Below are 111,036 nucleotides of genomic sequence, written 5' to 3' on the forward strand. Positions count from 1 at the left end.
GGAGCTTTTCGGCCAGATAACTGCGCACTTCATCGCGGAATGCCTTCTGTTCATCGCTGTAATTAAGGTCCATCGGGCGATCCTTCTCAATAGATTTCAAACAGGCCGGCAGCACCCTGGCCGCCGCCGATGCACATCGTCACGACACCCAGCTTTGCACCGCGCCGATGCCCTTCAGCCATCAGGTGGCCGGTCATCCGAGCGCCGGTCATGCCGAACGGGTGCCCAACAGCGATGGAGCCGCCATCGACGTTGCAGATGTCATTGTCGATGCCGAGCGTATCGCGGCAATAGAGCGCTTGGCTGGCAAAGGCTTCGTTCAGTTCCCAAAGGTCGATATCATCGACTTTCAACCCCTGCCGTTCCAGCAAACGGGGGACGGCGAAGACCGGGCCGATGCCCATCTCGTCCGGCTCGCACCCGGCAACGGCGAGGCCGCGGAAGGCACCAAGCGGGGTGATGCCAAGCCGCTCCGCCTCTTTCTCGTCCATCAACACCAGCGCCGCGGCCCCATCGCTGAGCTGAGAGGCATTGCCCGCGGTGATGAACTGATCGGGTCCGCGTACGGGCTCCAGCTTCTGCAGCCCCTCCAGCGTCGTCGTCGGGCGATTGCATTCATCGCGCGAGATGGTCGTCTCAACCTCGGAAACCTCGCCGGTTTCCTTGTCCTTCCGTGCCATGGTGACGGTGATCGGGGCAATCTCCTGATCAAACCGCCCGGCGGCCTGCGCTGCTGCAGTGCGTTGCTGGCTTTGCAGGCCCAGTTCGTCCTGCGCCTCGCGGCTGACGTTGTAGCGTTTGGCGACGATATCGGCGGTTTCGATCATCGGCAGGTAGAGGTCGGGTTTGTTTGCCTCGATCCAGGCTTCGCGCGAATGACGGACCGGGGGTTGCACCATCGAGATGCTCTCGACACCACCGACCAGCACCGCCTTTGCGCCTTCGCTGTCGATCATGTGGGCGCCCATGGCGACCGCCTGCAGCCCGCTGGCGCAGAACCGGTTGACGGTGGTGCCCGCGATGCTGACCGGCAGGCCCGCGCGGATCACGATCTGGCGCGCGATATTGCCGCCGGTGACATATTCCGGATAGCCGCAGCCCCAGATGCTATCCTCGATCAGCGCCGGGTCTATCCCTGCGCGTTTGACGGCCTCTGCCGCGACGTGCCCGCCTAGGGTTGCGCCGTGAGTAATGTTGAACGTGCCACGCCCGGCCTTGCCGATGGGCGTGCGCGCGATGGAAACGATAACGGCTTTGGACATGCTGGGTTCCTTTCAGCGCTGGTTCAGGCTGTCGAACTTGCGGCCCTCGGCCACCAGCTTTTCCAGCAGCGGCGCGGGGGTCCAGAAATGATCGTCGGTTTCGGCGAAGGTGCGGGGGGTGGTGCCGGCCTCCTTGCGGGCCAGCGCAATGATTTGCTCGACCTCGGGGTCGGGCCGACCTTTGCGATCGCCCTTTTCGTAGATGTAATAGCCGTGGCCGGTTTTCTGCCCCAGCCAGCCCTTGTGATAAAGCGCGTCGGCAAAGGCCGGATAACGGTCGCGCGGTCAACATTTTCGTAGGATACCGATCCCATCAATTTGCCTTTTCTTGGTTCATTCTCTTGATACCTTGCGCTTCGTATAATTTCAATATGCAATACTGAATTCTACATTGCGGAATTTCAATTTTTCACAGCTCTCGATAAGCTTGGGAAAATCCCTGGCCCATCATGCGTTCCAGTTCCTGCACCGTTTCACGAAGTTTCGGCCCGACCTCCGTGCGCATGCGGGGCACGGAAAGTACTTCGGGAAGTGCGCCGCATGTGAAGATTACCGGCTCGCTCAGATCGCGGGAATGGAACGGGGTTGCAACCGCGTGAATGTTGGCTGCGAAATATTCGCCCGGATCGGTGACGACAAAACCGGAAGTCACCAGCTGATTATGCGCCACGCTGCGAATTTCCTCTGCGCGATCGCGGTTCAGACCCCGGTCGCCATCCGCCGAGGTCACGATCTGATCGAAACCCTCTTCGGTGGTCGAGGCCAACAGCGCATGACCGGACGAAGTGCCGTTGAACGGCAGCCGATGCCCGACTTCGAGCCAGAGCGAGGCGACCCCGCGCGGTCGCCATGTCTTGACGATCAGCAGCTTGCTGTCGTCGCGCACCAGCAGCAGGGCGAGCGTGCCTGTCTCGTCCGCCAGCCTTTGCATCAGCGGCGACGACAGATCGACAAAAGAGATAGAGGCGCTGGCCATGTTGCCGAGCGCCAGCAGCGCCGGACCGGGGCGATACCGGTCGTGCCGCCGTGCATGGGTGAGATATCCGAGCTTCTGCAACGTGAAGGTCAGGCGCGACACGGTGGATTTGGGAATCCCCGTGCGCTCCGAGATTTCAGCGTTGCCCAGACCGTCATCGGAAGGCCGGAACGCCCGCAGCACGCTCAAACCACGCGCTAGAGTGGTTGCGAACCTTCTGTCTGTCTCAATCTCGTTGGGCATGACGTTCCTCAACACCTTGGTGGCCCCTGATTACATCGAATTCGGAATAAGCAGCGATATGATCGGGAATGCCATGATCAGGATCAGCACGATTACGTCAACCGTCAAAAACCGCAGAATTCCCGAGAAGATCTTGTCGATCGAAACTTCTTTGCCAACGACGTTTGCAATGACAAACACGTTCAGTCCGACCGGTGGCGTGATCAGCCCGATCTCCAGCAGCTTGATGACAACGACGCCGAACCAGATCAGGTCGAACCCGTAGGTTTCCACCAGCGGGATCATCAGTGGCAAGGTCAGCACCATGATACCAATGGGATCAAGGAACATGCCAAGCACAAGGTAGATCACCGCAATAGCCGCCAGCAGCATGACCGGCGAAAGTTGCGCATCCGTCACGAAACCGACGATGGCGGGCGCGACGCCGGTCAACGCGATGAAGGCGACAAAGATCTTTGCTGCGGCGGCGATCAGGAAGATGCTGGCCGTCTGGATACAGGTTTCGCGCAGGGACTTGATCAGCCCGCTGAGATCAAGCTTGCCTTGGGCAAAGCCAATAGCGACGGCGGCGGAAACGCAGACGGCTGCCGCTTCGGTCGCCGTGAAGATGCCGCCGTAGATGCCACCGACGATGATCGCGAACAGGCCAATCGCCGGCCAGGATTCGAACGCGGCCCGGCCCCGGTCCCGCATTGTGACCTGTCCTTCAAACCTCGGCGCGGCGTCCGGTGTCCGGCGCACCCAGACGAAGATGACCAGAACAAACCCTAGCAACGAGATGATTCCGGGCAGGATACCAGCAAGGAACAACGCGCTGATCGAGGTTTCGGTGAAGATGCCGTAGATGATGAACAGGACAGAAGGCGGTATGAGCGACCCGAGCGTGCCGCCTGCGGCGACGCTGGCGGTGGCAAGCCGCTTGTCATAACCCATGCGCAGCATCTCTGGCGAACAGATCCTCCCCATGGTGGAGGCACAGGCGATGGAGGATCCGGTGATCGCGGAGAACCCGCCGCAGCCCACAACCGAGGCCATTGCGACGCCACCCGGAACATTCGCCAGCCACACGCGGGCGGCCTGATAGATTTTTGTCGTAATCTCAGCGCGATAGGCGATATGGCCCAGCGCGATGAACAGCGGGATCATGGACAGATCGTAGGAATGGATCAGGTCGAAAGAGTTGGAGAACACCAGTGACGTAGTGGGCTTCACCGCCCGGTCGGGCGCAAAGGCACCGGTGCGAAACGCAAAGGTCACAAAGGTTCCAACCGTGGCGACACCGGCCAGCGCAAAGGCGATTGGAACCCGGATCGCAAGCAATCCGATGACAGAGGCGAAGGCGACAATGCCGATTACAGTGCCGTCCATCAGACGCCCTCCTCATTTTCATGATCCGGGGCGATCACGCTGCCACCGGCGCGCAACTTGCGGATATCGCCGATCACCATCAGCAACAGCCGAAGCCAGCAGAATGAAACCCCGATCAGGAAAACCACGCGACCCGGCCATTTCGGCAGGTTGAGCTGACCGAAGAAAAAGGCGCCGCTTTCAATGGTGTGGACCGTCTCGCGCCAGCCGGCATAGATCAGGGGGGACAGGGCAAAAAGACCGAATATGCTGCCCCCGACAACCAGCCAGTCCTGCACGCGTGACGGCATCAAGTTGCTGAGAAACTCGACTGTGATATGCGCCCGGTCCAATGTCGCCGCGGCCAATGGAAGGACGATGGCGACAACCATCAGCTCCCGTACGATCACGATCGTGTCCGGGATGCCGGAATTGAAGGTCGCCCGCAGGAACACGCTGGCGGCGATCAACACACCAAGGCCGATAACGGCAACAACAGCCAGGTCGAGCAGCAGCTTTTCAACGCGACGTAACATCGGTCTACTCCGTTGAAACAGGATGGATGAAAGTGCCGCAGCCCCGGTCTTGCGCCGCGGACACAGGTGCGACTGTCGTCAGCCGCGCGTCCAGGGGTACCCCTGGCTGTCACGCTCTTGGGCATATTTTTCCAAAAGCGCGCGGTATTGCTCCAACAGCGACGTCCCGTCGAGCCCCGCCGCATTCGCACGTTCGACCCATTCATCAACGTATTGCTGACCTTGTTGAACCAGCTTGTCGCGCTCTTCCGCCGGCAGGTCGATGACCTCGATACCGGCCTCCTGCATGGTCTCAACCGCGGCATCATTGGCCGCAGTGATCAGTTCACCCAGCTTGTCGGCCATCGCAACACCGGCCTCGGACAGCGCGGATTGCATCTCGGCGTCGAGCGCATCGTAGGCGTCCTTGTTCATGAAAATGCCCAAGGCCCCAACCTGACCCCAGTTGAGCAGGGTATAGCTGGTCATGACCTCCTGCTGTTTCAGGGCGGCAACTGCGTAGGAATAGCCCTGCGAGCAATCCAGCAAACCGGTATCGAGGCCCTGATAGGCATCGTAGATCGGCATAGCGACCATGTTTGCGCCAAAGTCGCGGAAAGTGTCGCCATAGGCACCAACGCCTCGGATTTTCAGGCCGGAAATATCCTCGACCGTGCGAATTGCCACGTCCTTGCACGCGATGTTCACAGCCGAGGTTGTGAAGGTGCCGAGATACACAAGGTTCTGCTCTGCCAGGTTTGCACTGATCGCATCGGATGTCCTCATCAACTCGTCCGTTGCGCGCATTCCAACCCAGGCGTCCTCGTTGCGCATAGGCAGGTCCGCGAAGCTGTAGCTCAGCATTTCCTGCGGAAAGTACACTGCGATGACTGTGCCAAGGTCAGCCACTCCGTCGGCAATGGATTGTGCAGCCGCATTGGCCTTGAACAGCGCACCCCCCCATTGAATGTCAATATTGACTTCGCCGTTGGTACGGGCCGTTACGTCGTCGGCAAATGACTGCAACGCTGCGGCCCGGGCGCCCCGATTCGGACTGGCCTCTGCCAGAATCAGCGTGGTCTCAGCAGTCGCGATTGTCGCGGCTGCGAAGCAAAGTGCAGTAGCAGTGGATGCTAGCAGGGTTTTCATTAGGTCTCCTCCCTAAATTCTACTATGCGGTCGTGAATTCCATTTATGCGAATACTATGGTAGTTCGCTCCAGCGAGTCAAGCTGAGTGTTTGCCTGCCGTGAACCGCAGTCAGGACACCCGTCCCCAGGGCGACAATGAACAACGGCTGCATGTTCAAAATCGCCCCCATGTAATGCGAGCATCAAATTGCCACACCCAGCCATGGGTCCGCAGGAATCCCCATGGCGCTCAGCAGTCGCACATTCGGCCAAAAAACACCCGCAGCACGGCTGCCCGCCGCGATATCAGCGGTCACACTGCCTGCAAAGTTCCAAAATCTCGCGCTGGTTGGGCGGGTTCGCCCGCGCAGTTGTAGACGGTTAGAATGGTTTCACCGCCCACTTGGACATTCAGGTCATTGCCGGCCTGAGAGGCTACGTAGGCGGCGGTTTCGAGGAAGAATTTCTCGGTGACGGTGGCGGCGAACATCGCCCCACCTTTCTCTCGAAGAACCACTCTCGCTGGCTGCTGATTGCTGCCACGACGATCAGATCGCCGCCGACATTCAGGTTGAGGTCGTGGCCCGCGGAGAGTTGCGCGCCGACAAGCATGGTATTGGCACCAGAGACCAGCGAATTGTTCAGATTGGCCAGAGCCTGTGTGCCCGTCGCTATCCTGTCACCGACGGTATGATTCCTGATGGTGCTGATCAGGCCAAAGAACGAGGAGCTGTGGATTTCCGCCCGCGTGATGTCGATATCGGTGTAGGCGCCGACGTAGATGTTGCTTTCAGTGGCCGAGAGATTGATGTCGCCGCGGGGCTGAAATAAAACAAGCATTTGAAACTAGGAATTCGGAACCGGTAAATAATGACTATTGCACGCGCGCTCCTTTTCGTTCTCATTGGTTTGGGTTTAGTGACCCAAAGCCATGCACAGGGGGCAGATCCGGCCGCAGAAGCGCAGCAGCTCATTGATTTGCTCGAAAATGCAGAGGCGCGGGAGGCGCTTATCGCCAGCCTCAGGGTGGTAGCCGATCAGCAGGGTGCTCCGGTGGCCGACGAGCCGCAGGTTTCCATGGGCCGTCAGTTTGCAGGTTTCACCAAATCCTTCTTCGAAACCGCCGCCGTTTCGCTGTCTGCCGCCGTTTCAGGGATCATGGCGCTTCCGGCGACGGTCGCCACGCTGGAGGCCGCGCAATTCGAGGTTCTGTGGGACGCGCTGAAGGCGCTGGCCCTGGTCATCGCGGTCACCGTCGCCGCCTATCTGATATTGAGGAAATGGGCGCAGACAATTTACCGTCGGATGGGCGAACGGGCCCATGACTGGGGATTCTTGCGAACCTTGGCGGTTGTTGTTGCAACCACCCTCATCGACGCGATGGTCGTGATTGCCGCCTGGGGGCTGGGTTATCTCTCGGCGCTCTACCTCTTTGGTGACCTGGGTGTGATCGGTGTGCGACAGTCCCTGTATCTCAACGCGTTTCTGTTCGTGGGCCTGGCAAAGGTGGCGCTGCGGGCGGTGCTGTCGCCGACGACACACGAACTGCGTTTTGTCGCGATTTCCGACCAGGCGGCGCGGCGCATGTCACGCTGGTTGGGCAATATCATCTCGGTAATCGGTTACGGGCAGCTTCTGATCGTGCCCATTGTCAACCGGCAGGCTTCGCTCATGGCTGGGCGCGGTGCCTCGACGATCCTGGCCTTTGTAGCGATCGCCATGGCCGCCATTCTTGTCCTGCGATCCCGCAAGGATGTGACGGGATGGTTCCTGGGCGCGGATCCTGATGCCAAGCCCTCGGTCGTGCGCTTTATCTCGCGCAATTGGTACGTGCCTGTCTTGCTCTATCTCTTCGCGCTGGCGGTCATCGTGGCCGCGCGACCCGACGGGCTGATCTGGCCGATACTTCTCAACTCGGGCCAGGTGATCGGTGTCGTTGTCGCGGGCTTCTTCATCTCCGGCGGCCTGACGCGATTTGCAGCCCGCGGTTTCAACATGCCGCGCGGCGTCGCAGCCCGTTTGCCGACCCTTGGTCCCCGGCTGAACGCGCTGTTCGGCCGCATATTGGGAATCATCAAAGGCATCATCGTGATCGGTGTCATCGCGTTTGCCCTTGATGCGGTCGAACTCGTGGATGTCGCCAGAATTGTTCAAAGCGACTTTGGCACCTGGGCGGGCGCGACCCTGGTCAGCGTCAGCCTGATCCTGCTGTTTGGAATTGTTCTGTGGCTCGCACTGGTTTCCTGGGTGGATTACAGGTTGAACCCGGAATTCGGCTCGGCGCCCACGTCCCGCGAAACGACGCTTCTGACGCTCTTGCGCAATGCAGCGACCATCGCGCTATTTGTCATCATCCTGATGTTTGTCCTGGCCGAACTCGGAGTAGATATCGCGCCCCTCATTGCCTCGGCCGGCGTGCTGGGGCTTGCCATCGGATTTGGGGCCCAAAAAATGGTCCAGGACATCATCACAGGCGTCTTTATCCAGTTCGAAAACGCCATCAACGTGGGCGATGTCGTCACGTTGGGCGGGACCACGGGCACCGTCGAAAAGCTGACGATCCGCTCGGTCACCCTGCGCGATGTGCAGGGTGCGGTTCATGTCATCCCGTTTTCGTCCGTCGATATGGTCACAAATTTTGTGAAGGATTTCTCGTACTTTGTCTGCGACCTCGGCATTGCCTACCGTGAAAACGTCGAGGACGGGAAGACCGCCATGCACGACGCCTTCGAAGAGCTGCGCAAGACAGAGCCCGGGGCGTTCATCCGCGGAGATTTCGAATGGTTTGGAGTGCAGTCTCTGGGAGACAGCGCGGTTGTATTGCGCGCCCGGATCAAATGCGAACCGGGCAAACAATGGACAGTCGGCCGCGCGTATAACGAAATCTGCAAGCGGGTGCTTGACGCCCGTGGCATCGAAATCCCGTTCCCGCATCAGACAATCTACTTCGGGGTGGACAAGGACGGGACGGCACCGGCGCTGAACCTAAAACAGGAAAAGACCTGAGTTCGAAAGCGCATATGCAGCGTTGTAAAGTGCAAAGCCGTATGCGCAACTGCCTGCCACTGCGGAGCTACGGCAGCGCGGATCGAGTGTTCGCCGCAACCTTTCCAGGCGCCTCTTCCTGCGTCGGCCAAAGACTTGACAGAGGCGCCAAGCGCAAGCGCTTCGGTCAGGTTTGAGGTAAGCTTTGGTGAAGGCTGGATTGCCGATGTGTCTGCCGGGAATCTGACCTGTAGAACGCTGCCCCCCAATCGAATTCCGCACGCACGATTGACGCGAAATCATTCACACGCCCGTCTCGGATAGCTTCAACAAGCTGCTTGTGACCTGTGTTCCAATCCGGATCCGCGGTGATTGACTCTTGCAGCCCCAGATAAAGGGACGGGCCAAATTTCATCCAGAACTGCTCGATCATCGAAACCATATCGGGATTGTCTGCTTTCCTGTAGAGCAGGAAATGAAAACGATGGTTGTCGGCCATTTAGGCGCGAAAATCCCGAAACTTCAGGTGCGCATCCATCCGCTCGCAAAGCGCGCTCAGTTCATCCAGCATATCAGACGTCAGCTCGTTGTGCGCCTCTTCGACCGCTGCGCTCTCCAGCAACGCGCGCAGCTCAAACAGGTCCGCGGCGCGCTTGTCGCTCAGGCTTGGGACATTGAACGCCTTGGCGGCGGCACTTTGGATCGCGCTCTCGGATGCCAAACGCTTGAGTGCTTCACGAACCGGCATCGTGCTGGTGCCGAATTCGACGGCAAACTTGCGCATCGAAAGCCTGTCACCGGGCAGATAATGACCAAGGATCAGGCGAGTTTTTAGCTCGGCCTATATGCCGTCAGACAGCGACGTATTTTTCGGGGTAGAGGGGCCTTTCATGTCGGCAAAATGGCATGAATGGTCTACGCAAGGCAATCTGAGAAGCACCGTCGCGTTGACGCGCCGCGCGACACTCAACTTTTGAACCACCAGCGGTGATAGGCCCGCGCGCCATCCATCTGCCAGCTTGCGGCGAGTTGTACCGGCATGCTGACCTTGTCGTTCGTGGCATAGACGAAATTCGTGAACATCGGCAGGATCGTAGGGGCGCGGTGCGATGCCGGGCCAGCAGGGCATGCTGGGCGAGATGCGATAATCGTTGCCAACAGTCCCGGCACTGGATGATGGATGTGGAACCGGCCCCTTTCTACAAGAAGATCGTGGAGTTCAACGGCAATTGCGACAGGCTTCAGCATTACGAGCTGCGCTATCCCGGTCACGCGATCATCTGCGCGGTCTTTACCCCCGCAGGGACCGGCGGAGAGGACGGACCACTGCACGGCAAGAGCTTCATCATGGTCAACTATAATTTCATGACGCCGGAAACGGCGGGCCGGACACGGTATTACTGGTTCCAACTGCGCAATATGCGTCCCGATGACGAGGAATTGTCGAAAATGATGAGCGATGACGTCAAACACGCGTTTGAGGAGGATCGCGATGTTCTCAACGCTTTGCAGAAGGGGATGTCGGGCAAGAAGACCGGGCATATCGACCTGCCGATCGACGGCGGACAGCTTCGATTCCGGCGTCAGCTTGAGGTACTGATCGATAAGGAGCGCACGGTAGACGCCGCGTTGGCCTGACCGATGGCCGATCTTGCCACGGTCCTGACCATTCTCGATGATCTGGTCGCCATACCCACGATGCCGGGTGGTATGGTGCTGTCGGGACATCTGGATGTTGTCAGCACCGAGGGGCAGGATTGGGCCAGCGATCCGTTCCGTCCGCGTCGGGAAACAGGCCGGGTTTATGGCCGTGGTGTGACCGATATGAAAGGGATTGTCGCCTGTGCCATCGCGGTCATGGAGGAACCATCCCGCCAGGCATTGTCGCGGCCGCTGTACCTCGCGCTTTCGGCGGATGAAGAAAGCACGTGACAATCCGCGATCAGCCTTGCAGCCCTTGCTGCCCAAGAAATGCCGGCACCGCGCGGTGTGCTGGTGGGCGAACCGACCCGCCTGCGGTTGGCAAACCAGCACAAGGGCTCCTACACTTGTGCGGTTGACGTGACCGGCCGTGCGGCGCATGCCAGCCTGCGCGAGCATGGCGCCAGCGCAACCGCGCTTGCGCCACGGATGATGATCTGGATCGACGATCAATCCGCCCGCGCCCATGGGCCATCCGCCTGGCGCCCGGCGACAACCTGGCAGGGATCGAGCGCGGTTTTCTGGCTGAAGCCGACAGGCGGCTGGCGGCGCAGAGGAAACGGGCACCGGAATCCTGCGGGCTACTACTCAAACGGCTTCAATGAATGAGAGGGACGGCCCAATGCCCCTGCCTCTTCGGGGCCGCCATGACGCTGTTTGGCGCCTGACTAACTTATGATCTTTGGCCTCGCCCTGGCCTTTCTGAAATGTGTGCCATGGCTCTGCCTCGGATACGCTCATCGCCCTGCCCGAACCAGGTGTCGGGCAAGACGATCCGGGCCAAGCAGCCCCCCGGGTTCTCCAGCGCAGTTCACTCTGCCGCGACAAGGCCCTTGCCAGAGGCGCTGGTGCGCGTCAGGAAACCCTTGTTGATCGGACTGTGCGGCTTCACCGCCAGTCGCTCGGCGGCCAGCGCTTCCGCGGCGCTGCGCGTGCCCGACCGTACCGCTGCCTCGGTCAGGGTCCAGTCGATGATGTCGCGCTGCGCGTGGCTCCCTCCGAAAGAGTTTGCGACGTATCGCGCCGGGTGTAGGTAATCGACCGCTTCGTCGTAACGCCCTTCCGAGAAGGCGCGGAACCCCTGGATCAGCGGCATCCCGGTGATTTGCGCCCAACGGGCGGTTTCGCCTCCGGTGTCACCGGCAGTCCGATACTGATGCAAAATCCGGTCGACCTCGCTTTCGCGGCGTGCGCCCAGATAGGCCATCGCGGCGTGCCAGTCATTGAAGGGATAGAGCCGGCCATCCGCATGAGCGTCCCAGCACCGAGCCACCTCGGCCCAGCGATCGCCGACATCGTGGCCTTCCATGTGCAGCCGCCAAAGCAGGGCAGATGCGTCGACAAGATCCAGCGCAACCTCGCTTTCGTCAACGCGAATCCGGGCATCATAAAGCTGCATGACCGTTTCGGCGTGACCCAAGTCGAGATGGTAGAGCGCGTTGTGCCACCAGTTGTGCACCTTGAAGAAATTGTCGTCGCCGGACCAGTGAGATTCACGCGACGCCATCCACCGGGTGCCTTCCTCGGCGCGTCCCTGCATTTCAAGCACATGCGCAACCGCGTGATGTGCCCAGCAGTCGAGCGGATCGCGCTCGACCGCCTCACGACCGATGGCCTCGGCGCGGGCGTAATCCCCCGCTTCCTCCAGACCGAAGGCATACATGCCCAGAAGGTTGGCATAGCCGGGTTGGTCTTCTGACCATGTCGGCAGCACCCGCGCAATCCGGTCGCGCAGGTTGCGTGCGTTTGCACGGTAGAAATCCATCAGGTGACCCGCCTGCAAACCGACGATGTCATGTGGAAATTCCATGTTGTGGCGGTCAAGCCGGGTCGCCGCTTCGGTCCAGTTGTTGTCGAGAAGCGCCTCCAACGCTGCCAGATGGGACAATTCGGTTTCGGTCTTCGCCAGGGGTTTCGTCATCTCCAGGATGGATCTGGCTTCGGTGGCTGCCTCCGGCTCTGTCGCCAGGCCAAACAGGTAGGCCTTGAGGATATGCGCCATCGCAAATTCGGGCGCGGCCTCGATCGCCTGGTCGACCAGCGCCACAGGGTCGCCCCGGTAGATGTTGAACGCCCTTACCGCGGCGTCGAAATGCACGACCGCGGCCTCGTTTGCACCGCTTGTGTCTTGTGAATGCAATCTGTCTTTCATTTTCTACTCCGTGAACAAATTGGTTGAACTCAAAGCCCTTCCACCTCTGCCGACAGCCTTTCGGCACGGCAGCACTTCAGGGGCTCAACGATGTAAAAGGCAATAAACCGAATTGCGTTCGCCGAGCAGTGTACTTGTGGGTTGGTCCGAGGAATAAAATTTAACGTCTTTAAATCAAAACGTTATACTTGTTTCCGGTGTGAAATGCTGCCAGCGGCAAATTGAAAGACCGCCCGAAACTGGACCGCAGGTACAGTACCTGTGGTACAGTTCCACCGACGAAAGCGGGTACCGGGGACAAAGAGTGGCGAATCCAAGCACGCAGACGCGGGAACAGATCCTGGAGGCGGCAGAGGCGGCGATACTGGCGAAGGGGTTTTCCGCAACTTCGATTGATGAGTTGATCGCCGAGGTTGGGATCTCAAAGAGCGGCTTCTTCTATCACTTTCGGGACAAGACGAACCTGGCGCGCGCCCTGCTTGAACGCTACATCGATCAGGACGGCCTGGTTTTTGACCAGGTTTTCGCTGAGGCCGACGAACTGAGCGAGGATCCGCTGCACAGCCTTCTGATTGCGCTCAAACTTCTGGCCAAGGTTTTCGAGGATCTTCCAAACGGTCATCCCGGGTGTATCGTGGCTTCGGTCTGTTATCATGAACAGCTCTTTGATCAGGAGGTGCGCGATATCAATGCCAAGGCGGTCCTGTGTTGGCGCGAACGATTCCGCGAACGCATCGAGAAAATCGCCGCCCGTTACGAGCCACGGATCAAGGTCGATCTCGATGACCTTGCCGATATGTTTTCTGCCGTCGGCGATGGCGGCATCATCCTGTCCAGGGTCATGGGTGACAAATCGCTGTTGCCCAAACAAATGCTCCTCTACCGTGATTTCATCCGGTTGGTTTTTGACCCCGCCTGAGGGATTACTGCACCTGATTTTCGGAAATCCATTGTCGAAATCGCCTGCAACAGGCCGCATGTCTGGCTGGTAACGTGCGTGTTTCGGCGCGAACCGGACATTCAGCTCAGCGTCACCTGGAATGGTGCTGGTTTCCCAAACCGGAATTCGTTCAACTTCGCAGGTTCCTCGGGGGTGCAGGGTCGTCATGCGGGCGGAACCGTCCGCAATCATTGATCTGTTCCATGGTCGCCCTGCCCGCTTGTCGCTTATGTCAGGCAGTTTGCCACAGGCCAGCGAAAGTTGCGTACACGGCCCTCTTGTCAGCACGAGTCATATCGGCTCAACTGACCCGGAGAAACGGAGGGACAGCCTTGAGTTCAGTAATTGCGGTCGAGACTCGCGCCGCGTGTAAAGAATATGGCACCGGCTCACATACGGTTCGCGCGTTGGATGGGGTATCGGTCAGTATCGAACAGGGTGAGTTCTTTACCTTGCTGGGCCCCTCGGGATGCGGAAAGACGACACTTTTGCGATTGATTGCGGGATTCGAGGTACCCACCGACGGTCAGATCCTGCTTCACGGCCAGGACATCACGACAGATCCCCCCAACACGCGCCCGGTCAACACAGTCTTTCAAAGTTACGCACTGTTTCCCCATCTCAACGTTGCGGAGAACATTGGGTTTAGCCTCAAGATGCTCGGGCGCCCCCGGTCCGAGATCAGGCAGGCCGTCGACAAGATGCTCTCGCTTGTGCAGCTAGAAGACTTTGCGGCCCGCAAGCCGCAGCAATTGTCGGGCGGACAGCAGCAGCGCGTGGCACTGGCGCGCGCCTTGGCGCCGGAACCCAAGGTCTTGTTGCTGGACGAGCCGCTATCGGCGCTTGATCTTAAACTGCGCAAGGAAATGCAGCTTGAACTCAAGCGGCTGCAGGTCGAAACCGGTATCACCTTCATCTTCGTGACCCACGATCAGGAAGAGGCGCTGACGATGTCCGACCGGGTCGCCGTGATGCAGTCCGGCGCAGTCCTGCAGATCGGGACGCCGCGGGAAATCTACAATCATCCGGTAGACCGTTTTGTTGCCGATTTCATCGGAGAAACCAATTTCCTGTCAGGCCGCATCGAAAAGGATCAGGTCCGGCTGTCATCAGGAGAGTTGCTGGCCGTGGTCACCGAAGGCCATGAAGGAGAGGTGACACTGGCGGTGCGCCCCGAACAGGTGCGCCTCTGTTCAGCCGAAGAAAGCGCCAACCTGTCGGCCACGATCACCGACACGGTCTATTTCGGGACCGATACGCATTGCCACATGAGGTTGGCCGATCAGACGGAAATCGTGGCACGGCTGCAAAGCCCGCCCTCCGGAGAGATCGGTCTGAAACGGGGGGAGACGGTTGGCCTCAGATTTGCGCCCGGCGCATTGCAGGTGCTGGATTCATGAGCAGCGCCGCCGAAGAACTGGCTGACCGCAAGGCCAGGCGCACATCCTGGCTGCTGTCGGCGCCCGCACTCTTCGTGCTGTTTTTCGCGGCGTCCGGGCCGCTTATCATCATCCTTGTCTATTCCTTCCTCACCAAGGGGAAATACGGCAATGTCGACTGGGTATTCTCGCTCGATGCGTGGATCGGAATCCTTTATTCGCGCGATATCTTCGACGGCACGTACAAGCTGGCCGATGCGCATCTGCTGATTTTCTGGCGATCACTGAAACTTTCGCTCTACACGACGCTCTTCGCCTTTGTCGTCGGGTTTCCGACCGCCTGGTACATTGCAACCCGCAGCCAGCGGATGCGGACGATCCTGCTGTTCCTGATCACCATCCCGTTCTGGACCAACCTTCTGGTGCGCACTTTCGCCGTCAACCAGATCATTCGCAACGAGGGCGTATTGAACACGTTTCTGATGTGGACCGGAGCGATCAGCGAGCCAATCCAGATCATCTATACCGATTTCGCGGTCTTCATGGGGATGACCTATGTCTATCTGCCTCTGATGGTCCTGCCGCTCTATGCCACGATCGACCGGTTCGACATGCGCCTGCTGGAGGCGGGCTATGACCTTTACGCCAGCCGCTGGCAGGTCTTGCGAAACATCGTGCTGCCGATCGTCAAGCCCGGGATCATCGCGGGGTCGATCCTTGTCTTCATCCCGTCGCTCGGGGCCTATGTGACGCCGCGCATCCTGGGGGGCGGGCGCAACATGATGATCGGCAATTTTATCGAGCTACAGTTCGGCGCCGGCCGTAACTGGCCGCTCGGGGCGGCCCTGTCAGTGACGCTGCTGATCGCCGTCGCCGCGGCCCTTTTCGTCTATATCCGATATGCCAACCGGGATAACGGCCATGGCTGAGCGCGCGTTCTCCGTCTCTCGCCTGCCAGGTTTCGGCGCCGTCGCGATCACGGTGCTGGTGCTGCTTTACCTGCCCATCGTTCTGCTGGTGCTGTTCGCGTTCAATGCAGGCCCGTCTCCGGCCGTATGGGAAGGATTCTCGCTGCAATGGTTCCCGCGCGCCTGGGCCAACGAACAGGTCAAGGATGCCACCATCAGATCCCTGATCATCGCGACCGCGGCGGCGGTCATCTCGACCTCGGTTGCTGTACTGGCGGCGTTGGGCACGACGCGGCGAAAGCGGACCGGCGGACAGACCTTTGTCTATCTGATGATAAACCAGCCGCTGATGGTGCCAGAGATCGTGACCGCCGTGGCCCTGTTGATCCTGTTCGGCTTTATCAAGGTTGCAACCGGTTACCAGGGTCTGGGCTATCTGATCATCGCGCATTCGGCCTTTTGCATTCCCTTCGCCTACCTGCCGATCCGGGCGCGACTTGAAGGGATGGACGTCACGCTCGAGACCGCCGCCTCCGATCTCTATGCGACCCCCTGGCAGACATTTCGCCATGTTACCCTGCCGATGCTGGCGCCGGCGATCATTGCGGGTTTCATGCTGGCCTTCATCACTTCGCTGGATGACGTAATCATATCTTTGTTTGTAAAATCAGCAGGTCAGGATACGCTTCCGACTTATATGCTGGGTCAGATTCGGCGGAATTTCACCGTCGAGGTAAACGCGATTTCAACCCTGCTCCTGGGGCTTACGGTGGTCATGCTGACCGGATTTTTCCTGCTGACCCGCAACAAGGATTGACGGCCTACTAATAAACGAAAACCAACAGGGAGACGAAAATGAAAAGAATGATGTCCGCCATAGGGGCATTGCTGGCCAGCACGGTGTTCGCCAGCGCCGAGGGCGAATTACAGCTGTTCAACTGGGGTGATTACACCAGCCCGGAACTGCTGGAGAAATTCGAAGCCGAGACAGGGATCAAGGTCACGGTTTCGGACTATGACAGCAACGATACGGCCTTATCCAAGGTTGAGGCTGGGGGAGGCGGTTATGACCTTGTCGTACCATCGGCCAACTACATCCCGATCTATGTTGAAAAAGGGCTGATCCAGCAACTGGATCTCAGCAGGCTTCCGAACCACGAAAACATCGCCTCCCAATGGCTGGATGTGCCCTGGGATCCGGGCAGAACCTACACCATTCCGTGGCAGTGGGGCTCGGTGGGTATCGCCGTGAACGAGGATACCTATTCCGGCGACATCAATACCTCGGCGATGTTTCTTGACCCGCCCGAAGAGCTGGTCGGCAAGATCAACGTTGCACCGGAAATGAACGATGTTCTGTCGCTGGCGCTGATGTATGTCGGCGGTGAACCTTGCACCGAAGACACCGAGGTGCTGAAAAAGGCCCGTGACGTGCTGATGGCGGCCAAGCCGAAATGGCAGTCGATGGATTACGGCGCGACACCCAAGCTTGCCGCCAACGACATGCTCGCCTCGGTCTACTGGAACGGCGCCGTCTTCCGCGCGCGCCTTCAGAACGACAAGGTCAAGTTCGGCTATCCCAAGGAAGGCTTTCCGCTGTGGATGGATTCGGTCGCGCTCTTGTCCGATGCCAAGAATATCGACGAAGCCTACCAGTTCCTGAACTTCATCATGGAGCCTGAAAACGCCGGGCTGATCTCGGCCTTTGCACGCTATGCCAACGGGATCGAAGGGTCCGAGGCATTCATGCCCGCAGACATGGAAGACGCACCGGAAATTGTCATTCCGGACGAGCTGAAATCGGCGGGTAAATTCCTGCCGACTTGCTCGCCCAAAGCGCTGGAATACTACACCGCGATCTGGACCGAGCTGCGAAAATAACACCGAATGTGACAATCTTTATGCGCCGGTAGTGAATGAAGCCACCGGCGCATATTTTTTCGAACGGTCCTGGCCAGGTCAACATTACCGCGCCGTTCGGATAACCGGCGTCATGGGTTTTCGCTTGGATCGGCGCGCAAGCGAGCTTCGGACCAGCCCCACTGCCTCTGCCAAATCCAGGCATTGTTTGCCGCATGTTCAATAAATGGCTTCGTTTACGTTCCAAGCCGAACAGCAACAAAGAATCGCTGTTTTCTGCGCGAAAGTTGTGCCGGGCATCCGAACTCGGACCGCGCTATGGGCGCGCTGCTCTGCAACGCCTCATGGCGTGAATCAGCCCGAAGGAATTGATGCCGCCCCGAGGGTGAATGCCAGGTTAGGCGAATTCTGTTTTGGTGGAATTCAATACGCGGCTGCCTCGCGGAACCAGCCGTGTATGAATTTCTTTGCCATCAAACAGGCCGGATAAAGATCATACCCTTCGGCAAGGCCGCAGGCGATCGCGGTGGCCAGCGCACATCCAGTGCCGCGCAAGGTTGTTTCAAACCTGGGTGTCGCCAAGACGTGCCTTTCGGACCCGCTGAACAGGTGGTCGGCAGAGGTCTCGCCCGTTGCGTGACCTCCCTTAATCAACACAGCCTCTGCCCCCTGGGACAGGAACCACGCTGCCTGGGTCGCGATTTGGGCATCCGTGTTTGCCAGAGCGCAGCCTGCAAGAGCTGCGGATTCGGGCAGGTTGGGGGTGATCAGTCGGGCCTGTGACACCAGCCTTCGGGGAAATCGGCCGGACATGAGCTCTCCCCCGGAACTTGATCTGAGGACCGGATCGACGACGAGCGGACAGGATCGTCCACGAATTTCATGGGCGACGGCCTCGGCAATTCCGCTGTTGCCCAACATCCCGATCTTGATCGCGGCGGGGTCGGTTGTGGTCAGTGCGGTCTGTATCTGGCGCACCACCAAATCCGCGGGCATGACCTGCGTAGAAAACAGTTTTTCATTCGATTGCGCGGTAACGGCGGTAACGATGGGGAGCACGTCAAACCCAAATGTGCGGGCGACTAAGGCGTCACGGGTCAGGCCCGCGCCCCCGCTGCTGTCCGTGCCACCGACGATCATTATCGTTTTCATGTACAGGCTTTCGCGGCCAGCAGGGCAAGCTTGGCGGGGCCCCGGGCCTGCAATGCGTGCGCCGCCCGCCAGGCCCGCAAGCCGGTCTGACAGCACAGGACCATTCTTTGCCCCGGAACCGGCGCGCGCGATAGCAGGTCGGATTCCGACAGGCGAATGGCCCGGTCCGTGATCTTGTCCGGTGCCTCGAATTGATCCCTAAGTTCAACGATCAGATCGCTGTCACGGACCATATGAGTCGCGATGAAGGGGATAGCATTTTCGGGTTCGGGACTTCCCAGAAAGGTGAACCCGCCAAAACGCAATGCAGCAAGATCGGCTGTGACCATGTTGCCCAGCGCGGACGGTTCCGCCGCCAGAAGCACGCGAAGCGCGATCTGGGCCTGCAGGGTCCCGATGACGCCGACCACCGGCCCCAAGACACCCGCTGTTGCACAGGTCGCGCCTGTTGTTGGAAGCTCTGGAAAAACCGCGCGCAAAGAGGGTGCGACGCCGCAAAACCCGCCGACATAGCCCGTTTGGCCCAGAACACTTGCCGAAACAAGCGGTGTTCCGGCCGCCAGGCACACATCAGACAGGATGTAGGAAACCGCAAAGCTGTCAGCCGCGTCGATCACCAGATCCGCCATTGCCGCGACCTTTGGGGCCATGCCGGGGCCTATTGCCGTGACATGCGCCTCTGCCTTGACCTGCGGATTAAGTGCGCACAGGACATCGCGCGCCGCTTCCGCCTTGGGCCTACCCAGGTCCGCCATTCCATAGATCGGCTGACGGTGCAGGTTGCTTTCCTCGATAGTGTCCGGGTCGAAGATCATGATCTGCCCGACACCGGCGCCCGCGAGGTATTGCAACACCGGACAGCCAAGGCCGCCGGCGCCCACCACGGCCACACGGGCGTTGGCCAGCCTTGCCTGACCGGCCTGGCCGACCTCGGGCAGTTGCATCTGGCGCACATATCGATTCATGATCTGCACACCCGAAGCCATTCGCGGACGCGTGCCGCGGGGTCGGTTGCTTGCTGGATGTCAGTCACCACCGCAACACTATCCGCTCCGGCAGCAAGAGCACCGGCTGCACGCTCAGGTGTCAGCCCTCCGATGGCAACCAGCGGTGTAGCCCCTGCCCTTTCCTTCCAGCGGGACACGCGGCCCAATCCCTGTGGTCCCCATTTCATCTTTTTCAGCAATGTCGGATAGACCGGGCCAAGCGCCACATAGGCGGGATCAAGCGACAAGGCACGGTCAAGTTCAGCTTCGTCATGGGTGGATAGGCCGAACTGCACGCCAGCCCGGCGCAGGGCAGCGAAATCGGTGTTATCCATGTCCTCCTGCCCCAGATGGACGAAGCCACAGCGTAAATCCAGCGCCATCTGCCAGTAATCGTTCACAACCAGCCGGGCACCATGTAGGGCACAGAAATCGCGCGCGCGCGCGATCTGACGACGTATCTCGGGTGTTGGGCAATCCTTGATCCGCAATTGTACCAGCTTCACGCCCTGCGGCACCAAAAGCTCCAACCGCTCCACGTCGCCGACAATCAGGTAGAAGCGCTCCATCACATCAATTCCGCGATACCCAGAACCGGGGTGGAGGGGACCGCAATATCGCGTCGCTCGATCGGGTCGGCGGCATGGCCTGCGCGCCCGGCCTCAACCGCCAGCGCCATGGCCCGAGCCATGCCCACCGGGTCGCCTGCCCTGGCCACCGCCGTGTTGAGCAGGATCGCGTCCATACCCAGCTCCATTGCCTGAACTGCATCAGACGGCCGCCCGATCCCGGCATCAACGATCAAGGGCACCCCGGGGAAATGCGCGCGCATCGCGCGCAGGGCATCGGGCGCGCGCAATCCCTGGCCGGATCCGATCGGCGCGCCCCAGGGCATCAGCACCTGACACCCGGCTTCCAGCAGCTTTTCGCCGACAACCAGGTCATCCGTCATGTATGGAAAGACCTTGAAACCGTCCGCTACCAGGATATTTGCGGCCTCAACCAGGGCAAAGACATCCGGTTGGAGATTGTCGGCATGACCAATCACTTCTAGCTTGATCCAGTCGGTGGCAAAAACCTCTCGGGCCATTTGTGCCGTCGTCACGGCCTCTTGTACCGAATGGCACCCGGCGGTGTTGGGCAGGATACGTGTGCCCGTTGCGCGCAGCATATCCCAGAACGCCGCGCCCGTGCCGTCAACCGTTTCACGGCGCAGGCTGACGGTGACAACCTCGCAGCGACTGACGGCAATCGCCTCTTGCAGGATCGCGGGCGACGGGTACTGCGCGGTTCCCAGAAACAACGGCAAGGTGATCTCGGTGTCGTAAACGCGCATCTCATCCGCCCTGCATTGGCGCCAGCACTTCCAACTGGTCGCCTGTGGCCAATAGTATCGTGTCGCGTGCGCATGTCGGCACGAACCGACCGTTCAACGCCGTGGCAATGGCTGGGCTGGCAAAGCCAAGCTCGGCAAGTGCCGCACCAAGCGTTTCGGCGGAAATGTCATAGGGTTTCGCATTCACTGTGATTTGCATGGGACGTCTCCGGAAAGAAATGTCGGGCCACCCTGACCGCCATGGCTGGGGCCAGCAGGAAGCCGTGGCGGTAAAGCCCGTTCAGGTGCAGGATGCCGCCTCGTTGCACGAGACGGGGGAGGTTGTCGGGAAAGGCCGGGCGCAGGCCGGCGCCGGTTTCGAGGACGCTGGCCTCGGCGAAACCGGGATGGATGGTAAAGGCCGCCCCCAACAATTCCGAAAGCGACCGCAAGCTCACTGCCCGCCTAGAGGAGCTTTCGATCATCGTGCCGCCAATCATGAAGACCCCTTCCCCGCGCGGCACGAGGTAAAGCGGGATGCGCGGGTGCAACAGGCGAATGGTGCGTCCAATCGCGATTTCGGGACACTGCAGAATTGCCATCTCACCCCGCACCGGGCGCAGGTCCGGCAGCGGGGCGTTGATGCCTCGGCAATCCAGGTCCACGCGATCCGGCGACCTGGTGCCAAGGAGGATTTCAACACCCTGGGCCTGCGCGGCTCTTGCCAGGTCACGAAGGGCGCGGCGCGGGTTCAGGTGAGCCTCTGATTCAAAGAACAGCCCCCGCGAAAACCGGCCTGCCAAATCCGGTTCCAGATTGCCGATCCGGGCCCCGTCCACGTTTCGGAACCCCGTTGTGCGCCGGGCGAAGCGGGCCAGTTCGGCCTGATCGCGCGGTGCGGCCACAACCAATGTGCCGTGGCGCGTGACCGGTGTGATTTCAGCCCACCAATCAGTTGCCGCAGCCCCCAGGGTGATCACCTCCTCTTCGGCGTTTTCGCGTTCACACCAGGGCGCCAGCATACCACCCGCAAACCGGGCGGCACTGCAGGCTCCGATCTCAGGTCCGGCCTCGTAAACCCGTACCGACGCCCCGGAGCGTGCAAGTTCCAGGGCCGAAGCGAGGCCGGCAAGACCGGCCCCGGCGATCGTGATCATTCGCCCGGCTCCTTGATGGGGATATACAGATCGCCCCCTTCGCGAAACTTCGCGGCCATGGCTTCCATCCCCTCTTTTTGCGCTTCGGCACGAATATCGTGGGAAATCCGCATCGAGCAGAACTTGGGCCCGCACATGGAACAGAAATGCGCCACCTTGTGCGCCTGCTTCGGCAAAGTCTGATCATGGAAATCCCGTGCCGTGTCCGGGTCGAGCGACAGGTTGAACTGGTCTTCCCAACGGAATTCGAACCGCGCCCGTGAAAGCGCGTCATCGCGGCGCTGTGCACCGGGAAGCCCCTTCGCCAGGTCGGCGGCATGGGCCGCGATCTTGTAGGTGATGACCCCGGTCTTCACGTCATCCCGGTCAGGCAGGCCAAGATGCTCTTTCGGCGTCACGTAACACAGCATCGCGCAGCCGTACCAGCCGATCATCGCCGCCCCAATTCCGCTGGTAATATGGTCATACCCCGGAGCGATGTCAGTGGTGAGCGGCCCAAGCGTATAGAACGGCGCTTCGTGGCAGCATTCCAGCTGCTTGTCCATGTTCTCCTTGATCTTGTGCATGGCGACATGGCCCGGACCTTCGATCATCACCTGGCAATCCTTGGCCCAGGCGATCCTGGCCAGTTCGCCCAGGGTTTCCAACTCCGCAAACTGCGCCTCATCATTGGCATCCGCGATCGAGCCGGGACGCAGCCCGTCGCCCAAAGAGAACGACACGTCATAGGCGCGGCAAATGTCGCAGATTTCTTCGAAATGCTCGTACAGGAAGCTTTCCTTGTGGTGATGGAGGCACCATTTCGCCATGATGGATCCGCCGCGCGACACGATGCCGGTCACCCGGTTGACCGTCATCGGCACCATGTGCAGGCGCACACCGGCGTGGATTGTAAAGTAATCCACCCCCTGTTCGGCCTGTTCGATCAGCGTGTCGCGGAACACTTCCCAGGTCAGATCCTCGGCGATGCCGTTCACCTTCTCCAGCGCCTGATAGATCGGGACAGTGCCAATCGGCACCGGGCTGTTACGGATGATCCATTCACGCGTGTTGTGGATGTTGCGCCCGGTGGAGAGGTCCATCACCGTGTCCGCACCCCACCGGATGGCCCAGACCAGCTTGTCCACTTCTTCCTCCATGCTGGAGGTCACAGCCGAGGTTCCCATATTGGCATTGACCTTGACCAGGAAGTTGCGCCCGATGATCATCGGTTCGCTTTCAGGGTGGTTGATATTGGCGGGGATGATTGCGCGGCCCGCGGCAATTTCTCCACGGACGAATTCCGGCATCACGTAGTCGGGAATACTGGCGCCAAAATCGTTGCCATCCCGGTGACAGGGAGAGGTCTCTCGCAACTGGTTTTCGCGGATCGCCACGAACTCCATTTCCGGTGTAATGATCCCGGCACGGGCATAGGCCAGCTGGGTCGGAGCCGCACCAGACCTGCCGCGCAGCGGGCGCGGTTTAACCGGAAAATCCGGGGTCAGCCTGTCCCCCTCGGCAAAACCGTTGTCAGCAGCCGTGATCTCGCGCCCTTCATATGCTTCGACATCTCCGCGCGCATGAATCCATTCGGCGCGCAGCGGATTGAGGCCCTGCATAATGTCAGACGGCACTTCGGGGTCGGTATATGGTCCCGAGCTGTCATAAACCGGCAGCGGCGCTTCTCCCGCCGTGGGATGGGTCGAAATCTCGCGCATGGGCACGCGGATATCGGGATGAATTTCGCCCGCGACGTAAATCTTGCGCGAGGCGGGCAATTCGCCAGTGGTGATTTTCGGGTTCGGCACGTTCATTTTGGCGCTCCTCAAGCTCTAGTCTCAAAAAAACACCAGATGAGTTTGGAGAGGAGCCGAAGGCGAAACGCGCCTTCTGTTCTGGTTGCACGGGCCGGTTGTGGCGATGCAACCTTAGCTTCCTACGCCAGTGTCAGCTGGGTCAGGTTCAAAGGGTCGCGTCACCGGGTTTTCACCCATTCAGCCTCTCAGTCCCTTGGGCGGGACTCCCCTGCGTAGATCCGCGATAGTGCGTCACGGCCCGCTTGTAAAGAGCAGGCAGGCGGTCATCCGCGCCGTCGCAGCGAATGGGCGCCTGATCCGCTTTGCGGGCGTCAGAATGGGGTTGGATCAAGGTCAGCTTGCGGACTTGGAATTCACCTGATGAGATTGACTGGGTTACCCCTCAATCGCCCCAAGGCTCTGGGCTGATGATCCCGGTACCTGCACCCAATGCATGCAATTCGCGGTCCGACGCATTGCGGGGGAAAGGCATCATCCCGCAGTTTTTGCAGGTTATTATCCGTACCGGGTCGGCATATTCCAATGCGGCCCTGCACTGCAGCATTTCCATGCCGATCGTGACAAAGAAAAGAGGCCAAATCCGCACTCGCAAGTCAGGAGAATAGCCGACCTTTGGGTAATTGGTAAGTTTCACTATCCAATTTTTCTGTACTTAGAACAATCCGCGGCTTAGAAATAACGAGGGGGGAGAGTGTCCGAAGCTGATTGTGCTAGCAATCCTGCAATTCGCAAACGGACTCCCGAACCTGGTGCATCGATGAATATCGTTCGCATCTGATCTTTCTGTTGCGCCACGGAGCAGCGGATAAAAAACTGGGAGGAAACATGACAAAATCACTGAATCGCAGGAAATTCCTGCGCGGCTCGGCACTTGCGGGGGCTGGTGCGCTCGCGACGCCGGCCATCGCACAGAACGATGGCGTTACTCTGAAGATGCAGGCGGCCTGGGGCGGCGGCATCTTTCTGGAAAACGCGCAATCCTATGTGAACCGCGTCAACGAAATGTCCGGTGGCGCATTGACGATTGACCTTCTGCCGGTCAACTCGGTCGTCAAGACCAGCCAGATGCAGGATGCGGTGCATCGCGGCGTTCTGGATGCGGCACACTATGTGCCGGCCTACTGGTATTCAAAATCCAAGGCTGCATCGCTCTTCGGAACCGGCCCCTGCTTCGGCTGGTCCAGCCAGGAAGTGCTGGGCTGGGTCCACTACGGCGGCGGACAGGAACTGTTTGACGAACTGATGGCCAGCCTGGGACTGAACGTCGTGTCGTTCTTCAACTCGCCAATGCCCGCGCAGCCACTGGGCTGGTTCAAGGAAGAGATCACCGATGCCAGTCAGATGTCGGGCCTCAAGTACCGGACCGTTGGTTTGGCGGCAGACGTTCTGCTGGAGATGGGCATGTCGGTGGTTCAATTGCCCGGCGGGGAAATCCAGCCGGCGATGAAATCGGGGCTCATCGATGCGGCCGAGTTCAACAACCCGACCTCGGATCGGGACTTTGGCATGCAGGATGTGTCCAAGCACTACCACCTGGCCTCGTTCCACCAGTCGCAGGAGTTCTTCGAGTGCACTTTCAACAAACAGAAGTACGACAGCCTGGCGCCTGAGTTGCAGGCCATTCTGAAATACGCGTCCGAGGCCGAAAACTCGAACTTCTACTGGCACAACACGAAACGCTACGCGGATGACCTGACCACCCTGCGGGACGAGCAGGGCGTGAATGTCTACCGCACGCCCGACAGCGTGATGGCGGAACAGCTGAAGGCGTGGGACATCGTGATTGATCGGATTTCGGCGGAAGATGCCTTCTTTGCCAAGGTCGTCGACAGCCAGAAGGCCTATGCCGAAAACGTGATGAACTACCTCAACCTGAACCAGCCTGACTACAAGCTGGCCTACAAGCACTACTTTGGCTGATCACGGTTAAGGTCCAAAGATCGTCCGGGGACCGCCTTGCGCGGCCCCCGTTGACCGGCAGGGCAATCCCGGGGGGTAACGGTGGTTAAATTCATCCATATGATAGAGGGGCTCAGCCAGTGGGTCGGAAAGGCCTTTGGCTGGTGCATCCTGATCCTGACCCTGTCGGTCAGCTATGAGGTTTTCGTGCGCTACGTGCTGAACGCGCCGACGGTCTGGGCCTTTGACATGATGGTGCAGATGTACGGGGCGCTGTTCCTGATGGCCGGGCCCTATGCGCTGGCGCAGGACGCCCACGTGCGGGGTGACGTACTGTACCGGCTATTCCCCGTGCGCTGGCAGGCACGCGTCGATTTCATCCTCTATATCCTCTTCTTCTTCCCCGGCATGATGGCCCTGTTCTGGTACGGCTGGGAAATCGCCGCCGACAGCTGGCGCTACAAGGAAGTGAGCTGGAACAGCCCGGCACGCATCCAGATCTATTTCTTCAAGACGCTCATCCCGGTCGCCGGTTTCCTGCTGATGCTGCAGGGCGTGGCCGAGATGATGCGCTGCTGGCTGGCGATGCGCTCGGGCCAGTGGCTCGAACGGCTGGATGACGTTCACGAGACCGAAGACATGCTGATGCACATGGACGAAACCGCGATCCCCGTGCCGCTACCAGATGACAAGTAAACCGGCATTGCCCGAAACCACGACAAGAAAGAGGCCCTGCCGATGACTGATCCCCAAGTCGCCATTCTGATGCTCAGCCTGTTCATCGTCCTGGTCCTGCTGGGCTTTCCCATCGCCTTCACCCTGCTCGCCATGGGCGTGGGATTTGGTTATTACGCCTATTTTCAGGGCCTGCCCGACAGCTTCGCGGGCATTTTCGACAACAACATCTTCTATCTGTTGAACCAGAACACCTACTCGGTGATGGAAAACGACACGTTGGTCGCCATCCCGCTCTTTCTGTTCATGGGCTACGTGGTGGAACGCGCCAATATCGTCGACCGGCTGTTTTTCTCGCTCTACATGGCCGCGCGCAATCTGCCGGGCAGCCTTGCAATCGCGGCGCTGCTGACCTGTGCGGTGTTCTCAACCGCCTCGGGCATCGTCGGCGCCGTGGTCACGCTGATGGGGCTACTGGCCTATCCGGCGATGGCAAATGCCAATTACAACAAGAGTTTCGCCTCCGGCGTGATTTGTGCAGGCGGTACGCTGGGCATCCTTATTCCGCCTTCGATCATGCTGATCGTCTATGCGGCCATTGCCGAGCTATCGCCTCTGCGGCTCTATGCGGCGGCGGTCTTTCCGGGTCTGCTATTGGCAGGGCTATATATCGTCTACGTAATGATCCGCACCATGCTGAACCCCTCGATCGCCCCCAAACCGAAGCAGGAGGACATTCCGCCAGTGTCGAAGATCTACCTGGATCTGCTGGTCAGCTTCGTGCCGCTGACGGTGCTGATCATGCTGGTCCTGGGCTCGATCCTGGGCGGGCTGGCCACACCGGCCGAGGCTGCGGCGATGGGTGCGCTCGGCGGGCTGGTGCTGGCAATGCTTTACCGCTCGCTCACCTGGCAGAAGGTGAAGGAAAGCGTGTTTCTGACCGCCAAGGCGACGGCGATGGTGTGCTGGCTTTTCGTAGGCTCCTGGACCTTTGCCAGTGTCTTCAGTTTCCTCGGCGGGCATGACGTGATCGAACACTGGTTCCTGGCAATGAACCTGGAGCCCTGGCAGTTCCTGATTCTGGCGCAGCTGATCATCTTCCTGTTGGGCTGGCCCCTGGAATGGTCCGAGATCCTGATCATATTCGTGCCCATCTTCCTGCCGATGCTGGATACTTTCGGGGTCAACCCTTATTTCTTCGCCATGCTGGTTGCGCTGAACCTGCAGACCTCGTTCCTGACGCCACCGATGGCGATGTCGGCCTATTACCTCAAGGGCGTACTCAAAAGTAAGATTGAACTCATCGAGATCTTCAAGGGTCTGATGCCGTATCTGGCGATCGTGATCCTGTGCATGGTGCTGATGTACCAGTTCCCCGGCATCGCGCTCTGGTTCCCGGATTATCTCTTTGGCGAGTACATTCCGTGATACAGGACGATCTGACCCGACTGAGCGCCGTCGACGCCGCCCGGGCCATCCGCGACGGGCGGATCAGTTCGGCCGCACTGGTGCAGGCCTGTCTTGACCGGATTGCCAAGACCGACGGCCAGATCAGGGCCTGGGCGCAGCTCGATCAGGACATCGCGCTCGCGCAGGCGCACGAGATGGACCGCATTCGCAAATCGGGCAAGGCCACCGGCGCGCTGCACGGTGTACCCGTTGGGCTCAAGGACATCATAGACACCCGGTTTCTGCCGACCGAATGCGGATCGCCAGTCTTTGCCGGGCGCCAGGCCGAGGCGAATGCGTTGATCGTCGACCGGTTGCGTGAGGCCGGTGCGGTCATCTTGGGCAAGACCACGACGGCGGAGCTTGCGTATCTGCACCCGACCCACACCACCAATCCGCATAACGCGGCGCATACGCCGGGGGGCTCATCCAGCGGGTCGGCGGCGGCGGTGGCGGCCGGTCATGTCCCGCTTGCGGTGGGCACCCAGACCGGTGGATCGGTCATCCGGCCGGCCTCGTTCTGCGGCACTTACGGGTTGAAGCCCACGCGCGGGATGATCTCGCGCAGCGGATTGTTGCGCACCTCGGGTTCGCTGGATCAGGTGGGTGTCTTCGCCAACACACTCGAAGATATGGGCCTTCTGACCGATGTGCTCAGCGGGTTTGACGCCGCCGACCCGGCAAGTTTCGCGCGGCCGCGCCCGTCATTGCTGGAAGGTGCCCGATCCGACCCGCCGGTCGCGCCCGACATCGCCTGGTTCGACATGCCTTATCACGACCGATTGTCGGAAGATGCCCGCGACGGGCTGGACGCGGTGATCGAAGCACTTGGCGCCCGTGTCGAGCGTTTTGACGCGGCGCCCCAGCTTGCCGGTCTGACCGATGTCCACAAGACGATCTACGATTATGAGATTGCCCGCCAGATGGAACAACTGGTCGCCGATCATGGCGCGACGATCAGTTCGGAAATGCGCGCGGCCGTCAGGCGCGGACTGGCCATTGGCGAGGACCAGTATCAGGATGCCCTCGCCGTCAAGGAGACTGCCGATGCCTTCTTTGTCGAACATTTCAATGATTTCGATGCTATCATGGCACCATCGGCCAGCGGTGAGGCGCTTGCGCTGTCGGAAGGTAATACCGGTGACGCGATCTATTGCACGATCTGGACGCTTGCGGGCCTGCCATGCCTGACCCTGCCGCTGCTGGTCGGATCGACCGGTCTGCCGATCGGTGTTCAGCTGATTGGCGCGGCCGAGGAAGATGACCGCCTGATGCGCACGGCAGCCTGGATGCTGCGCAGTCTTGCCGAAGAGAAATAGAAAGGAACGCCCATGTCCCGTTTGGTTACCGTGATTGTCGCCGCCATCGGCACCGCGCTGATGATGACCTTCGTCATCGGCCTGTCGCACTCGATCTCAACCGGTTTCGCCGGCTTCAAGGGTGGGCTTCCGTTCATGGTAATTGCAATTTTCGTCATCGCCCTGGCACTTTTCGACTTTTGGCAGGAAGCAATCCGGAAAGACAAGTAGATGGCGCGCCCGACCATCTGGATACCCCGCCGCCTTTCCGACGCCACGTTGGAACGCGCCCAGGCCACCTATGAATGCGTCATCAACTGGGAGGATGGCCTGAGCAGCGCCGATGACATCGTGGCAATGAGCGCGCAGGTCGACGGGATCATCCCGTGCCACTCAGAGCTGTTCACGGCCGAGGTGGCGGCACGGCTTGATCCAAGATTGAAAATCATCGCCAATCACTCGGTCGGCGTTGACCATTGCGACCTTCCCGCGCTCAGATCGCGCGGCATTGCCGTCACCAACACGCCCGATGTGCTGTCGGACGCCACCGCCGAGATTGCCATGCTGCTGATGCTGGGCGCGGCCCGGCGCGCCGTCGAAGGCGATCGGTTGGTGCGCACCGGTGCCTGGAACTTCTGGTCACCCAGTTTCATGGTCGGCAAACAGGTCACTGGCGCCCGTCTCGGGATCATCGGCATGGGCCGGGTGGGCCGCGCATTTGCCGACAAGGCCCGTGGCTTCGGAATGGATATCCATTACTATAACCGTACCCGCCTGAACCCTGACCAAGAACAAGGTGCCACCTATTGCGACAGTATCGAAAGCCTGTTGCCCGTGGCGGATTTCCTGTCGCTGCATTGCCCTTCCACCCCGGAAACCGAGGGGTTGATGAATGCCCAACGCTTTGACCAATTGCCCGACGGAGCGGTGTTCGTGAATACAGCGCGGGGTGCTTTGGTTGATGAAACAGCGATGCTCGGTGCTCTTGAAACCGGCAAACTGTCCGCAGCCGGCCTGGATTGCTTTGCCTCCGAGCCTGGCGGAAACCCTGAATTTGCGGATCGGGAAAACATCTTCATGCTACCCCATATCGGCAGCGCGACGCGCAAGACCCGCGATGCCATGGGGTTTCGCGCGCTCGACAATCTGGACGCGTTTTTCCGGGGCGACGTGCCAAAAGATCTGCTGTGACGCGTGTTGCGTGCCACGCTGCGAACCGGATCGTGGAAGCTCTTGAACCTGTCAGGAAATATGGCCGCCACCCGGTGTGTTAGCCAGCCAACTCTGCCTGATGGGCCGCTACCATATCCTTCATGCTGGTGAACCGGAAATCATATGTCGGCATTTCACCGGGGTTCATCGTGGCGCCAAAACCTTCCTTGTCGTGACGGCGGTAGATCCAGCAATTGGCCAGTCCGAATTTGTTGGCCGGCGCATGATCGTGAAACATGCTTTCGGCCGTGTGCAGAATTTCGTGTTTCTGAATGCCCTGGCGCGCCAGCGTTTCCAGCATGTAGTCGAAATTTCGGTCAGTTGGCTTGTAGCTGCCGATATCCTCGGCGGTATAAACGCCATCGAAATGGACGCCCAACCGCGCGTTCGATCCCTGGAAACTGAGGTTGTCGGTGTTGGTCAGAACGACAAGTCGGTAATGTTGCTTGAGATATGCCAGCGCCTCGCGGCTGTCGTCGAAAGCGGGCCACTGCCGCACCGATAGGCCATAAGCCTGGCACTCTTCCCATGTCACCTCGACGCCCCATTCCTCGGCAAGGCGGCGATACACGACAGGCAACAGTTCGAAATACTTTTTGGACGGGGTCCACCGTTGCGTGGTCGATTCGTAATATGCATGCGCCTCCAGGATGTCGTCACGGGTCAGTGCGCGGCTGACCTTGTCCGTCAGGGGCTTCAAGCCGGTGACCATGCCGGTTTCCCAGTCGATCAACGTACCGTAGACGTCAAATGTCAGCGCTTTGAAGTCGGACAGTTTCATGACGTTATCCTTCTGTCTTCGGCAACGCGGGGGGCGATCAACAGGTTCACCTCACTCTCCGAGATAGAACTCGGCGTTGCAAGGCCGATCACGTCATTGGCGAAGGCGCAGACATCAGAAGAAAGATGATATGCCGGGTGGACCAGACCCGGAAGCCTCGCGGAATCCGCGTATTGCAATTGCGCGACCGGTATCCGAAGACTGATACTCGATTGCGCCGCTCAGCGTTCCTGAAACGCCAGCCGTATTCCCAGTGCACAATAGATGCTGCCGACCACTTTCGATTGCCAGCGCTGGACACATGGATTTCGCCGGAGAAACCGGCCGACACGGCCTGCGGCAAGCGCGATGGTCAACGTGGCCAGCGTCCCCATGAACACGAAGAGCAGACCAAAAACCGTCAACTGGCCGGCGATCCGTCCAAGTGCCGGATCGACAAATTGCGGCAGGAAGGCAAGAAAGAACATCGCGGATTTCGGGTTCAGTATCTCGGCAAGACACGCCTGACGAAACGCCTGGCGCACGGTGATCGGTGCGCCCGGTGCCTGGGTCGTGCGCAGGCGGCCTTCGAACAAGGAGCGCAGGCCGATATAGATCAGGTATCCGGCGCCCAGCAGCTTGATGATCGTGAACGCCTGTGCGGATGCCAGCAGGATCGCTGAAATTCCAGCGACGGCCATCAACGTGTGGAACAGGTCACCCAGCCCGATCCCAAGGCTTGTCGCAATGCCCACGCGGGTGCCGGAAGTCGAGGACCGCGTGAGTGTCAGAAGGATCGACGGACCGGGAAAGAAGACAAAACCGGTCAGCACGGCGATATAGGTGAGCAAGGTCGACAATTCGGGCAACAGATACGTCCTTTCTGCTGGATTTGGTGGTGCAATCAAGGCCCCGGTCGTGTGCAGATCCAACACCGATACCACAGGCTTCGGAAAATCTCACGTGGCAGTGAAAACCCCGCCTCAGCGAACAGTTCAGCCGTGCGGGCCACAGAGATCACCGGCAAGCGCGATACCGCGTCGCGTTCGATGCGGGCCACATCAGCCGCGACGCCAGCCTGACGTGCAGTAGCCATATAGGCCGGGGTCAGGGCTTGGATTTCCGCGTCCCCGTCGCAACACACATCCGCGTGGAGCAGCACGCCGCCCGGCGCAAGATGCCGGTACAGCTTGGACAGATAGTCTGATTTTGCGCCGTCATCGCCAAGATTGTGCATGACCAAAAGCGACGTCGCAAAATCGAAGGGCAGCGCGGATGGCAGTTCGCGCATGGTTCCGCCGAAGAAATTGATCCGGTCGGAGGCTCCGGTTCGTTCGGCGATCCGTTTCGCCGCGCTCAGACCTTCATTCGATGGATCGACCGCGGTGATATCAAGGGCTTTGGCCGCGGCGCCCAGTGCTTCGATTTCGCGCCCGCCGCCGGCGCCGGCGATCAACACCCGGCTGCCATTCACGGCTTGGTCCGCGATCAGGGCGGAAACCAGCCGGTACATGCCATCCAGCCCCGGGATGGCACGTTGCAATTCCCGGTAGGTCGCGTCCCGATCAGCCCGGTATTTCCCTGAGCAGGTCATTGATTTCGCCGTTCTCCAACGTTGTCGCCCATGCCTGACGCAAATTTGCGACCTCAACCGCCTGGGCGCAGATCTGTAAGGCCCTCCCGGGTCAGGGATTGTTCGACCGCCGGGCGCGCCCTAACCGCCTCGAAATGCCTGTGAAGCGCGGGCCAGTCAGAAACGGTCAGTTCCTGATCTTTCAACCAGCGGCAAACAGTGAACAGGTAGACATCGGCCAGCGAGTAATCATCCGCCATCAGATACCGGTGCGTGCTCAAGTGACGATCGACAACGGCAAGCCGGCGCGCCAGGTGGTCCCTGCCCGGCTTCAGGAACGCCGCGGGTGTGGTCGGCCGAAAGAGCGGGCTGAAGCTTTTGTGAATCTCGGTCGCAACGAAGTTCAGCCATTCAAGGGCCCGCAAACGCCGCAGACCCGACGCGGGCAACAGGCCGGCATTGGGTGCCTGGCCATCGACGAATTGCAGGATCACCGGTACTTCGGTCAGCACCTCGCCATCCTCCAGCACCAGCGCCGGGACGTAACCCTTGGGGCTGACCGCATGATAATCGCAACCGCATTCAGTCTGCCTTGTCCGATAGTCAACCTCGACCAGGGTGAATTCCAGCCCGGCCTCACGAAGGGCAATATGGGGCGCCAGTGAGCAGGCGCCGGGCATGTAATAGAGTTTCACTCCGCCACCTGCCCCGGCAGCATCTCCTGACCGCGTTCCAGCGCCACCAGCACCAGGTCATACGGGCCGCCGTTCACTTCCTCCATCTTGTGTCCACGACCGCTCAGGTCAGCCGCCACAAACTGATCGCCTGGCGACAGCACACGCGTATCGCCATCGCTGGTTTCGATGCGGACCGATCCTGTCAGTACGGTGCCCAGCACCGGCGCAGGCGCGCAATGCCATTCGTCCCGGTAACCGGCGGGATGGTGCATCATCAAGACGCCGGTCGCGCGCAATGTGTCGGTAACACTGTACCCGGCGGGTGAGGGTGGCGTGAAATCGCCGTCAAAAAGTTGCCAGCCGTGATCGGTCAGATAAGAATGCCCGTCTTTTCCGGTGCTTATACGTATGTATTTCATGTTTATGGCTCCGTGTTTGAAGCTGGCCGCAAATGTTTCGGGTGTGGCCGGACGCACGTACACTCGGCTCCGGCCACGTGTGTTGAAGCCGGGCGCATGGCCGTGACCATCCGCGCCGCCCGGATCTTCTTGCGCAATCTAGCACAGCGCGCCGCAAACTTCGCCGATGAGCCACGACATCCGACCAGGTTCCGGCGGTCCAGTGGCGTCGTCGACGCTTCGGCTTGGGAATGCACCCGGCAAGCGCGGCAAGCACGCGGGCCGGATTTGCCAGCCCCGCGTGATACGCCTTTCGCGGACATCAGACCGGGGTGGCGTCGCTATCGGCCGGCGTCATGCGCCCCGGCGCGGTATGCAATGGCTGCGCACCGGTTTTCGCAATTGCCGTATCCGAGACGACGCCGGCAACAATACGATCCGCGGCGATCCGCGCGGCGTCGAAATAACCGGTAAAGATCGGCCGGAAGCCTGTGAACCACAATGTCGGGTTTTGCGGGTCACGCTCGCCCATCGGGTGTTTCGGCATCCCGGCACCGTCCAACACACCAAGGTGGTCAAGCAGCGGAGAGAGCCCAGTGCGATAGCCGGTGGCCGCGATCACGACATCGGGTTTGCACATGCGCCCCCCGGCCAGGTGCACATGCGCCTTGTCGAACCGTTCGACCCGGGGGACAACCCGGAACCGCCCGGCCTTCAGCGCCGCCACGAACCCATCGTCGAGCGCGAAAGTGACACCATCACGCAGCATCCGGGTACCGCCGCCATCGGGATGGCTTGGCAACCCAAAACGCCGCAGGTTGCCAAGGAACAGCCGCTCGGTCAGTTTGAACGCCGGGTCAAGCGCACCTGCAGGCAACGCCGCAAAGAGCGGCGCCAGCCGGTGCATCGGAAAACCGCCTACCCGCGTCGGCAATACCGCCGGTCCATAGCGGACCGACACCTGAACTTCTGCCGGATTGTTCCGCGCCAGGTGGTTGAGCACGTCGGTGCCGGAATTGCCCGCCCCCACGACAAGCACATTTTTTCCGTCGAACCGGGCAACATCGCCAAGATCGGCGGCATGCAACAGCTCTCCGCCGAACTGCTCCCGCCCCGGCCAGTCCGGCAAATAGGCCACGCGATCCCGGCCGGTGGCGATCACCACATGGGCGGCGGCATATGTGCCGGAAGTGGCAGTCACCTGCCAGCCGGACGCAGATTTGGCTATGCCGGTAACCTTGGCCCCGAAATGGATCGGCACGTTCAGCCGGTCAGCATAATGTTCCAGATGCGCAATTACCGTGTCGCGTTTCAGGAACGCGCCATCGGCGCGCGGCGCGTCCTGGCCCGGCAGACGGGCGAAACGGCGGTGAATATTGAGCCGCAGCGCGGGATGGCGCTTGCGCCACGGCTCTGCGACCCGGTCGCCGGCGTCGAGAATGGTCAGCGGAACGCCCTGCCGGGCAAGCGCCCGCGCACAGGCAAGGCCCGAAAGCCCGGCACCGATTATCAGGACCGGGGCCACGTTGGACGGTTTCATGGTTTTTCCTCTTCGATCATGTCAGAATTTGGGGGATGGAAACTCTACGGCGCGCGGCGAGGCACGCTCGTCCAGCCCGATGTCGCGCAGCAGGCGCTCCGGCAAGAGCGACAGCGCGATGGCCTCCTGTCGCCTTCTCCGCTTTTCCCGTCGGCGTCCGGCCCATTGCCGCAGGCTGTCGCGCAGGCGCCGCGGGTTCCGCAATTTGGCTGCATATTTCATACGGTTTCCTTTCTCGGTCCGGCCCGTTCAGACGCGGGCCACGTAATATGCGTTGATCGGATCATGCGGCAGGAGATGCGTCTTGACCGATGCAAAACCGGTGGCGGCAAGGTATTCCTCGGCCGTTTCCACGCCCCACATCGCCCCCAGGCCAGGGCCGCCCTGACCGATCGAGATCGGCGTGCAGTGCATGGATGAGATCGTGTAGAGCAGCGGCGCGAAAGGCTTGCCGATATTCTTCTCCAGATCGCGCGATCCGCCGATATCCTGCATGAGGAACACGCCACCGTCATGCAGCGACCGATGGATCAGCGCCAGGAAGCCCTTTGGATCCGCCTGATCGTGAACAGCGTCGAAGGCGGTAACCAGATCGAACCGGCCGACCTTTTGCGCAGACGATAGATCACGGACTTCGAACCGAAGGTTGTCGATTCCCGCCGCGCGCGCTTCGCGCTCCGTTGCGGCGAATGCGTCGGCACAGAGATCGAAACCGGTGAAGCGGCTTTTCGGAAACGCCTGCGCAAGGCGCAGCATCGCCCGCCCGGCACCACAGCCGAAATCGGCCACGTCGATCCCGGCCTGCAGGCGCGCGATCAGGTCCGGGACGACCGGCAAGATCCCGTCGACCAGATTTGCCACGACAAGCTGGGCGCTGCCTTCGGCCATGACCTCGTGAAAGCGGTCGAAATGCCCGTAGCAGAGGCCCTCGCCGGTCTTGAACCGGTCGAGCATCTCGTCCTCGACCGACGCGGCGACCCCGATGAACTGGGTCGTGACGGCCATGTTGTTCGGGCTGGCCGCGCGGGTCAGGAAGGCGGCGTGTTCAGGCGGCAGCGTATAGCTGCCCGGCTCCGGGCTGTAGTCGACGATACCGGAGGTCACCATGACACCCAGCCATTCGCGCAGGTAGCGTTCGTTGACCTTCGCCTTTTCCGCCAACGCGGCGGAAGTCAGGCCCGGATTGGCCGCCAGCGCATCGAACAGCCCGGCACGGTGGCCAAGTGAGGTCATGATCGCCAGCGCCGCCTCGTTCAGTGTGCCAGTGAAACGCTGGGCAAAGGCGTCGGCCTTCGCATCGTTGAATACGGAAACTTGATGTTGAACGGTCATTATCCACTCCTTGAATTAAATCCGTCGCCAGGGATGGACTGACACGGCGGACCGCGATAGAAGTGAACTAGACTGAACCGGTGATTATCGGACGCAAATCAGGCGCAGAGATATGACATGACCATCAAAACGGTTGTTATAGGATCGCAATTTGCCGGCACCTCGGTCTTGTTCTCGATCCTCGACATATTGGCGTCCGTCGGGCGCGACTGGGAAATGCTGCACGGCCTGCCCGCGGTGGAACCCGCGTTCGACGTTAGCCTGAGAACAGCCGATGGCGCGCCCTACTGGGACATCAACGGGCGCAAGATCACGCCCGATGCAACGCTGGCGGAAGCACCCGAACCTGACCTGATCATCGTACCTGACCTGCATTTCGACCCCAATGGCGGTCTCCCGGCCGAGTTCGTCCCGCTGGCCGGCTGGCTTGGCAACGCCCATGCGAACGGCGCCATCATCACCTCGGTCTGCTCCGGGGCGGTGCTTCTTGGCGTGGCCGGGCTGCTGGACGGGAAAGAGGCCACGACACATTGGGGCTTTGCGGACATGCTCGGCCGGAATTTTCCGCGCATCAAGGTTTGCCGCGAACGTATCCTCGTGCCCGCGGGCGAAGGTCACCGCGTCGTCACCGCGGGTGGGGCCTCGGCCTGGGAAGATCTGATGCTTTATCTGATCGCGCGGTTCGCCGGCGCCGAGACCGCCCGCAGGATCGCGAAGATCTACCTGATCCAGCCACATAGCGACAGCCAGCTGACCTATGCCTCTTTGACTGCCGGGCGGCAACATGACGACCAGTTGGTGGCCGAGGCGCAGATCTGGGCCGCGCAGAACTATCACGTGCCAAGCCCGGTTTCGGCCATGGCCGACCGCAGCCATCTGACCGAGCGCGGTTTTCACCGTCGTTTCAAGAAGGCAACCGGCCAGGCGCCAGCGGACTACGTCCAGACCCTGCGCGTCGAGGAAGCCAAGCAATTGCTGGAAACAACCGACCTGCCGATCGAGGACATAGCCGCCGAGGTCGGCTATTCCGAACCCTCCAGCTTCCGCTCGGCCTTCCGCAGGCGCGTTGGGCTATCGGCATCTGTCTATCGCAGGAAATGGCGTGGGCTGGCCCCGGTAAAGGCTTGAATTAGCGAGGCCGCGACCCGGCACCTGTCCTTGCCCGACCACGCTGGCCATTGCGCCCCCCACATGTCCGCCGCCCGGATGCGGATAAAGGGCCGTCGTTCAGAAACGTGTAATCACGGTCGCGCCGACAGATTGGAACTTGTCCATGTTCATCAGGGCTTCCGGCGCCTCGGCAAGGCTGATCTGATCCCCGACAAGCCGCGCCGGCGAGAGCTTGCCGCTCTCGACCATGTCCAGCATCGCCCCGTAGCGATGCGCCTGCATCCCGTGGGAGCCCAGGATTTCCAGCTCCTGACCGATGACCTTGGCCATGGGCACCTGCGGGGTCGCGTGATCCCCCAGCATCAACCCGACCTGGACATGCTTGCCCCTTGGACGCAGGTTCAGGATCGAGTTGCCGCACGTCACCGGGTGACCAAGCGCATCCAGTGACACATGCGCCCCGCCCTTGGTGGTCTCGATCACGGTTTCGGCCACGTCTGCGGATGTTGCGTTGATGGCCGTCACCGCCCCCAGTTCCCTGGCCAGTGCCAGCTTGGCGTCGTCGATATCGACGGCAATCACATTGGCGCCGACCGCGTTGGCGATCATTACCGCCGACAGGCCCACACCGCCGCACCCATGAACCGCCACCCACTGCCCGGCAGAAGCCCTGCCCTGATCGACCACCGCGCGGAAGGATGTCGCAAAGCGACAGCCCAGGCTGGCGGCGGTTGCGAAATCCATCGTCTCCGGCAGGGAAACAAGGTTCAGGTCCGCCTGATGAATGCCGACATATTCGGCGAAACTGCCCCAGTGGGTGAAACCCGGTTGCTGCTGATGCAGGCATACCTGCTGCTGCCCCGCGTGGCATTCCGGACAGGATCCGCAGCCGCAGATAAAGGGCACGGTCACCCGGTCGCCGATTTTCCAGTTCCGCACGTCCTTGCCCACGGCCTCGACGATGCCGGCAAGTTCGTGACCGGGGATATGAGGCAGGTCGATGTCGCTGTCATGCCCCATCCAGCCGTGCCAGTCGCTGCGGCACACCCCGGTCGCCTCGACCTTGAGAACGACACCATGCGGCGCAGGCACAGGGTCATCGACGGTGACAACTTTCGGGGCTGCCTGGAACTTCTCGAACAGGACGGCTTTCATGGGGCTAACCTTTCGGTCTGTGGAATAAATCCGGACGATCCTAGCATCTGGTCAGGAAATGAACATGCTAATTTGAACCGCCGCGAAACCGGGGCCTGGCGTCATGGCCTTTGTTCGCAACAGGTGCTTGGAACCTGTTCAGGCCGCGGCGACGCACCGCCTGTCGGCCCGGCCCGGTCTCAGATCAGGATCTCTGCCCGATACCGTCAGTTCTGGGATTCGGCCAGCACCCGATCCTCTTCGGGCACGTCCAGGGTTGACCAGGTGCCGTCACGCGGCGGGGATGGCGGGGTATCGCAGGAACGACGGTGAATGTTCACCTTGCCGATGAAATTTGCCGAGATCGGCGCCGTCACGAACAGAAACGCCATGATCAGCAATTCATGCAACGAGCCATCACCGTAGACATACGAATGAATCATCGACGCCAGCAAGAGCGACCCTACCCCTACCGTCCCCACCTTGGTCGGGGCGTGCAGCCGGGTCATGGAATCGTTGAACTTGAGCAAGCCGATCGAGCCGACCAGGGAAAAGATCGCGCCGACCAGCAGGCAGAGTGCAATGGCGATAGTGCCAAGAACGTCCGGGGTCATTCGATGATATCCCCCCTCAGCACGAAACGGGCATAGGACACCGTCGACACGAAACCCAGCATCGCGATGATAAGCGATGCCTCGAAATAGATCCCGGTGCCGTGGGCGATCCCCAGCAGGACGATAAGGCCGATGGCGTTGACCACCATCGTGTCCAGCGCCAGTATCCGGTCGCCCGTATCCGGCCCGATGATCAGGCGGATCATGGCCATGATCTGTGCCACACCGATCGCGGCGAATGCCGCGATCAGCGCCCAATTCATGAGATCAGAAGCAAGGTTCATACGAAAATCCCCTTCAGGCGGCGTTCGTAGCGGTCTTTGATCTGGTCGCGCACGGCATCGGGATCATCCGTATCCAGCGCATGGACCAGCAGGCTGTGCCCTTCGTCCGACAGGTCCGCCGAGACCGTTCCCGGCGTCAGCGTGATCGTCCCCGCCAGCACGGTGATCGCCTCGGGCTGGACCAGATCCAGCGGCACCACCACCCACGCCGGGCGAAGCTTGGAATTCGGGCGTGTCAGCACGATCCAGGCAACCTGCACATTGGCGACTAGAATGTCCCACATCACGATCACCGTGTAGGACATCATCCGAAACGCCCGGATACCATGCGGCCTGTCCGGCCACCACACCGCGGTGGCACGCGGGATGATGATCCCCAGGATCAGCCCAAACACCACCATCCCGGCGCTTACCTCGTTTTGCAGCAACACCCAGACCACCGCCAACAGCAGCGTCAGGAACGGGTGCGGCAGCAGCCAGTGAAAGAGCTTGACCATGTCAGTGTCCCTCCTTCGGAGTGCTGAGTTTTCCGGGCGTGTCGAGCACGGTGGAGATATAGCGATCAGGCGCAAATAGCTGCGCCGAAAGCGCGTTCATATAGGCGTGGACCTGCCCGGCGAAAACCGTGTGCGCGACCAGCAGCGCGATCAACCCGCCGACCGCCACATAGGACAGGATCGCAGGCCGGGGCGCCCGGATGGTTTCTTCGGGATGCGGGATGCTCTGGGATTTCCAGAAAACCGTGCTGCCGGCCCGCGCAAACCCCACCACGCTGATCAGGCTGGCGCTGAGGATCACCGCCCATGTCCAGACCACCAGCGGTGAGGTGAAAGCCGCATCAAGGATCAGCAACTTGCCCACGAAGCCCGACAACGGCGGCAAGCCGGTCATCGCAATGGCGCCGACAAAGAACAGCCCCGCCGTCATCGCGGCACCCGATACCGGCGGCAGCGCGCTGAGCTGCAGGCTGTCGCGCCCGGCGCGCGCCAGATCGACGATCAGGAACAGTGCGGCGGCGGCCAGCGTGGAATGCACGATGTAATAAAGCGCCGCGGCAATCCCTTCGGGGGTGAACAGCGAAATGGAAACCATCACCATCCCCATCGACCCGATCACCGCGAAGGCCACCAACCGGTCCAGCTGCCGCACGGCCAGGACACCGATCATCCCGATCGCGAGCGAGATCAGCGCCGCCGGCAGCAGCCACACCCCCTGCAGGCCCGCCGTGACCTCCAGATCCGGTGGAAAGATCATCGTGTAGACACGTATGATCGCATAGGCGCCCACCTTGGTCATGATCGCGAAGAGGGCCGCAACAGGGGCCGGCGCCTCGGCATAGCTCGACGGCAGCCAGAAATGCAAAGGCACCACCGCCGCTTTGATCGCAAAGACCAGCAACAGCAGCACAGCCGCCACGCGAATGCCCACGCTGGCCTGCGGATCGATCAGCGTGACCCGCTGCGCAAGGTCCGCCATGTTCAGCGTTCCGGTTTCGGCATAGATCGAGCCGAGGGCAAAGAGGAAAAGCGTCGACCCCAGAAGGTTGAAGAGCACGTATTGCACCCCTGCCCTGAGCCGCACGGTACCGCCGGAATGGATCATCAGCCCGTAGGAGGCGATCAGCAGGACCTCGAAGAACACAAAAAGGTTGAAGAGGTCGCCGGTCAGAAACGCGCCCATGATGCCCATCAACTGGAACTGGAACAGCGCGTGGAAATGCCGCCCCCGATCATCCCAGCCGGAACCGATGGCAAAAAGCAGCACGAAGAGCGCAAGCACCGCCGTCAGCAGGATCATCATCGTGGACAGCCTGTCGCCGACAACGACGATGCCGAAGGGTGCGGCCCAGTCGCTGAGCCGATAAAGCGTCACCGTCCCGTCCGAGGCCTGCCAGGCCAGACCCGCCGTGATCGCGATCAGCGCCGAGACGCCGGCGACCGAGAATACCCGCTGAATACCGATGTGATAGCGCGCGGCCAGCACGATGAACGGCGCCAGGATCGCGGGCAGCACCACCGGCATGATGATCCAATGGGTCATGTCACATCCTCCGGCACGGGTTCGGGCTCGCCCGGCGGGGTCTGGTCGTCGACGTGATCCGCGCCCGCGCCCAGATAGGCGCCCAGCGCGATCATCACGATCACCGCGGTCATGCCAAAGGAAATCACGATTGCCGTCAGCACCAGCGCCTGCGGCAACGGGTCGGTATAGTCACTTACGCCCTTGACCAGGATCGGCGACGCCCCGACCGTCAGCCGCCCCGAGGCGAAGAGGAACACATTGACCGCATAGGTCAGCAGCGACATGCCCAGGATCACCGGGAAGGTGCGCAGGCGCAGCACCAGATAGAGCCCGGCGGCGGTCATGACGCCGATCGCGGAGGCAACGAGCAGTTCCATCCTACACCTCCCCCGTGGCTGGATTTTGCAACGGGTCGGCATCCTCATCCCGTGACGGGTCGATATCCATCGGATGCTCGCTATCCTTCACATGGGCACGCCGCGCGAGCCTCGAGAAGCTGTCCAGCGACAGCATGACCGCGCCCACCACGGCCAGGAACACGCCCAGATCAAAGGCCGCAGCGGTTGCCAGCTCGAACTTGTGGAACGGCGGAATGCGATAATAGGCGAAGTCCGAGGTAAGGAAAGGTTTGCCCACGAACCAGGAGCCGATGCCGGTCAGCCCCGCCACCAGAACCCCCGTTCCGATGATACCGTGATACGGATAGCGCAGCCGCGCCGTCGCCCAGCTGTAACCGCTGGCCATGTACTGCATCACCACGCCGATCGACACGACAAGCCCGGCGATGAAGCCTCCGCCCGGTTCGTTGTGACCGCGCAGGAAGATGTAGAACCCTACCAGCAGCACCACCGGCATCATCACCCGGGTCAGGACGACCATCATCATCGGGTGCATGTCGCCGGCGCGCGGCTGATCCGGCTTGCGGTTGAGAAGCCGCGCCCGGACAGGACCGGACAGCAGGGTTTCGGTCAGGGCATAGATCAGCAGCGCGGCGATCCCCAGGACGATGATCTCGCCAAAGGTGTCGAAGCCCCGGAAATCGACCAGGATCACGTTGACCACATTTGTGCCGCCCCCGCCCTTGTAGGAATTGGCCAGGTGGAATTCCGAGATCGACGGCGACACGAAATCGCGCAGGAGGTAGTGCAGGGACAGCGCGGCCGCCGCCACCCCGCCCGCGATGGCGATCGCCCCGTCGCGCGTGCGCCGCAGGACCGAGCTTTCGACCGGCGTCCGGTTGGGCAGGAAGTTCAGCGCCAGCAACAGGAGGATGGCGGTGACAACCTCGACCGTGATCTGGGTCATCGCCAGATCCGGCGCGCTGAAATACACGAAGCCGATCGACACCATGAGGCCCACGATCCCGATCAGGATCAGAGACAGGAGCCGGTTGCGATGCAGGAAAACCATCCCGCCGGTGGCCGCGACCAGCATCACCCAGCCGGCAATCGGCACCACCCCGGCGGGCTGCATGGCGCGGGTCATCGCACCCACCGCCCCGGTGCCATAGGCGTGAACCCCGGCGGCGATCACCGTGATGGCCATGATCGCGCCATAGCGGCTGAAGGCGCCGTCATGCAGCGGGTGGATCAGGCCGCGCGCCAGCGCCACGGCACCCGCGATTACGCCCTTCTCGAAAATAGTCTTGGCCTCGGGGCGCGGCGTGGCATCCCAAAGCCGCAACGCCGGCCGGTAGGCGGCCAGCAACAGCAGCCCGCCCACCACGGCGGCGATCGACATGTAGAGCGCCGGCACCAGCCCGTGCCAGATTTTCAGGTGCGCCTTGGGCATTTCGGCCGCTCCGCCGATCACCGCTTCGGTGACCATCCGCACGTAGGGTTCAGCCAGGAACGGCGCGACGCCGATCACCACGACCAGAACCACCAGGATGGCGGGCGGCAGCCACATGCCCGGACCCGGATCATGCGGCTTGGACGGGTAATCATCGCGCACCGGACCCAGGAAAACGTGGCTGATGTAGCGGAAACAGTAGGCGGCAGAAAACAGCGACCCCACCAGCGCCAGCGCCGGCACCAGCCAGTAGGAGCCGAACAGCTTGGTGTGCAGCGCCTCCTCCAGCATCATTTCCTTCGACAGGAACCCGTTGAGCAGCGGAATGCCCGCCATCGACAGCGCCCCCAGCGTGGCAATCGCGAACGTCACCGGCATCAGCGCCCTCAGCCCGCCCAGCCGGCGGATGTCGCGGGTATGGGCCTCGTGGTCAATGATCCCGGCGGACATGAAGAGCGCGCATTTGAAAGTGGCGTGGTTCAGGATGTGAAACACCGCCGCCATCGCGCCAAAGGCCGTGCCCGTGCCCAGAAGCATGGTGATAAGCCCCAGGTGGCTGACCGTCGAAAAGGCAAGCAGCGCCTTGAGATCATGTTTGAACAGCGCAATCACCGCCCCCAGCACCATCGTCACCAGCCCGGCGGTGGTGACGATCATGAACCATTCCGGCGTGCCCGACAGCACCGGCCACATCCGCGCCATCAGGAAGATCCCGGCCTTCACCATCGTGGCAGAATGCAGATAGGCCGACACCGGTGTTGGCGCGGCCATCGCGTGCGGCAACCAGAAATGGAACGGGAACTGCGCCGATTTGGTGAAACAGCCCAGCAGGATCAGCAGCAGCGCGGGCGTGTAAAGCGGCGATGCCTGGATCAGATCGCGGTTCTGCAGGATCACGCTCAGGTCATAGCTGCCCGCGATCTGCCCCAGGATCAGCATCCCGCCAACCATCGCCAACCCGCCCATGCCAGTCACGGCCAGCGCCATGCGCGCGCCCTGGCGCCCCTCGGGCAGATGCTTCCAATAGCCGATCAGCAGGAAGGACGACAGCGATGTCAGCTCCCAGAAAACCAGCAGAAGCAGGATGTTGTCACTCAGGACGATCCCGACCATCGCCCCCTGAAAGAGCAGCAGATAGGTAAAGAACTCGCCCATGTTGTCGTCGCGCGACAGGTAATGGCGGCCATAGGTGATGATCAGCATCCCGATGCCCAGGATCAGGCTGGCAAAGAAGAACCCCAGCCCGTCCAGCATAAGCGTGAAGTTCAGCCCCAATGCCGGCAGCCAATCCACACGCGCCATCACCACATCGCCCGCTATCACCGCGGGCAGGTTCGTCAGCAAGCCGACAAAGGCGGCCAGAGAGACGATGAAGGTCACACCGGCACAGGCCTGCCGCCCAGCAGAGTTCATCAGGCCCGGAAGAAGCGCGCCCAAGAACGGCAAGGCGACGATAAGAAAGAGTGTCACATAACCCCCTGATCCAAGAAATCAACGCATTCTCTGAGTTCGATGCTTGTCGTAAGCTAGCCTACGTACCGAACAAATAAACAATTAAACGCCGCGATTCGAAAGCACCCATTTCAGAAGTAGCGGTTTACGGCGCCGGTCCGAGGCGGTCAGCACCCGCCGATCGGCTTGGGCGAACGGACCCGCGTCACGCCGAAACGGGACGCGGGTGACGGGGCGCAACCGGCCCCGCTATTCCTTGCGCCGCGAAAAGATCCGCATGATGGTCACGTAGAAAACCGGCGTCAGGAACAGCCCCATCAGGGTAACGCCAAGCATCCCGAAGAACACAGCCGTACCCAGGGCCTGCCGCATCTCTGCGCCCGGACCCGACGCGATCATCAGCGGCACCACCCCGAGGATGAAGGCGAAGGCCGTCATCAGGATGGGCCGCAGACGCAGCCGGCTGGCCTCGATCGCGGCGTCGACGATGCCCATGCCCCGCTCTTCCCGCGCCTGTTTGGCGAACTCGACGATCAGAATGGCGTTCTTGGCCGCCAGCCCCACCAGCACGATCAGCCCGACCTGCGTCAGGATGTTGTTATCCATGCCGCGGAAACTTACGCCAAGCAGCGCGGCCAAAATCGACAACGGCACGATCAGGATGATCGCAAAAGGCAGGGTGAGGCTTTCATAAAGCGCGGCCAGGAACAGAAACGCCATCAGTACCGAAAAGGCAAAGATATAGGCGGCGGTGTTGCCCTGCGAACGCTCCTGCAACGCCAATTCGGTCCATTCATAGTCGATCCCGGGCGGCAGGACGGCCTCGGCCAGCTGTTCCATCGCGATCAGTGCCTCGCCGGTTGAGATGCCGGGCGCTGCCGATCCCTGAACCGGCACCGACACCAGCTGGTTGTAGCGCTGCACCAGAACCGGCCCCGCCGTATCGCGGATTTCAACCAGCGTACCCAGCGGAATCAGCGCGCCGGTGGCCGAACGCACCTTGAGGTTGGCGATATCCGCGTTTTCCAGCCGGAACCGTTCATCCGCCTGTGCGCGCACCTGGAACAGGCGCCCGTAAGCGTTGAAATCGTTCACATAGGCCGAACCGAGATTGATCGCGAGGGTCTCGAAAATCGCCCCGATCGGCACGTTCAGGATCTGCGCGCGCACCCTGTCGATATCCAGGTAAACCTGCGGGCTGCTGGCAGAGAACGTGGTGAACACGCCCGTGACCTTGTCCGATTGCTGGGTTGCCCCCATGATCGCATAGGCCGCCCCCAGGACACGGCCCATATCGGCACTTTCGGTTTCCTGCAGTTGCAGCTTGAATCCGCCGCCGGTTCCGACCCCGCGTACCGGTGGCGGGGCGATGGCGATGATGAACGCCTCTCGGATCACCTGCATCCGCCCAAAGAGCGACCCCACGATGGCCCCGGCGTTCAGCCCGGCCTTGCCACGTTCCTCGAAACTGTCGAATGCGGTAAAGATCACCCCCTGGTTGGAAGCATTGGTAAAGGTGGCGCCCGAGAATCCGGCAAAGGCAACCGCGTCCTTGACCCCCGGTGTTTCCAGGGCGATTTCCGAGGCCTGCTTGATCACTTCATCCGTACGTTCCAGCGAAGACCCTTCGGGCAGCTGCACCACCACGATCGCATACCCCTGATCGGTATCGGGAATAAAGCCCGTCGGTACCGACTGGATGGTGAGGGCGGTAGAGCCCAGAAGACCGAAATACACCAGAAGTGACAGGCCCAGCGTCGCCCAGGAGCCCACCAGAAAGGCGATGACTTTCGCGTAAACCGCGGTAATCGCATCGAACATGCGGTTGAACCCGCGGCCAAACGCATCGAGGAGCCGCGCGATGGGGTTTTTGGTGTGATGTTCCTCCGTCGCGTGCAGCAGCGCCGCCGACAGCGCCGGCGACAGGCTGAGTGAAATCAGCGCCGAAAGGATCGTGGCCACCGAAATCGTGACCGCGAACTGCGTGTAGAACTGCCCGGTGATCCCCGGCACGAAGGCCGAGGGGATGAACACCACAATCAACACGAGGGTAATGCCGACGATGGCACCCGATACCTCGTCCATCGTCACCAGCGCGGCCTCGCGCGGGGTCTTTCCGTCCTTGATGTTACGCTCGACATTTTCGACCACGACAATGGCGTCGTCCACGACGATCCCGATCGCCAGGATCAGGCCGAACAAGGTCAGCAGGTTCAGGGTGAAGCCAAGCGCCAGCATGAACGCGAAGGTGCCGATCAGTGAAATCGGGATCGCCACCAGCGGGATGATCGCCATGCGCCAGCTTTGCAGGAACACCATGATCACGATCACCACAAGCACCACGGCCTCGAGGATGGTGTGGTAGACCGCCTCGATCGACGCCTCGATGAAGGCCGTCGGGTTGTAGACCACCTGATATTCCAGGCCGGGCGGGAAATCCGCGCTCAGTTCCTCCATGACCTCGATGATCTCATCGGCGGTGGCCAGCGCGTTCGACCCGGGCCGCTGGAATATCCCCATCGCGACGGCGGGCTTGTTGTTCAGGTACGAATTCGTCCCGTAGGATCGTGCGCCGATCTCGACCCGCGCCACGTCGCGCACCCGCACGATCCGACCATCGCTGGTGGAGTTGACGATCACCTGCCCGAACTCTTCAGGCGTCTGCAGCCGTCCTGCCGTTGTCACCGATACCTGAAAGGCGCTGCCGGTGCGATTGGGCGGCGCACCCAGCGAACCGCCCGACACCTGCACGTTCTGTTCGCGCAATGCGCCAACGACATCTCCGGCCGTCAGTCCCAGCGTCGACAGCCGGTCCGGGTCCAGCCAGACACGCGCCGAAAACTCGCGTTCGCCGAACAGCAAGAGGTTGCCGACGCCATCCAGCCGCACCAGTCGGTCGCGCACCCGCGCACGGGCATAGTTCGACACGTAGAGCTGATCAAAGGTTTCATCCGGCGACAGCATGTGTACGACCATCATCAGGTCGGGCGAGGATTTGGTGGTGGTCACGCCCAGGTTGCGCACCTCCTGCGGCAGGCGCGGCACCGCGGCGGCGACCCGGTTCTGCACCAGCACCTGGGCCACGTCCAGATCGGTACCCAGCTTGAAGGTGATGGTCAGGCTCATGGTGCCGTCGGCCGTCGAATAGGACGACAGGTAAAGCATCCCCTCGACCCCGTTGACCTCTTGTTCCAGCGGGGTGGCAACGGTGGCGGCGATGGTTTCCGCATCAGCGCCGGGATAGGATGCGTTGACCACGATAGAGGGCGGCGCGATCTGCGGATATTGTTCGATTGGCAGCTGGAAATAGGCCACGAGCCCGACGATCGTCACGACAATCGACATGATCGCCGCGAAGATCGGGCGGTTTACAAAGAAGCGACCCATTCTAGTTCCCCGCAACCGGCGGCAGTTCGGTCATTTCTGGTGTTACCTGGGTGCCGGGCCGCGCGCGCACCATACCATCGACGACAATGGTTTCCGACCCGTCCAGACCGGACCGGATAACCCGGTAACCATCGACCGACGGTCCCGTTACAACCACCCGCGGCACCACGGTGCCCTCATCATCCAAGGTCATGACAAGGCGCCTGTTCTGATCGGCGGCAATCGCCTGATCGGGCACCAGTATCCCCTCGTAGGGCAGCGAACCCGGCACCTCGATCCGGCCGAAAAGCCCCGGCGTCAGAATGTCTTCGGGATTGTCCAGCACCGCGCGCACGCGCATCGTGCCGGTTTGACGGTCGATCCTGTTCTCGGAGAAATCCAGCGCGCCAACCTGCGGTGGAATACTTTCATCCGAAAGATGCACCGTAACCTGCAATCCGCCGCCACCCTCCTGCAGAGACACACCGCGGGCGCGGGCATCGCGGGCATATGACAGGAAATACCGCTCGTCGATGTCGAAGTAGAAATAAACCGGATCGCTGGACACGATCGAGGTCAGCACCGTCTCATTCGCCGTCACCAGGTTGCCGGGATTGACCAACCGCCGGTCGATGCGGCCGGAGATCGGGGCCCTGATCTCGGTAAATTCCATTTCGATTTCCGCCAGCTCCTCGGCGGCCACGGCCTGTTCCAGCGCCCCGCGCGCGGACAGGAACGCCTCTCGCCGCTCGTCAACCGCGCTTTGCGAGATATTGCCGTTCGTCACCAGTGCCTGGGCACGCTGAAGCTGTTCCTGCGCGAAATCAAAAGTCGATTGCGCCACGCTGATCTGGGTGCGCGCCTGACGCAGCGCGGTGGCGAAAGTGCGTTGTTCTATGGTGAAGAGCAGATCACCCTTTTCAACCAGCGTTCCGTCAGTGAAATGCACCTCGCTCAGATATCCTGATACCCGGGCACGCAGTTCGATCTCGGTCGTTGCCTCGAAACGGCCGACGAACTCATCCGTCTCGATGATCTCCTTTACCACCGGCTTGGCGACAGTAACCGGTGGCGGGCCACCCTGTGCAGAAGCGCCATGCGAAATGGCAATGAGCAGGACGACGAGGGTCGTGAACGTGGGGATTTTCATGAAGTATACCAGTCTTTAGTACCAGCCTGGCGGCTGCATTGAGGCACAACTGAATCGGGCACCATACGGGCGCGCACCGTAACCAAGTAATTTACCATTGCACATAGTTTCGGGCGTAGAATGGACACAAATTTTTGTGGGCCCTGAGACATGCTGCAAATTTCTGTCAGTAGTGATCGATGCGGCGCCCGGTTACAATGCAAAGCGCCAATTTTTTCGCCGCGTGACACTGGCGATAACGCTATGTGCCAGAGTTTCACAAACCTGCGAGGGCTGGCTGCAAATATGGTGTGTCCGGTTATGTTTGTGCCATCGCAATCGACCAATCAGGAGGTTTCAGACATGCGGCGTTTTCTTCTCGCATCCGCTTTTGTAGCGACTTCGGGCATATCTGCCTGGGCCGGGCCACAATTCATCGACGAAACCGGCTTTGCCGTTTCGGGATATGACGTGGTGGCCTATTTCAGCCTGCCGCAGTCCGAAATAGGCCAGCCACAGCCACAGGCCGTGCCGGGCCGCAAGGACATCACCGCGGAATATAACGGGAGCACCTTTGCCTTCGCGACCGAGGAAAACCGCGACGCTTTCCTTGCCGATCCGGCCAAATACACACCCAAATTCGACGGCCATTGCGCTTATGGGGTCTCGGTTGGCGGCAAGGTGCCCGGCAATCCCCACCTGTGGCGGATCGTCGATGGTTCGCTGTACCTGAACATCACCGAGGACGTGGTAGGCTTCTGGGAAGAAGACATTCCCGGCAAGATTGTTACCGCCGATGGCAACTGGCAGAAGATCGAGCCGGAACCCGCCTCGACCATCACCATCCCGTTCTTCACCTCGCCTGCTCCGATCGCGAACTAGGTTGTGACGGGCGCTGTCATCAATCGCCGCCTCATGTTGGTCGCCGTATCTGCGGCGACCTTGGGCGGCGCATACCTGTTGACCAGAACAGACAGCGCCCGCGCAACCGGTGCGGTGCTTTCGCCGCCTGATGCACAACGGTTGATGCACGCGGGGGAGCTTGTGCTCGTGGATATCAGGCGGCCTGATGAATGGGCAACCACCGGCGTTCCGAAAGGCGCGCTGACGCTCGACATGCGCCGCCCCGATTTTGCCGCGGCGATGATGCAGGTTGCCCGCGACAACCCCAGCGTTCCAATCGCCGTTATCTGCGCCGGCGGAGTACGGTCCCGCTGGGTGACCAGCGCCCTGTCCAAAGCGGGCCTCACCAATGTCGTCGATATCCCCGAGGGGATGCTCGGCTCGGCCGCAGGGCCCGGCTGGCTGGCCCGCGGTCTTCCGGTCGACGCCGTTGCAGAATAATCGAAACCAGCCCCTCAGAAGGTAATACGACGAATGGCTCTTTTATTGCGCCTGTGTACGATTGCGGCCTTCGCAATCATCATCGCCGCGCCGTCGGCGCATGCCTGTAGCCGCGACACCGCCTGCAAGGTGGCAAACGGCACCTATTTCATCGCCCTGCCCGAGGCGTCCCGCCGCCCGCCCCCCGCCATCATGTTCCTGCATGGCTATGGCGGCAGCGGCAAGGGGACATTCCGCAACAGGGCACTGATCGACGCATTGCTGGAGCGTGGCTATGCCGTGATCGCCCCGGACGGATCCAGACGGCCGGATCGGGACGCCCTGAGCTGGTCATTCCATCCGAAGTTTCCGCAGATGCGGGACGAAAGTGCCTTTCTGGTTTCGGTTCGTGACGCCGCAATCGCCGAACACGGGCTGGACCCTGACAGGATCATCCTGTCAGGCTTCTCGGTCGGCGGCTCGATGGTCAGCTATCTTGCCTGCGCGCGCCCGGACGCCTTTGACGCCTACGCGCCCGTCGGCGGCAATTTCTGGCGCCCGCACCCGACCAAATGCGCGGGTCCGGTCAGGATGCTGCACACGCACGGCTGGACCGACGGTACCGTCCCGCTTGAGGGGCGCGTGCTGCGCGGTGCCGACAGCCGTGATCCCAACGCGCTGATCCAGGGTGACATCTTTCACGCCATGGACATCTGGCGCCAAACCAACGCCTGCCATTTCCTCAAGGCCGACGGGTTCGATACGGACGGCCCTTTCTGGCATCGCAGGTGGGAACGCTGTGCGCCCGAGTCGGCGCTGGAACTGGCGCTGTTTCCCGGCGGGCACAGGGTCCCGGCGGATTGGGCGGACATGGCGATCAACTGGTTCGAGGCGCTCTGAGCCGCGCCTATTCCGCGGCCATGGTTTCGGGTTGCTGCGCCAGCAGATCCCGCATCCGTGCGCGTTCGTCCTGTGCGGATCTGAAAATGCGTGGCTCTCGCAGGCTGTTGGGGGCGTCCAGCCGGAACACGGATGGCAGACGCCGGTTCACGCAGAGCGCGCTGAGCTTCGACAGCGGTGCCGCCAGCACCAGGCTGACGGCGATCAGCCCCAGCCAGGGCGAGGCATAGCCCGCCCAGATCGCCGCCATCAGGACCAGCCCCAGCACAAGCTCGACCTTGTGGAACCAGATGGTATGGGTCCAGCTATACCCCTGGCTGCTGCGCGCCTGCGGTGTCCAGGACCACGGGCGGCCCGTCAGTGCCCGCCAGACAGCGATGCTCTGTTGAACCATCATGATCGGCGCGAAGATCACCGAACAGATGATTTCAAACGCCGCCGTGGCGATGAACCGGCCCACATTGCCATAGCTGTGGCGGATCCTGGGACGCAGGCTGAGCATCGCGATACCGGCCAGTTTCGGCAGCAGCAGCATCCCGTAGATCACCGCCAGATAGACCCATCCACTGACCTCGCTGACCTGTGGCCACATCGGCGTCAACGGATTGGCGGCGGTAAAGTAGACCGTGCTCTGGGGCTTCATGATTCCCAGCATCGACCAGATCAGGATCAGCGCCAGCCAGGCCGGTGACAACAGAAACGCCATCGCGCCCTGCAGCAGATGAAACCGGGTCAGCGGGTGAAAGCCGCGCGCGCCCAGAAGCCGCAGATGCTGCAGGTTGCCTCGGCACCAGCGCCGGTCGCGCAGCGCATAGTCGATCAGGGTCTGCGGCGTCTCTTCATAGCTGCCACCCACCTGTGGCAGGAACCGCACCGCCCAGCCAGCCCGGCGCAACAGGCCCGCCTCGACGAAATCATGGCTGAAGATCAGATCCTCGCGGCCGTCGCGGCCGCGCAGATAAGGCAACTGGGCGCTGTCGGCAAAGGCGCGGGTTCGGATGATCGCGTTATGACCCCAGTAATTGCCTTCATTCAGCGACCAGATCGCGACCCCCTCGGCCAGAAGCCAGCCATAGACCGTGCTGGAAAACTGCTGCATCCGGCCAAACAGGGTCTCGGCTCCGATCAGCACAGGATAGCTTTGCAGCAACCCGGCATCGGGGTCACTCGCCATTTCCCGTGCCAGATGGCCAATGGCGGCACCGCTCATCAGGCTATCGGCGTCCAGCACCAGCATGGCATCATAGGCCGCGCCCCAATTTCCGATCCAGTCGCTGAGGTTTCCGACCTTCTTGTCGGTATTCTCGGCCCGGCGGCGATAGTGCACGTGCACACCGTCGGGACAGGCCGCGCGCAGCGCGAAATAGGCGCGTTCTTCCTGATCGCCGATGGCAGGGTCGTTGGTATCACTGAGAATGAACAGGCTATAGCGTGGCCCGTCCCGGCGCCTGGACAGATCCTTGAGCATGGCATGGGCGTTGCCGAATACCTCGGCCGTGGTTTCGTTGTAGATCGGCACCAGCAGCGCAACCTGCATGGCGTTGTCCACGATCCGCAATGCATCGCGACGGCGGACCGGTGCCCCGAGAGCGCGGCGGATCAGGCCCAGCGTGACGGTGCTGACCGACAGCGACACCCAGATGAAGGTGATGCCCACCAGCACGATCACGGAGGTTTCCATCAGGGTGACCCCGCCCGAGGCGAACCAATCAGTCAGTCCGACGATCAGCGACAGCGTCAGTAGGCAGGCCGGGGCAAACGCGCCCAACCGCCAGAGCCAGTCGCGGACCGACGCGCGGTAACTGGCGCGCGGCGTCGGCGATACGCCGAAATCCTGCGGCCGCAGGTCCAGCGGCGCTGACGGCGGCATATGCGATGCGGCATAGCGCGTCATGCCGTCCACCGGTAAAGCCAGGTTTCCGACAGCGGCGCGCCGTGCTTGCGCAGCTGCACGCGGAATTCCACCTGTGGCGCATCGCCGGGATTGAACTTGAACGCCAGGCGCGGCCCGCCGGTTTCGGGATTGCGTTGCAGGACCCCGGTCGAAACCTCGCCGGCGCTGGCACTGATCAACCGGTCCACCTGGTCCAGATCATCCGGGATATCGGCGCCGTTCTCAAAGTCGATGGCAACGATGATACCTTCCTCGAAGGCCGCCCCGATCCGGGTATTCAGAACCCTGACGCCATTGCCGTAATCGCTCTGATCGCCCCAGGTAAGGCGATAAGACAGCTTGCGTTCGTCGCCGGGCTGCCAATCCTCGCGCGGGCGCCAGTAGGCCGCGATATTGTCGTAGATCTCGCTGTCTGTGGGGATCTCGACAAGGGTGACGAACCCTTTGCCCCAATCCTCTTGCGGTTCCACCCACAGGCAGGGCCGGCGGTGATAGAGCGCCTCCAGGTCGGCAAAATCGCTGAATTTCCGCGCCCGCTGCATCAGGCCAAAACCGCGCGGGCCGTCGTCGACAAAGGCGCTGATCTGCAACTCGCGGGGATTGGCCAGCGGCCGCCACAGCGTTTCACCGGCCCCGTTCCGGATCAGCAAACCGTCGGAATCATGCACCGCCGGACGGAAATCCGAAAACCGGTTCCGGTTTGTCTCGTCGAACTGGAACATCGAGGTCAGCGGCGCGATCCCCACATTCGACATCTGCTTGCGCGGAAACAGGGTGGCTTCGACCTCCATCACCAAAGGCTGGCCGGGCGTGACCAGAAACCGGTAGGCGCCTGCGACGCTGGGGCTGTTCAACAGCGCATGGAGCACAAATTGCGCGGCCCCGGGCGCGGGTTTTTCCAGCCAGAACGCTTCGAAATCCGGGAACTCCTCGCCGTTGGGTCCGGCAGTGTCGATCGCCAGCCCCCGCGCCGAAAGCCCGTAGATGTCACCGGTGCCGATGGCGCGGAAATAGCTGGCGCCCTGAAAGGTCAGGAACTCGGTGAATATCCCCGGTGTCTCCAGCTCGGCCCGCAGCCGCAGGCCGGAATAATCCAGCGTATCGTCAACCGGCAGATCGGGGAATTTGTCGGTCTTGTCAAAGACGCCCAGATCGAACTTGACCGGCCGGGACTTGCCGCCCTCGACGATCTCGATATGGATCGGGCGCGGAAAATACAGCCCCGGCGCAAAGACGTCCATGCGCAGCGGCGTCTCGGCCTCGCCTTCCCAGAGCGCATTGCGGGTGTCGAACCAGATGCTGCGGTAATCCTCGTAGGAAATACTGGTCCAGGCCTCGGGGATGCGGGGGCGCGGCACATAGGCGCGCGCGGCCTTGGCGCGGGCCAGGTCGATCACCTGAGACGGGTCAAAATCCGTGGGGGCACCGGTTTGCAGGCCAGGTTCCGCATCGGTCTGGCCGATGGCTGGGGCCGCGGCGATTGCCAGCAGCCCGGTAAGCACTTCGCGCCTCAGCATCCGCCTACGCCCTCTGCCGGCGCCACGGCTGCGCCTTGAACCAGCCGACGCCGTATGCCACCGCGATGATCAGCGCAAAACCCACGCCATTGACCAGCAGCACCGTCAGATGGCTCTTGCCCAGCAGATCGAAGGCAACGCCCAATAGACGCGCCAGGAACATCGACGCAACGAACACCGCCAGTGACTGTTGACCGACCTTCATGATGACGGCCAGCGCGCCGCGCCAGAGCCGCGACAGCGTCCCGTCGCCGTCCGGCGGCAGGATGTTGGCGCCCTTCGGCCCGACCAGCACCCAGGCGACATAGGCAGTCGCCAGGAAATGCACATAGCGCAGAGCGCCGAAATTGGTCTTGTGGATCAGAAAGGACAACGCCTCGCGCGATTCAAAGAGGAACGGCACGTCCTGGTAGATGCGGAAATAGGCGAATGGCAGCGTGATGACGATCACGGCCACGGCGGCCCAGAACAGCCCTTTGTCGACCGGCGGCGCAGGCACCCAGCCTGCCATCAACGCAAAACCGGTGAAGAAGATCAGCTGCCAGCCGAACGGGTTGAAGAACCAGCCCCGGTCGGACCACGGTTCCGCCGGCAGGTTCACGCCACCGACATTGGCGCACAGCCAGATCAGCACCGAGGCCCCGATCATGATCCCGAGATGCAGCCGCGCCAGCGCAACCATCACCGGCATCATGGCAAGGATCACCAGGTACATCGGCAGGATATCGAAATAGTTCGGCACATAGGTCAACGTCAGCAGGCCAACCAGGTTCCCGGCGGGGTCCTTGAAGAACGGAACAAGGTTCAGCTGTCCGACATAGTTCCGCCCGTCCGGCAACGCGGCATTCAGGATCACCATTGTCGCCGCGATCGCCAGGAAAAGCCCGACATGCGCCCAGTAGACCTGCCAAACCCGGAAGGCCACTCGTGCCGTGCCCAGCCCCAGCCCGCGGTCACGGAAAACCGAACCGAACGCGATGGCCGATGCCATGCCGGAGCAAAATACAAACGTCTCGGTCGCGTCTGAAAACCCGAACCGCGCCGGAATCCACAACGTCAGCCAGTTGCCCGGCGTATGCGCGATCAGGATGATGAACATCGCAATCCCGCGAAAGAAATCCAGCCGCGGATCGCGCACACCGGTCAGTGGCGCGGCCCTGGCCGTTGCGATTTCCTTGTCAGCCGATAGGGGCATATGTCGGGGCGTCTCTGCGAGGCTCATGTAATTACTGCGCTGCAACAGCGGGTCCTGAAATAAGCGCGGTGTCGATAAATGCCAATCGTTTATCGGCAAAAGTATCGCCGATACCCCCGCGTAGGCGGGTCCGCGCCGATAACAGCGCCCTCGCCTCGGTCAGGCACCCGGCACGCAGGGCGGCCTCGATCGTCAGCCGTTCGAAGACGTCGCGCTGGGCGTGGCTGCCGCCCATGCTCTGGAAATAGGGCTGCGCCGCAGCCAGGTGTGAAAACGCACTGTCGTAACGGGCATCACCGAAGGCTGCCAGCCCTTCTGCCGCCGATTGCCCGGGGTCTCTCATGATCCGCCCAACCTCGGTTTCGGCCCGCGCATCCTGTGCCACACGCGCCGTCAGACGCGCCACGGCATCTGGCCGGTCATCCCCGATCAGCGCAAGCATGTAGTGCAGATCGGCAAAGACCAGGCAGCCATCCGTGCCGCGCGTCTCTGCAAGTTCAGCCAGCTCCTGCCAGCGGTTGCCCACCTCCACGCCTTCCAGCTCCAGCCGCATCAGCAGCGAACTGGCGTTGGAGAAATCGCGGTAGTCATCGGTTTTCTCGTTGCGGATCTTCTGATCGTAAAGTTCAAGCGTATGGGCATATTCGCCCTTGTCCAGATGCAGGAGCGCCTTGTGCCACCAGACGTGGAACCGGAAATTGTTGCAATGGCTCCAGGCATCTGTGTTCCGCTCGATCAGTGAAATCCCGCAATCGGGCCGGTGGGTCATGTCGTAGACATGCGCGATCGCATGCAGGCCCCAGGCGTCGTCGCGCGCGTATTCCAGCGCCTCGATCCCGGTGCGCTCGGCCAGGTCGTAACTGCCGGTTTCTTCCTGTGCGAAGGCCAGGCATCCCAGGGCATAGCCGCGCAGCGCGTGATCGGAGCCATGCGCGCCGATCACCGCCTCAAGCGAGCGGCGCATCCCGTGATTGTCACCCAGGATGAAGCGGATCGCGTGGCTGACCTTCATCGAGATGGTATCGGCCGGGTTCAGCGCCATCGCCTCTTCCATCCGCGCAATCGCGGCGCTGGGGCTGCCCTTCACCCAGGCATCGGAGGCCTGACACCAGAGCCGCTCGCGCTGCGTCGCGCCGCCCGCCGCGAGCGCACCTTGCGCATCGGCATTGGCCTGCCTGGCGGCATCGACCAGCTCCCGCCGGCCCATCATCAGGGAAAACAAACTCTTGGCGGCATGGGCCATCGCAAAGCCGGGCTCGGCCTCCAGCACCTTGCCCAGGTGCGTTGGCGTTTCCGCACCATGTGCCAGAAAGGCGCTGATCATGGCATTCCAGTCATCCAGAGTGTCAGGGCGGGTCAGGCTGACGGCACAGGTACAGACATCATGGAGCATTTGTGGCCTTTCTGTTCAAACGGTTAACAGTCTCCTAACCAGAGAAAGGCTCTCTCGCACATCACATGCCTGCTAGCGCGCGGGAAAGTGATGCGGCTTCACGAATTAGTGATGCAGCGGTGGTCTATTCGCCGCTTTTTTCATCTTTGCCGATTCCCTCCACCAGATCGGACAACAGATCGTTGTCCTGACCGAAATGCGGCGGTACGCGACGGTAAGCCACTGGTGTTCTTGAAAATTTCAGCGGATTACCCAGCACCGAGACAGCGCCCCTGCTGATCTTGTCATGCGGCATATCAACCACGGCCTGCCGCGCCTCGGCCTGATCCGATCTCAGCGCCTGACGGACATCGTGGATCGGTCCGCACGGAACCTGCACCGACTGTAACTTTTGCAATATCTCAGCCACGCTGAGCCGGCCAAGTGTTTCAGAAATTTGCGGCGCAAGGGCGTCGCGATGCCTGATCCGGTCGGAATTCGTCTGATAATCCACCGATGTCGCCAGATCCGGCCGATCCAGCACTTCGCAGAACCGCTGATACTGCGTGTCATTGCCGACCGCGATGATGACATGACCGTCGCGCGCCGCGAAAACGTCATACGGCACGATATTCGGATGGGCATTGCCGCGCCGCTCGGGCAGCTTTCCCGATGTCAGGTAGTTGGTTCCCTCGTTCACGAGCCAGGCCATCTGCGCATCGACCAATGCAAGATCGATATGCTGTCCTTCGCCGGTGGCGTCGCGATGCCGCAGCGCGGCCAGCACACCGATCGCCGCATACATTCCGCACATCACGTCGGCGATGCCCACGCCGACCTTCATCGGCGGGCCGTCCGGCGCGCCGGTCAGCGACATGATCCCGCCATAGCCCTGCGCCATCAGGTCATAGCCCGGATGATCGCGATTGGGTCCGGTCTGCCCGAAGCCCGAGATCGAACAGTAGACCAGCCCGGGGTTTTCCGCGCTGACCGCCTGGAAATCCAGCCCGTATTTCTGCAGCCCGCCGGGCTTGTAATTCTCTATCAACACGTCCGCACGCCTCGCCAGCGCGCGCACCAGGTGGCGTCCCTCGGGCGTCGAAAGATCGGCGGAGATGGAATATTTGTTGCGGTTCGAGGCGATGAAATAGGCGCTCAGGTCGCTTTGGCCGTCCTTGGTTTCGGCATAGGGCGGCCCCCAGCCGCGGGTGTCATCGCCGCCGGTCTTGGGGTTTTCGATCTTCAGGACAGTGGCGCCCAGATCGCCCAGCATCTGCGTGGCGGTCGGCCCCGCCAGAATGCGCGTCAGGTCGAGCACAAGAAGCCCTTCCAGCGCGCCTTTGGGTTCAGAATTTTCCGTCATAGGACTTCTTGTCGATTTCGGCGGCAATCACGGTAAAGGTTTCGGCGGCCAGAGCGGATTCGAGCGCCTCGCGCAGTTCGTCGCGCGACCGCACATGCCGGCCGGTGCCGCCCAGCCCGCGTGCGACAGCGGCGAAATCGAACCGGCCGAACTCGACCCCGCGATTGCGCAACTGGCGTTGCCGTTGTTTCAGCTCGATCAGCGCAAGGCTGGCATCGACGAACACCACGAATATCGTCCGCAACCCAAGCTCGGCGGCGGTCGAGATCTCGCCCGCCACCATCAGGAAGCCGGCATCACCGGAAAACGACACCACCGTGCGGTCAGGTTCGGCAACCTGGGCGCCGATCGCCAGCGGCACGGCACATCCCATCGTGCACAGGGCCGAGGATTGCATCAGCGCGCGGGGAAAACCGCATTGCCACATCTGCGACAGCAGGATCCGGTGCGCGCCGCTGTCGGCGGTGGCCAGGCTGTCGGGCGGCAGAACCTCCTGACAGGTGGCGATCACCGCATCGGGGCCCCAGTCAGTGCGTGCCGCGAAAGCCGCGTGCAGGGCCGCGCGCGCCTGTGCCGGCTGGTCATCGGCCCAGGTGCCCCGGGCCGCATCAGGCATCAGGCTGCGCAGCGTTTCCGATACGCTGCCGATCATGTTATGCGTCGCCTGGTGCATGTAGTGATGGTTCGGTGCGGCGGTAATGTCGATCACGACCTGCCGCGCGGGATCAAACGCGTTCTGCCAGCCCACGCGCATCTCGATCGGATCATACCCCGCGGCCAGCACCACATCGGCCTCGGCCACCAGCGGCAGCAATATCTTGTCCGCCTTTGGCGACAGCCCGGCGCCGCCCAGCGCCAGCGGATGATCCTCGGGGATCAGCCCTTTGGCCTTGTAGGTGGTGATGACGGGCGCACCCAGCGCCTCTGCCGCCTGGACAATCTGTGCCCCCGCCCGATCTTCGACCGCATCGACCCCGGCGATGATAATCGGACGTTGCGCCCCTGCCAGCGCCGCCTTCGCCTGCTTGAACGCCGGACCCTGGGCAGGCACCATCGGCGCCGCGTCCGTACGCAGGACGCCCTCGCCCGTGGCCGGCGCATCGGCAACCGAAATCGGCACGTCGATATGCACGGGGCCGGGGCGGCCCTCGGTGGCGATGCCGACGGCCTTGTCGGCGATGACATGGGCGGCCCCGGCCGACAGCGTGAAACTTTCCTTGGTGACGGCGCGAAACACCTGCCGCTGGTCCAGCACCTGATGGGTATAGACCTGCGCCTCGTCCGCATCCACCGCGCCCGACATCACGATCATCGGCACGCGGTCCTGGCGTGCGTTTTCGACAACGTTGACCGCGTTCAGGATGCCCGGCCCCACCGTCGCCACCAACAGGCCCGGTGCGCCGGTGCGGTGATAGGTGCCTTCGGCCATGAACCCGGCGGCGTTTTCGTGCTTGGCCAGCACAAACCGTATCCCCGCCTTCTCAAGCGCATCCACCAGCGTCAGAACCTCACCGCCCGGCATCCCGAATGCCCACCGGCACCCCGCCGCATGAAGCCTGCGCGCCAGAATATCCGCTGCCCTCAATTGTCCTTGTGCCACCTTGTCCACCCTCTTTGGCCATTCGCCGCCTGCATGGAGGCTTTGCGCCCTGGTATCAAAACACGTCTCCGTGTAACGAAACCGCCCTTGTTGTAAATATCGCCGCCGGAACCGCAACACCAGTTTCCGCAATGCCTTACCCGGTTTAACTGCCGTAAAAACCACGTATATTGCGCTGAAAACCAACCGAACCGAGGCCCGGATGCAGGTCGTTCTCCATGCAGGCGCACATATGACGGACGAAGACAGGCTGGTCACCAGCCTGATCAGGAACCGTGAGCTGCTGGCCGGCAATGGTACTGAGATTCCCAATCCCGGCACCTATCGCAAGCTGATCCGCGTCCTGCTGCGCACCGCGGCCAAGGACGAGGTGACCGAAGACGCCCGCGACCTGATCATGGATGCGGTGCAACTGACCAGTGACCCGGATCGGCTGATCCTATCAGGGCCCAGTTTCTTCGGAACGGCCAAGACGGCGGCCGGCGGTGGAACACTCTACGCTTCGGCCGAGGCCCGGCTGGGCTATTTCCGGCAGATTTTCCCGCATGACCGGCTTGAGCTATTCATCGCGCTCCGCAACCCCGCCACGTTCCTGCCCGCCACGTTCGAAACCACGGGCTTTGCGTCGATGGACGAATACCTGCGCGGGGCGGACCCGGCATCGGTGCGCTGGTCCGACCTGATCAGCCGCCTGCGCACAACATATCCCGACATCCCGATTACACTGTGGTGCAACGAGGATACGCCGCTGATCTGGGCCGAGGTGATGCGCGAACTGGCCGGGCTCGACCCGACGGTCGCGCTGGAGGACGAGTTCGCGCTTCTCGAAGAGATCATGACCGGCCCCGGCCTGCAGCGCTTCGCCTCCTACGTGGCAACCCATCCCGATATGACCGAAATTCAGAAACGCCGGGTGGTCGCGGCCTTTCTGGACAAGTTTGCCGATGAGAATGCGATCGAAGAAGAGCTGGACATTCCCGGCTGGACCGAAGAACTGATCGAGCACCTGACCGAGCTTTATGACGAGGATGTCTACGCCATTCAGCGCATCCCGGGTGTAACCCTGATCGCGCCCTGACGGCGGCTACATCCCCAGCGCTTCCTTGTACATTTCCAGCACCGCCTCTTCCTCGGCGATGTCGTCCTTGTCGCGCCGGCGCAGCGCCACGACCTTGCGCATCACCTTGGTGTCGTAACCGCGCGCCTTGGCTTCGGCCATCACTTCCTTCTGCTGGTCCGCGATGTCCTTTTTCTCGGCCTCCAGCCGCTCGAAACGCTCGATGAACTGGCGCAGCTCGTCTGCCGTAACCCGGTATGTCGTGTCTGTCGTCGTCTCGTTCATCGCCCGCCTCCGATTGATTGGAAATCACTGACTAACGCCACCGCAAGCCCCCTGCAAGACGCAACTTCACCCGGCTCGTGCTTGCAGTCTGGGTGGCTTTCCGGTACGCGGCCCCCAGGCGCGACGGGCGCCCGGGTGAAGGATTCATCGGATGGAAGTTCTTGTCTGGATCGGCGCATTCGTGTCACTGCTTGGCCTCGCCGGGCTGATTTGGTGCATTGTCACGGTATGGAAGGCACGCAAGAGCGGGCTGGACGACGAGGCGCTGCGCGCCACCCTGCAACGGGTCGTTCCGATGAACACCGGCGCATTGTTCCTGTCGATGACGGGGCTGATAATGGTCGTCGTGGGTATCCTGATGGGCTGACCGGGCTATCCCTTGCGGCCAAAGAAGCCGGTGCCATTCTTGACCATATCCTCGATCATCGCGTGGGGCTGCCACAGCGGCGCGGAAATCGCGGTAAAACGCTTCAGATCCTTCAGCACGGGGAACATCCCCAGCAGATCCGCCTGAAACAACGGCCCGCCCCGCCTTGGATCAAAGCCGAAACCGCTGACCATCACGACGTCGATATCCGAGGCCCGCTGCACGACCTTCGCGCTTAGCAGGCGTGCCGCCTCGTTGACAAGGGCGGCCTCCAGGGCGGCGCGCGGACCGACCCCGGTCACATCCGCCGGGCCGTCATTCGCGGCCTCGGCCAATTCCGGATCCATGTGCACACCGTCATCGTCATAGATATAGAACCCGCGCCCCGATGCCCTGCCCGTCGCACCGGCCGCTATCCGCGGCGCCAACACGCCGCTATCACCCTCGCTCCCGGCCTCGGCACGGCGCTTCAGGCGACTGGCAACGTTGACAAGCCCCTCTTCATCCATCAACCGAAACGGGCCTCGGCCAAAGCCCAGCCCCCGCGCGGCAGCGTCGATGCGATAGACGCCGATGCCCGTTCTGGCCAGCGCCAGCGCCGCTGCAAAAAGCGCCGCCGACATGTTTTCGCCCACCAGCCCTTCGACACACTCAGAGCGAATGACCGTCCGCTCCATCCGGTTGAACATCTGCGCGATCGTCACCACGGTATCCGGGATCGCCCCTGCCGGCACACAGAGCTCGACCAGTTTCGTATTCGTCACCGGCCGATAGACCCGCATCTCGACATACCGTCCGGAGATGTCGCGCGGCGCGTTTGCCGACACGCCGTTTCCCGATGCGACCGATACCCAGATCGCCCGCGGATTAAGCGCGCCGTGATGCGCCAGCAGATCGATCTCGCCGGGATCCAGCACGACATCGGCCCGCGGCAGCGCCTCTGCCGGCCAGGCAGGTTTCAGCCGCGCCAGCAATTCATCGACGGCCTCGCGGCTCAGGGCGTGGTGATCCACCGCGCTGTCATAGATGCTGGCAATACGGGCGCGCACCGCCTCGGTCGCCTCGACATTGTCGGCCATCAGGCTGACCTGCAATCCGGCATCAAGGCAAATGATCGCCAGTTCCACCGCCAGCGCACCGCGCCCCGGGATCACGACCTCTTGCACATCTGCGGGCCGCCCCTGCGCCCGTTCCGGCATGATCATCGCCCGGCGTTCCGACGCATAGAAATGACGGCGGGCGCGGGCATCGGGCGATTTTCGACGGTCCTCGAACCGCACCTGCTCCAGTTCCAGTCCGCGTTCGTAGGGCAACAGTTGCGCCGCCTCGATACAGGTCACGATATCCGCCTCCGCCGAGGCGGAACTGCGCAACGTGCCGCGCAGATCGGCAATGGATTTCTGATAGGTCAGAGGATCCGAAAGACCCGAGACGCGATCACGCGCCCAAACCCATTTGCCGCTATCCGCCAGATCCAGCGCGGCGGCGATCGCCACTTCCAGGGGCGGGCCCTGCACGACATCGTCGATCAGATGCTTCATCCGTGGGTCGGCGACATCAACCTTCTGCCCCGACAACATCAGTTCCAGCGCGACCTGGGCCCCGGCCATGCGCGGCACACGCTGCGTGGCACCGCCATTCGGGATCAGGCCCAGAAACACCTCTGGCAGGGCCACCTGCGTTCCGGCGGACGCAACCCGCCTGTGGGCTGCCAACGCGAGTTCAAACCCGCTGCCCAGGACCGCGCCATGCAGCGCGGCCACCACCGGCTTCGCCGCGGTCTCGATCACGTTGCAAAGATCGCTGATCCATGGAAATTTCGGCGGTTCATCATAGTCGGTGACGTCAACACCGGTCGAAAAATCGTTTCCCGCTGCGGCGATCACGATCGCGCTCACGTCGTCATCCGCCAGGGCGTTGTTGATTTCGCTGAGAAGGGCGGCGCGCAGCGAATGCGCCAACACATTGGCAACCGGGCGGTCCAGCGTCAGGATTGCGACACCCGATCGCCGCTCCTGATGCACTTCGGCCATCACCGCTCTCCCAGTCGTTATTCTGCTTCCCAACTGGGGCAATTAGACCGAAGTTTTCAGTGCCGTGCAAGCACTTGGCAACCGCCGCTCAAACCGGCATGTTGTCAAATTGTGCCTCAATCGTCTCGTTGAGAAGTTCTTCGTTCAAGAGCTTCGTGCGCCGCTGCACGGTGGATCCCTGCGCCTCGATCTCTATGATAAGCCGGCCCAGTTGCGGCTGCAGCCGATAACGGGCGCTCGGGCTTTCTCGCTTGATTTTGTGTATCAGAAGATCAAGGCGCGTATCCAAATTATTCATACTATTTCCTCCCAGGCTTTTTTGCGCAACCATAGCGGTATTTTAGTTGATTTTCCAGTTGCGCAGCTCCGCAAGTGGAACATCGAAACGTTAACCGTCTGTAAACTCCTTGTCGCACAGAATTTATACAGAAACATGTCGGTTTCGCCCAGTAATTCAGCTCGGCAAAAACTCGCTGAATTAGTTAAAAATCGTCGAATCGCACCCCGACCCTGCAGCCCGTGCGCGGCGTTGGCGCGCGCGTCGCACCTGGCACGCCGGTCGCCGGTTCCCGCGGCCCGGCACTTATCCACAGACTCAACCTACGGTTACTTACCTCCTTCGGCACCCCGCACCACCGCCCGGGGTCGTTGCGAGCCGCTGCCGGCCATGCACCGGTTATCTGCGGCCATGTTCATAGCGGTCTTACCCTGCCATGACCTGCGGGCTCTTACCTTGACACAGGTCAACGTGATTGATTGACTCTTAACCGTCACAGGCGAGTGCGCTCATTTGACCGGGAGGGCAACATGGCACCGGACGTCACGGCATTTTTCGACGACGCCACCAACACGATTTCCTATGTCGTCCGCGACCCCAAGGGCAGCGCCTGCGCCGTGATCGATTCGGTTCTGGATTTCGACTACGCGTCAGGGCGTACGGACACCCGGTCTGCCGACCGGATCATCGCACATATCACCGCCGAAGGATGGGAACTGCAATGGCTTCTGGAAAGCCATGTTCATGCCGATCACCTGTCCGCCGCGCCCTACATCCAGGAACGTCTGGGCGGGAAGATCGGCATTGGCGACAGGATTCGCGTCGTGCAGGACACGTTCGGCAAGGTGTTCAACGAGGGCACCGAGTTTCAGCGCGACGGCTCGCAGTTCGACCGGCTATTTGTCGAAGGCGACAGTTTTCACATCGGTCAGCTGCGCGGCGACGTGCTGCACACGCCGGGCCATACCCCCGCCTGTCTGACCTATGTCATCGGCGACGCCGCCTTTGTCGGCGATACGCTGTTCATGCCGGATTTCGGCACCGCGCGCTGTGATTTTCCGGGGGGATCGTCCGAGCTTCTTTACAACTCGATCCAAAAAATCCTGTCGCTGCCCGACGAAACGCGGATTTTCGTGGGCCATGACTACAAGGCACCGGGCCGCGACGAATATGCCTGGGAAACGACGGTGGCCGAACAGAAGGCGCGGAATGTTCATGTGGGCGGCGGGACGACATGCGCGGATTTCGTCGAGATGCGTGACCGCCGGGACGCCACCCTGCCCATGCCCAAGCTGATCATCCCGTCGCTTCAGGTGAACATGCGCGCCGGGCGGATGCCGCCCGCCGACGATCAGGGCGACGTTTTCTTCAAGGTGCCGGTCAACAAGCTCTGACGCCAGGGGCGAGTTACGCCTCTTCGCGGACCGATGCGGTCAGCGCCTTGGCTGCCAGCAACAGGTCCGCCGGGCTCAGCTCATCAGGGTCTTCTGCCCCGGTATCAGCGGCGGCACTGTCAGGCGCGCCTTCGGGCGCCGGTTTCTCCGCCTTTGCTGGCGGCGCCTTGTCACCGCCGGACGGGTCGGACACCAGGTGCGCCTCACCTTCCAGCACGTCGTCAGGCATTACCGGCATCGAAGGCGGCTCGGTCGGTTCGCGGCCTGACGCCGCAGCGCCCGCTTCACCCGGCGCATCCTCTTGCCCGGCAGTGACCGGTGCCACGCACATAACCGCGCGCATTCCGTTCATCTGCCCCAGCCTGACCCGGGCAATGACCTGCCCGTCGCCGGCCACCAGCTGCGTCTCTTTCAGACACGCGGCGTCCAGCGGCAAAACCATGTCCGGCGCCAGCTTGCAGACCTTGTTCAGCGGCATTTTTAGACGCGCCAGCACCGCATCAATCGCCACCTGCGCCTCCAGTGCATTCTTTTCCAGATTAGCAGAGCCGCCGTTTTTCTGCTTGCCGGTCTTTTCGACCGCACGCGCGATTTCGCGGTGCGGCAACATCAGGGTCAAGAGCCCGGTTTTGGCGCCGTCGTCGATATCCAGCGTCAGACGATACAGGTCGAATTCCGGCGCTTCCAGCGCAAGCGACAGCGCGCGCGCATCCTCGATCATGTCGCCGAACCGGTAGTTTTCCTTTTCGAATTCAGGCCGCGCCTCGGCAAGCTGGTCATCATAGCGCTCCAGCACCGCGTTCAGAAGCGGCGCGACGATGGCCGCGTCGGTACGGGTCACGGGCCTGGTATCGGCCTCGGCGCGGCGCACGGCACCCATTGTCTGCATCTCGATCAGGGCGGTCAGAAACTGCTGGTCTATCTTGGCCGCCCCGCGCCGGCCCGCAGCGCCATCCAGCAGCAGCAGCAGCGCGTCCTTACCGGCCTCTTCCTGGATATCCTTGTTGAACAGCTTCAACTGCTGAACCATCGTGACCGTCACGGCCATGCCAAGCATGCTGGCCGCCTTCTTGGCCACCGCCAGGCGCAATGATTTGGCAGGCGACATGACGCGGGCGTCGAACTCATCGCGCGCGCCCATCGCCTTGCGTTGAATGACTGAATTTTGTGCTTCTGTCGCCATGGTTTCCGTTGCTGCCCATTCCGGCTGCTCTCGGCCCGACCCTACAGGCGATATGGTTACCAATATCTTTAAGGGATTCCGATTATTGTGCTGCCAGTCGCTGCGACAGCGGCAGGCTGACCCGAAACGCCGAACCGCCCTGCCCGGGCAGATAGGTCACCTGCCCGCCCAGCCGCGCCATGATTTCGCGGCAGATCGCCAGGCCCAGCCCCGCCCCCCCGGCCTTGGTTTCACCAAGCCGTGAGAATTTCTCGAAAATGACAGATTGTTTGTCGGTCGGGATGCCCCGGCCATTGTCGATGAAATCGACAAGCAGGGTTTCGCCGGACACCCGGGCGTCGATGGTCAGGCTGGGCTTTGCCGCGTCGCAATATTTACGCGCATTGGTGATCAGGTTGATGAAGACCTGGGCCAGCCGGTCAAGATCCGTCGACAGCAGGATATTCTCTTCGGCGCGGGACCTTCGGATGTTCAGATCCTCCGCCGAGCCGCCCGCCGCCGCCACTGCCCGGTCCAGCAGATCAACCAGGGCACCTGACTGCACGTTCAGACTGACCTGGCCGTTTTCCAGCACGCTCAAATCCAGCAGGTCATCCAACAGGCGCGTCAGCCGGATCGCCTCGTCATGGATGACCGAGGCATATTTGTTCGACTCGGCTGGCTTAAGCGCGTTGCCGTCCCGCAGAATCTCGGAAAACGCCCGGATCGAGGTCATCGGCGTTCGCAATTCATGGCTGACCTGGCTCAGAAACGCATCCTTTTGGTGGGACAGCTGGGTCAGTTTCTCGTTGGCTTCGCGCAATTGCCGGGCGGTGCGGGTCAGTTCGGCCGATTTCGCCTCGAGCTTGCTGGAATATTCCATCATCTGGGCGGTTTCATCTGCCACCGCCATCAGATCCTCGACCGAAACCGATGCGCCGCCCACGATCTGCCCGACCATCGCATGGGCCGCCGCCGCGCCGACCGAACCCGACAATTCGCGCTCCAGCTCCTGCAGGAAATCCGGGGACGGCTCGGGCAGGTAACCGCCGATTCCCTGCCGTTCCGCCGCGCGGGCAAAAAACGTCTGCGCCTGCGACCCGCCCATGATCCGTTGCGCCATGATAAGCAGGTCTTCGGTCTGGGCCAATCCGCCGGTCCAACCGCCGGTCGTGGGGGAATGTTCATAGACATTGACGAATTGCGCGCCCTGCAGGCGTTCGATCGGCGTGGGAAAGCTGAACAGCGAAAACAGGATGAAGCCGCCGGTATTCAGCAGCATCGACCACATTACCGCATGGACCAGCGGATCCATCCCCTCGGACCCGAAAAGCGCCTGCGGCCGCAGCCAGCCAAGGCCGAAGAGGCCATCGGCCATGATCGCATCCGAGAGCACGGTGGAGGCACCGAAACTGGGCAGAAACAGGCTGTAGAACCACACCAGCGAACCGATGAACAGACCGGCCATCGCCCCGGTGCGGGTGGCACCGCGCCAGAACAGCCCGCCGATCAGCGCCGGCAGGAACTGGGCCACGCCGGCAAAGGACACCAGCCCGATCTTGGCAAGCGCCGTTCCCCCGCCCGAAATGCGGAAATAGAAATACCCAAGCAGAACGATGCCGGCGATCGACAGCCGCCGCGCCAGCAGCGCCACATGCCGCACATCGCCCGACATCACCGCGCTGCCGCCTGTCATGTTCAGCCAGATCGGCATGACAACATGGTTCGACACCATCGTGCTCAGGGCGATGGCTGCCACGATCACCATCGACGTGGCCGAGGAAAACCCGCCCAGGAAGGACAGGATCGCCAGCCCCTCCTGACCCTGCGACAATGGCAGGTTCAGCACGAAAAGGTCTGGGTTGGTGGATTCCGGCAACAGGTCCAGCCCCACTGCGGCAATCGGCACCACGAAGAGGCTCATCAGCATCAGATAGGCCGGAAAGGCCCAGGCGGCGGTGCGCAGGTGATCCTCGTTCTCGTTTTCCACCACCATCACCTGGAACATCCGCGGCAGGCACAGGAACGCCGCCGCCGACAGGGCCGTCAGCCCGATCCACCGGCTGCCCGAGACGTTCCATTCGGCAATTTCCGAGGCGTCGATCCGCGCCAGCGTCTGGCTGACGCCGCCGGCCAGCCCCCAGACCACGAAGACACCCACCGCCAGCAGCGCAAACAGCTTCACCACCGCCTCGAGTGCAATGGCCATTACCACGCCGTGGTGTCGTTCATTCGCGTCCAGGTTCCGCGTCCCGAACAGGATGGTAAAGATCACCAACCCCACTGCCAGCCAAAGCGCCGTGGGCTGATGGCTTACCCCCGGCATGGTTGCCGGCCCGGTTTCGGCGAAGGCGGCCAGCGACAGGGTGACCGATTGCAGCTGAAGCGCGATATAGGGCGTGGTGCCGACGACGGCCAGCAGGGTGACAAAAACCGCAAGCGAGTTGGACTTGCCGTATCGCGAACTGATCAGATCGGCGATCGAGGTGATACGTTGCGACCGGCCCACGCGAACCATCTTGCGCAAGACCCACCACCAGCCGAGCATCACCAGGGTCGGCCCCAGGTAGATCGTGACGAATTCCAGCCCCGAGCGCGCGGCAAACCCGACCGCGCCGTAAAACGTCCAGGCCGTGCAGTAGATCGACAGCGACAGGGTATAGACGATCGGCGATCTCAGCCACGTTCCCTGCCCCCTCAATGCAGCGCGGTCCGCGGCAAACGCCACGACAAAAAGCAGCGCCACATAGAGCAGGCAGACCAGGACAAGGAGGTTGAGCATCGGCATCTACGACCCTCCCGGCGGATCGCCGCTCCGGTCCCCGTCCTGGGGCGTCGCGGCATCGTCCCTGAGATGCCGCGTCAGCAGCGCCGCCGCCACCACCAGGGCCACCCAGAGCCCGAAGAAATAGATCATCGCATAGGTGGTCGGCGTCGGCGTTCCCGTATCGCTGATCCACAACAGCGGCAGACACACCAGCGCCACGCCCAGCACCGGCAGCATCCGTGCCGCGTCAATCAGGCGGCGGTGACGATAGGTGCGCCGCTCGACAAAGACCGGGCCGGGTCCGGGTTTCGGATCCACGCTCATGGCGCTGCCAGCTGCCGGACGGTTTCCAGTATCTCGGCATTCGAAAACGGCTTGGTCATGTATTGGCTTGCCCCGGCGCGTTCGGCCATTTCGCGATCCTTTGCCTGGCCGCGCGCCGTCAGCATCAGCACGGGTATCTGGCTCACCGCCGCATCGGCGCGGATTTCGGTCAGGATGTCGAACCCGCTCTTGCCCGGCAGCATCACGTCCAGGATAACCACATCCGGCATGCGCGCACGGACCGCATCAACCGCGTCCCCGCCGTTCGAATGGGTGCGCACATCCCAGCCGTCACGCGACAGGATGAACCTGATCGCCTCGATGATATTCGGCTCATCCTCTATCAGCAGTACTTGTCTCCCCACTCAACCGGCCTCCCTTCCGATCAAACAACGGCTTACCGCCGGATCACTATCATCGCTGTCGCCCCATCTGTCAAAATCCGCCCGCGATGATCGACGGCTCTCTGCGTGCGGCGCAGTCGGCCAGCGGACAGATACGGCAGGTGACACCGACATCGCGCACCTGGTCGGCGACCGACTGTCCGGTATCCGGCAGGATCAGCATATGCGCCCGCATCAGCGCAGGCCGGCTGAAACCGGCCGGGCGGACCTCTTCGGAAACCGTCAGGGTGCGCGCGATCTGGGCATCGCGACCGGCCTGCCGCACCACCGCCTCCACCGGCGCCTGCGGCTGCGCCAACACCTGGTAGAGCGGCCATAGCGTACAGGCATTCCCGACCGGCGGCATCGAGAATTCGGTCAGCGGCTTGCGAAAGACCAGCGTGCCAGATCCATCGCAGATCGCCAGCCCCACCGGTCCGACCTCGGTTTCGGGCAGCATCGCCAGACGGCGGAACAGCGTCGGCAGGTCGGCATCCAGCGCCGCCGACAGGGCTTCGGGCACAAGCCCGATCCCGGCGACCGCGTCGAGAACCGGTTTCAGCGGCAGACGCGCCGCGTCACGGCGATACTGGAGCAACACGCCACGCGCGATCTGGCGCGCCGCCTCGGACCGGAGGTCCGCCGCCGATTCCAGCACCACATTCACCATCGCCTCGCTCGCCTCGCCTTCCAGCGCGGGAAAATGAAACCCTTTCTCGGACAGGAACGCATACAGTTCGTCCTGCGGCGACTTGATCTCGGCCTCGGTGTCGGGCGCCGCCTCGAGATAGCGCACCAGCGCCTCGGCCCCTTCGGCCAGGCGCGCGCTGTCCTCGTTGATGTTGCGGTGAAACCGGCCCCGCCATTCCGGCTCCAGCTCCTTGGTTTCCACCAGGATCGACGCGGTGGAACGGATCGACGTCACGGTCGAGATCACGTCATGCAGTGACGCCGCCAGATGCGGGTCATGGGTCAGCCTGCTGGTCAGCGTGCGCACGCTTTGTTCAAGCGTCGCATTCTGATGATAGAACCCCGCCAGCAGCTGCGCCCAGCCGGGAAAACGGCCGGCAAATTCCTCGGCTCTTTCCCGCGGGGCAGCGCGGGCGGCGGCGGCCTCGTTCAGGGTCGCGATCAGCTCGGCCTCGGCCCCTTCGGACAGGTGCGACGGCTCCACCTCCAGAACCCCGGCAAGGCGGTTCAGTATCTTGCCGCCGATTCTGCGCCGGTTGTGTTCGATCAGGTTGAGATACGAGGCCGAAATCCCCACCCGTTTCGCCAGTTCCGATTGCCGGATTCCCTGCTGTATCCGCCTTTCGCGAATTCTGGTTCCGATGATCGAACTTTCCGCCATCCCGATTTTCCCAGCAATTTTCGCGACTTCTTTAACGCGACATAAATAAATTTACAGGCAATCCCGGCTCTTTGTTCATTTATTTACAAAAATATTGTTTTGTCAAAAGCATTTGTTGCGAAGTTTTCTTTCCATGCGCAATAATTCATTTGCACAACTGTGCCGTCTGGGGAGGCGCAGAGGAGGCCCTCCCCACGGATTTTTTAAGGGAGGATATCAATGTCCAAATCAAACCTGACGCGCCGTGGATTGCTGAGAACCAGCGCCGTGGCCGGTGCTGGCCTTGCCGTGCCGACGATCTTCACCGCGTCTTCCGCCTCGGCCTACACGAACGAGCCGACCGGCAGTTCCGTCACCCTGGGCTTCAACGTGCCCCAGACCGGCCCCTATGCGGATGAAGGCAATGACGAATTGCTGGCGCAGCAGCTGGCCGTCGAGCACCTGAACGGCGAAGGCGACGGCGGTTGCCTGAACACGTTCACGTCCAAGGCGCTGCAGGGTAATGGTATCCTGGGCAAGAAGGTCGAGTTCGTCACTGGCGACACGCAGACCAAGTCGGACGCCGCACGCGCATCGGCCAAGTCGATGATCGAAAAAGACGGCGCCGTAATGATCAATGGCGGTTCAAGCTCGGGCGTGGCCGTGGCCGTTCAGGGCCTCTGCCAGGACGCAGGCGTGATCTTCATGGCCGGCCTGACACATGCCAACGACACCACCGGCAAGGACCGCAAGGCCAACGGCTTCCGCCATTTCTTCAACGCCTACATGTCCGGTGCGGCGCTTGCGCCGGTGCTGGCCAACGAAATGGGCACCGACCGCCGCGCCTATCACCTGACCGCCGACTACAACTGGGGCTGGACACAGGAAGAATCGATCGTCGCCTCGACCGAGGCACTGGGCTGGGAAACCGTCGAAACGGTCAAGACCCCGCTCGCCTCGACCGACTTCTCGTCCTACATCACCCCGGTTCTGAACTCGGGTGCCGACGTTCTGGTTCTGAACCACTATGGCGGCAACATGGTCAACTCGCTGTCGAACGCCATCCAGTTCGACCTGCTCAGCAAGCAGGTCAACGGCAAGGACTTCAAGATCGTCGTGCCGCTTTATTCCGAGCTGATGGCCGCCGGTGCGGGCGAGAACATCAAGGGCGTTCTGGGCTCGATGAACTACAACTGGCAGCTGGACAATGAAGGCTCCAAGCAGTTCGTCAAATCCTTCGGCGAGAAGTACGGCAAGCCGCCGTCGAACTCGGCGCAGACCTGCTATGCGCAGGTGCTGCTCTATGCCGATGCCTGCGAGCGCGCCGGAACCTTCAACCCCTGTGGCGTGGTCGAGGCCCTCGAAGGCTTCGAATTCGACGGCCTGGGCAACGGCCCGACGCTTTATCGCGCCGAGGATCACCAGTGCTTCAAGGACGTTCTGGTTGTGCGCGGCGCGCAGAACCCGTCCTCGGCCTATGACACGCTGGAGATCGTCGAGATCACGCCGGTCGATCAGGTCACCTACGAGCCGACACATCCGATGTTCGGCGGCGCAGAGGCGACCCTCGGCTCATGTAATCCGGGCGCCTAAGCTCTATGTTCCCCGGCCGCGCGTTCCGCGTGCGGCCGGGCGTTTACGCCCTTCCCCGGTACATTTGCCGCATTTCTTAACCCACGGGTGGGAACAATGGACGCAATTATTCTACAAACACTCAATGGTCTCGACAAAGGCTCGGCCTATGCGCTGATCGCCCTCGGTCTGACCCTGATCTTCGGCACGCTCGGCGTGGTGAATTTCGCGCATGGGGCGCTGTTCATGATCGGCGCCTTCTGCGCCGTCTTCCTGCAACGCCTTCTCAGCCTCAGCACGATCACCATCGACGAAAACCAGAAGGACTTTCTGGGTAATCCGCTGAAGGTCGAAACGCCTTATGTCCATAACTGGTTCGGCCCCGAAACCGGCGCCGCCATCATCGACTGGTCGGTGCCACTGGCGATCCTGTTTGCGATCCCGATAATGATCGCCGTCGGCTTCATCATGGAGCGCGGCCTGATCAAGCATTTCTACAAGCGTCCCCATGCCGACCAGATCCTGGTGACCTTTGGCCTGGCCATCGTGCTGCAGGAGATCATCAAGTATTTCTATGGCGCCAACCCGATCCCGACACCTGCGCCCGACGCGCTCAAGGGCGCCGTCGATTTCGGCGTGCTGATCGGGTTCGACCCGAACGCCATCATCTATCCCTACTGGCGGTTGATCTACTTCTGCTTTGCGGCCCTGATCATCGGCGGGGTGTTTGCCTTCCTGCAATTCACCACCTTCGGGATGGTCGTGCGCGCCGGCATGGCGGACCGCGAGACCGTCGGGCTTCTGGGCATCGACATCGACAAGCGTTTCACCATCATGTTCGGCATCGCCGCCGCCGTCGCGGGGCTTGCCGGGGTGATGTACACGCCGATCAATCCGCCCAATTATCACATGGGCATGGACTTTCTGGTACTGAGCTTCGTGGTCGTGGTTGTCGGCGGGATGGGCTCGCTGCCCGGTGCCGTGGCCGCCGGCTTCCTGCTGGGTATTCTCGAAAGCTTCGCCTCGACCACCTGGGCCACCACCACGATCCCAGGCATCAACCAGATCATCATCTACCTCGTCGCCATCATCATCCTGCTCACGCGTCCGCGGGGCCTGATGGGCAAAAAAGGCGTGATGGAGGAATAAGCCATGCTCGGACTGAACAAAAAAGACTTCAACCTGCTGCTTGTCGTCGTCGTACTGGCGATGCTGGCCCCCTTCATCCTGAACCCGTTCCCGGAAAATTCAGGCCTGGCGCAGTTCAACGCGGGCTATCCGGACCTGATGCAGAAATTCGTGATCTTCGGCATCTTTGCCATCGGGTTCAACATTCTCTTCGGCCTGACCGGTTACCTCAGCTTCGGTCACGCCGCTTTCCTGGGCGTAGGTTCGTATTCCTGCGTGTGGATGTTCAAGCTGCTGGGCTATAACGTCCTGCCGGGTATCTTCCTCAGCATCATCACCTCGGGCATCTTCGCCTACCTGATCGGTATCGTCAGCCTGCGGCGCTCGGGCATCTATTTCTCGATCCTGACGCTGGCCTTTGCGCAGATGTCCTTCGCGCTGGCCTATTCGGTCCTGTCGAACCCCAAATTCAACCTGACGAACGGCGAAACCGGCCTTCAGGTCTATGCCGATGACCCGCAGATCTTCCATTCCGAGAACATGCCGGATCTGCCGCATCTCTTTGGCCTGTCCATGCGGGCGACCGAGAAATTGCAGATTGGCGCCTGGGAATTCCAGTTCAACGCCGGCTACTACCTCTGCGCTGTGATAATGATCCTGATGTTCTACCTGTCGGTCCGCATCTTCCGCTCGCCTTTCGGGATGATGCTGCGGGCGATCAAATCGAACAACACGCGGATGAACTATACCGGCCTCAATGCACGGCCCTACACCCTTGCGGCCTTCGTGATCTCGGGCATGTATGCCGGTCTGGCCGGTGGCCTTCTGTCGGCGGTTGACCCGCTGGCAGGCGCCGAGCGGATGCAGTGGACTGCCTCGGGCGAGGTGGTGCTGATGACCATCCTCGGCGGTGCCGGCACGTTGATTGGCCCGGTTCTGGGTTCGGGTCTGATCAAGTATTTCGAGAATATCTTCTCGAAGATCAACGACAGCGTCCTGCACGGCTGGTTCTCGTTCCTGCCCGACGGGCTGGAGGATGTGATGGTCACGCTGATCCACCCCTTCGTCGGCAAGGGATGGCACCTAACGCTCGGCGTGATGTTCATGCTGATCGTGATCTTCCTGCCCGGCGGCCTCGTCGAGGGTGGCCAGCGCATCAAGCGCATGATCTCCGGCAAGAAAGCCGGGGACGAGGCCGAAGACGAAGCCACGCAATCCACCCCTGCGGAATAAGAGGAGACGGACAAGATGAGTATCCTTGAAGTCAAGAACGTCAACAAACGTTTCGGCGGTCTGCAGGCGCTAGGCGACGTGAACCTCAGTGTCGAGGAAAACAGCGTCCACGCCATCATCGGCCCCAACGGCGCGGGCAAGTCGACATTGCTGAACTGCCTGATCGGCAAGCTCATTCCCGATACCGGGAGCGTCATGTTCGATGGGCAGTCGGTGCTGGGGCGCAAACCCTACGAGATCTGCCAGATGGGCATTTCCCGCGTCTTCCAGACGCCCGAGATCTTTGGCGAGCTGAGCGTGCTGGAAAACATGATGATCCCGATCTTCGCCAAGCGCGACGGGGCCTTCCGGATGCACGCGTTTGAAAGCTCGGGCAATGAACGAGAGATCATCGAACAGGCCGAGCAGGTTCTGGAAAGCCTGAACATGGCGGACAAGCGCCACATGAACTCGGCCTCGATGAGCCGGGGGGACAAGCGGCGGCTGGAGATCGGCATGTGCCTCAGCCAGAATCCCCGCCTGCTGCTTCTGGATGAACCCACCGCCGGCATGGCGCGGGCAGACACCAACAACACGATCGACCTGTTGAAGCAGATCAGCGACGAACGTGACATCACCATCGCGATCATCGAACATGACATGCACGTGGTGTTCAGCCTGGCCGAGCGCATCACCGTTCTGGCCCAGGGGTCGCCGCTGGTCGAAGACACACCCGACAACATCAAGGGCCATCCCAAGGTGCGCGAAGCGTATCTTGGCGAGTCCGCGTAAAACAGGGGGATAACAAGATGAACGTCAAACCCGACTTCTCGAAAGGCCACAACGTCGCCGAAACAGCCCCCGCCTTCCTGTCGGTCTGGGGGATGAAATCCTACTACGGCGAAAGCTACATCGTGCAGGACATCAGCTTCAACGTGCACGAGGGCGAGATCCTGGCGCTGCTGGGACGTAACGGCGCCGGAAAGACAACGACCCTGCGCTCGATCGCGCGCATGGACAGCCCGCAGCTGAACCACGGAGAGATCTGGCTGGACCATCAGCCGTTGCACAAGATGTCCTCGCACGAGGCGTCGCAGGCCGGTATCGGCCTTGTGCCCGAAGACCGCTGCATCATCCCCGGCCTCACGGTCGAGGAAAACCTGCAGCTGGCCCAGATCGCCCCGCCGATCGGCTGGTCCATCGACCGGCTCTACGAGCTCTTCCCCCGGCTCAAGGAACGCCGCAAGCAAGAGGGCGTGACCCTGTCGGGCGGTGAACAGCAGATGCTGGCCGTCGCCCGCGCACTGGCGCGCGACATCAAGGTATTGCTGCTGGATGAACCCTATGAGGGGCTGGCCCCGGTGATCGTGGACGAGATCGAAAAGACGCTGCGCATCATCAAGGAGCAGGGCATTACAACGATCATCGTCGAACAGAATGCTGTACGGGCACTGGAGCTGGCCGACCGGGCCGTCATTCTGGATACCGGCGGCATCGTCTTTGATGGCACCGCCGCGGAAGTTCTGGAAAACGAGGAGTTGCGCGCGGAATACCTCGCCATCTGATCCGGGCCTTGCCCTTTTGCACACGTGTTGCACTCCCGCACGCGGGAGGGCACAGTTTATAAATCCATTACGAAAACAAAGGGACAGAGATGACCGATAAAACCTATCCGCCCTCTGACGAATTTTCCGCCAACGCCCATATCGACGCCGCGAAATACGATGCCATGTATGCCGCCTCGATCAAGGACCCCGAAGCGTTCTGGGGCGAACAGGGCAAGCGCGTTGACTGGATCAAGCCATTTTCGAAGGTCAAGGATGTGAGCTATGAATATGGCAACGTCTCGATCAACTGGTATGGCGACGGCACGCTGAACGTCGCGGCCAACTGCATCGACCGGCACCTGGCCACCCGCGCCGATCAGACGGCGATCATCTGGGAACCCGACAGCCCCGACGAGCCGGCGCAGCACATCACCTATGCGCAGCTCTCCGAGTCGGTCAACAAGATGGCCAATGTGCTCCGCAAACTGGGCATCGGCAAGGGCGACCGGGTGGTGATATACCTGCCGATGATCCCCGAGGCGGCTTACGCGATGCTGGCCTGCGCCCGCATCGGCGCCATCCATTCGATCGTCTTCGCCGGGTTCTCGCCCGATGCCTTGGGCGCGCGCGTCAACGGCTGCGACGCCAAGCTGGTGATCACCGCCGACACCGCGCCGCGCGGTGGTCGTGCGACCAAGCTCAAGGACAATGTCAACCAGGCGCTCCTGCACGATACCGACGATGTCAGATGCCTGGTCGTGCAGCGCACCGGCGACCAGATCGCCTGGCGCGACGGGCTTGATTTCTGGCTGCACGAAGAGCTTGAAAGCGTCTCGGCTGACTGCCCGCCAGCGGAGATGAGCGCCGAGGATCCGCTTTTCATCCTCTACACTTCCGGCTCGACCGGTCAGCCCAAGGGCGTGGTTCACACCACCGGCGGCTACCTGGTCTATGCGGCGATGACGCATGAGCTGACATTCGACTACCACGATGGAGACATCTACTGGTGCACCGCCGATGTGGGCTGGGTCACCGGCCACAGCTATATCGTCTATGGGCCGCTCGCCAACGGCGCGACGACGCTGATGTTCGAAGGGGTGCCCACCTACCCGGATGCAAGCCGGTTCTGGCAGGTCTGCGAGAAACACAAGGTGAACCAGTTCTACACCGCCCCCACCGCCATCCGTGCGCTGATGGGCCAGGGCAACCAGTTCGTTGAGAAAAGCGATCTTTCCAGTCTCAAGGTGCTGGGGACCGTGGGCGAGCCGATCAACCCCGAGGCGTGGGAATGGTATCACAACGTCGTCGGCGGCGGCACCGTCCCGATTGTCGACACCTGGTGGCAGACCGAAACCGGCGGCCATCTGATGACCCCCCTGCCCGGCGCCCATGCGCTCAAGCCCGGTTCGGCGATGAAACCGTTTTTCGGCATCGAACCGGTCGTGCTGGAACCGACGAGCGGCGAAGAGGTCAAGGGAAATGATGTCGAGGGCGTGCTTTGTATCCGCGACAGCTGGCCCGGCCAGATGCGCACCGTCTGGGGCGATCACGATCGGTTCATGAAAACCTATTTCGCCGATTACAAGGGCTATTACTTCACCGGCGATGGCTGCAAGCGCGATGCCGATGGCGATTACTGGATCACCGGCCGGGTCGATGACGTGATCAACGTCTCGGGCCACCGGATGGGTACGGCCGAGGTCGAAAGCGCGCTGGTCGCGCACCCCAAGGTGTCTGAGGCCGCGGTGGTGGGCTATCCCCACAAGGTCAAGGGCCAGGGCATCTATTGCTATGTGACCCTGATGGGCGGCGAGGAATATACCGACGATCTGAAAACCGAGCTGCGCAACTGGGTCCGCCAGGAAATCGGCCCGATCGCCTCGCCCGACCTGATCCAATGGGCACCCGGCCTGCCCAAGACCCGCTCGGGCAAGATCATGCGCCGCATCCTGCGCAAGATCGCCGAGAACGATTATGGCGCGCTTGGCGACACATCCACCCTGGCTGAACCCGCCGTGGTGGACGACCTGATCGAGAACCGGATGAACCGGGACTGACAAGGGGGCAACAACAGCCCCCAAACATGCCTCGGGGCATCGGCCCCACAACAAGCCCCGCCCTGCCCGGCGGGGTTTTCTCTGTCACATGTATCTGGTTTAACCCATTCATGACATTGGTCACAGACGTGGTACGCTTCCCAGATGACAGACAGACAGCCCACAATCTCCAGTTCCACGGTTCGATCTGTGATCGCGCCTCTACCGGCACCTCACAAAACCGCGTCGGGAACGCTTGAGACCGCGCCTCTTGCGCTGATCGATATTCGTCTGGATGACGGCACCATCGGCTCGTCCTATGTTTTTGCCTACAGCCCTGCGGCCCTTGAACCGTTGGCATGCCTGTTGCGCAACATAGTCGACGGGCTGATCGGGGAACCCGCTGACCCGCGATCGGTCAACCGCCTGCTGGACGCCAGGTTTCGCCTGCTGGGAAATCAGGGCCTGGTGGCCATGGCGCTCAGCGGGATTGACAAGGCGCTTTGGGATGCAGCCGCCAAGCAGCAAGGCAAACCCCTTTACGAGCTTCTGGGTGCTTCGTCGAAACCTGTTCGGGTCTATGACAGCCTCGGGCAGATGACACCTGACGAAACCGCGCAAGAGGTGGAGGCGTCATTGAAGCGTGGCTTTCAGGCCTTCAAGGTCAAGGCCGGCCATCCGGATGCCACAACGGACAGGGACGTCATTCGCGCGATCCGCAAAGTGGCCGGTCAAGACACCTGGGTCGCCATTGATTTCAATCAGGCTTTCGACGCCGCGGAAGCGGTTCGGCGGATGCAGTTTCTGGAAACCGAGAATATCGCCTGGATAGAAGAGCCGGTGCATGCAACCGATCACGCGGGCCATGCGATGGTCCGGTCTCAAATCCGGACCCCCGTTCAGACGGGCGAGAACTGGTGGGGTGTTGCCGATATGAAAAAGGCGCTTGAGGCGGGCGCGTCGGATTTCGCCATGCCGGACGCGATCAAGATCGGCGGCGTTACCGGCTGGCTTGCCGCCGCGCGTGTCGCCGCAGAGGCAAACATACCCGTCGCCAGCCACCTTTTCGTGGAAATTTCCGCGCATCTGATGAATGCAACCCCAACCGCGATGATCCTCGAATGGTTCGACATTGCCGGCACTATTATCGTCGACACTCCGGCAATCGCGGACGGATGCGTGACCGCTTCGGCGGGCCCCGGCATCGGCGTGACATGGGACGAGAAAGCACTGGCCAGGCTAGGCGCCTGAAGGCGCTCGGCGAAGGAATCCGCAGGATCCGGGTTGCGAAGTCGGGACACAAAGGTCAGATTGACCACATGCCTTCTGCATCCCTCGACACTCCCATAGGACCGCTGACCGTCGACGCCCATGACGGGGCCATTACCCGCGTGCGGTGGGTGGATGACCCGGCGGGCGAGATCACGCCGGAACTGGAGACGGCGATTGCCCAGCTCAGGGAATATTTCGACGGCGACAGGGAGGTGTTCGATCTGCCACTGCGGGTCGACGGCTCGGATTTTCAGCGGGCGGTCTGTGACGCAATGCTGGCGATCCCGCTGGGCGAGACGCGCAGCTATGGCGATCTTGCCGCCGATCTGGACGTGCCGGCCCAGGCCATCGGCGGCGCCTGTGGCGGCAATCCGATCCCGGTGATCATCCCCTGTCACCGGGTATTGGGCGCGTCTTCTCTGGGCGGGTTCTCAGGCATGGGCGGGGTCGAAACCAAGGTCTGGCTCTTGCGCCACGAAAAGGCCGCCGGGCTGCTGATCTGACCGCAAATCATGGTCCGCGTGCACCGGCCAGGTAGCAACGAGCATTGCACAGGTTTTGGTGGCCTCAGGCCCGCTGTGGGATGATCTGCTGAACGATCCCCACGGAGATCAGGTAAAGGCTGGTGACGACCAGCCCCCAATGGGCCCAGCTCTCGGGGTGGAAATCAACCCAGGCCGCCCATCCGGCAAAGAAGGTCCAGGCCAGCGCAACCGGCAGCGACAGCGTCCGCCAGCGTTCGGTGCGCACCGGATGGATGAACTTCAACTGCGTGAACATCGCCGCCGCCAACACCGAAACGAGCACCAGGCTGATCCAGAAATTCGGCTCGATCGCGAACAGCACCAGCACCAGCATGTTCCAGCAGGCAGGAAAGCCGGAGAATGAATTATCCTTTGTTTTCATCCGCGTATCGACAAGGTAAAGCGCGCTTGAAAAGGTGATGACGATGATCGCGAACCACCCCGTCCAACCTGGCAGAAGGCCCGATTTGAAAAGCGCGAAGGCGGGGATGAAGATATAGGTGAGATAGTCGATGATCATGTCCAGGATATTGCCATCGAACTGCGGCGAATAGGTCTTGACCTCATATTTCCGTGCCAGCGGCCCGTCGATGCCATCCACCACGAAGGCCACGACCAGCCAGAGGAACATCAGGCTCCACTTGCCATCGACGGCGGCCAGCATCGCCAGCATGGCAAAAACGGCGCCGGTGGCGGTGAAGAGGTGGACGGCCAATGCTTTGATTTCTCGTGTCATGTTTCTCTCTTGGCGCAAAAGCCCCAGAGGTGCAATCAGGCTTTGGGATGTGTGGCCTGATAGACCTCCATCAACCGCGCGGTATCGACCGCCGTATAGGCCTGTGTGGTGGATAATGAGGCATGGCCAAGCAACTCCTGAATGGCGCGCAGATCGCCGCCTGCATTCAACAGATGCGTGGCGAAGCTGTGGCGCATCGCATGGGGGGTGGCGCTGGCGGGCAGACCCAGCTGCATCCGCACCTCTGCGATCAGCTTCTGCACCAGCCGTGGGTTCAGCTTGCCGCCCCGCAGACCGCGGAACACGGGCAAGGCGTCGCCCTGCGGATGCGGGCACAGGTCCAGATACCGTTCCATGGCCTGACGCACCGCGGGGATCACCGGCACCAGCCGTTCCTTGCCGCCCTTGCCGATGATGCGCAGCGTATCCGCCAGCGGCAGGTCGCGCCCGCACAGGTTCAGCGCCTCCGAAATACGCAGGCCGCAGCCATAGAGCAGCGTGACAACCGCCTGGTCACGGGCGGAAATCCACGGGTTTTCATGCTGAAGGTCCACGGCGTCCAGGACATCCTGCGCGGCCTCGGCCGACAGCGGCCGTGGCAGCTTGCGCTGGAATTTCGGGGCGCGGGTTGCCAGAACGGCCGTCGGTTCAAATCCTTCGCGCTCGGACAGCCAGCGATAGAAGCCCTTGACCGCAGACAGCTTGCGCGCCAGCGAGCGCGCGCCCACATCCCGCCCGCGTTCGAAAGCCATCCAGCTGCGCATATCCCCGACCGAGATCCGCGCCAGCGCGGCAAGCCCCTGCGTCTCGCCCTTGTATTCGGTCATGAATGCCAGAAAGCCGGCAACGTCGCGGCCATAGGCCTGGATCGTGTTCTCCGCCGCCCCACCAAGCGCCTTGCGGGCCTCCAGCCAGCCTTGCAGCGCATCGCGGGCAGCGGGCGAGGTCACGACAACCAGCGGCGCATCGCGCGTTCGAAAACCCCCGCGAAAAAGGCCAGCAAATCCGTCCCGTGCTGCGGGGTGAACTGATGTGGATCCTCGGCGCCCAGCGCCAGCATCCCGGGCAGGCGTCCTTCGCCGAAATCGAGCACCAGGCAGGCTTCGGAACGGACAAATTCGGCAGAACGTCCATAGATCCGCCTGTCGCCCTCGTGAATCTGCCGCAATGTGACCTGCCGCGCAGGCCCTGCCTTGCCGGAATTCACATAGGCCTCGATAAATCCCGGCTCTGCCACCGACAGCACGTCGCCCAGTTTCTTGACTGCAGGGTCGCTCTCGTCCTGCACCGATTCCAGCACCAGCCGGATCGTATCAACACGCAGAATGCTGGCAACCTCCCCGCCCAGATCCATCAGGAACGATTCGAACTCGACCGGATCGAGCATCCGCAGAACCGCCCGATGTACCTGGTTGGTCCCGGCCAGATTGTCATAGGCCGCCGCGATCACGCTGCGATGGGTGTCTTCCAGCCGGTCAAGCCGCGCCTCGAGCCGCTTCATCGCGATGCCGCGCAGATCGACGATATTGTCGCCCATCGCACGCTCGTTCGCGGACACGAGCGCGCGCATAAGATCTTGATCTTCAAGGATAACATCAGGTTGCGCGATGATATGGTCGCGCAGAGACTCGTCAATCTCGTGCTTGCTACTCATTAATGGCCTCGGTTTTCTTTTTTGCCCTTATACCATGAAGTTACAGGATTTGCTGCCCTGTTTTTTCCCAATCTGCCAGAAATGCCTCAAGGCCCTTGTCGGTCAGCGGGTGTTCGGCCATCTGCTTGATCACCTTCGGCGGCGCGGTCATCACATCGGCCCCGATCATGGCCGATTGATAGGCGTGGTTGACCGAGCGGATCGAGGCGGCAAGGATCTGCGTCTCGTAGCCGTAATTGTCGTAGATCTGGCGAATGTCCGAGATCAGCTCCATCCCGTCCAGGTTGATATCATCCAGGCGCCCGATGAAGGGGCTGATGAAGGTTGCCCCCGCCTTGGCGGCCAGAAGCGCCTGGTTGGCCGAAAAGCACAGCGTGACATTCACCATGTTGCCTTCGTTGGTCAGCACGTTGCAGGCCTTCAGCCCGGCCCAGGTCAGCGGCACCTTGACGGCGATGTTATCGGCAATCTTGGCCAGTTTGCGGCCTTCGGCAATCATGTCGTCCGCTTCGGTCGCAACCACTTCGGCGCTGACGGGGCCATCGACCATGTCGGCGATTTCCTTGGTGACTTCCAGGATGTCACGGCCCGATTTCATGATAAGCGACGGGTTGGTGGTTACTCCGTCAACCATGCCAAGGTCATTCAGCTCGGCAATCTGATCGACTTCGGCGGTGTCTACGAAAAATTTCATCTCAAAGGTCCATTCACGCGGGTTGGAGTTTCATCTCCTAGCGTTTACCTCATAGAGTGTGATGCCGAAACCCCTGAACCGGAGCCCGCGTTGACCGCCGATCTGCCTGAGTTTTTCGATCCCGGTTCGCTGGTCGCGGTTCTGACGACACAACCCCTTGGCGGCACGCTGGATTACAAGGCGCCCGAGGGGGGCTGCCATCTGGGTGCCTTTGTCGAGGTGCCGCTTGGCCCGCGCAAGGTGCCCGGCGTGGTCTGGGGGGCGGGAACGGGCGGTTTCGACCTCAGCAAGGCGCGCAGCATCATCCGCGTGCTCGACGTGGCGCCGATGCGCCACGAGATGCAGGATTTTCTGCGCCGCGCCGCGGATTACACCCTGACCCCGCTGCCCGCGATGCTCAGGCTGGCAACCCGCGCACCGGGGCTGAGCAACCCGCCCTCGATGCAGAAGATTTACCGGCCGGGCGCGGACGCCCCCGACCGCATGACCGATGCCCGCCGCCGGGTGATCGGCGTGCTGAACGACTATGGTGGCTTGTCCTTCACGCTTCGGGAACTGGCCGAGCAGGCGGGCGTTTCCGCCTCGGTGGTCAAGGGGCTGGTCAAGCAGGGCGCCGTCCGCGAAGAGGCGACCCCGCGCGATCTGCCCTTCCCGCCACTGGACCCGGACCATGACGCCAAGGATCTGACAGGCGATCAGCAGACCGCCGCCAATACGCTGATCCAAGCCGTGAAATCAGACAGCTACGGCACCACCCTGCTGCGCGGCGTCACCGGGTCGGGCAAGACCGAAGTCTATCTGGAGGCCGTGGCCGAAGCGATCCGCAAAGGCCGGCAGACGCTGGTGCTGTTGCCCGAGATTGCGCTGACGGCCGAATTTCTGACCCGCTTTGCCGCGCGGTTCGGCGCCCCCCCGGCCGAGTGGCATTCCAGCGTGACCATGACCGAGCGCCGCCGGGTCTGGAAGATGGTCGGCCAGGGTGCCGCGCAGGTGGTTGTGGGTGCCCGCTCGGCATTGTTCCTGCCCTTTCAGAACCTGGGGCTGATTGTCGTCGACGAGGAACACGACACCTCGTACAAGCAGGAAGACGGCGTGCTTTATAATGCCCGCGACATGGCGGTGCTGCGGGCGTCTATCTGCGGCGCACAGGTCGTGCTGGCCTCGGCCACACCCAGCCTGGAAAGCTGGACCAATGCCGAGGCGGGCAAGTACCGCAAACTGGAGCTCACCTCGCGCTTTGGCCCGGCGGTAATGCCCGATATCCGCCCGATCGACATGCGGGGCGAAAAACTGCCCTCCAACCGGTGGGTTTCACCGACCTTGCAGGCAGCGGTTCAGGGACGGATCGCCAAGGGCGAGCAGGCATTGCTGTTCATCAACCGGCGCGGCTATGCGCCGATCACGCTCTGCCGGGCCTGCGGGCATCAGGTGGGTTGCGACCACTGCGATGCGCGCATGGTCGAGCACCGGTTTCTCAAACGCCTTGTCTGCCACCAATGTGGCGAAACCCGCCCGATCCCTCACGCCTGCCCGTCCTGCGGGGCCGAGGACCGGCTGGCGGCTGTCGGGCCCGGCGTCGAACGCCTGACCGAGGAAGCCGCGCAGCTGTTTCCCGATGCGCGGATCGCCACCTTGTCCTCTGACCTCTACGGTTCGGCGCGCGCGCTGAAGGCGCAGATCGAAGAAATTGCCGCAGGCGGTGCCGACATTATCATCGGCACGCAGCTGGTGGCAAAAGGGCATAATTTTCCGCTTCTGACGCTGGTAGGCGTGATCGACGCCGACCTGGGGTTGCAGGGATCGGATCTGCGCGCCGCCGAACGGACCTTCCAACTGATGCGGCAGGTGGCCGGGCGCGCCGGGCGCAGCACCCGCAAGGGCACGGCGCTGCTGCAGACCTTTCAGCCCGAACACCCCGTTATCCGCGCGATCCTGTCTGGGGACGAGGAAGGATTCTGGCGGGCCGAGGCGCACGAACGGCAACATGCGGGCGTGCCGCCCTTTGGCCGCATGGCCGGGATCATCCTGTCCTCGCCCGACATGCAGGAGGTGTTTGACCTGGGCAACGACCTGGCGCGCCGGGATGAACCGCTCCGGCGCGTCGGGGCACAGGTCTTCGGGCCCGCGCCCGCGCCCATCGCCCGCATCCGGGGCCGGCACCGTGTGCGTCTGCTGGTCAAGGCGCCCAAGGGCGTGGCACTGCAGGGGGCGGTGGCAGCATGGATCGGGCAGGTGCGCCTTTCGAACCAGTTGCGCCTGAGCGTCGATATCGACCCGCAGAGCTTCTACTAACCCGGACCAACCGGGCGGGAAACGCGTGAAGGTCAGAACACCATCAGCATATCGGACAGAAACGGATGCTGCCGGATCGCGGGGGCAACGATGCTGTCGGTCAGAATGGGCTTGAGCGTTTCGGCCACCTGTTCGGGCATGTCCTGAAAAATGCCCTTGCGCGCGATCAGGGAGATGTTGCGCGACAGCGGCTCGAACGGCAGGTCGAACACGTCGATCTGATCGGCGAAACGGCGCGCGCGCATCAGCGCCAGCGGCGGCAGGATCGACCAGCCGGACCCCTGCCCGACCAGCGCCAGGATGGCGTGATAGCTGTCCAGTTCGAACCGATGCGGCAGCGAGATGTTCTGCCGCGCCAGGTGCGAGGTAATCAGCCGGCCCATATATTGCCGCTGCGTATACTGGATCAGCGGCAGCCGTTTGAGTTGCCGCAGCACGTCGCCCTCCGGGTCGATCACCCCGCGGGGCGCGGCAACGGCAAAGCCCTCGCGCAACAGCGGATGAACTTCGACCCAGTCAGCCTCGGCCCCCAACTCTGCCGCGACGATGACATCCAGCGCCCGCGCGTCCAGCTGATCGTAAAGATAATGGCTGGCGCCGGTCTCGAGCAGAAACTGGCAGCCTTTCAGCTCACCGGCCATGTGGGCCAGCAGCTTGGGGGTCACGTCCGCCTCAAGATCCTCGATCATGCCCAGGCGGAACCGCTTCAGCATCGACAGGTCCGACATCGCCAGTTCGGCGCGCGCCTGGGCGGCTTCGTTGAGGATGGTCTGCGCGCGGCGGTGCATGATCTCGCCCGCCGGCGTCAGGCGGATCGGGCGCGCGTTGCGCTGCAGCAGCGTGGCCCCCACGGCGGATTCGAGATTGGTCAACTGTTGGCTGACCGCCGACGGGCTTGCGCCCAGCCGGCGCGCCGCGGCCGAGATCGAACGCTCGTCCGCCGCCGCCATGAAGACCTCAATACCCCAGAGAGTTATCCGCCCCGGACTATCGACCATGTCAGCCTACTTGCCTAATTTGGAAAGCTTGTCCTGCAGGTCCGCAAGCTGCTTCTTGATGTCGTCCAGATTGTCATCGCCGGCGTCCCGGGTTTCCCCGTCATCCATCTCGGCCTCGGGGGCGGAGCCCATTGCGCCCAGACCGCTTGTCATGGCTTTCATGAACGCCTCCTGCTGGGCGCGCATGGCCTCCATGCCGGGCATCCCGGCCAACGGATTGGCCTTGGTCATGTTTTCCATCATCTTGGACTGGCCTTCGCGCAGCATCTCGAAACTGCTTTGCAGGAACTCGGGCACCATGCTGGTGGCATGGTTGGTATAGCTGCGCACCAGGTCGTTCAGCACATTGATCGGCAGCACATTCTCACCGCGGCTCTCATGCTCGGCAATGATCTGCAAGAGATACTGCCGCGTCAGGTCATCGCCGGATTTCAGGTCGATGATCTGCACCTCGCGGCCATCGCGAATAAACTCGGCAATATCCTCGAGCGTTACGTAATCAGACGTTTCGGTATTGTATAGCCGCCGACTGGCATAACGCTTTATCAGCAACGGTTTATCAGTATCAGCCACGGCGCTCCTCCCCGAAGATGCAGCACTGCAGCAAAGCTTATGCTACTGCAGCACAAAAAGAAAGGGCGAGCCGCAATGGCTCGCCCGCGCTTGTGTATCCGGCAGGGAGGGAACGGATACTGAATGCGCTCTTACTTGGTGGCAGTCGCTTTCTTGGCAGCGGCGGTCACGTCGTCAGTTGCTTTTTTGACGGCTTTGGCTGCGTCGTCCTGCAGGTCCTTGCCGGCGGCCATCAGCAGCTCGACGGTTTCCATTTGAACTTTCTTCGCGACTTCAGCGAAGGCGGCCATGTTTTCGGCTGCAACTTCGGCGCTGGCCGAGGCGAAATCGGTCATGGCTTTGGCGTAGTCAGCCGGCTCGGCTTTCGCTTTGGTCATGTCGTTCAGCTTGGCCAGGGTTTCCTTGGTCCACTTGTTCGAGATCTCTGCCGACTGCTCGGCAGCGGTCAGGGCAACGCCCGACAGTTTTTCGTTCAGAGCGGCCTGGTTCTTGAACGCGTCTTCCATCGCCTTGGTGTCGACGGGGAATGCGCCCATGATGTCTTTCAGTACGGTGTTGATGTCTTGTGCTTTTGCCATTGTCTTAATTCCTTGCGTTCTTGTGTGTCTCTGTTGCGGAGCATTCCGCCCTTCTGCGTATGGAGATAATATGCGCGCTGCAGTGCAGCATTTCAAGTATTTTTTTCTGCGTTGCAGCAAAAAAATTGACGCTGCGTAACCTATTGATTACAAATCGTTTGCCTTGCGCCGGACATAGGTTCCCGGGGCCGGGCTGAGCGGTTCATGATTCGAATCACCCGGTTCCCTGGCGTCAACTTTCTTGCCGGAATGCTTGCGTAACCACTTTTCCCAAAGCGGCCACCACGACCCTTCGTGGTATCGAGCACCATCCATCCAGTCATCTGCGCCCTGGCTCAGGTCATCGTTGGTGTAGTGGCCGTATTTCTTTTTGGATGGCGGGTTCACGATCCCCGCGATATGGCCGGATTCGGACACGATAAATGTCTTGTCCTTGGCCCCGGTCATCTGAAATCCGCGGTAGCAGTCTTTCCATTGCGCGATATGATCCGTCTTGCAGGTGACCGACATCAAGGGCACCTTGACGTCACCGATGTGAACCTTCTCGCCCAGAACCTCGAACCCGCCCTCGATGAACTCGTTGCGCTGGCACAATCCGCGCAGGTAATCCATCGCCATCTTGCCCGGCAGGTTGGAACCGTCCCCGTTCCAGTAGAGCAGATCGAAAGCCGGCGGGGTTTCACCCATCATGTAGCTTTTGATCGCCGGGGTGTAGATCAGGTCGTTCGAGCGCAGGAAGGACATCGTGCGCCCCAGGATGAACGAGCGCAGGATGCCCTGCGCCTGCACCTCTTCCTCGATGCCGTCGATGAAATCGTCTTCGAGGAACGGCAGGAACTCGCCCTGCTCGGAAAAATCAGTGAGCGCGGTGAAGAACGTCGCGGATTTGATGCTGGTGTCCTTGCGCCTGGCCAGCAGCGCCAATGTCAGATGCAGCGTTGTCCCGGCAATGCAGTAACCGACCGCATTTACCTGCTTTTGCCCGGTGATCGCCTTGATCTCACGAATGGCTGCCAGAAACCCGTCCTCGACATAATCCGACATGCCGACATCCGCATAGGAACTGTCCGGGTTAATCCACGACACGACGAAAAGCGTGTACCCCTGATCCGTCACCCACTTGATCAGGCTGTTTTGCTCCTTGAGGTCGAGAATGTAGAACTTGTTGATCCAAGGCGGGAAGATGACCAGCGGGATCTCGTGCACCTTCTCGGTGCTGGGCGCATACTGGATCAACTCCAGCATCCTGTTGCGGAAAACCACCTCGCCCGGTGTGGTTGCGATGTTCTCGCCCAATTCAAACGCGTTTTCATCGGCCAGCCGCACGACGATCTCGCCGTTATTCGCCTCCAGGTCCGCAACGAGGTTCTCCAGCCCTTTGACAAGTGATTCGCCCTCGGTTTCGACAGCCCGTTCCAGCGCGTCCGGATTCGTGCCCAGAAAATTGGTCGGCGACATCATGTCGATGATCTGGCGCGAGAAGTAGTTCAGCCGCTGCTGATCCTTCGCATTCAGATCACCGGCTTCGCTGACGGCCTTTTCGATCGCCCGGGCATTCAGCAGATACTGCTCCTTGATGACCTTGAAATAGGGATTGCTCTCCCAAAGCGGATTGGCGAATCGCTTGTCAGTGGGCCCCGGTTTTTCTGCATCCGCACCCTCCGAAGCGCCGCTTTGCAGCAACATCTGCTGGGCCTCGATGTAATGGCGCACCGAACTGCCCCAGTATTCCAGCTGGTTCTCAAACAGCTTTCCCGGATTGCCCAACATCTCGGTCCAGTACGAAGTGGCGGCTTTTGCAAACAAATCCGGCGACGGGCCACCAAGCGAGGGATTTGCCGGGTTATGCTTGGAAAATGCATTCACCAGCCGTTTCGACAGCTCTTCTACACGCGCGAGATTCGCATTCAGTTTGTCGAGTTCAACACTTGCGACGTCGTCTTGCGTTGCCATATTGATTAAATCCTTTTAGACTTTCTGCTATGCAGCATAATGTTGTATTGCTGGAGGGGCAGTGCGACGGATGGAACCGGGCCATCGGCCCCAAGGAGTATCAAGATGCGCTATATGGCCACCTACGACCTCATGGAAACCCTCCGCAACACCAATCAGTGGCTCGGGGCCACCGCCCTGTCTCTGGCATCTTATCCGGTTTTCAGCCTGACGCCAAACCCCGCCTTTCAGTGGATGGCCGCCTGGGGCGAAGTGACCGAACGCACATTCCAGCGCATGGTGACCAAGCCCGACTGGGGCATCGAAAGCATCACCGGAGAGGATGGCCGTGACCATCTGATCAATATCGAAACGGTGGTGAAACGCCCGTTTGGCGACCTGATCCATTTCGATGTCTCGGGCCGCGAGGAAATGGCCCGGCGCGTCCTGCTGGTTGCGCCAATGTCGGGCCATTACGCAACGCTCCTGCGCTCGACCGTGCGTTCGCTGCTGCCCGATTGCGAGGTCTATGTCACAGACTGGCACAATGCCCGCGACATCCCCGTCTCGTGCGGCAAGTTCGATATCGAGGATTACACGCTCTACCTTGTCGATTTCATGCGCGAGCTGGGATCGGACCTGCATGTCATCGCGGTCTGTCAACCCGCCCCGCTGACCTTGGCGGCCACCGCCTACCTGGCCGAGCAGGATCCCGACGCGCAGCCACGCTCGCTGACGCTGATCGGCGGTCCCGTTGACCCGGATGCCACGCCCACAGATGTCACCGATTTCGGCCGGCGCGTCACGATGGGCCAGCTTGAGGAAACCATGATCCAGCGCGTCGGGTTCAAATACCAGGGCGTCGGCCGCATGGTCTATCCGGGGCTGCTGCAGCTGTCATCCTTCATGTCGATGAACCGAGACCGGCACCTGAAGGCATTCACCGATCAGATTTCGCGCGTGGCCCAGGGCAAGGCAAGCGACCGTGATCCCCATAACAAGTTTTACGACGAATACCTTGCCGTCATGGACATGACCGCCGAATTCTACCTGTCGACCGTTGAACGCATCTTCAAGGGTCTGGAAATCGCCCGCAACGAATTTGTCGTCGATGGCCATCAGGTGGATTTCGGCAAGATCACCAATGTCGCGGTCAAGACGGTCGAAGGCGGCAAGGACGACATTTCCGCCCCCGGCCAGTGCATTGCGGCGCTTGATCTGTGCACCAGCCTGCCCGACAGCAAGAAGGCCAGCTATGTCGAGCCCGATGCCGGCCATTACGGTATCTTTGCCGGCCGCAGCTGGCGAAACAATATCCGGCCGCTGGTGCTGGATTTCATCGACGCCAACAGCGATGCGCCTGAACCGCGCAACCGCACCTCGCCGCGCAAGACGCCCAAGGGCAAGATGAAGAAACCCGCGAACAAGAACGCCGCGGCCTGACGTTCAGACCTTGGCAGCGGCCTGCAATACGAATGGCTGTTTCAGCCAGCCGTGCAGCGCCGCGTTGGTCTTGCTGGCCTGTTCGATAGTCGGCAGGTGGCCCGCACCTTCGATCACGGCAAGCTCCGCATAGGGGATCAGTTCGGCCATCAGGCTCTGGCGTTTGAGCGGCGCCATGCCGTCCTGGTCACCGCACAGCACCAATGCCGGGATCTTGCAGCGGCGCAGCACCGACTGGTAGTCGCGCCGGCGCTGCAGGGCCCTGACCTGCTTGATTATGGCGTCGGGCCCCATGTCCCTGGCCATTTCCAGCACCTCGGCCATCACCGCCGAACGTCCGGGGCCGGCGGCAATGTTCTCGGGCGGCATCAGCGCGTTGACGGCCTCTTCGAGTTTTCCCGAACGCAGCTTGATCACCGATGGCTCGTATTCCGCGGCGGATTGCGGCGTTTCCGCCAGCGAATTGGCACTGATCAGCGCGATCCGCGTAATCCGGTCAGGCGCGCGGCGCAGCATCTCCATCGCCACTACCCCGCCCAACGACGCCCCCGCAAGGGCAAATTTCGGCGGCACCCTGTCCAGGATGTTCGAGGCGATCTCCTCGATCCGTTCGCCCATCGTGATCGGCGCGACTGTCACCGCACGGTCCCGGCCGAATTCCAGAAGCTGCCACGCAAACAGCCGCAGATCACACATCATGCCCGGTAGAAACACGACGGGATTGTGCATGTCGACACGTCCTTTTTGCGGCTGACTGCCTGATTTACCTCAACGCCAGATTGCCACAGCCGCGTGTCGCGTCAACCGTTTGCAGTCACACCAGCCAGCTTTTGGCGATTATTCGTTATATCCGGGGCCGCTGGCCTCGGACAGCGCCAAGACCTCTTCGACGGTGGTTTCGATCAGCGCCAGGCACTCAGGGTCGGAAAACCGGTGATCCGCCCCGTCCACCAGCGTCAGCCGCATATCCGGCCCCTCAGCATGATCCAAGAGCCGTAGCGCGACGGACCTGTCCACATCCGCATCCGCCGTGCCCTGAAGAAACCTGACGGGAAACGGCAACCGCAGCGGATCGCGCAGCACAAGGCTATGCCGCCCCTCCTCGATCAGGCGGCGGGTGATGATATAGGGCTCGCCATATTCACTGGGCAGGGCAACCTGTCCCTTCTCCATCAATTCGGCACGCCGCGCGTCGTCGAACCCGGCCCACATCGAATCCTCGGTGAAATCGGGCGCCGCGGCGATGGTGACCATCCCGGCGATCCGGTTGGGCACGGCCCGCGCCATCAGCAACGATATCCAGCCCCCCATCGACGAGCCGACCAGCACCTGCGGCCCCTCGGTCAGTTCGGCAATCGCGGCGGCGGCATCCTCGGCCCAGTCGCCGATCGCACCATCGGTAAACGCCCCGGAGGATTGCCCATGCCCGGAATAGTCGAACCGCAGAAACGCCCGCCCGGTCCGGCGCGCCCATGCCTCCAGATGCACCGCCTTGGTGCCCTCCATGTCCGATTTGAACCCGCCCAGAAAGACAATGCCGGGCGACCGGCCCGCCGTCCTAACATACGCGATGCGGCGCCCTTGTGGCGTGCTCAGAAATTCCGTCTTGGCCATGCCTGTGCTTTCGGTTGCTCGGTCCCTCTTGGCGCCAGTTTCAGCGCAAGCGGGCGGGCGATGCAAGACGTGTTTGCCGCAACCCTACCCGCCGATATAGGCCCCCGCACGCGGACGGTAGAACACTTTCTGGCCGTGCAGACGCCCCAGCAGATCATGGATTTGCCGCAAGGTCTCGTTGACTTCCGGAGCAGTGTCACCACCCTCGCTGGTCTGCGCGCCGCTACCGATCAGCTGGCTCGACAGCTCCGCCTTGGTCAGACGAAGCGCCCTTTCGATCAGGTCGACATCCGCGACCGACAATTCGAAATTCGGATTATATGCCGTCATCAAACTCTCCCCGACGCTTTATCATTGTCCCGCCTCAGCGGTGGTTCTGGCAACGAAGATACGCGTGCGCCGCCGCAAGTCCACAGAAAAAACCATTCTGCGTCAATATGTTACGCGCGCATTTCGTATACTGTGGCGCACAGAGTCCGTATGCAGTTGCGCACCATGCGGCAACAGGGGAGACACCCGAAGGTGGTAAGCCATTCAGATCAATCGCTTGCGCGATGCCGTGCCTGAGAAATCTGCCAGCATATTCTTGTCGCGGGCTTGACTTGGGAAAAAGCCCGGTTCAGATAGGCGCCCAAGCATATAACCCGCAACCGGGCGTTCCGTGGGCGCCAAACCGACGAGGAGTTAAGGCCGATGGCCCAGATTTCCCTTACCCTTCCCGATGGCAATGCACGATCCTATGAGGCCGGTGTCACACCTGCCGAGGTCGCGGCCGATATCTCGAACTCGCTGGCGAAAAAGGCCATATCCGCCACCGTCGATGGCCAGCACTGGGATCTGCAATGGCCGATCCGGGGCGATGCCGAAATCAGCATTCACACGATGAAGGACGAGGCGCAGGCGAACGAACTGATCCGCCACGACCTGGCGCATATCATGGCCCGCGCGGTGCAGGAGATCTGGCCCGATGTCAAAGTCACCATCGGCCCGGTGATCGAAAACGGCTGGTACTATGACTTTGACCGGGCCGAGCCCTTCACCCCCGAGGATCTGGGCCTGATCGAGAAGAAGATGAAAGAGATCATCAATCTTCGCGACCCGGTGAAAACCGAGATCTGGGAGCGCGCCCGCGCGATCAAGCATTACGAGGATAACGGCGAACCCTTCAAGGTCGAACTGATCGAGTCGATTCCCGGCGATGAACCGCTGCGCATGTACTGGCACGGCCACTGGCAGGATCTGTGCCGCGGACCGCATCTGCAACATACCGGGCAGGTTCCGGCGGACGCCTTCAAGCTGATGAGCGTCGCGGGCGCCTATTGGCGCGGCGACAGCAACCGCCAGATGCTGCAGCGAATCTACGGCGTGGCGTTTACCGGCAAGGAAAAGCTCAAGGCCTACCTGACCTTTCTGGAAGAGGCCGAGAGGCGCGACCACCGCCGCCTGGGGCGCGAGATGCAGCTCTTTCATTTCCAGGAAGAGGCCCCCGGCATGGTATTCTGGCACCCGAATGGCTGGACGATCTACCGGGCGCTCGAGGATTACATGCGCCGCAAACTGACCAGGGCCGGCTACCAGGAGATCAAGACGCCGCAGGTTGTAGACCGCAAGCTCTGGGAAGCGTCGGGCCATTGGGACAAGTACCGTGAGAATATGTACATCACGGAGATCGACGAGGAACACGCGAACGAAAAGCGCACCAATGCGCTCAAGCCGATGAACTGCCCGTGCCATCTGCAGGTTTTCAACCAGGGTCTGAAATCCTATCGTGACCTGCCCCTGCGCCTGGCTGAATTCGGCTCGTGCCACCGATACGAGGCACATGGCGCTTTGCACGGGCTGATGCGGGTACGCGGCTTTACCCAGGATGACGCGCATATCTTCTGCACCGAAGATCAGATCGAGGAAGAATGCTCGAAATTCATCGACCTGCTGTCGGATATCTACCGCGACGCCGGGTTCACCAGCTTTGACATCAAGCTGAGCACGCGCCCCGAGGTCCGCGTGGGTTCGGACGAGGTCTGGGACAAGGCCGAAGTAGCGTTGGAAAAGGCCATCCTGAATGTTCGCAACGACTATGAAGTCGATCCCGGCGAGGGCGCCTTTTACGGCCCCAAACTGGATTTCAAACTGACCGATGCCATCGGGCGGGAGTGGCAATGCGGCACGTTCCAGGTGGATTTCAACCTGCCCGAACGGCTGGACGCCACCTATATCGGCGCCGATGGCGAGAAACACCGCCCCGTCATGCTTCACCGTGCGATCCTTGGCAGCTTCGAACGCTTCCTGGGCATCATGCTGGAAAATTACGCCGGCAAGCTGCCGTTCTGGATGGCGCCACGCCAGGTTGTCGTCGCCTCGATCATCTCGGACGCGGATGACTATGTCCGCAAGGTCGTGGAGGAGCTGACAGCCGCCGGCATCCGCGCCGAGGCCGATCTGCGAAACGAAAAGATCAACTACAAGGTGCGCGAACACTCCGTCGGCAAGGTGCCGGTCATCCTGGCCTGTGGCATGAAGGAGGTTGAGGAAGGCACTGTCTCGGTCCGCAGGCTTGGTGAAAAGCAGACCAGCGTGCAGCCGCTGGACAGTGTAACAACCCAGCTTGCGCACGAGGCCACGCCGCCGGACTTGCTGTAACAAACACCTGAATCCGCAGTCGGAAGATGTAACAATCTGTTGCACCCCGACTGCGTTTTCGTTGTAGTTTCCTTATAAATCAGAATGTTGTGGGGGTTATCTGTTCTCACACTTCCTGACACGCATGTGTCTAACGCGCTCGTGAGTGGTTTTTTGCCCGCCAATGCAATTATCTTTCTCGCATCGCCAAGACCACGATAGGGTAACCCTGTCGCCACGGGCGATACGAGCTAAACTATTAGGGAGATACCCGAATGTCGAAAATGATGAAGACCGTTGCCATTGCCGGCGCCGTGACAGCCGCCATTGCCGCACAGACCGGCGGCGCAAATGCCGCGGGCAAGGAAAAATGCTACGGTGTCGCTCTGGCCGGTGAAAACGGCTGCGCGGCAGGACCGGGCACAACCTGCGCGGGCACCTCGACCGTTGACTATCAGGGTAACGCCTGGACCTTGGTTGACGCAGGCACCTGCGCCGAAATCGAACTGCCGGCAACGGCAGACGGCACCCCGCGCCAAGGCTCGCTGGAAGAGCTGGACCGCGATCTGCCGTCCTGAGAACCGAGGGCGCGCGCGACCGTCGCGCGCGCCCACCCGCCCTGCCTGGCCTGACCAAAGATATTTATCATGCTGGATAACTCTCCCCGTTTCACCGCCCTGCCCGCTGCGCCTGGCGTAGGCTACAAGCCGCAGCATTTCAGCGCGATCATGAAAGACGCCGCGCCGGTGGAATGGCTGGAAATCCATGCCGAGAATTACATGGGCGACGGCGGCCGCCCGATCGCCCAGTTGCGCCACCTGTCCGAGAAATTCGCCATCTCGGTTCACGGTGTCGGCCTCAGCATCGGTGGTGAGTGCGCGCTGGACGCCGATCACCTTGCCCGCCTCAAACATCTCTGCGACTGGCTTCAGCCGGCCAGTTTTTCCGAACATCTGGCCTGGTCCACCCATGACAGCCATTTTCTGAATGACCTTCTGCCCCTGCCCTACACCAAACAGACCCTGGCCCGCGTCGCCGATCACATCGACCAGGTACAGGAGGCCGTGGGCCGGCAGATGCTGCTGGAGAACCCGTCAAGCTACCTGGCCTTCGACGAAAGCACCTATGCCGAAACCGCGTTTCTGGACGAGGTTGCCAAGCGCACCGGCTGCGGTTTGCTGCTGGATGTGAACAACGTCTTCGTATCGGCCACCAACCTGCAGACCGATCCTTATTCCTATATCGACGCCTTCCCGCTGTCGCGGGTGGGGGAAATCCACCTTGGCGGCCACGACGAAGAACATGATGATCACGGCGCGCCGCTGCTGATCGACAGCCACGGGCGCGAAGTGGCAGACCCGGTCTGGACCCTGCTTGACTATACGCTGGAGCAGGCGGGCGCGCGGCCCGTTCTGATCGAATGGGACACCGATGTTCCCGATTGGCCCCTGCTGGCCGAGGAGGCCGGGCGCGCCGCGCGTGCCTTGCAGAAAGTCCCGGCATGAGCGTGTCGCAAACCGCCTTTCACGGCGCCCTACTGGACGCATCCCTTGCCGTGCCGGTGGGGCTTAGCGACGGTTTTGGGCAGCCTGCGGGCCGCCGCTTCGCGGTCTATCGCAATAACGTCGCCGCCAGCCTGACCGAGGCGCTGGAGCTGGCCTTTCCCGCCATCGTCAAGCTGCTGGGTGCAGAGAATTTCAAAGGGTTGGCCGGCATGTTCCTGCGCCAGCACCCGCCCGAAACCCCGATCATGATGCATTACGGCGCGGCCTTTCCCGATTTTCTGGCCGGGGTCGGGGCGCTGTCGCATATCGGCTACCTGCCCGATGTCGCGCGACTGGAACAGGCCATGCGCATTTCCTATCACGCCGCCGACGCTGATCCGGTGGCGGCCGAGGCGCTGCAGGCGGTCGCCCCCGAGAAACTGGGCGATGTGCGGTTTGACCTTGCCCCTTCACTGCACCTCGTGCGGTCGCCCTGGCCCATCCACCAGATCTGGGCCTACAACCTGGAGGACGACGCGCCCAAACCCTCCGGCGGCGCCCAGAATGTGCTGATCCTGCGCCCGGAATTTGACCCCGAACTGACGCCGATTTCGGACGGATGCGCCGAATTCATCCAAGCGATCGGGCGCCGCGATACCCTGTCGGAGGCCAATGACGCCGCCGTGGCAGCAGAGGCGGCGTTTGACCTTTCACATGGCCTGAGCCTGTTGCTGTCGGGGCGGGCGATTACGCGAATTGATACGGGAGAAGACCCATGAATGCGCTTATTTATCTGCACAATGCGGTATTCGACGGATTGGAAAAGGCGGACTGGCTGCTGCCGACGCTCGCGCGCTTCCTGTTTGCGGCATTGTTCGTGCTTTATTTCTGGGTATCCGGCCTGACCAAGCTGGGCGATGGAATTCTGGGCCTCTTCAGCCCGTCATTCAACGCCTATGCGCAAATCTTTCCGCGCGCGATGGAAGCGGCCGAATATGACATCTCCAACTTCACGATCTTCCACACGCTGGTGGTCCTGGCCGGCACCTATGCGGAATTCATCTTGCCGCTGCTGATCGTGATCGGGCTGATGACCCGCCTGGCCGCCCTGGGCATGATCGGTTTCATCGCCGTCCAGACCCTGACCGACCTTTACGGCCACGATATCATCAACCAGCCCAAGGCCCTGGGCGCCTGGTTCGACAAGATACCCGATTCGATCATCATGGATCAGCGCGCGCTCTGGATTTTCCTGCTGCTCGTGATCGTGTTCAAAGGCGCGGGCCCGGTCTCGGTCGACAAGGTAATCGCCAACAACACCGCCCCTAGAAGTGAGCCTTAGGTTCGTCCGGCTTGCCGGCGGCAATCGCCAGCAGACCGCCCAACAGGGTGAACCCGATGGGGAACATGGTAAAGACGCTGAACCCGAAGGCGAAATACATCAGGCCAGCCGATACCAGCATCAGCAACCCGCCCCATAGCGCCCGGGCGGCGGCCATCGCCCCGCCCGCGATTGCCAGCAGCGGTGACAGGAAACTCGCGGCCCGGATCAGGGCCACGTTCTCCACCTGCCGGGCAAGGCCTTCGATCTCGCCATAGCGCTCGACCGCCTCGGTGTAGCCATAGCCGAAAAACCCCACCAGCATGGCGAATATCCCGCCGATAATGCCCAGAACCAAAGCCGCGTTTCGCATCAGTAGCCTCCGCCTCACCCAACTGACATAGGCGTTCCCCGCGGCCTAGCCAAGTAGCGCGGCCTGCACATCGCTGTTCCAGCCCAGGTAGAGTTGACCGTCATGGTCGACCAGCGGGCGCTTCATCACTGTGGGATGCGCGGCCAGAAGGTCCAGCGGATCAAGGGCGCGTTCCGCGTCGCTCAGTCCACGCCAGGTTGTAGAGCGCGTGTTCAATAACTGTGCACCGAAGACTTCATAGGCGGATTTCAGCACGTCCCCCGGCACGCCATCCGCCCGGACATCCTGAAACTGTGCTTCAGGAAGCAATTTCAACGCCTTACGACATGTGTCACAGTTTTTCAAACCGTACAGAACCATGGTTTCTCCTTCGAATTTCCGCCCTCAATACCGCCGGCACATGCAAACGTCACGGGGTTTCGCTTGCTTTTTACAAAGGCCATGCAATCATCGGTAGCGCGGCGATTGCCGTCGCATGGCCCGGCATATTCCCGGGGACTGGAAGTCAAGAAGGAGAAGCGGCATGCCGACTGGCACCGTGAAATGGTTCAATACAACAAAAGGATTCGGGTTTATTGAACCCGAAGATGGCGGCAAGGATGTGTTTGTGCATATCTCTGCGGTCGAACGCTCGGGCCTGACGGGCCTGGCGGATAATCAGAAGGTTTCGTTTGAATTGCAGGACGGAAGAGATGGGCGCCAGATGGCGGGTGACCTCAAGCTGCTCTGAAACCTAGAAGGTTATTTTACATTTGGGATCAAGGCCTTCGCCAGGGCGTTCAGCCAATGGCGCGGGCCGCCATAACGCCCGCCCAGGCCGATAATCCGGTCAGGACGATGCCCCAGGACACGTCGACCGCCACCATCTGCCAATCCCACCCCTTGAGCGTGGCGAGGTTGGTGAATTCATAGGTGCCATAGGCCATAGCCCCCAGCAATGCCCCCGATATCAGCGCATTGCCCGGCGCGCCCTCGCGCAGCGCAGGCAGGCTGGCGAACCAGATCACCCCGCCGATATAGAACAGGTAGAAAATCACTGCCGCCGGCAGGTTGAGGCTGTCCGCCAGCAGGCCGGAGACATGCTTTTCGAACAGCGGCCGCATCACGTTTTTCAGCATGACCGCGTCGAGGCCAAGGAAAACAAGGGCCGTGGTAAGATAGAGAACTATGATCTGCATGGTCGCGTCGCTCGATTCAGGGGCGTCTACAGGGGGTGTACGGCTGCGGGGACGCTCTGGATCACTTGCGCGGTGCGGTCATGCCGGGCGGGGCCGGCCCCCGGTCAGCATCCCGGGCGGCCCAGGATCATCACCCAGATGTTGCCACTGCCGCGCACCAGGGCAAACTCGGTGACATCGGCGTTGAGGATATTGCGGCGATGGCCGCGCGACCCCATCCAGGCGCGCAGAACCTGCTCCATCCGCGGGTGCCCCTTGGCGATATTCTCGGCAATCACGCAGGGCCCGTAGGCGTGCCTGCGCGCGCGCTTGCCAACGCTCGACCCGTCCGAGCCGGTATGGCTGAAGAATCCCTTGCGGGACATGTCCGTCGCGTGGCCCGCCGCCGCGCGGGTCAGCCGGGCCTCGGACCGCAGCGGGGGCAGCCCGTGCCGCGCGCGCAGCGCATTGACCGCCGCGGTGGCCGTGACGCTGACATTCTCGACCCGGCCCTGCGCCGCCGCCGGCGGCACGAAAGAGAGGGTAAGACAAAGGATCAGAAGCGCACGCATCAGAGATCTCCGGCACGGGTTACGGCAATCTCTCCGCGCAGCCGCGCCAATGCAACGGAGAACGGCGCCCGGCCCCATGACCGGCGCATATCCGCAATAAATCGGGCAATCCCGGCGGATTTAGGGCAAGGATGGGACGGTATCGCGGTGCTGGGCTGGCGCCCATCCTACGGGCGATACCTCGCCCGACCGCTCGGGTGAACGGCGTCCCGGCAATCCTCCGGCGGCAGGTAAGCCGCGCGATCGCCAGACCGCGGGGTGGCGAACCGACCTGCGTGCTGTGCACTTTATCCCGGCCAAGTCCGGAAAACATCAGAGCGGTGCGCGACATGTCAAAATCGCCAGCCCTTGCGGGCGGTCTGGCGATCACGCGGCGCCCTTCGGGCTTGATTCCGCGCGGGGGATTGCAAATCGGAAAGAAGGATGAATACCGCCAACTAAATCAGCCGGTTTAATTTCCAACGAACATTTCTCTTAAAGATGAACCATACCCTTGCACTGGCTTCCAATCGAGTATCGGACTCAAAGTCTGCGCCACACCGTACGTGTTATATGCGACAGTTCTTTCTCTGTATTCTCGGCTAGGTTCCGAAACCTCAACAATTTCGCTCAACATTTCTTCCGATCTGTATGAACCAATACAGATTCCCAGCAAACAAAATGTCGCTTTGTCGACAACTAACAGAGGCGCTCCACTCATCCCGCGAGCAGGCACAAAACTAAGCTCATAGCCTTGAACACTTGGCGTCAAACTTAAATCGCCCAAACGAATTGTTCGTTGTACAATCCCTTTGTGGACGCGAGTGTTTGTAAACAACTCGCCGATTTCTCCTACTGCTGCGTCTGTCGGATATCCTATCGTGATCACTTCCTGAAACAGCGTTTCGCCAAAGTCACGATGGACAATGTTTGTAGGTGCGCAAAAATCTGTTTTTCCTAAACAAACGTCCACCTTATTGGGAGCATTTTCAAGATTTGTCACGCGTGTAATAGCAGTTTTGCTGCCATCACCTTCATTCGGTTTAATCATCAAACCAACAGTTTCATTTTTTTGCGCCGAATTAATAAAAGCGTCTTCAAAGACATGCCTAGCCGACAGGAAAATTCCTTTTTTGTTAATGTAGAAGGCTGTCCCGCAAATTCTTGTAACTATAGCCAAACCTGAATCTATTTTGTAGCAGCAAACTGGCACGCAGAAATTTTCAAAAAAATTAGGTGCCATCAAATTCGCCTCATCTGGCCGCGCCAAAGGCGCGCCCGTTTTTCACTCAATTCGCTCCACTGGAGCGATTTGACCCTGCTAGGCAGGGTCGTTCAAAACCCCCTCAAACTCCCGCCATTCGCCCTTGGACATGCCGGAGGTTTCCTGTGTGACTTCCTCGCCCTTCAGCATCCGGCGGACGCAGTCGAGGGCGGTGCTCGACAAAGTCGCGCCGCCCATGCGGTAATCTTCGAACGCCTTGTAGGCGAACGGCACCCAGTCGGCGGTGATCTTGCAGATCGCCTCGGCATAGACGCGGATCTCGTATTGCGCGTGGGCGTCGGCGCGGAGGCGCAGGAAGTGCAGCAGGTTGTGCAGGTCAACCTTCCAGTACCATTGCGTATAGACATTGGCGGGCAGGTTCATGCGGGCCAGTTCCCGCGCCAGGCCCTGCTGGCCGTCATCGGCGATCATCTCTTCGTAATGGTCATAGCAGCGGGTCGCGTCGTCGCGCAGGTAGCGCAGCACGCGCTCTGCCTCCTCGCCGGTCAGCGCCTCGCCCCGGCCCTGGTTGTTGATCGTGGACTGCGCCGCCAGGTCGTCGGCGGCGGGGATGTAGAACTCGCGGTCAAGTATGGAATAGCGGGCCGAGTATTCGTTCACATTGGCGGTGCGGTGGCGGATCCACTGGCGGGCAACGAAAACCGGCAGCTTGACGTGCAGCTTGACCTCGCACATCTCGAACGGGGTCGAGTGCCAGTGGCGCATCAGGTAGCGAATGAGCCCCTCGTCATTCTGGACCGATTTGGTGCCCTTGCCATAGCTCACCCGCGCGGCCTGGGTGATGGCGGCGTCGTCGCCCATGTAGTCGATGACGCGGACAAAGCCGTGATCGAGCACCGGGTGGGCCGTGTAGAGGTGGCGCTCCATCCCCGGGGCGGTGGCGCGCAGGGTCTGCGCGGGCGTGCTGCGCAATTCGTCGATTTCGGCCTGCTGTTCGGGGCTGAGCGGCATGGGGCATGTCCTTCTATCTGGCGGGCGAGTCGCATCCCACTATATCTGGTGGGGCGCGTTAGAGGTACAGACAATATCAAGGGATTTTCGCAGGGCAACTGTTCTTTGCGCGAATCTGTCGGCGGGGGTCGACATGGGGGCAAAGGGGGCTATCCTTTAGGCAGGCAACGCAAAGGGATGTGGCGATGAAAATCAGGTATCTGCACACGATGGTCCGGGTCAAGGACCTGGAGGCGTCGATGAAATTCTACGCGCTTCTGGGGCTGAAGGAGACCCGCCGGTGGGACGATGAGGACGGGCGGTTCACGCTGGTGTTCATGGCGCCCGAGGGGCAGGAGGAGTGCCCGGTGGAGCTGACCCATAACTGGGACGGGGACGAGGGGCTGCCCAGCGACAGCCGGCATTTCGGGCATCTGGCCTATAGCGTGGCGAATATCTATGACATGTGCCAGCACCTGATGGACAATGGCGTGACGATCAACCGGCCGCCGCGCGACGGGCGCATGGCCTTTGTCCGCAGCCCGGACAACGTATCCGTCGAGCTGTTGCAGGAGGGCGAGCCGCTGGCCGCCGCCGAGCCGTGGCGCAGCATGGAGAATACCGGACATTGGTAAGGCTGGCGGCCATATTGGCCGTCTTCCTGCTGGCCGGTGGGGCACAGGCACAGTGCCGCCTGGCGCTTGCCCTGGCGCTGGACGTGTCCTCGTCGGTCGACGGGCTTGAATATGACCTGCAACGCCGCGGGCTGGCGGCGGCGCTGAATTCGGACGACGTGCGCCGGGCGATCCTGAACGGGGCACCGGGCGATGTGACGCTGGCGGTTTACGAATGGAGCGGCCGGGCCCAGCAGAAGCTGCACCTGGACTGGCTGCGGCTGCGCAGCCATGACGATATCGACCTGGCGGTGACGGTTCTGGCGGGAATGACGCGCAGCCATGATGAGTTCCCCACCGCACTTGGGCACGGGCTTGCCTATGGCGCGCTGTTGCTGGAGCGGGCCCCGGAATGTGGGCGCCGGGTGATCGACGTGTCGGGCGACGGGATGAACAATCACGGTTACGGGCCGCGCACCGCCTATCGCCACTTTCCGATGGAAAACGTAACCGTCAATGGCCTGGTCATCCTGGGCGGGCCGGCCGGGGTTCTGGAATTCTACCAGGACCAGGTGAAACACGGGCCTGCCGCCTTTATCGAGATCGCGAGAAGCTTCCGGGATTTCGAGGCGGCGATGACCCGCAAACTTGTCCGCGAAATCGGCGATTTGGTGATCGGCGCGCCGCAACCAGAGGTGGCACGGCCGGAGCCGCGCGGATGACGTGGCGGGCGACGGCGCTGTTGGCGGCCGTCCTGCTGGCGCCACCCGCCAGCGCCGCGGATCCTGCCTGCAGGCAGGCCCTGGCCCTGGGGCTGGATGTGTCGGGGTCGGTCGACGAAGAGGAATACCGCCTGCAGATGGACGGGCTTGCCGCCGCCTTGCGCGCGCCGCAGGTGCAAGAGGCATTTCTTGCCACGCCGCAGGCCCCCGTTGAGCTGGCTATTTTCGAATGGAGCGGGCTGAACCAGCACCGGCTGCTCGTCGACTGGACCCCGGTTTCCGATGCCGAGACCCTGGCCAGGATTTCGGTTCGCCTGCGCGGCACTTTCGCCAGCTACACAGATCCGTCCACCGCGATCGGCGCGGCAATGGTCTTTGGGGCGGGTCTGCTGGAACGGCGTCAACACTGCTGGCGGCGTACGCTGGACATCTCGGGCGACGGCCCCGCCAATATCGGCCCCGCCCCCGGGCTAATCCCCAATGCGGTGGTGGGCGGCATTACCATAAACGGGCTGGTCATCGTTCCGGCATCGCGCGCCAACACCACGAAGAACCTGCGCAACGTGAAGACGCTTCTGGAATATTACCAGGCGCAGGTGATCCGTGGCCCCGGCGCGTTTGTCGAATCCGCTGACGATTTCGAGGATTTCGAGAACGCAATGATCCGCAAGCTGCTGCGGGAGCTTGCGGATCTGACACTGTCCCAGATTCCCCCGAGGCATCCGCCCGGGGGCGCGACATTGCCTCAGTAGATGTAGCGGATCTGATCGGTCCAGTAGCGTTCGACCCGGCGCAGCGAGGCGGTGATCCGGTCAATCCCGTCATCGCCCAGAACGCCCTTGCCCTTCAGGCCATCTGCATGGCGTTCGAACAGCCCGCCTACGATATCGCGAATGTTCCGACCCTTTTCGGTCAGGCGCACGCGCACCGAGCGGCGGTCAATTTCGCAGCGCTGGTGGTGCATATACCCCATTTCAACCAGTTTCTTGAGGTTGTAGCTGACATTGCTGCCCTGGTAATAGCCGCGGGTCTTCAGTTCGCCCGCTGTCACCTCGTTGTCGCCGATATTGAATAGCAGCAGCGCCTGCACCGCGTTGATTTCCAGCACACCGACACGTTCAAACTCATCCTTGATGACATCCAGCAACAGACGGTGCAGGCGTTCGACCAGCGCCAGGGCATCCAGATATCCATTCATGAATTCCGTTTTGCCGAGCGGGGCGTGAATAGGGGTGTGCAAACTCATAATCGTCTCCGTGACATACTGCTCGGAGGGAACATAAGGTGAAAATGCCCAATAATCGGTTAAACACAAACAATAGCGTTTAAAATGCAATCTATTTGGCCCGCCCGCATCACAACAATTCAGGGTCGGCCCGCGGTCTGGGCGGTGATTTTTTCGCCGCCGCATGTCGACTAATCGCCCACTCGTCCTCAAGATCGGTCAAGAATGAGAATCACCGGGATGAAACGGGGAGAGACAAATGAGCGGCCTGCAGAACTACCGGATGCTGATCGGGGGCGAGTGGGTCGCGGCCTCGGATGGCGGTACTTTCGACAGCCGGAACCCGAGTACCGGAGAGGTCTGGTCGCGGGTGCCCGAGGCGACCGAGCAAGATGTCGACCGCGCCGTGCGCGCCGCCCATGAGGCGTTCACCACCGGTCCCTGGGCCAGAATGACCCCGACCGAGCGCGGCAGACATCTGCGAAGGCTGGCAGAGCTGCTGGCCGACAGGTCCGAGGAGCTGGGCCGGATCGAGACCATCGACACCGGCAAGATGCTCAAGGAAACCCGCTGGCAGGCAAAGTACATCGCCGAGTTCTTCCAGTTCTACGCCGGTTGCGCCGACAAGATCAGCGGTGAAACGCTGCCGATCGACAAACCGGACCTGTTCGTTTTCACCAAGCGCGCGCCACTGGGCGTGGTGGCGGCCGTCGTGCCATGGAACAGCCAGCTCTTCCTCGCGGCGGTAAAGGTCGGACCGGCCCTGGCGGCGGGCAACACGGTGGTGCTGAAAGCGTCGGAACATGCCTCTGCCGCGATGCTGGAATTCGGCAGGCTGTTCGAAGAGGCTGGTTTCCCGCCCGGCGTCATCAATATCGTGACCGGCCACGGAGACCCCTGCGGCCGCGCCCTGACCGGGCACAAGCTGGTGGCGCGGGTCTCGTTCACCGGCGGGCCCGGCGCGGCGCGGCATGTGCTGGAGAACACCAAGAACAACTTTGCCGAGGTGAGCCTCGAGCTTGGCGGCAAATCCCCTTTCATCGTCTTTGACGACGCCGATATCGAAAGCGCGGTCAATGCCTCCATCGCGGGCATCTTCGGCGCGACGGGGCAGAGCTGTGTCGCCGGATCGCGGCTTTACCTGCACGAAGACATTGCCGACGAATTCCTTGAGCGGATGATTGCGCAGGCCCGCGAGATCAAGATTGGTGATCCGCTGGCAGAGGAGACGCAGATGGGGCCGCTTTGCACATCCGGACAACGCGACAGGATCGAGAGCGAACTGACCTTCGCGGTGAAGGAGGGCGCGACGGTACTGACTGGCGGGAAAAGGCCCGAAGGCATGCCGGGCCTCTTTTTCGAACCCACCATCGTCGCCTGCCCGCGGCAGGATCTGCGCATCGTCGATACCGAGCTGTTCGGTCCGGTCCTGTGCGTTCAGCGCTTCAGGACCGAGGACGAGGTGATCGAACTTGCCAATGACACCGAACACGGGCTTGCCGCTGGCATCTTCACCCGCGACAGCGCGCGCTCCCTGCGGATGGCCGACGCGGTGCGCGCCGGGATCGTCTGGGTGAACACCTACCGGGTCGTCTCGCCGATTGCCGAGTTTGGCGGGGTCAAGGGATCGGGCTATGGCCGCGAAAGCGGGTTCCAGGCAATGTATGACTACACGCGCCCCAAGACGGTATGGATGAACACCTCGGACGCGCCCATGGCCAACCCGTTCGTGATGCGCTGAGCCCCCTTGGAGGCCCTCGCGCTCGCGGCCGGGCTCCGATCCGGGAACGCCAACATGGTGACGTGATGTCGACCCGCCGCCTGCCGCGCCCTCAAGATCGATGCGACGCGGAAACGCAGGTGGGCGATCATGCGGATGCAGAGGCGCGGTGCCTGTTATTGCCTGCGCCGGTGCAGGACGGGCCGGTTTGATTGTTCTTGCTGTTCGCCTAGCGGCCGGTCATCAGACGGGCCGAAATATCTGCCACCAAGGCGGCAAACCGGGGCGGGGCGGCCTCCTGCCCCGTGACCCACTGGTACAAGTCCTGATCGTTCTCCGAAAGCAGCGCATCATAGGTGTCAAGCTGCGCGGCGTTCAGCTGGATCAAACGGTCATCGGCGTAGCGGCTGAGGATGATATCCATCTCCTTGATGCCGCGACGCATCGACCGCATCCGAAGTCGTTTCAGACGTGTCGCCCGGTCTTCAGTCAACCGGTACTGCCTCGCGCATGTCGCGCAAGCTTTCCTCGAGCCGGGCAAGACGGGCCGACGAGGCCGCCAGCTGTGCCCGCACATCGTGGATTTCCGACAGGGCCGCCGCGGCATTCATCACAAGCCGGCTATCCGCGCCCTCATCCGTGGGGCCGTCACCCTCGCCGGTCAGCAACCAGCGCAGCGACACGTTCAGCAGACCAGCCATCATCGACAGCTTGTTGGCGCGCGGTTCGGAGACGTCATTTTCCCAGCTGACGAGGGTCTTGACCTTGATTCCAAGCCGTTTGGCCAGGTCGGCCTGGGACATCCCGGTCTGTTCGCGGGCCCCTGCGACACGGTCGCCAAATGTCGTTGCCTGCGGGTCGTACCAGTGTTCGGAGTTTTCAACGGTCATATTAACTTCCTTTCCTGCGATCCTGCTTGAACCGGCTTCGTGCACAACCTAAGAGATGCGCCATGGTTATACAAACCGGAGACCCCAATGAACCTGCTTTCCGCGACATTATCACGCGTCAAACCGTCGCCGACGATCGCCGTTTCGACCAAGGCCGCCGAAATGAAGGCGGCGGGCCAGGATGTCATCGGCCTGGGGGCCGGTGAGCCGGATTTCGACACGCCCGACAACATCAAGGCCGCTGCCATTCAGGCCATCCATGACGGGAAAAACAAATACACCGCTCCCGATGGAATTCCTGAACTGAAACAGGCGATCTGCGCCAAGTTCAACCGTGAAAACGGGCTGGATTATGTGCCCGCCCAGGTCAGTGTGGGGACGGGTGGTAAACAAATCCTTTACAACGCCCTGATGGCCACGCTGAATCCCGGTGACGAGGCGGTGATCCCGGCGCCCTACTGGGTCAGCTACCCGGACATGGTTCTGCTGGCGGGCGGTGAGCCGGTTATCGCCGAGGCCTCGATCGAGACCGGCTACAAGCTGACGCCTGACCAGCTTGACGCTGCCATCACCCCCAAGACCAAGTGGTTCATCTTCAACTCGCCCTCGAACCCCACTGGTGCGGGCTACAGCCGGGACGAACTGAAGGCGCTGACCGACGTGCTGCTGCGCCACCCGCATGTATGGGTCATGACCGACGACATGTACGAGCACCTGGCCTATGGCGATTTCGAGTTCTGCACGCCCGCGCAGGTCGAGCCGCAGCTTTATGATCGCACGCTGACCTGCAACGGGGTTTCCAAGGCCTACGCGATGACCGGCTGGCGGATCGGCTATGCGGCCGGGCCCGAGAAACTGATCGCCGCCATGCGCAAGATCCAGTCGCAAAGCACCTCAAATCCCTGCTCGGTCAGCCAGTGGGCGGCGGTCGAAGCGCTGAACGGCACACAGGATTTCCTGGCCAGCAATAACGAGGTTTTTAAGCGCCGCCGCGACATGGTGGTACAGATGCTGAACGACGCCCGGGGGATCGTCTGCCCGACGCCCGATGGCGCGTTCTATGTCTACCCCTCCATCGCAGATCTGATTGGCAAGACCACCGCCAAGGGGGCCGTTATCGAAAATGACGAGGCCTTTGCCACTGCCTTGCTGGAAGAGACCGGCGTGGCCGTCGTCTTTGGTGCGGCCTTCGGGCTTTCCCCGAACTTCCGGGTCAGCTACGCTACGTCCGACGAGGCGTTGAAAGAGGCATGCACGCGCATCCAGAAATTCTGCGCCTCGCTGAGTTAAGGGGGCGCTATGGCCGGGGAACTGCCGGAGTATTATTTCAGGGTGCGCGAAAACGGCGCCTTTGTTTTCCGCGTGGATACCGAAAACCGGCAGCGCCGCATCGACATGGACCAGATCGCCGTGGTCAATATCCGCAAGGGCGAGATCAAGCCCCATGGCGAGCGGACGCTGAGCGCGCGTGATCTGGAAGTAATCAAGGAATGGATGGCCGAGCGGCTGGAACTGGTCGAATATCGCGACATTGACGACATCCACCGCGCGGTCGATTACCTGAACACCACGACCCATTGGGCACAGTCCAGGGCCACCGATGAACAGCTGGAAGAGGTCACCGACGCGCTGCTGCTGGCCATGCACGACCTGCGCACGGTACTGGTGCGCAAGAAGGCGGACCGGCTGCTGTCAGAAGAAGGCTGAGCCTGTCTGCGGCAGCACAGCGGCTGCCTGGCGGACCGTCTCAATTGGTGCTCGTGCAAAATGCCGGTGATCTGCCCTGCGCAAGAACAGCTGCCCTTTGTCGCCTGTCTTCGTGTTTGGAAAACCGGCTAAGCTCAATCCGAGAAACCGGCACAGGATCAGACCATGGGCAGCGCGGCGGCAGACCGGATTTCTTCCAGGATCATTGATTTCAAGACAGTAGGGTAGTGAAAAACCCCGGCCGTTTCTGACCGGGGCGTTCTTGTGTCAAAGGCCGGGGCTCCGCCCGTTCGCGCCTGAAACCGTCCACGGGACGATTTCCTGGAAGGCGCTTACCCTTTTTCTTCGATGATCTCGACCATATGCGAGATCTTGGCGATCATGCCGCGTACCGCGGGCGTATCTTCCAGCTCGCGGGTCTTGTGCATCTTGTTCAGGCCCAGGCCGATCAGCGTCTGGCGCTGTTTGGCGGGGCGGCGGATCGGCGAGCCGATCTGTTTTACTACGATGGTCTTGGCCATTTTTCGCTCTCCTTACGCTTCCGCGGCCGCTTCGGCGGCGGGGGCGTC

The 111,036-nt window shown here is 61.5% G+C and carries 113 protein-coding genes, 1 pseudogene and 1 riboswitch (2 of these 115 cut by a window edge); of the genes and pseudogenes, 44 read left to right on the forward strand and 70 right to left on the reverse strand.

All coding sequences use genetic code 11. The features are described from left to right. Window positions 1-73, reverse strand: the 5' end (the start) of a protein-coding gene (locus tag AAFO92_RS13960; protein WP_347536132.1) for an acyl-CoA dehydrogenase family protein. The gene continues 1,124 nt to the left of window position 1, outside the view; only the first 73 of its 1,197 coding nucleotides appear in the window; the start codon lies at window positions 71-73; its stop codon lies beyond the left edge, outside the window. Between the two features lie 13 nt (window positions 74-86). Further along, window positions 87-1,262: an acetyl-CoA C-acyltransferase gene (locus AAFO92_RS13965; RefSeq protein WP_347536134.1), complete on the reverse strand. Its 1,176-nt coding sequence runs from the start codon at window positions 1,260-1,262 to the stop codon at window positions 87-89. Between the two features lie 87 nt (window positions 1,263-1,349). Between AAFO92_RS13965 and AAFO92_RS13970 the strand changes: the two genes are divergently transcribed. Next, the gene (locus AAFO92_RS13970; protein ID WP_347536136.1) at window positions 1,350-1,562 is read left to right on the forward strand and encodes a hypothetical protein; all 213 of its coding nucleotides are present in this window, start codon (window positions 1,350-1,352) and stop codon (window positions 1,560-1,562) included. Window positions 1,563-1,671: 109 nt separating this feature from the next. On the opposite strand, the gene AAFO92_RS13975 is transcribed toward AAFO92_RS13970, so the two are convergent. From AAFO92_RS13975 to AAFO92_RS13995, 5 genes are all read right to left on the reverse strand, one after another. Continuing rightward, entirely contained in the window at window positions 1,672-2,481 is an 810-nt protein-coding gene (locus tag AAFO92_RS13975) for an IclR family transcriptional regulator (protein WP_347536138.1), read from the reverse strand. 30 nt (window positions 2,482-2,511) lie between these two features. Then, window positions 2,512-3,849, reverse strand: coding sequence for a TRAP transporter large permease (locus AAFO92_RS13980; protein ID WP_347536140.1), 1,338 nt, complete (start codon window positions 3,847-3,849; stop codon window positions 2,512-2,514). After that, window positions 3,849-4,364, reverse strand: coding sequence for a TRAP transporter small permease (locus tag AAFO92_RS13985; RefSeq protein ID WP_347536143.1), 516 nt, complete (start codon window positions 4,362-4,364; stop codon window positions 3,849-3,851). Before AAFO92_RS13985 ends, AAFO92_RS13980 begins: the two co-directional genes overlap by 1 nt. A 78-nt stretch (window positions 4,365-4,442) precedes the next feature. After that, the gene (locus AAFO92_RS13990) at window positions 4,443-5,492 is read right to left on the reverse strand and encodes a C4-dicarboxylate TRAP transporter substrate-binding protein (protein ID WP_347536145.1); all 1,050 of its coding nucleotides are present in this window, start codon (window positions 5,490-5,492) and stop codon (window positions 4,443-4,445) included. Between the two features lie 415 nt (window positions 5,493-5,907). Continuing rightward, window positions 5,908-6,312 (reverse strand): hypothetical protein, encoded by a 405-nt coding sequence (locus AAFO92_RS13995; protein ID WP_347536146.1) that lies wholly within the window; start codon window positions 6,310-6,312, stop codon window positions 5,908-5,910. A gap of 30 nt (window positions 6,313-6,342) precedes the next feature. Here AAFO92_RS13995 and AAFO92_RS14000 point away from each other — a divergent pair, with 30 nt between their 5' ends. Next, the gene (locus AAFO92_RS14000; protein ID WP_347536148.1) at window positions 6,343-8,478 is read left to right on the forward strand and encodes a mechanosensitive ion channel domain-containing protein; all 2,136 of its coding nucleotides are present in this window, start codon (window positions 6,343-6,345) and stop codon (window positions 8,476-8,478) included. Between the two features lie 166 nt (window positions 8,479-8,644). On the opposite strand, the pseudogene AAFO92_RS14005 reads toward AAFO92_RS14000, so the two are convergent. After that, window positions 8,645-9,286: pseudogene (locus tag AAFO92_RS14005) on the reverse strand (GntR family transcriptional regulator); the annotation flags it as partial. 275 nt (window positions 9,287-9,561) lie between these two features. Between AAFO92_RS14005 and AAFO92_RS14010 the strand changes: the two are divergent. The 3 genes from AAFO92_RS14010 to AAFO92_RS14020 are packed head-to-tail and all read left to right on the forward strand — an operon-like array spanning window position 9,562 to window position 10,767. Then, the gene (locus tag AAFO92_RS14010; RefSeq protein WP_347536151.1) at window positions 9,562-10,095 is read left to right on the forward strand and encodes a hypothetical protein; all 534 of its coding nucleotides are present in this window, start codon (window positions 9,562-9,564) and stop codon (window positions 10,093-10,095) included. Between the two features lie 3 nt (window positions 10,096-10,098). After that, entirely contained in the window at window positions 10,099-10,389 is a 291-nt protein-coding gene (locus AAFO92_RS14015) for a M20/M25/M40 family metallo-hydrolase (protein WP_347536153.1), read from the forward strand. Window positions 10,390-10,428: 39 nt separating this feature from the next. Further along, a complete protein-coding gene (locus AAFO92_RS14020; protein ID WP_347536155.1) occupies window positions 10,429-10,767 on the forward strand; it encodes a hypothetical protein in 339 nt (112 codons plus the stop codon). A 202-nt stretch (window positions 10,768-10,969) separates the two neighbouring features. Here the strand turns inward: AAFO92_RS14020 and AAFO92_RS14025 are convergent, their stop codons facing one another. Both AAFO92_RS14025 and AAFO92_RS14030 read right to left on the reverse strand, forming a co-directional pair. Continuing rightward, a complete protein-coding gene (locus AAFO92_RS14025) occupies window positions 10,970-12,310 on the reverse strand; it encodes a tetratricopeptide repeat protein (protein WP_347536157.1) in 1,341 nt (446 codons plus the stop codon). 421 nt (window positions 12,311-12,731) lie between these two features. Further along, complete coding sequence (locus tag AAFO92_RS14030; RefSeq protein WP_347536159.1) at window positions 12,732-13,442, reverse strand: hypothetical protein; 711 nt, start codon at window positions 13,440-13,442, stop codon at window positions 12,732-12,734. 152 nt (window positions 13,443-13,594) lie between these two features. Between AAFO92_RS14030 and AAFO92_RS14035 the strand changes: the two genes are divergently transcribed. Genes AAFO92_RS14035 through AAFO92_RS14050 form a run of 4 tightly spaced genes read left to right on the forward strand, consistent with a single transcriptional unit; the run spans window position 13,595 to window position 17,418 of the window. Then, complete coding sequence (locus AAFO92_RS14035; protein ID WP_347536383.1) at window positions 13,595-14,650, forward strand: ABC transporter ATP-binding protein; 1,056 nt, start codon at window positions 13,595-13,597, stop codon at window positions 14,648-14,650. After that, on the forward strand, window positions 14,647-15,558 hold the full coding sequence (locus AAFO92_RS14040) for an ABC transporter permease (RefSeq protein WP_347536161.1): 912 nt from the start codon (window positions 14,647-14,649) through the stop codon (window positions 15,556-15,558). Before AAFO92_RS14035 ends, AAFO92_RS14040 begins: the two co-directional genes overlap by 4 nt. Beyond that, complete coding sequence (locus AAFO92_RS14045; protein WP_347536163.1) at window positions 15,551-16,354, forward strand: ABC transporter permease; 804 nt, start codon at window positions 15,551-15,553, stop codon at window positions 16,352-16,354. Before AAFO92_RS14040 ends, AAFO92_RS14045 begins: the two co-directional genes overlap by 8 nt. A gap of 38 nt (window positions 16,355-16,392) precedes the next feature. Further along, the gene (locus AAFO92_RS14050; RefSeq protein ID WP_347536165.1) at window positions 16,393-17,418 is read left to right on the forward strand and encodes an extracellular solute-binding protein; all 1,026 of its coding nucleotides are present in this window, start codon (window positions 16,393-16,395) and stop codon (window positions 17,416-17,418) included. A 402-nt stretch (window positions 17,419-17,820) separates the two neighbouring features. Here the strand turns inward: AAFO92_RS14050 and AAFO92_RS14055 are convergent, their stop codons facing one another. Genes AAFO92_RS14055 through thiC form a run of 7 tightly spaced genes read right to left on the reverse strand, consistent with a single transcriptional unit; the run spans window position 17,821 to window position 23,803 of the window. Beyond that, the gene (locus tag AAFO92_RS14055) at window positions 17,821-18,549 is read right to left on the reverse strand and encodes a hydroxymethylpyrimidine/phosphomethylpyrimidine kinase (protein WP_347536167.1); all 729 of its coding nucleotides are present in this window, start codon (window positions 18,547-18,549) and stop codon (window positions 17,821-17,823) included. Further along, complete coding sequence (locus AAFO92_RS14060) at window positions 18,546-19,514, reverse strand: HesA/MoeB/ThiF family protein (protein WP_347536169.1); 969 nt, start codon at window positions 19,512-19,514, stop codon at window positions 18,546-18,548. The genes AAFO92_RS14055 and AAFO92_RS14060 overlap by 4 nt, the downstream gene beginning before the upstream one ends. Continuing rightward, window positions 19,511-20,104 carry a thiamine phosphate synthase gene (locus AAFO92_RS14065; protein ID WP_347536171.1) on the reverse strand — a complete coding sequence of 198 codons (594 nt, stop codon included), beginning with the start codon at window positions 20,102-20,104 and terminating at the stop codon, window positions 19,511-19,513. The genes AAFO92_RS14060 and AAFO92_RS14065 overlap by 4 nt, the downstream gene beginning before the upstream one ends. Then, entirely contained in the window at window positions 20,104-20,871 is a 768-nt protein-coding gene (locus AAFO92_RS14070; protein WP_347536172.1) for a thiazole synthase, read from the reverse strand. The genes AAFO92_RS14065 and AAFO92_RS14070 overlap by 1 nt, the downstream gene beginning before the upstream one ends. 1 nt (window position 20,872) lies before the next feature. Further along, window positions 20,873-21,070 carry a sulfur carrier protein ThiS gene (thiS, locus tag AAFO92_RS14075; RefSeq protein WP_347536174.1) on the reverse strand — a complete coding sequence of 66 codons (198 nt, stop codon included), beginning with the start codon at window positions 21,068-21,070 and terminating at the stop codon, window positions 20,873-20,875. Next, complete coding sequence (locus tag AAFO92_RS14080; RefSeq protein ID WP_347536175.1) at window positions 21,039-22,007, reverse strand: FAD-dependent oxidoreductase; 969 nt, start codon at window positions 22,005-22,007, stop codon at window positions 21,039-21,041. The genes thiS and AAFO92_RS14080 overlap by 32 nt, the downstream gene beginning before the upstream one ends. Continuing rightward, a complete protein-coding gene (thiC, locus tag AAFO92_RS14085; protein WP_347536177.1) occupies window positions 22,004-23,803 on the reverse strand; it encodes a phosphomethylpyrimidine synthase ThiC in 1,800 nt (599 codons plus the stop codon). Before thiC ends, AAFO92_RS14080 begins: the two co-directional genes overlap by 4 nt. Window positions 23,804-23,905: 102 nt before the next feature. Continuing rightward, window positions 23,906-24,026: riboswitch (TPP riboswitch) on the reverse strand. Window positions 24,027-24,631: 605 nt separating this feature from the next. Here thiC and AAFO92_RS14090 point away from each other — a divergent pair. The 6 genes from AAFO92_RS14090 (at window position 24,632) to AAFO92_RS14115 (ending at window position 30,318) form a co-directional block, all read left to right on the forward strand. Beyond that, complete coding sequence (locus AAFO92_RS14090) at window positions 24,632-25,726, forward strand: TRAP transporter substrate-binding protein (RefSeq protein WP_347536179.1); 1,095 nt, start codon at window positions 24,632-24,634, stop codon at window positions 25,724-25,726. Between the two features lie 81 nt (window positions 25,727-25,807). Then, window positions 25,808-26,401 (forward strand): TRAP transporter small permease subunit, encoded by a 594-nt coding sequence (locus AAFO92_RS14095; RefSeq protein WP_347536181.1) that lies wholly within the window; start codon window positions 25,808-25,810, stop codon window positions 26,399-26,401. 42 nt (window positions 26,402-26,443) lie between these two features. After that, entirely contained in the window at window positions 26,444-27,808 is a 1,365-nt protein-coding gene (locus AAFO92_RS14100; protein ID WP_347536183.1) for a TRAP transporter large permease subunit, read from the forward strand. Further along, window positions 27,805-29,148, forward strand: coding sequence for an amidase (locus AAFO92_RS14105; RefSeq protein WP_347536185.1), 1,344 nt, complete (start codon window positions 27,805-27,807; stop codon window positions 29,146-29,148). Before AAFO92_RS14100 ends, AAFO92_RS14105 begins: the two co-directional genes overlap by 4 nt. A gap of 12 nt (window positions 29,149-29,160) precedes the next feature. Beyond that, window positions 29,161-29,358, forward strand: a complete 198-nt coding sequence (locus AAFO92_RS14110; protein WP_347536187.1) for a hypothetical protein — start codon at window positions 29,161-29,163, stop codon at window positions 29,356-29,358. Next, on the forward strand, window positions 29,359-30,318 hold the full coding sequence (locus AAFO92_RS14115; protein WP_347536189.1) for a D-glycerate dehydrogenase: 960 nt from the start codon (window positions 29,359-29,361) through the stop codon (window positions 30,316-30,318). A 79-nt stretch (window positions 30,319-30,397) separates the two neighbouring features. Here the strand turns inward: AAFO92_RS14115 and AAFO92_RS14120 are convergent, their stop codons facing one another. From AAFO92_RS14120 to AAFO92_RS14155, 8 genes are all read right to left on the reverse strand, one after another. Continuing rightward, on the reverse strand, window positions 30,398-31,120 hold the full coding sequence (locus AAFO92_RS14120; protein WP_347536190.1) for a haloacid dehalogenase type II: 723 nt from the start codon (window positions 31,118-31,120) through the stop codon (window positions 30,398-30,400). 221 nt (window positions 31,121-31,341) lie between these two features. Continuing rightward, complete coding sequence (locus AAFO92_RS14125; RefSeq protein WP_347536191.1) at window positions 31,342-31,968, reverse strand: LysE family translocator; 627 nt, start codon at window positions 31,966-31,968, stop codon at window positions 31,342-31,344. 35 nt (window positions 31,969-32,003) lie between these two features. After that, window positions 32,004-32,612: a class I SAM-dependent methyltransferase gene (locus AAFO92_RS14130; RefSeq protein ID WP_347536192.1), complete on the reverse strand. Its 609-nt coding sequence runs from the start codon at window positions 32,610-32,612 to the stop codon at window positions 32,004-32,006. A 134-nt stretch (window positions 32,613-32,746) separates the two neighbouring features. Continuing rightward, a complete protein-coding gene (gene gstA, locus AAFO92_RS14135) occupies window positions 32,747-33,367 on the reverse strand; it encodes a glutathione transferase GstA (protein WP_347536193.1) in 621 nt (206 codons plus the stop codon). Continuing rightward, on the reverse strand, window positions 33,364-33,768 hold the full coding sequence (locus AAFO92_RS14140) for a hypothetical protein (protein ID WP_347536194.1): 405 nt from the start codon (window positions 33,766-33,768) through the stop codon (window positions 33,364-33,366). Before AAFO92_RS14140 ends, gstA begins: the two co-directional genes overlap by 4 nt. 301 nt (window positions 33,769-34,069) lie before the next feature. Beyond that, the gene (locus AAFO92_RS14145; protein WP_347536195.1) at window positions 34,070-35,287 is read right to left on the reverse strand and encodes an NAD(P)/FAD-dependent oxidoreductase; all 1,218 of its coding nucleotides are present in this window, start codon (window positions 35,285-35,287) and stop codon (window positions 34,070-34,072) included. Window positions 35,288-35,308: 21 nt separating this feature from the next. After that, window positions 35,309-35,509 carry a hypothetical protein gene (locus AAFO92_RS14150; RefSeq protein ID WP_347536196.1) on the reverse strand — a complete coding sequence of 67 codons (201 nt, stop codon included), beginning with the start codon at window positions 35,507-35,509 and terminating at the stop codon, window positions 35,309-35,311. A gap of 27 nt (window positions 35,510-35,536) precedes the next feature. Beyond that, a complete protein-coding gene (locus tag AAFO92_RS14155; protein ID WP_347536198.1) occupies window positions 35,537-36,619 on the reverse strand; it encodes a methyltransferase domain-containing protein in 1,083 nt (360 codons plus the stop codon). 117 nt (window positions 36,620-36,736) lie between these two features. On the opposite strand from AAFO92_RS14155, the gene AAFO92_RS14160 reads away from it, so the two are divergent. Then, window positions 36,737-37,747, forward strand: a complete 1,011-nt coding sequence (locus AAFO92_RS14160; protein ID WP_347536200.1) for a helix-turn-helix domain-containing protein — start codon at window positions 36,737-36,739, stop codon at window positions 37,745-37,747. 99 nt (window positions 37,748-37,846) lie between these two features. Here the strand turns inward: AAFO92_RS14160 and AAFO92_RS14165 are convergent, their stop codons facing one another. The 9 genes from AAFO92_RS14165 to AAFO92_RS14205 form a co-directional block, all read right to left on the reverse strand. Then, window positions 37,847-38,884: a zinc-dependent alcohol dehydrogenase family protein gene (locus AAFO92_RS14165; protein WP_347536202.1), complete on the reverse strand. Its 1,038-nt coding sequence runs from the start codon at window positions 38,882-38,884 to the stop codon at window positions 37,847-37,849. A 206-nt stretch (window positions 38,885-39,090) separates the two neighbouring features. Then, entirely contained in the window at window positions 39,091-39,477 is a 387-nt protein-coding gene (locus AAFO92_RS14170; RefSeq protein ID WP_347536203.1) for a Na+/H+ antiporter subunit G, read from the reverse strand. Next, window positions 39,474-39,761 (reverse strand): K+/H+ antiporter subunit F, encoded by a 288-nt coding sequence (locus AAFO92_RS14175; protein WP_347536205.1) that lies wholly within the window; start codon window positions 39,759-39,761, stop codon window positions 39,474-39,476. The genes AAFO92_RS14170 and AAFO92_RS14175 overlap by 4 nt, the downstream gene beginning before the upstream one ends. Next, window positions 39,758-40,258, reverse strand: a complete 501-nt coding sequence (locus AAFO92_RS14180) for a Na+/H+ antiporter subunit E (RefSeq protein ID WP_347536207.1) — start codon at window positions 40,256-40,258, stop codon at window positions 39,758-39,760. The genes AAFO92_RS14175 and AAFO92_RS14180 overlap by 4 nt, the downstream gene beginning before the upstream one ends. Window position 40,259: 1 nt before the next feature. Next, on the reverse strand, window positions 40,260-41,801 hold the full coding sequence (locus AAFO92_RS14185) for a monovalent cation/H+ antiporter subunit D (protein ID WP_347536209.1): 1,542 nt from the start codon (window positions 41,799-41,801) through the stop codon (window positions 40,260-40,262). Further along, on the reverse strand, window positions 41,798-42,160 hold the full coding sequence (locus tag AAFO92_RS14190; RefSeq protein WP_347536211.1) for a Na+/H+ antiporter subunit C: 363 nt from the start codon (window positions 42,158-42,160) through the stop codon (window positions 41,798-41,800). Before AAFO92_RS14190 ends, AAFO92_RS14185 begins: the two co-directional genes overlap by 4 nt. A 1-nt stretch (window position 42,161) precedes the next feature. Beyond that, window positions 42,162-45,044 (reverse strand): monovalent cation/H+ antiporter subunit A, encoded by a 2,883-nt coding sequence (locus tag AAFO92_RS14195; RefSeq protein WP_347536213.1) that lies wholly within the window; start codon window positions 45,042-45,044, stop codon window positions 42,162-42,164. A gap of 231 nt (window positions 45,045-45,275) precedes the next feature. Then, entirely contained in the window at window positions 45,276-48,413 is a 3,138-nt protein-coding gene (locus tag AAFO92_RS14200; RefSeq protein WP_347536215.1) for a multidrug efflux RND transporter permease subunit, read from the reverse strand. Window position 48,414: 1 nt separating this feature from the next. Then, window positions 48,415-49,542 carry an efflux RND transporter periplasmic adaptor subunit gene (locus AAFO92_RS14205; protein ID WP_347536217.1) on the reverse strand — a complete coding sequence of 376 codons (1,128 nt, stop codon included), beginning with the start codon at window positions 49,540-49,542 and terminating at the stop codon, window positions 48,415-48,417. 342 nt (window positions 49,543-49,884) lie between these two features. Here AAFO92_RS14205 and AAFO92_RS14210 point away from each other — a divergent pair, with 342 nt between their 5' ends. From AAFO92_RS14210 to AAFO92_RS14220, 3 genes are all read left to right on the forward strand, one after another. Then, on the forward strand, window positions 49,885-50,403 hold the full coding sequence (locus tag AAFO92_RS14210; RefSeq protein ID WP_347536218.1) for a YHS domain-containing (seleno)protein: 519 nt from the start codon (window positions 49,885-49,887) through the stop codon (window positions 50,401-50,403). A 78-nt stretch (window positions 50,404-50,481) separates the two neighbouring features. Next, window positions 50,482-50,865, forward strand: a complete 384-nt coding sequence (locus tag AAFO92_RS14215; RefSeq protein ID WP_347536220.1) for a rhodanese-like domain-containing protein — start codon at window positions 50,482-50,484, stop codon at window positions 50,863-50,865. Between the two features lie 33 nt (window positions 50,866-50,898). Next, complete coding sequence (locus AAFO92_RS14220; protein ID WP_347536222.1) at window positions 50,899-51,744, forward strand: alpha/beta fold hydrolase; 846 nt, start codon at window positions 50,899-50,901, stop codon at window positions 51,742-51,744. 7 nt (window positions 51,745-51,751) lie between these two features. Here AAFO92_RS14220 and mdoH read toward each other — a convergent pair whose 3' ends face one another. The 6 genes from mdoH to AAFO92_RS14250 form a co-directional block, all read right to left on the reverse strand. After that, a complete protein-coding gene (gene mdoH, locus AAFO92_RS14225; protein WP_347536224.1) occupies window positions 51,752-53,638 on the reverse strand; it encodes a glucans biosynthesis glucosyltransferase MdoH in 1,887 nt (628 codons plus the stop codon). Next, a complete protein-coding gene (locus tag AAFO92_RS14230) occupies window positions 53,635-55,155 on the reverse strand; it encodes a glucan biosynthesis protein (protein WP_347536226.1) in 1,521 nt (506 codons plus the stop codon). The genes mdoH and AAFO92_RS14230 overlap by 4 nt, the downstream gene beginning before the upstream one ends. Window positions 55,156-55,159: 4 nt before the next feature. Beyond that, the gene (locus AAFO92_RS14235) at window positions 55,160-56,350 is read right to left on the reverse strand and encodes an OpgC domain-containing protein (RefSeq protein WP_347536228.1); all 1,191 of its coding nucleotides are present in this window, start codon (window positions 56,348-56,350) and stop codon (window positions 55,160-55,162) included. Window positions 56,351-56,381: 31 nt separating this feature from the next. Then, window positions 56,382-57,743 carry a tetratricopeptide repeat protein gene (locus AAFO92_RS14240; RefSeq protein WP_347536230.1) on the reverse strand — a complete coding sequence of 454 codons (1,362 nt, stop codon included), beginning with the start codon at window positions 57,741-57,743 and terminating at the stop codon, window positions 56,382-56,384. A gap of 124 nt (window positions 57,744-57,867) precedes the next feature. Then, complete coding sequence (locus tag AAFO92_RS14245; RefSeq protein ID WP_347536232.1) at window positions 57,868-59,085, reverse strand: CoA transferase; 1,218 nt, start codon at window positions 59,083-59,085, stop codon at window positions 57,868-57,870. Next, window positions 59,069-60,694 carry a thiamine pyrophosphate-binding protein gene (locus AAFO92_RS14250; protein WP_347536234.1) on the reverse strand — a complete coding sequence of 542 codons (1,626 nt, stop codon included), beginning with the start codon at window positions 60,692-60,694 and terminating at the stop codon, window positions 59,069-59,071. The genes AAFO92_RS14245 and AAFO92_RS14250 overlap by 17 nt, the downstream gene beginning before the upstream one ends. A gap of 223 nt (window positions 60,695-60,917) precedes the next feature. Between AAFO92_RS14250 and AAFO92_RS14255 the strand changes: the two genes are divergently transcribed. Further along, window positions 60,918-61,763 (forward strand): hypothetical protein, encoded by an 846-nt coding sequence (locus AAFO92_RS14255; RefSeq protein WP_347536236.1) that lies wholly within the window; start codon window positions 60,918-60,920, stop codon window positions 61,761-61,763. A 6-nt stretch (window positions 61,764-61,769) separates the two neighbouring features. Here AAFO92_RS14255 and AAFO92_RS14260 read toward each other — a convergent pair whose 3' ends face one another. Continuing rightward, the gene (locus tag AAFO92_RS14260) at window positions 61,770-62,027 is read right to left on the reverse strand and encodes a DUF2312 domain-containing protein (RefSeq protein WP_347536238.1); all 258 of its coding nucleotides are present in this window, start codon (window positions 62,025-62,027) and stop codon (window positions 61,770-61,772) included. A 151-nt stretch (window positions 62,028-62,178) separates the two neighbouring features. Here AAFO92_RS14260 and AAFO92_RS14265 point away from each other — a divergent pair, with 151 nt between their 5' ends. Beyond that, a complete protein-coding gene (locus AAFO92_RS14265) occupies window positions 62,179-62,394 on the forward strand; it encodes a hypothetical protein (protein ID WP_347536240.1) in 216 nt (71 codons plus the stop codon). Between the two features lie 5 nt (window positions 62,395-62,399). Here the strand turns inward: AAFO92_RS14265 and AAFO92_RS14270 are convergent, their stop codons facing one another. Next, window positions 62,400-64,427, reverse strand: coding sequence for an enoyl-CoA hydratase-related protein (locus tag AAFO92_RS14270; RefSeq protein ID WP_347536242.1), 2,028 nt, complete (start codon window positions 64,425-64,427; stop codon window positions 62,400-62,402). An 88-nt stretch (window positions 64,428-64,515) separates the two neighbouring features. Continuing rightward, entirely contained in the window at window positions 64,516-64,725 is a 210-nt protein-coding gene (locus AAFO92_RS14275) for a hypothetical protein (protein ID WP_347536244.1), read from the reverse strand. A 509-nt stretch (window positions 64,726-65,234) separates the two neighbouring features. On the opposite strand from AAFO92_RS14275, the gene AAFO92_RS14280 reads away from it, so the two are divergent. Continuing rightward, window positions 65,235-66,098, forward strand: coding sequence for an MBL fold metallo-hydrolase (locus AAFO92_RS14280; RefSeq protein WP_347536246.1), 864 nt, complete (start codon window positions 65,235-65,237; stop codon window positions 66,096-66,098). 13 nt (window positions 66,099-66,111) lie between these two features. Here AAFO92_RS14280 and AAFO92_RS14285 read toward each other — a convergent pair whose 3' ends face one another. From AAFO92_RS14285 to AAFO92_RS14305, 5 genes are all read right to left on the reverse strand, one after another. Then, window positions 66,112-67,281 (reverse strand): FliM/FliN family flagellar motor switch protein, encoded by a 1,170-nt coding sequence (locus AAFO92_RS14285; protein WP_347536248.1) that lies wholly within the window; start codon window positions 67,279-67,281, stop codon window positions 66,112-66,114. 82 nt (window positions 67,282-67,363) lie between these two features. Then, window positions 67,364-70,048: a sensor histidine kinase gene (locus tag AAFO92_RS14290; RefSeq protein WP_347536249.1), complete on the reverse strand. Its 2,685-nt coding sequence runs from the start codon at window positions 70,046-70,048 to the stop codon at window positions 67,364-67,366. Further along, a complete protein-coding gene (locus AAFO92_RS14295; protein ID WP_347536251.1) occupies window positions 70,049-70,351 on the reverse strand; it encodes a DUF6611 family protein in 303 nt (100 codons plus the stop codon). After that, a complete protein-coding gene (locus AAFO92_RS14300; RefSeq protein WP_347536253.1) occupies window positions 70,348-70,716 on the reverse strand; it encodes a response regulator in 369 nt (122 codons plus the stop codon). Before AAFO92_RS14300 ends, AAFO92_RS14295 begins: the two co-directional genes overlap by 4 nt. A gap of 70 nt (window positions 70,717-70,786) precedes the next feature. Further along, window positions 70,787-72,085: a helix-turn-helix domain-containing protein gene (locus AAFO92_RS14305; RefSeq protein ID WP_347536255.1), complete on the reverse strand. Its 1,299-nt coding sequence runs from the start codon at window positions 72,083-72,085 to the stop codon at window positions 70,787-70,789. 219 nt (window positions 72,086-72,304) lie between these two features. Between AAFO92_RS14305 and AAFO92_RS14310 the strand changes: the two genes are divergently transcribed. The 8 genes from AAFO92_RS14310 to AAFO92_RS14345 all read left to right on the forward strand — a co-directional run bounded on the left by AAFO92_RS14310 (window position 72,305) and on the right by AAFO92_RS14345 (window position 81,334). Next, window positions 72,305-73,657 carry a substrate-binding protein gene (locus AAFO92_RS14310; protein WP_347536257.1) on the forward strand — a complete coding sequence of 451 codons (1,353 nt, stop codon included), beginning with the start codon at window positions 72,305-72,307 and terminating at the stop codon, window positions 73,655-73,657. A gap of 96 nt (window positions 73,658-73,753) precedes the next feature. Next, the gene (locus AAFO92_RS14315; protein ID WP_347536259.1) at window positions 73,754-74,785 is read left to right on the forward strand and encodes a branched-chain amino acid ABC transporter permease; all 1,032 of its coding nucleotides are present in this window, start codon (window positions 73,754-73,756) and stop codon (window positions 74,783-74,785) included. Window positions 74,786-74,788: 3 nt separating this feature from the next. Beyond that, on the forward strand, window positions 74,789-75,997 hold the full coding sequence (locus AAFO92_RS14320; protein WP_347536261.1) for a branched-chain amino acid ABC transporter permease: 1,209 nt from the start codon (window positions 74,789-74,791) through the stop codon (window positions 75,995-75,997). Window positions 75,998-76,012: 15 nt separating this feature from the next. Beyond that, window positions 76,013-76,768 (forward strand): ABC transporter ATP-binding protein, encoded by a 756-nt coding sequence (locus AAFO92_RS14325; RefSeq protein ID WP_347536263.1) that lies wholly within the window; start codon window positions 76,013-76,015, stop codon window positions 76,766-76,768. Between the two features lie 17 nt (window positions 76,769-76,785). Next, entirely contained in the window at window positions 76,786-77,541 is a 756-nt protein-coding gene (locus AAFO92_RS14330) for an ABC transporter ATP-binding protein (protein WP_347536265.1), read from the forward strand. An 89-nt stretch (window positions 77,542-77,630) separates the two neighbouring features. Next, entirely contained in the window at window positions 77,631-79,580 is a 1,950-nt protein-coding gene (gene acs / locus AAFO92_RS14335) for an acetate--CoA ligase (protein WP_347536267.1), read from the forward strand. Window positions 79,581-79,769: 189 nt separating this feature from the next. Further along, entirely contained in the window at window positions 79,770-80,810 is a 1,041-nt protein-coding gene (locus tag AAFO92_RS14340; RefSeq protein ID WP_347536269.1) for an enolase C-terminal domain-like protein, read from the forward strand. A 68-nt stretch (window positions 80,811-80,878) separates the two neighbouring features. Further along, on the forward strand, window positions 80,879-81,334 hold the full coding sequence (locus tag AAFO92_RS14345) for a methylated-DNA--[protein]-cysteine S-methyltransferase (protein ID WP_347536271.1): 456 nt from the start codon (window positions 80,879-80,881) through the stop codon (window positions 81,332-81,334). Window positions 81,335-81,398: 64 nt separating this feature from the next. Here AAFO92_RS14345 and AAFO92_RS14350 read toward each other — a convergent pair whose 3' ends face one another. The 4 genes from AAFO92_RS14350 to fsa are packed head-to-tail and all read right to left on the reverse strand — an operon-like array spanning window position 81,399 to window position 84,439. Continuing rightward, window positions 81,399-82,091, reverse strand: coding sequence for a CDP-alcohol phosphatidyltransferase family protein (locus tag AAFO92_RS14350; protein WP_347536273.1), 693 nt, complete (start codon window positions 82,089-82,091; stop codon window positions 81,399-81,401). A gap of 35 nt (window positions 82,092-82,126) precedes the next feature. Then, window positions 82,127-83,041, reverse strand: coding sequence for a tyrosine recombinase XerC (locus AAFO92_RS14355; protein ID WP_347536275.1), 915 nt, complete (start codon window positions 83,039-83,041; stop codon window positions 82,127-82,129). Then, complete coding sequence (locus AAFO92_RS14360; protein WP_347536276.1) at window positions 83,038-83,745, reverse strand: DUF484 family protein; 708 nt, start codon at window positions 83,743-83,745, stop codon at window positions 83,038-83,040. Before AAFO92_RS14360 ends, AAFO92_RS14355 begins: the two co-directional genes overlap by 4 nt. Before the next feature lie 40 nt (window positions 83,746-83,785). Further along, the gene (fsa, locus tag AAFO92_RS14365; protein WP_347536278.1) at window positions 83,786-84,439 is read right to left on the reverse strand and encodes a fructose-6-phosphate aldolase; all 654 of its coding nucleotides are present in this window, start codon (window positions 84,437-84,439) and stop codon (window positions 83,786-83,788) included. Window positions 84,440-84,529: 90 nt separating this feature from the next. Between fsa and AAFO92_RS14370 the strand changes: the two genes are divergently transcribed. Next, window positions 84,530-86,731, forward strand: a complete 2,202-nt coding sequence (locus tag AAFO92_RS14370; RefSeq protein ID WP_347536280.1) for a primosomal protein N' — start codon at window positions 84,530-84,532, stop codon at window positions 86,729-86,731. Between the two features lie 32 nt (window positions 86,732-86,763). On the opposite strand, the gene AAFO92_RS14375 is transcribed toward AAFO92_RS14370, so the two are convergent. From AAFO92_RS14375 to phaC, 4 genes are all read right to left on the reverse strand, one after another. Next, window positions 86,764-87,729, reverse strand: coding sequence for a LysR family transcriptional regulator (locus AAFO92_RS14375; protein ID WP_347536282.1), 966 nt, complete (start codon window positions 87,727-87,729; stop codon window positions 86,764-86,766). A 6-nt stretch (window positions 87,730-87,735) separates the two neighbouring features. Beyond that, window positions 87,736-88,302: a polyhydroxyalkanoate synthesis repressor PhaR gene (phaR, locus tag AAFO92_RS14380; protein WP_347536284.1), complete on the reverse strand. Its 567-nt coding sequence runs from the start codon at window positions 88,300-88,302 to the stop codon at window positions 87,736-87,738. Between the two features lie 131 nt (window positions 88,303-88,433). Beyond that, entirely contained in the window at window positions 88,434-88,880 is a 447-nt protein-coding gene (locus AAFO92_RS14385; RefSeq protein ID WP_347536286.1) for a phasin, PhaP, read from the reverse strand. 147 nt (window positions 88,881-89,027) lie between these two features. Next, the gene (gene phaC, locus AAFO92_RS14390) at window positions 89,028-90,833 is read right to left on the reverse strand and encodes a class I poly(R)-hydroxyalkanoic acid synthase (RefSeq protein ID WP_347536288.1); all 1,806 of its coding nucleotides are present in this window, start codon (window positions 90,831-90,833) and stop codon (window positions 89,028-89,030) included. Between the two features lie 105 nt (window positions 90,834-90,938). Between phaC and phaZ the strand changes: the two genes are divergently transcribed. Next, the gene (gene phaZ / locus AAFO92_RS14395; protein WP_347536290.1) at window positions 90,939-92,255 is read left to right on the forward strand and encodes a polyhydroxyalkanoate depolymerase; all 1,317 of its coding nucleotides are present in this window, start codon (window positions 90,939-90,941) and stop codon (window positions 92,253-92,255) included. Between the two features lie 3 nt (window positions 92,256-92,258). Here the strand turns inward: phaZ and AAFO92_RS14400 are convergent, their stop codons facing one another. From AAFO92_RS14400 to AAFO92_RS14410, 3 genes are all read right to left on the reverse strand, one after another. Further along, window positions 92,259-92,984 carry an alpha/beta hydrolase gene (locus AAFO92_RS14400; protein WP_347536292.1) on the reverse strand — a complete coding sequence of 242 codons (726 nt, stop codon included), beginning with the start codon at window positions 92,982-92,984 and terminating at the stop codon, window positions 92,259-92,261. Window positions 92,985-93,092: 108 nt separating this feature from the next. Further along, window positions 93,093-93,869, reverse strand: a complete 777-nt coding sequence (locus AAFO92_RS14405) for an alpha/beta hydrolase (RefSeq protein ID WP_347536294.1) — start codon at window positions 93,867-93,869, stop codon at window positions 93,093-93,095. An 84-nt stretch (window positions 93,870-93,953) separates the two neighbouring features. Continuing rightward, entirely contained in the window at window positions 93,954-94,199 is a 246-nt protein-coding gene (locus AAFO92_RS14410) for a hypothetical protein (RefSeq protein WP_347536296.1), read from the reverse strand. Window positions 94,200-94,562: 363 nt separating this feature from the next. Between AAFO92_RS14410 and thrS the strand changes: the two genes are divergently transcribed. The 5 genes from thrS to AAFO92_RS14435 all read left to right on the forward strand — a co-directional run bounded on the left by thrS (window position 94,563) and on the right by AAFO92_RS14435 (window position 99,314). Further along, on the forward strand, window positions 94,563-96,509 hold the full coding sequence (thrS, locus tag AAFO92_RS14415) for a threonine--tRNA ligase (RefSeq protein WP_347536298.1): 1,947 nt from the start codon (window positions 94,563-94,565) through the stop codon (window positions 96,507-96,509). A gap of 254 nt (window positions 96,510-96,763) precedes the next feature. After that, window positions 96,764-97,066: a DUF2282 domain-containing protein gene (locus AAFO92_RS14420; protein ID WP_347536300.1), complete on the forward strand. Its 303-nt coding sequence runs from the start codon at window positions 96,764-96,766 to the stop codon at window positions 97,064-97,066. A 69-nt stretch (window positions 97,067-97,135) separates the two neighbouring features. Next, window positions 97,136-97,993 carry a DUF692 domain-containing protein gene (locus AAFO92_RS14425; RefSeq protein ID WP_347536302.1) on the forward strand — a complete coding sequence of 286 codons (858 nt, stop codon included), beginning with the start codon at window positions 97,136-97,138 and terminating at the stop codon, window positions 97,991-97,993. Next, entirely contained in the window at window positions 97,990-98,751 is a 762-nt protein-coding gene (locus AAFO92_RS14430; RefSeq protein ID WP_347536304.1) for a DNA-binding domain-containing protein, read from the forward strand. The genes AAFO92_RS14425 and AAFO92_RS14430 overlap by 4 nt, the downstream gene beginning before the upstream one ends. Further along, a complete protein-coding gene (locus AAFO92_RS14435; RefSeq protein WP_347536306.1) occupies window positions 98,748-99,314 on the forward strand; it encodes a DoxX family protein in 567 nt (188 codons plus the stop codon). The genes AAFO92_RS14430 and AAFO92_RS14435 overlap by 4 nt, the downstream gene beginning before the upstream one ends. Here AAFO92_RS14435 and AAFO92_RS14440 read toward each other — a convergent pair. Together AAFO92_RS14440 and AAFO92_RS14445 are read right to left on the reverse strand one after the other, a co-directional pair. Next, window positions 99,298-99,666, reverse strand: coding sequence for a hypothetical protein (locus AAFO92_RS14440; protein ID WP_347536308.1), 369 nt, complete (start codon window positions 99,664-99,666; stop codon window positions 99,298-99,300). The genes AAFO92_RS14435 and AAFO92_RS14440 overlap by 17 nt on opposite strands. Window positions 99,667-99,711: 45 nt before the next feature. Next, entirely contained in the window at window positions 99,712-100,026 is a 315-nt protein-coding gene (locus AAFO92_RS14445; protein WP_347536310.1) for an ArsC/Spx/MgsR family protein, read from the reverse strand. Window positions 100,027-100,189: 163 nt separating this feature from the next. Between AAFO92_RS14445 and AAFO92_RS14450 the strand changes: the two genes are divergently transcribed. Beyond that, window positions 100,190-100,396 carry a cold-shock protein gene (locus AAFO92_RS14450; protein ID WP_347536311.1) on the forward strand — a complete coding sequence of 69 codons (207 nt, stop codon included), beginning with the start codon at window positions 100,190-100,192 and terminating at the stop codon, window positions 100,394-100,396. 49 nt (window positions 100,397-100,445) lie between these two features. Here the strand turns inward: AAFO92_RS14450 and AAFO92_RS14455 are convergent, their stop codons facing one another. The 4 genes from AAFO92_RS14455 to thyX all read right to left on the reverse strand — a co-directional run bounded on the left by AAFO92_RS14455 (window position 100,446) and on the right by thyX (window position 103,610). Then, complete coding sequence (locus AAFO92_RS14455; protein ID WP_347536313.1) at window positions 100,446-100,844, reverse strand: DUF2177 family protein; 399 nt, start codon at window positions 100,842-100,844, stop codon at window positions 100,446-100,448. 104 nt (window positions 100,845-100,948) lie between these two features. Continuing rightward, on the reverse strand, window positions 100,949-101,395 hold the full coding sequence (locus AAFO92_RS14460) for a CAP domain-containing protein (RefSeq protein WP_347536315.1): 447 nt from the start codon (window positions 101,393-101,395) through the stop codon (window positions 100,949-100,951). Window positions 101,396-101,846: 451 nt separating this feature from the next. Beyond that, entirely contained in the window at window positions 101,847-102,617 is a 771-nt protein-coding gene (locus AAFO92_RS14465; protein WP_347536317.1) for a hypothetical protein, read from the reverse strand. A gap of 78 nt (window positions 102,618-102,695) precedes the next feature. Next, window positions 102,696-103,610: an FAD-dependent thymidylate synthase gene (thyX, locus tag AAFO92_RS14470; RefSeq protein ID WP_347536319.1), complete on the reverse strand. Its 915-nt coding sequence runs from the start codon at window positions 103,608-103,610 to the stop codon at window positions 102,696-102,698. A 185-nt stretch (window positions 103,611-103,795) separates the two neighbouring features. On the opposite strand from thyX, the gene AAFO92_RS14475 reads away from it, so the two are divergent. Genes AAFO92_RS14475 through AAFO92_RS14485 form a run of 3 tightly spaced genes read left to right on the forward strand, consistent with a single transcriptional unit; the run spans window position 103,796 to window position 105,677 of the window. After that, on the forward strand, window positions 103,796-104,224 hold the full coding sequence (locus AAFO92_RS14475) for a VOC family protein (protein ID WP_347536321.1): 429 nt from the start codon (window positions 103,796-103,798) through the stop codon (window positions 104,222-104,224). Further along, the gene (locus tag AAFO92_RS14480) at window positions 104,218-104,925 is read left to right on the forward strand and encodes a DUF1194 domain-containing protein (RefSeq protein WP_347536323.1); all 708 of its coding nucleotides are present in this window, start codon (window positions 104,218-104,220) and stop codon (window positions 104,923-104,925) included. The genes AAFO92_RS14475 and AAFO92_RS14480 overlap by 7 nt, the downstream gene beginning before the upstream one ends. Beyond that, complete coding sequence (locus AAFO92_RS14485) at window positions 104,922-105,677, forward strand: DUF1194 domain-containing protein (RefSeq protein ID WP_347536325.1); 756 nt, start codon at window positions 104,922-104,924, stop codon at window positions 105,675-105,677. The genes AAFO92_RS14480 and AAFO92_RS14485 overlap by 4 nt, the downstream gene beginning before the upstream one ends. Here the strand turns inward: AAFO92_RS14485 and AAFO92_RS14490 are convergent. Further along, a complete protein-coding gene (locus tag AAFO92_RS14490; protein ID WP_347536327.1) occupies window positions 105,671-106,171 on the reverse strand; it encodes a winged helix DNA-binding protein in 501 nt (166 codons plus the stop codon). The two genes, AAFO92_RS14485 and AAFO92_RS14490, sit on opposite strands and share 7 nt — an antisense overlap. A gap of 238 nt (window positions 106,172-106,409) precedes the next feature. Between AAFO92_RS14490 and AAFO92_RS14495 the strand changes: the two genes are divergently transcribed. After that, window positions 106,410-107,891, forward strand: a complete 1,482-nt coding sequence (locus AAFO92_RS14495) for an aldehyde dehydrogenase (protein WP_347536329.1) — start codon at window positions 106,410-106,412, stop codon at window positions 107,889-107,891. 208 nt (window positions 107,892-108,099) lie between these two features. Here the strand turns inward: AAFO92_RS14495 and AAFO92_RS14500 are convergent, their stop codons facing one another. Both AAFO92_RS14500 and AAFO92_RS14505 read right to left on the reverse strand, forming a co-directional pair. Beyond that, on the reverse strand, window positions 108,100-108,324 hold the full coding sequence (locus AAFO92_RS14500) for a succinate dehydrogenase assembly factor 2 (protein WP_347536331.1): 225 nt from the start codon (window positions 108,322-108,324) through the stop codon (window positions 108,100-108,102). Between the two features lie 31 nt (window positions 108,325-108,355). Beyond that, the gene (locus AAFO92_RS14505) at window positions 108,356-108,760 is read right to left on the reverse strand and encodes a helix-turn-helix transcriptional regulator (protein WP_347536333.1); all 405 of its coding nucleotides are present in this window, start codon (window positions 108,758-108,760) and stop codon (window positions 108,356-108,358) included. A gap of 87 nt (window positions 108,761-108,847) precedes the next feature. Here AAFO92_RS14505 and AAFO92_RS14510 point away from each other — a divergent pair, with 87 nt between their 5' ends. Next, entirely contained in the window at window positions 108,848-110,050 is a 1,203-nt protein-coding gene (locus AAFO92_RS14510; RefSeq protein WP_347536335.1) for a pyridoxal phosphate-dependent aminotransferase, read from the forward strand. 9 nt (window positions 110,051-110,059) lie between these two features. Beyond that, entirely contained in the window at window positions 110,060-110,467 is a 408-nt protein-coding gene (locus tag AAFO92_RS14515; RefSeq protein WP_347536337.1) for a hypothetical protein, read from the forward strand. Between the two features lie 332 nt (window positions 110,468-110,799). Here the strand turns inward: AAFO92_RS14515 and rpmD are convergent, their stop codons facing one another. Both rpmD and rpsE read right to left on the reverse strand, forming a co-directional pair. Next, complete coding sequence (gene rpmD / locus AAFO92_RS14520) at window positions 110,800-110,988, reverse strand: 50S ribosomal protein L30 (RefSeq protein WP_347536339.1); 189 nt, start codon at window positions 110,986-110,988, stop codon at window positions 110,800-110,802. Window positions 110,989-111,000: 12 nt separating this feature from the next. Then, window positions 111,001-111,036 carry the final stretch of a 30S ribosomal protein S5 gene (rpsE, locus tag AAFO92_RS14525; protein WP_347536341.1) on the reverse strand. 531 nt of this gene lie beyond the right edge of the window, so only the last 36 of its 567 coding nucleotides appear in the window; its start codon lies beyond the right edge, outside the window; the stop codon is at window positions 111,001-111,003.

This window comes from Roseovarius sp. CAU 1744 (assembly GCF_039839345.1).
Classification (GTDB): Bacteria; Pseudomonadota; Alphaproteobacteria; order Rhodobacterales; family Rhodobacteraceae; genus Roseovarius.

Coding starts and splice junctions, on each gene's coding strand:
- AAFO92_RS13965 (WP_347536134.1), bottom strand. CDS start 1,262: ATGTCCAAAGCCGTTATCGTTTCCATCGCGCGCACGCCCATCGGCAAG.
- AAFO92_RS13970 (WP_347536136.1), top strand. CDS start 1,350: ATGATCGTCGGTTTCGGCGAAGGTGCGGGGGGTGGTGCCGGCCTCCTT.
- AAFO92_RS13975 (WP_347536138.1), bottom strand. CDS start 2,481: ATGCCCAACGAGATTGAGACAGACAGAAGGTTCGCAACCACTCTAGCG.
- AAFO92_RS13980 (WP_347536140.1), bottom strand. CDS start 3,849: ATGGACGGCACTGTAATCGGCATTGTCGCCTTCGCCTCTGTCATCGGA.
- AAFO92_RS13985 (WP_347536143.1), bottom strand. CDS start 4,364: ATGTTACGTCGCGTTGAAAAGCTGCTGCTCGACCTGGCTGTTGTTGCC.
- AAFO92_RS13990 (WP_347536145.1), bottom strand. CDS start 5,492: ATGAAAACCCTGCTAGCATCCACTGCTACTGCACTTTGCTTCGCAGCC.
- AAFO92_RS13995 (WP_347536146.1), bottom strand. CDS start 6,312: ATGCTTGTTTTATTTCAGCCCCGCGGCGACATCAATCTCTCGGCCACT.
- AAFO92_RS14000 (WP_347536148.1), top strand. CDS start 6,343: ATGACTATTGCACGCGCGCTCCTTTTCGTTCTCATTGGTTTGGGTTTA.
- AAFO92_RS14015 (WP_347536153.1), top strand. CDS start 10,099: ATGGCCGATCTTGCCACGGTCCTGACCATTCTCGATGATCTGGTCGCC.
- AAFO92_RS14020 (WP_347536155.1), top strand. CDS start 10,429: ATGCCGGCACCGCGCGGTGTGCTGGTGGGCGAACCGACCCGCCTGCGG.
- AAFO92_RS14025 (WP_347536157.1), bottom strand. CDS start 12,310: ATGAAAGACAGATTGCATTCACAAGACACAAGCGGTGCAAACGAGGCC.
- AAFO92_RS14030 (WP_347536159.1), bottom strand. CDS start 13,442: ATGATTGCGGACGGTTCCGCCCGCATGACGACCCTGCACCCCCGAGGA.
- AAFO92_RS14040 (WP_347536161.1), top strand. CDS start 14,647: ATGAGCAGCGCCGCCGAAGAACTGGCTGACCGCAAGGCCAGGCGCACA.
- AAFO92_RS14045 (WP_347536163.1), top strand. CDS start 15,551: ATGGCTGAGCGCGCGTTCTCCGTCTCTCGCCTGCCAGGTTTCGGCGCC.
- AAFO92_RS14050 (WP_347536165.1), top strand. CDS start 16,393: ATGAAAAGAATGATGTCCGCCATAGGGGCATTGCTGGCCAGCACGGTG.
- AAFO92_RS14055 (WP_347536167.1), bottom strand. CDS start 18,549: ATGAAAACGATAATGATCGTCGGTGGCACGGACAGCAGCGGGGGCGCG.
- AAFO92_RS14060 (WP_347536169.1), bottom strand. CDS start 19,514: ATGAATCGATATGTGCGCCAGATGCAACTGCCCGAGGTCGGCCAGGCC.
- AAFO92_RS14065 (WP_347536171.1), bottom strand. CDS start 20,104: ATGGAGCGCTTCTACCTGATTGTCGGCGACGTGGAGCGGTTGGAGCTT.
- AAFO92_RS14070 (WP_347536172.1), bottom strand. CDS start 20,871: ATGCGCGTTTACGACACCGAGATCACCTTGCCGTTGTTTCTGGGAACC.
- thiS (WP_347536174.1), bottom strand. CDS start 21,070: ATGCAAATCACAGTGAATGCGAAACCCTATGACATTTCCGCCGAAACG.
- AAFO92_RS14080 (WP_347536175.1), bottom strand. CDS start 22,007: ATGATCACGATCGCCGGGGCCGGTCTTGCCGGCCTCGCTTCGGCCCTG.
- thiC (WP_347536177.1), bottom strand. CDS start 23,803: ATGAACGTGCCGAACCCGAAAATCACCACTGGCGAATTGCCCGCCTCG.
- AAFO92_RS14090 (WP_347536179.1), top strand. CDS start 24,632: ATGACAAAATCACTGAATCGCAGGAAATTCCTGCGCGGCTCGGCACTT.
- AAFO92_RS14100 (WP_347536183.1), top strand. CDS start 26,444: ATGACTGATCCCCAAGTCGCCATTCTGATGCTCAGCCTGTTCATCGTC.
- AAFO92_RS14110 (WP_347536187.1), top strand. CDS start 29,161: ATGTCCCGTTTGGTTACCGTGATTGTCGCCGCCATCGGCACCGCGCTG.
- AAFO92_RS14115 (WP_347536189.1), top strand. CDS start 29,359: ATGGCGCGCCCGACCATCTGGATACCCCGCCGCCTTTCCGACGCCACG.
- AAFO92_RS14120 (WP_347536190.1), bottom strand. CDS start 31,120: ATGAAACTGTCCGACTTCAAAGCGCTGACATTTGACGTCTACGGTACG.
- AAFO92_RS14130 (WP_347536192.1), bottom strand. CDS start 32,612: ATGTACCGGCTGGTTTCCGCCCTGATCGCGGACCAAGCCGTGAATGGC.
- AAFO92_RS14140 (WP_347536194.1), bottom strand. CDS start 33,768: ATGAAATACATACGTATAAGCACCGGAAAAGACGGGCATTCTTATCTG.
- AAFO92_RS14145 (WP_347536195.1), bottom strand. CDS start 35,287: ATGAAACCGTCCAACGTGGCCCCGGTCCTGATAATCGGTGCCGGGCTT.
- AAFO92_RS14150 (WP_347536196.1), bottom strand. CDS start 35,509: ATGAAATATGCAGCCAAATTGCGGAACCCGCGGCGCCTGCGCGACAGC.
- AAFO92_RS14155 (WP_347536198.1), bottom strand. CDS start 36,619: ATGACCGTTCAACATCAAGTTTCCGTATTCAACGATGCGAAGGCCGAC.
- AAFO92_RS14160 (WP_347536200.1), top strand. CDS start 36,737: ATGACCATCAAAACGGTTGTTATAGGATCGCAATTTGCCGGCACCTCG.
- AAFO92_RS14165 (WP_347536202.1), bottom strand. CDS start 38,884: ATGAAAGCCGTCCTGTTCGAGAAGTTCCAGGCAGCCCCGAAAGTTGTC.
- AAFO92_RS14170 (WP_347536203.1), bottom strand. CDS start 39,477: ATGACCCCGGACGTTCTTGGCACTATCGCCATTGCACTCTGCCTGCTG.
- AAFO92_RS14175 (WP_347536205.1), bottom strand. CDS start 39,761: ATGAACCTTGCTTCTGATCTCATGAATTGGGCGCTGATCGCGGCATTC.
- AAFO92_RS14180 (WP_347536207.1), bottom strand. CDS start 40,258: ATGGTCAAGCTCTTTCACTGGCTGCTGCCGCACCCGTTCCTGACGCTG.
- AAFO92_RS14185 (WP_347536209.1), bottom strand. CDS start 41,801: ATGACCCATTGGATCATCATGCCGGTGGTGCTGCCCGCGATCCTGGCG.
- AAFO92_RS14190 (WP_347536211.1), bottom strand. CDS start 42,160: ATGGAACTGCTCGTTGCCTCCGCGATCGGCGTCATGACCGCCGCCGGG.
- AAFO92_RS14200 (WP_347536215.1), bottom strand. CDS start 48,413: ATGGGTCGCTTCTTTGTAAACCGCCCGATCTTCGCGGCGATCATGTCG.
- AAFO92_RS14205 (WP_347536217.1), bottom strand. CDS start 49,542: ATGAAAATCCCCACGTTCACGACCCTCGTCGTCCTGCTCATTGCCATT.
- AAFO92_RS14210 (WP_347536218.1), top strand. CDS start 49,885: ATGCGGCGTTTTCTTCTCGCATCCGCTTTTGTAGCGACTTCGGGCATA.
- AAFO92_RS14220 (WP_347536222.1), top strand. CDS start 50,899: ATGGCTCTTTTATTGCGCCTGTGTACGATTGCGGCCTTCGCAATCATC.
- mdoH (WP_347536224.1), bottom strand. CDS start 53,638: ATGACGCGCTATGCCGCATCGCATATGCCGCCGTCAGCGCCGCTGGAC.
- AAFO92_RS14230 (WP_347536226.1), bottom strand. CDS start 55,155: ATGCTGAGGCGCGAAGTGCTTACCGGGCTGCTGGCAATCGCCGCGGCC.
- AAFO92_RS14235 (WP_347536228.1), bottom strand. CDS start 56,350: ATGCCCCTATCGGCTGACAAGGAAATCGCAACGGCCAGGGCCGCGCCA.
- AAFO92_RS14240 (WP_347536230.1), bottom strand. CDS start 57,743: ATGCTCCATGATGTCTGTACCTGTGCCGTCAGCCTGACCCGCCCTGAC.
- AAFO92_RS14245 (WP_347536232.1), bottom strand. CDS start 59,085: ATGACGGAAAATTCTGAACCCAAAGGCGCGCTGGAAGGGCTTCTTGTG.
- AAFO92_RS14255 (WP_347536236.1), top strand. CDS start 60,918: ATGACGGACGAAGACAGGCTGGTCACCAGCCTGATCAGGAACCGTGAG.
- AAFO92_RS14260 (WP_347536238.1), bottom strand. CDS start 62,027: ATGAACGAGACGACGACAGACACGACATACCGGGTTACGGCAGACGAG.
- AAFO92_RS14265 (WP_347536240.1), top strand. CDS start 62,179: ATGGAAGTTCTTGTCTGGATCGGCGCATTCGTGTCACTGCTTGGCCTC.
- AAFO92_RS14270 (WP_347536242.1), bottom strand. CDS start 64,427: ATGGCCGAAGTGCATCAGGAGCGGCGATCGGGTGTCGCAATCCTGACG.
- AAFO92_RS14275 (WP_347536244.1), bottom strand. CDS start 64,725: ATGAATAATTTGGATACGCGCCTTGATCTTCTGATACACAAAATCAAG.
- AAFO92_RS14280 (WP_347536246.1), top strand. CDS start 65,235: ATGGCACCGGACGTCACGGCATTTTTCGACGACGCCACCAACACGATT.
- AAFO92_RS14285 (WP_347536248.1), bottom strand. CDS start 67,281: ATGGCGACAGAAGCACAAAATTCAGTCATTCAACGCAAGGCGATGGGC.
- AAFO92_RS14290 (WP_347536249.1), bottom strand. CDS start 70,048: ATGCCGATGCTCAACCTCCTTGTCCTGGTCTGCCTGCTCTATGTGGCG.
- AAFO92_RS14295 (WP_347536251.1), bottom strand. CDS start 70,351: ATGAGCGTGGATCCGAAACCCGGACCCGGCCCGGTCTTTGTCGAGCGG.
- AAFO92_RS14305 (WP_347536255.1), bottom strand. CDS start 72,085: ATGGCGGAAAGTTCGATCATCGGAACCAGAATTCGCGAAAGGCGGATA.
- AAFO92_RS14310 (WP_347536257.1), top strand. CDS start 72,305: ATGTCCAAATCAAACCTGACGCGCCGTGGATTGCTGAGAACCAGCGCC.
- AAFO92_RS14315 (WP_347536259.1), top strand. CDS start 73,754: ATGGACGCAATTATTCTACAAACACTCAATGGTCTCGACAAAGGCTCG.
- AAFO92_RS14320 (WP_347536261.1), top strand. CDS start 74,789: ATGCTCGGACTGAACAAAAAAGACTTCAACCTGCTGCTTGTCGTCGTC.
- AAFO92_RS14325 (WP_347536263.1), top strand. CDS start 76,013: ATGAGTATCCTTGAAGTCAAGAACGTCAACAAACGTTTCGGCGGTCTG.
- AAFO92_RS14330 (WP_347536265.1), top strand. CDS start 76,786: ATGAACGTCAAACCCGACTTCTCGAAAGGCCACAACGTCGCCGAAACA.
- acs (WP_347536267.1), top strand. CDS start 77,631: ATGACCGATAAAACCTATCCGCCCTCTGACGAATTTTCCGCCAACGCC.
- AAFO92_RS14345 (WP_347536271.1), top strand. CDS start 80,879: ATGCCTTCTGCATCCCTCGACACTCCCATAGGACCGCTGACCGTCGAC.
- AAFO92_RS14350 (WP_347536273.1), bottom strand. CDS start 82,091: ATGACACGAGAAATCAAAGCATTGGCCGTCCACCTCTTCACCGCCACC.
- AAFO92_RS14360 (WP_347536276.1), bottom strand. CDS start 83,745: ATGAGTAGCAAGCACGAGATTGACGAGTCTCTGCGCGACCATATCATC.
- fsa (WP_347536278.1), bottom strand. CDS start 84,439: ATGAAATTTTTCGTAGACACCGCCGAAGTCGATCAGATTGCCGAGCTG.
- AAFO92_RS14375 (WP_347536282.1), bottom strand. CDS start 87,729: ATGGTCGATAGTCCGGGGCGGATAACTCTCTGGGGTATTGAGGTCTTC.
- AAFO92_RS14385 (WP_347536286.1), bottom strand. CDS start 88,880: ATGGCAAAAGCACAAGACATCAACACCGTACTGAAAGACATCATGGGC.
- phaC (WP_347536288.1), bottom strand. CDS start 90,833: ATGGCAACGCAAGACGACGTCGCAAGTGTTGAACTCGACAAACTGAAT.
- phaZ (WP_347536290.1), top strand. CDS start 90,939: ATGCGCTATATGGCCACCTACGACCTCATGGAAACCCTCCGCAACACC.
- AAFO92_RS14400 (WP_347536292.1), bottom strand. CDS start 92,984: ATGCACAATCCCGTCGTGTTTCTACCGGGCATGATGTGTGATCTGCGG.
- AAFO92_RS14405 (WP_347536294.1), bottom strand. CDS start 93,869: ATGGCCAAGACGGAATTTCTGAGCACGCCACAAGGGCGCCGCATCGCG.
- AAFO92_RS14410 (WP_347536296.1), bottom strand. CDS start 94,199: ATGACGGCATATAATCCGAATTTCGAATTGTCGGTCGCGGATGTCGAC.
- thrS (WP_347536298.1), top strand. CDS start 94,563: ATGGCCCAGATTTCCCTTACCCTTCCCGATGGCAATGCACGATCCTAT.
- AAFO92_RS14420 (WP_347536300.1), top strand. CDS start 96,764: ATGTCGAAAATGATGAAGACCGTTGCCATTGCCGGCGCCGTGACAGCC.
- AAFO92_RS14425 (WP_347536302.1), top strand. CDS start 97,136: ATGCTGGATAACTCTCCCCGTTTCACCGCCCTGCCCGCTGCGCCTGGC.
- AAFO92_RS14430 (WP_347536304.1), top strand. CDS start 97,990: ATGAGCGTGTCGCAAACCGCCTTTCACGGCGCCCTACTGGACGCATCC.
- AAFO92_RS14435 (WP_347536306.1), top strand. CDS start 98,748: ATGAATGCGCTTATTTATCTGCACAATGCGGTATTCGACGGATTGGAA.
- AAFO92_RS14440 (WP_347536308.1), bottom strand. CDS start 99,666: ATGCGAAACGCGGCTTTGGTTCTGGGCATTATCGGCGGGATATTCGCC.
- AAFO92_RS14445 (WP_347536310.1), bottom strand. CDS start 100,026: ATGGTTCTGTACGGTTTGAAAAACTGTGACACATGTCGTAAGGCGTTG.
- AAFO92_RS14450 (WP_347536311.1), top strand. CDS start 100,190: ATGCCGACTGGCACCGTGAAATGGTTCAATACAACAAAAGGATTCGGG.
- AAFO92_RS14455 (WP_347536313.1), bottom strand. CDS start 100,844: ATGCAGATCATAGTTCTCTATCTTACCACGGCCCTTGTTTTCCTTGGC.
- AAFO92_RS14460 (WP_347536315.1), bottom strand. CDS start 101,395: ATGCGTGCGCTTCTGATCCTTTGTCTTACCCTCTCTTTCGTGCCGCCG.
- AAFO92_RS14465 (WP_347536317.1), bottom strand. CDS start 102,617: ATGGCACCTAATTTTTTTGAAAATTTCTGCGTGCCAGTTTGCTGCTAC.
- thyX (WP_347536319.1), bottom strand. CDS start 103,610: ATGCCGCTCAGCCCCGAACAGCAGGCCGAAATCGACGAATTGCGCAGC.
- AAFO92_RS14475 (WP_347536321.1), top strand. CDS start 103,796: ATGAAAATCAGGTATCTGCACACGATGGTCCGGGTCAAGGACCTGGAG.
- AAFO92_RS14485 (WP_347536325.1), top strand. CDS start 104,922: ATGACGTGGCGGGCGACGGCGCTGTTGGCGGCCGTCCTGCTGGCGCCA.
- AAFO92_RS14490 (WP_347536327.1), bottom strand. CDS start 106,171: ATGAGTTTGCACACCCCTATTCACGCCCCGCTCGGCAAAACGGAATTC.
- AAFO92_RS14495 (WP_347536329.1), top strand. CDS start 106,410: ATGAGCGGCCTGCAGAACTACCGGATGCTGATCGGGGGCGAGTGGGTC.
- AAFO92_RS14500 (WP_347536331.1), bottom strand. CDS start 108,324: ATGCGGTCGATGCGTCGCGGCATCAAGGAGATGGATATCATCCTCAGC.
- AAFO92_RS14505 (WP_347536333.1), bottom strand. CDS start 108,760: ATGACCGTTGAAAACTCCGAACACTGGTACGACCCGCAGGCAACGACA.
- AAFO92_RS14510 (WP_347536335.1), top strand. CDS start 108,848: ATGAACCTGCTTTCCGCGACATTATCACGCGTCAAACCGTCGCCGACG.
- AAFO92_RS14515 (WP_347536337.1), top strand. CDS start 110,060: ATGGCCGGGGAACTGCCGGAGTATTATTTCAGGGTGCGCGAAAACGGC.
- rpmD (WP_347536339.1), bottom strand. CDS start 110,988: ATGGCCAAGACCATCGTAGTAAAACAGATCGGCTCGCCGATCCGCCGC.